Raw genomic sequence first — 115,343 nt, forward strand, 5'->3', positions numbered from 1 at the left:
TGACATACTATTACTTGATGAGGTAATAGGAGTAGGAGATTTACAATTCCTAGAAAAGGCAAAAGCTCGAATTAGTAAAATAGTAGAAAGATCAGAAATTTTGATATTAGCCTCACATGATTTAACCGCGCTAAGCTCTATATGTTCCAGAGGGATTGTTTTAGATCATGGCAATTTAGTATTTGACTCTAATATTGATGAAGCCATTAATTTTTACAAAAATCGCAATATTACTGTATGAATACGATAAATCAAAATTTAAGAATATTTTGGTTACCTAATCCATTATTAGCCAGTAGCTTTGATATTCATTTTTTTAAAAAATTAGGTAAAATATTTTTATATTTACCATACGTCAATATAAAAAACGAAGATATCGAATACTTAAATAAAAAAAAAGAATTTGATTCTTTTTTAAAAATAAAAAAAGAATCCCTAGAAATCCTTAATGTACAAAATTGGTATTACCAGCCAACTAAAGAAGCTTGGAGCATAGTAGAATCTGAGTTTGATTTAATAATAATAAATAGCTTGCCAGATCAAGTATCAATGTATATAAACAATTGCAGAACACCCTTAGTTTATCGATATTTAAAATTTTTTGACGAAAATCTTAATCATTTAACTACCTTCAATGAAAAAAAAAATAAGTATAATATAAGAGAAAATGATAGCAGACTTTTAATGGCTAGTTGTTTTTTAAAAGAGGATCAATCTAATATAAGTAAATTATATTTACCTAATATACTTCAATCTCAAGGCTTAAGAAAGCTTCAAGAAACAAATGCCGTTATAACATTTTGCTCATACATAGAAACATCTGCTTTCGCAAAAAAATCATATACTGACTTCTTACTATACTTTGGAGAAAAGAATTACTTTATACTTGGGCAGCAGCTAATTGAAGTCAAGAATAAAAAGGTAATTAACGATTTATCGATGTACCTGTATGTAGATTTCTTGAAAAAGGCCAGTGTCGTACTTTTTAAAGACTACCAACCAGGGCAACTTGATTCTTATGCCTTTGAAGCAATGAGGATGCATATACCAGTTATTTATTTTGCTAATGAAGAGTTGGATATAATAATAAATAATAATAACTCATCCGGCAGAGCTGTATCTTATGAAGAAGCATACAAAAAAGTTGATAAAGTCCTAAAAAAAGACCATGTCTTCATTAATAGAATTCTAGCTGATCAACAAAAAATACTTAATAACCTTTCATTTGACAGGAATGCAGGATATTGGTTGAACTTTCTTACAAACTTTGAAGCTATTTTAGCAAAAAATAAAAATAACTATGATCATACATCATTAAAAGTAATTCGTATTGCAGTTATCGTGAATGAACCTTCTGATAACTTTAATGACCATATATTACTTATGCAAGCGCTTAAAAATAGCTGCAAGCGAAAAAATCAAGATATACAACTTATTTACGCTTATAGTGATAGCATTAGGCCTGCGAAAGAAAAGATAGCTCACTTTGGACATATTAAAAAAGTATTAGAAGAGCATCAAGGATTATTTGAGCCAAGAAAATTCGAATGGAAAATACTTGACAAAACTGATGCCCAGCGATCTATTCTTTATTCTAAACAAAAGAATCATTTATCTTACTCAGTTTATCAAGTACCCGATGATGGAATGCAACAACTAACTGATTGTAATTGTTGGATTTTAACAGAGGGTAATTTTGCCTATCCACTGCTGCCACTGAGACCCTATATTCTTCTATCACAAAATAGCACCTCTTTTACTAAAGAAGCGGTGCTAAATCTAGAAGTTTTTGCTGGAATAGCTCAGGAAGCTTATAAGGTTATTACTAATACTGCTTATGAAAAATTAATTACCCAACAATTTTTAGGTATTTCTAGTAAAGATATATCTATGATTCCACCTTTGATTCCTACTAGGCCTTTTGATCATGCCCATAATGAGCATCAACAGCACCTCAATGACTACTTTATAATTAGGATAGGCTCTATATCTAAAGAATCTTTAGATTTAATTCTAGATGCTTTATTTAAAATATATACGGAAAACAATACCAGTCAAAAATGTATAATTTTATCTAACGATGAAAATATTTTTGTATATATAAAAAAACTACTAAAGAAAAGGAATGAAAATAATATTCCATATAATAAAATTTATTTGGAATTAGACTACAAGCAAAAGAAAATTAAAAAGCTGCTAAATGATTCTAAATTTATATTTTATATACCTCATGAAAATGAACGGACTAATGTTATTTTAAATATCTGCTTCCAAAAAAAACCTATTCTTATCCCTGACCAACTTTTATATAAAGATTTAAATGAAATACTAAATTTAAACTTGTTTTTAACAAAATTCGATTCAAAAGAAATATATAATAACCTAAAAAATCTTTTAGAAAGTAATTGTGGGATAACATGCAATTCAAAAATTTTTGATGAATCCTACATACAGTACATAGAAGATTCTTATTGGAATGAAGTTTCAGCATGTCTATAAAAAAATATGGTATATATCTAGCATACCCACCACATGTTGACTTAAGACATGAAGGATTAGGTAGGCATCTATCTGAGTTCCTTAAAGGCGCTCAAAGTAAAGAATCTGCAAAATTTGTTATTGCTTGTCCCAGCTGGATGCAAAGTAACCTTATTGATCTATTTATTTCAGCTAACATAGCCAAAGAAAATATTGAATTCATTTCACCAAAAAAACAACCTTTAATATTAACTTTATATAATAGATATATATTATTTTCCAAAAAAAAAACAAGATCTATAAATTTTATATACAAAATAAAAAAAATAACTCAAAAGAACACTAATCTTTTATTCTATAACACAAAGAAATCTCTATTAAATATAAGATCTTTGAATTTAATTAATAGCATAGCTCTATTACTATTAGTTATTTTATTACCTGCCTTAACATTCATTTATGTATTTATAAAATTTATTATCTTAATGGTAAGAAAAATAATCACTTATGCATTAAAGCCAATAAATACAGACGAAATTAATAGACTTATTTTAACACCAAGGAATTTGAAAAATAACTTTACTATTTCAAGTCTCTACGACATTTTAGAGCGTAATGAAATAGAGCTTATTCAAAAAGCTATTAATACAAGAGTTGATATCAACGTATGGTATTGCCCGACATGTTTTTGGCCTCATTTTAATTATATTAAGGGTCCAAGAGTTACATGCGTACCTGATGTAGTTTTAACAAATTTTGCCGTAGGATTTTCATTAATTGGTGGAGATAGATTCTCTGAAACATTTAGGGCTGTTGAGAAATCAATTTTACAAGGTAAATATTTTATTACATATAGTGAAGATGTGAAATGGAGAACTCTTGTTGAGAAATACCATATAAACCCTAAAAATATTACAGTTATTAGGCATGGTGCAAATAGACTAGATGACTTACTTCGGATTAAGGGCAGTCAACTAGGAATAATTGAAGCGAGTGACTTGTGCTTCAATTATTACTTAAATAGTTTAAAGAAAAGTATTGGAAATAGCTTTATAGACTCTTGGAGGAGCAAGGAAATAAACTATATTTTTTATGCTAGCCAGTTTAGACCGAATAAAAACATACTATCTTTACTAAAGGCATTTAATTTTATCGTAAAAAATCATAATGAAAGTCTGAAATTAATTATGACTGGAAACCCTCTTATATTGCCTGAAATTAATGAATATATAAACAATAATAAACTTCATTCTCAAATTCTTTGCCTTCATGGACTATCTATTCAAGAGCTGGCATCTTTGTACAAAATGGCTAAACTAGCTGTTAACCCTAGCTTAAGTGAAGGAGGCTTTCCATTTACATTTACAGAGGCACTATCCGTTGATACTCCTGTGGTTATGGCTAAAATAGCTGTAACTGAAGAAATAGTCACTTCAAGTGAACTAAAAGATATAATGTTATTCGATCCATATAATTGGTTAGATATGAGTCAAAAAATACTCTGGTCTCTAGACAATCAAGAATACTTGCTTGAAAAGCAGAAAATCCTATATGAACAACTTAAATCAAGAAATTGGTCAGATGTTGTAAATGAACACCTAAATACTTTCGATAATGTATCCAATGACCATCGTGAGTAGTATGAAAAATATAATATTATTGGGCTGTGGAGGACATGCAAGAAGCATTGCCGATTTAGCACTTCACATAGGATTCCAAAAAATTTTGTTTGTTGATAAAAACGCTAAACCTGGTGAGGCAATTTTAGACTTTCCTGTTCTACCCAATGTACCGGCAAAGTTAAGCGGTAATTGGTTATACTTCGCAGGTTCAGGTAATAATAAAATTCGTTATGAACAATTGAGCTTAATAAAGAGTAAACGCTTACCACTAGCTAAATTAATATCTCCGCTTTCCATATTAGGTAAAAATACGACCGTTGAAGAGGGATGTTTTGTTGGCAACCATGTATATGTAGGACCTAACTCAAAAATTGGTTTAGGTAGCATATTAAATAATCACTCTCTTATAGAACATGACTGTGATATTGGCTCGTTTACACATGTATCTGTAAATTCTACCGTTGCAGGAAATTGCAAGGTAGGTAATTTCGTCATGATGGGAGCATCATCTACTTTAATAGACAATATCAATATAGGTAATAATATAGTTATAGGTGCTGGAGCTGTAGTTGTCCGTGATTGTAATATTGTAGGAACTTATGTCGGAGTTCCTGCTAAGCTTATAAATTAAATCACTAGACCTCTTTCATAAACCACAGATTAAGCAATTGGCGATTGTAAAGACCCGCGATTAAATTAAAACGTAGCATCAATCGTTTTCGCCGATTTTGGTAACGCGTACTGAGTAGTTTAAAGACTTTCAAGGCAGCAAAGGCATGCTCAATCAGAATCTGTCGTTGATTAATTGCACGATTCACCGCTTTTTGCTCAGGCGTTAAACCACGCTCTTTGGGTTTCTTGAAAGGGATGAGTGCCTTAAAGGGTAGGTTCTGAATGCCTTCATATGCCTTATCCATGACAAAGTAGGGACGATAGCGCCAGGTCTTAACGGTGTGTTTAAACAGGGTAAAGTCGTGAACCGAACCTTCGATCCCTTGAGTATTGAAGAGGCAGCCTGTCCTCAAGTCTAATGCTACTTGAACTTTGAAGGTAGGGCACTTCTGTTTACCACTCTACCAACGCTTTTGTTTTTTTGGGACGCTCAATCGGTAGTTCCGTCACATCCACTAGGGTCTGGACTGGTTTCTCTACCCCAGTACCCGATGGAGTTTTAGGCAGCGACAATAGACCACTCTGCATCAGTCGCTCTTCCACGCGTCGCACCACCCGCCACGCACTGGTCTCACTAATTCCGTACTGGGTGCCTAGGGTTAACAAGGATGGATAGTCCCGCCAATACGTCAGACTCAACGTTAACTGCGCTTCGGCCTCTAGCTTGCAAGGTCGCCCTCGGGGGCTTTGAAAGCTCTGTAAGTAGGACAATAGCTCGGCAAACAGCGGACGGCTAATGCCCAAGACCCGTTTGAATTGAGCGTCGGTTAAGGTGTTAAATATTGTTGGTTTCATTTAACCTCTAGCTCACTCCCTGGCCTCTATAGCACGATTAAGAGTGGCTAGTTTTTGATTTATGAAAGAGGTCTATTAGACCTCCTGCAAAAGTAATTTAAAAGTGCTTATAGTCAAAAGATAACCTATGAATCTATTCAATCATTATCCGCTGCCGCCTTTAGACGAAGCGTGGGTTGACCGAGAGTTATTCCACGAACTGGTGAAGGTGTTAGCACAAGCGGAACAGCAAAAGAAGAAGTCAGGCCGCCCGAGCTTGAGTCTTGAAAACCAACTGTACTCAGCGTTAAGTTACTGGCGGGAATACTGCACCTTTTTTCATTTAGGCTTGAGTTTTGGCGTGCATGAATCCAATGCCCAACGTATTACCTGTCATGTGGAAGAACGCCTAGCGGCTTCTGGTTATTTAGACTTAGTGAAGCCGAGTGTGAGTCATGATAAGGGAGTGGGAGCGGATGATCCCCTCCGCGAGCGAATAGTGGATCGTAAGAAAAGCGAGTATCTTTCCCATGAACTGAAAAGGTACTTAACGATGAGCAAGACCAATCCCTCAGCCCGACAAGCACGACGTATAGGCATCACAGCCACGAGTACAAACAAGAAGCGTTGAAACTTGCCAAACAGATTGGCGTTGGCAAAGTAGTGTTACAGTTGGGTGTGCATGAATCCCAGTTTTATCAATGGCATAAAGCATTTCAGCAGGCACAAACGGTGAGTGAACATGAAACGAGTTTGGTGATGGAAAATGCGCGTTTAAAGAGTGAGTTAGCGGAAGTGCAGGAGGAAACTCGCCATTGCAAAAAAGGCGGCTACCTACTTCGCGAAGCAGCTGAAGTAAATTACGGTTTCATGAAATAACATCAATCAACGTATAGCGTAGCTGTACAATGCCGTTACTTTGGCGTATCGCGTAGTGGGTTTTATGCGTGAACCGCAAACCCAGTGCCCGTTTGCAGTGGAAACAGCGGTTAGATCAAGAGGTTAAGCAGTGTTTTGAACAGCATAAATAACGTTTGGCGCACAACGCATTCAACGTGAACTGTAACGCCAGAACTAGCCGTATGACATCAAAACTATCGCAGCCAGCCTGTGTCGTCAAGGGTTAGTGGCAAAAGCGGGACGCAAGTTCAAAGCCACGACCAACAGTCGACACTCATTACCTGTATTTGAAAACCTGTTGAATCAAGACTTTACTGCTTGACAGCCGAATCAAAAATGGGTGAGTAAACTCACATATTTAGCCACGGATGAAGGTTGGGTTTACCTCACGGTGGTGATTGATCTGTATTCACGGCGCGTCATTGGTTGGTCAATGGCAGAACGCATGACCACCGAACTGGTTTGTGCGGCCTTGCGCATGGCGATTTTTCAGCGGAAACGCCCAATTAACGTCATCGTGCATTCGGATGGGGGCAGCCAATATTGCTCTCACGTCTATCGTGAATTACTGGAAAAACATCAGCTTATCGACAGCATGAGTGCGAAAGGCAACTGCTACGACAACGCCTGTGCGGAAAGCTTTTTCCATTTGTTCAAGGTTGAAGCCATTCACGGTGAACATTTCGCCACCCGTGATAACCTCAAACAAACCGTTTTCGAATACTTGGAGGTCGATTACAATCGAACACGATTATACGCTGCCAATGACTACCAAAGTCCGGTAAAATTTGAAATAGCAACAAAACGAAACCTCGCATCCTAAACTGCTCAGGGGATCAAATACCTTATGTATCGTTGACTTGGGTTATCAAGGCTTAGCCTTAGAAGATGGTCGAGTCGTGTGGCCGTTTAAGAAGCCGAAAACACGTAAACTGGAGCCAGAAGAGAAAGCCTTTAATCAATGATTGGCTCGATTTCGGGTCAAGGTTGAACACTGTATTCGTTCGTTAAAGATCTTTCGGCTCTTAAAAAGCGTTTATCGTGGACGGCGACGACGATTTGAACGGCAATTACGTTTGATCGCAGGACTCGTCAATCGCAGAATCCTTCCATCAAACTTTCGCAAGAGGTTTAATAAGTGAGCAAAAAATTAATGGTTAGTAATGGTGTAATCTTCTATTAAGTTGTAAAAATAAATTAAATTAATAGCTGCTAAGTATTATTAGTAGAAAAAGCATTTAATCGAAAAGATAATAAAATGACAATTTTAGCGCTCCATATCTACCGTACCTACTTTCCTGATCCTCCTGGTGGTCTTCAAGAGGCTATTCGCCAAATCACAATATCAACAAAATCCTTTGGTATAGAGTCAAAAGTTTTTGCTTTATCCCCCCATCCAACTCCAAATTTAATAACCTTAGAGGGAGTAGATATAGTTCGCTCCCGTTCCTGGGCTACCTTAGCCTCTTGTGACATTGGTGGGTTGGACTCCATCCGACGATTCATTTCTTTGTTCAAAGAAGCAGACGTCATTCACTACCACTATCCGTGGCCATTTGCTGATTTCATGAATTTGTTAGGTCAGCAGCCTAAGCCAAAAGTAATGACTTATCATTCAGATATTGTACGACAAAACATCTTAGGGAAACTTTATAACCCTTTAATGAGACATACACTCAAGACAATGGATCGAGTCATCGCAACATCATCGGCATATACTCAAACGAGTCCCACGCTTTCAAAGTACGTCAATCCTGAAAGAATACGTGTCATACCATTAGGTATAGATGAAAATAGCTACTCCCACACTACTTCAGAAACCTCTACACGCTTTAGTCTTAAATCTCACGTCCCATTTTTTTTATTCATTGGTGTGCTGCGTTATTACAAGGGGTTACACACCCTTATTGAGGCAGCTACACAAGTAAATGCTTCAATAATTATTGCAGGCACAGGCCAAGAAGATGCACGCTTACGCAGGAAGGCTGAGTTATGTAATGCAACAAATGTGATCTTTGCTGGACAAATTACTAATGCGGAAAAAATAGCATTACTCAAAGCATGTTGTGCTTTAGTGCTTCCATCCCACCTGCGCTCTGAAGCCTATGGTATGGTACTAGTTGAAGCCAGTATGTTTAGCAAACCGATGATCAGCTGTGAAATTGGTACAGGAACGTCTTTCATTAATAAAGACCAAGAAACGGGCTTCGTTGTACCACCAGAGTCCCCAATCATACTAGCTAAAAAAATGAACGCTCTACTAACAGACAATGAACTAAATAAAAGCTTCGGCAGAGCAGCACGACAACGCTATGAAACCTATTTTTCTGGTCCTGCATTGGGCAAATCATATGCCGATTTATACTATGAAGTTTTAGCGAAAAAATAATGACACCCAAAATAATCTTAGCAGAACAATACCCCCAAGTGGTTTTTGGTACGAGCGGAGTACGTGCATTAGTATGCGATCTTACGCCCCAAACCATATCCGCTTACATTTATGCATTTATGCAGCGTATGCAACACACACACGCTATTACTAATAAAAAAAGCATTGCTGTTGGGATGGACTTACGCCCCAGTAGCCCCCATATTGCTGCAGCTGTTAGCAATGCATTATTAAACTTAGGTTATCAAACTACTTTTTTAGGATCATTACCAACTCCTGCGCTTGCCCTTCATTGTCTATCGAAAGGCATACCTGGCATTATAGTCACAGGTAGCCATATCCCATTTGATCGTAATGGGCTAAAGTTTTACAGCCCAGATGGAGAAATTCTCAAAGAAGATGAACAAGCTATATCGACCTGCGTTATACCTAAACAATGGTTAGATACACTAAAACTGTCTTATAATCTATCTATTATTGATAAAGCGGCTAGCCAAGCATATATTCAACGTTACGTCACTCGTTTTGGTAAGATTTTAGTAGGATGGCGTATTGGTCTCTATGAACATAGTGCAGCAGGTCGTGATCTAACTAAAGCTGTTCTACACAAGTTAGGTGCAACTGTTATCTCATTAGGTAGAAGTGATAAATTTGTTCCAATTGACACTGAAGCCGTAAATGATGATGATTTACACCAAGCAGAATATTGGTGCAGTCAACATCATTTAGATGCTCTAGTATCGACTGATGGTGATGGAGATCGCCCTTTAGTTTTTGATGCTAATGGGCAGTTTATACGTGGTGATATTCTTGGTTTGCTATGTGCTAAGTACCTTGGCTTAACCACACTAGCAATACCTATTAATTGCACTACTGCTATTGAAAAGACTCAAGCATTCAAAAATATTCTACGTACTCGTATTGGGTCACCATATGTGGTTCAGGCCATGAATAATGTTCAAAATCAAGACGAATTTGTAGGAGGTTTTGAAGCTAATGGAGGTTTCTTACTACGCACCAACTTACCCGGCTTAAATTCACTACCTACTCGCGATGCTTTATTACCTATCGTCACAGTTTTAGGAAACGCTGCCAGACAAAACTTAACTTTAAGTATGATGTTAGAGCAATTACCAGCTCGTTATACTTATAGCGCTCGTCTCAAAGACACACCCTTTAGTTACTCTAAATCTTTATTGGATCGCCTTCTCAGTGATCACGAATATATTAAGAATCTATTCCCCGAAAAATTTGGCTTATCAAGCATTGATATTACAGATGGCGTTCGCTTGACTTTTGATGACGAAGATATTGTTCATTTACGACCATCTGGAAATGCCCCTGAATTACGTTGCTATACTGAAACTAGCAGCTTAGAATCAGCGAAATTACTTTGCATAACAACATTGAGTCATATTCAAAGCCAACTTAACCATGTCTTAGACTAATTGAAAAAGTATGTAACGATAGATTAGATATTCTGAATATGTTGCTTTTTCAGCAGTTAGATAGGTAGTAAACTAAGGGCAAACGCATGAATAAGTTAGTAAAATCAATAGCGAACGATTAACGCTCAAACGACACATCCTGATACCCCCCCTTTTCATCGAAGGGATACACTCATGCAAGATTATGACCTGTTTAACCACTTCTCCATCATTCAAGACTACCGGGAACCTCTAAAAACTCCCTAATACCTGTACAAATTTGAGAAAATGCCCACCTGAGCTTTCACTCCATTACTAGCTCCAAGAAAAGTGCTCTCAAAACCAGCTTGTTTGCCGCCGAAGAGGGTGAACAGAAACTCGACCACAAAGGCGACCTGCTGTCCACGCTGAACCAGCACGTCAACTTTGTCGCCTTAGCAGCAGAAATTGATCGCATCGCCCCACGCCCCAGTGACCAGCGAGGAGGCCGTCCGTCCTACCCAACGGAACTGATGGTACGGGGTTTGGTATTGCAACAACTGTACAACCTGTCGGACGAGGAATTGGAATGCCAATTGCTAGATCGGCTGTCGCTCCAACGGTTCTGTGGTCTGCGGCACTCCAGTACGATCCCGATGCCAACACCTTGTGGGTATTCCGTGAACGGATCAGTGTGGCAGGTGGTGCGGATGCACTGTTTGATGCTGTGCAACAGCAGTTACAACAGCACGGTTTTATAGCTCGTGGTGGTCAAATCGTCGATGCCACGTTGGTGGAAGCCCCTAAACAACATGTCCACAAAGAAGAAAAAGTGCTGTTAGAACAAGCGGCAACACCCGCTGGCTGGACACCGGCGCAACGTGGCCAAAAGGATACAGAAGCAAGTTGGACGAAGAAACACGGCAAAAGCTACTACGGTTAAAAACTCAGCATCAGTGCCGACCGGAAATATAAACTCATCTGCAAACGCCACATCAGCACTGCCAAAGAGCATGACACCAACCATTTTGAAATGGTGCTTGACCGAGCCAATACCTGCCGTGATGTATGGGCAGACAAAGGTTACGAAGACCCATCCCGTGAACAACGTCTCAACCAAGGTCGCTGGCGGTTACACATCCAGCACAAAGCCAAGAAAGGCAAACCGCCATCTGACTACCAGAAACGCCGCAACACCCACATCGCCAGACCCCGCGCACGGGTTGAGCATATGTTTGGGTCAATCGGTGCAATGGGTGGCAAAGCCATCCGTAGCATTGGGTTGGCACGGGCAGTATTCGGACTCAGTATCAAGGCTGCCGTGTATAACCTGCGGCGGCTTTGTTCGCTCAAAGCCAGCGGAGTTGTGCCCATTTGAGGGGGAAATCCCCGAAAGAGCCGCAAAAATGCGGGAAAACAACCTGAACATTGAGATGGTTTGATATTTTTTAATAAAATACCCATAGGCCAACGCTAACCACTGCAATATTCCGGGTTTTTAGAGGTTCCCTTCCGTCAAACGGGAAAAATTGAACACAAACTCAGCGATATTTTGCTCTTGTCTATCTACGCAGTTATTTCGGGTGCCGAGGGCTGGGAAGAAATTGAAGACTTTGGACATGATCGACTCACTAGGTTTACAAGCATACGCTGATTTTGATAACGGTATCCCCAGCCAAGATACCCTTGCTCACGTGATAAGCTTGATTAACCCACAACAATTCCAACACTATTTCGCTAACTGGATGCAAAGTTGCCATAAACTGACTGACGGGGACGTCATTGCCATTGACGGCAAAACCTTACGCGGCTCTTACGACAAGCGCCATAGAACAGGTCCTATCCACATGGTTACTACCTTTTCAACCGCGAATGGCGTGGTGTTAGGACAAGTCAAAACCGATGAAAAGTCCAATGAAATCAACGCCATTCCTGAATTATTGAAGCTTTTATCGGTGTGTGCAAGGGTAACCAGAAACGGCTTGAAGAAGCCTTTACGAAACATTTTCCGTTGAGTCATGTTGCACAGTACCCAGATGAGTACTTCAATACCATTGAAAAAGCACACAGCAGAGAATAAACCCGTTTCCATATCGTGAGCGGATTTCGTAGCGTTAAGTGCCGATTGGTCTGAGTCAAAAACGCTTGGTATCGCTTTGTCGTTCCGCACCACCACAGAGGAAATACCTGAAAATGCTATAATCCGCTATTACATCAGCTCTGCAACTCTCACCGCCAAACAATTCGCGAATGCTATCCGCAAACATTGGATAATTGAAAACCAGTTCCACTGGCGATTAGATGCGGCAATGGGTGAAGATGACTATCGCATTCGCCACGACAAAGCCGCCGAGAACATCGCTGGAATATGGCATATTGCTTTTAACGTATTGAACAGCTAAAACCTTCAAAGCAGGCATAAAGCGTAAACAGAAGAAGGCTGCCATGAATACTGACTATCTTTATAAGATATTGATGATTAAGGAATTTTCGTAACTTTACTGGGCTTTATAGGCAGAAAAGACGATAGCGAACCGAGGGCTAAAAGCATCTGGCTGGTCTATTTCACGAGTGCTGGACTCCATTTATGCCATTCAGATGGCTAGTGAGTTGGGGAAGGGCTGATTTGTGTATAAAGAGAGGCAGCGCCCGAATAAAAAATCATTAATTGATAAATTAATCACTGAGGGCTTTCAGTTGACCCCATACACGCAAACGGAGTCGACCACAACAGTTCTTATTATGTTTTAATTTAATCGTCGGGTTCTACAACTATGAATTGCTTATTGTGAGAGAGGTCTTTTGAACACTTTAATAACAGGAGCCAATGGATTTATTGGGCAACATCTAGAAAAAAAACTCCTAAGTACAGAAAAAACTTTAATTTTAATGTCTAGAGCAAAATTAAAGACTGTAGTAAGCCAAAACTACCAATGGTATCAATCTCAATGGCTTGAAAATATACACTGTATTATACATCTAGCAGCATTAGTACACAGTGCTGATCAGACTAAGCTTACTTTAAAAGACTATAGAGCGACTAATACTCTCGGAACACTCAACCTTGCTAGACAAGCAGCAGCAGCCGGGGCCAAACGTTTTATTTTTTTAAGTACCATTAAAGTAAATGGGGAAGAAAACCAAACTCCCTATACGGAAAAATCAACCCCAAATCCTAAAGATTATTATGCTATCTCTAAATGGGAAGCAGAGCAAGGCTTAAAGGAGCTTAGTAAAGAAACTGGGATGGAAGTTGTAATTATCCGCCCACCTCTTGTATATGGTTCCAATGTTAAAGCCAACTTTCTGAAAATGATGCAATGGGTTGATAAAGGCGTTCCCTTACCCTTCGGTGCTATTCATAATCAGCGTAGTTTAATTTATGTAGATAACCTAGTTGATTTTATAATTCATTGCTTAGAGCATCCTCAAGCTGCAAATGAAACATTTTTAATTAGTGATGGACAAGATCTTTCAACCACAGAATTACTAAAAAAATTAGCTTACTACTTCAATAAAGACAACTACCTTCTACCCATGAATCCTAGTTTATTAAATACACTACTTACTTTAATGGGTAAAAAAGCTGAAGCTCAACGTCTATTAGGTTCACTGACTATTAACTCCAACTATGCTCGCAGTCAGTTAAACTGGAAACCTCCTTTTTCTGTAGACGAAGGCCTTGCAAGAACTGTCCAGTCTTATCAACAAAATTAATAATGCTCTATTTAGCCATATCAACCTTTGTCGTTAGTCTTTTAATAACAGCCTTAGTAAGAAAATATGCTTATCAGCTTAGACTCACCCGAGAACCTAATCACCGTTCTTCACATACTAAAATAACACCACATGGTGGTGGTTTAGGTATTGTAGCAGGCACAATTTTTTTTACACTATGGCTATTCTTTCAAAATAATGTTCAATATTGGGTTTATGGCTTCACTAGTGTATTAGCTATACTAATTGCGGCTAAGGGCTTGATTGATGATATCTATCACTTAGCCCCCAAAATACGCCTACTTATACAGATTATAGCCTCCTGCTCCTTAGTCGTTATCATTCAGAGCATTCCTATTCCTGGGTTTGAACCTATTCTTAACTTACCTATGCCTCTTACCATAGGCTTTATTTTATTCGCTAGTCTATGGTGGCTAAATCTTTTTAACTTCATGGATGGCATTGATGGCCTAGCGGCTTGCCAAGCAATTTTCATGTTGTTATCCGCAGCCCTCTTAATAGCACTCAAAAGCCCTGAGTTAGTTAATCTAACACTTTGGCAATGGATTATTTATTTAGCTATCGCAGTATTAGGCTTTTTAACATATAACTGGCCACCTGCTAAGATTTTTATGGGTGATGTTGGTAGTAGTTTTTTAGCGTTTATGTTACTGGTCATAGCATTGACAACCATTAGCCTACATTGGATGAACTATGCAACTTGGGCCATTTTAGGCACGCTTTTTATTAGTGATGCGAGCATTACATTATTGAGACGGATGCTAACTGGGCAAAATTGGCTAGAAGCACACCGCACCCATGCCTATCAACGTTTAGCTCGACGCTGGCAATCACATAAGAGAGTAACTCTTAGTTTTATAACTATTAATCTAATTTGGTCATTACCCTTAGCTTATGTCTCATTAAACTATCCAGATAGCTCTTGGCTTTTTCTACTAATCGCCTACTTACCTATTATAACGCTAGTGATACTATTAGGCGCAGGTCGGCCCGAAAACTAAAGCCGAATAATATTAAAGATCACCAATTTCAGCTTGGAGCACAGATGGCCCAATACATCTACACCATGAACGGTGTCGGCAAGGTCGTACCGCCGAACCGTTTTATTTTAAAGGATATTTATCTAAATTTTTTCCCGGGTGCGAAGATCGGCGTACTCGGTTATAACGGTGCGGGTAAATCTACACTGCTACGAATTATGGCAGGTGTAGATCAAGAAATCGTTGGTGAGGCACGTCCACAACCTGGGATTAACATTGGTTACCTGCCACAAGAGCCGCAGTTGAATCCTGCTAAGGATGTGCGCGGTAATGTGGAAGAAGGCTTAACAGTCATTAAGGATGCTCAGGAAAAGTTAGAAGCTGTGTATGCTGCTTATGCTGAGCCTGATGCAGATTTCGATGCGCTAGCCGCTGAGCAGGCACGTTTAGAGAATATTCTGCAAGCTGCTGATGTACATAATCTAGAGCATACTTTAGAAGTCGCTGCGGATGCTTTACGTTTGCCGCCTTGGGATGCGGATGTATCTACCCTATCCGGTGGTGAGAAACGGCGTGTTGCTTTATGTCGTTTATTACTTTCATCCCCTGACATGCTGATTTTGGATGAACCGACCAATCATTTAGATGCTGAATCAGTCGCTTGGTTGGAGCGTTTCTTACAAGACTTTCCAGGTACTGTGGTTGCAGTTACACATGATCGCTACTTCTTGGATAATGTAGCCGGTTGGATTTTAGAGCTAGATCGTGGACAAGGTATTCCTTGGGAAGGCAACTATTCTTCTTGGTTGGATCAGAAAGAGCGGCGCTTAACTCAAGAAAAGAAAGCTGAGCAAGGTCGCCTAAAAGCGATGAAAGAGGAATTGGAATGGGTACGCTCTAACCCCAAAGGTCGCCAAGCCAAAAGCAAAGCACGCATGCAACGCTTCGAAGAATTATCTTCGAGCGATTATCAAAAACGTGCTGAAACCAATGAAATCTATATTGCCCCAGGGCCACGCCTAGGTGATTTGGTCATTGAGGCCAATAATATTAGTAAAGCCTTTGGTGATCGTGTTTTGTATGACAATTTAAGCTTCAATTTACCGAAAGGTGGGATTGTTGGTGTGATCGGCCCGAATGGTGCAGGTAAAACCACTCTCTTCCGCTTAATCACTGGCCAAGAGCAACCGGATAATGGTGAGTTCCGGGTAGGTGATACAGTTAAGATTGCTTATGTCGACCAGTCGCGTGATGCTTTAGATGCAAATAAAACCGTATTCCAAGAAATTGCTGACGGCCATGATCTGATGAATGTGAATGGCTACACTTTACAATCTCGTGCGTATATTGGCCGTTTCAATTTTAAAGGTGAAGGCCAGCAAAAACGGATTGGTGATTTGTCAGGTGGTGAGCGTAACCGTGTGCATCTAGCTAAGCTCTTGAAATCGGGCGGCAACTTACTGCTACTGGATGAGCCGACTAATGACTTAGATGTGGAAACCTTACGTGCTTTAGAGGAGGCGTTATTAAACTTCCCTGGTTGTGCGGTCGTGATCTCGCATGACCGGTGGTTCCTCGACCGGATTGCTACGCATATTTTAGCCTTCGAAGGTGATTCGCAAGTTACTTGGTTTGAAGGTAACTATAGCGATTACGAAGAAGACTATAAGCGCCGTCACGGTAATGAACTATATCCACAGCGCATCAAGTATAAGCGCCTCAAAACGGCTTAAACTTACTAGCTTCACCTACAAAAAAAGCCCTCACTCGAGGGCTTTTTTATTTCTATTCTTTCATTCCAAACTGCATTCAGAAACCTTGAGCACCTGCTCAGGTTTAATCACTGCACGTTTTTCTTCCATGTCATTATAGCGCTTGATCATGATTTTCGAGGAACCTGTGACCTTACTGATGCGGTCAATGGAATCATTATCTTTGACGGTGTAGAAGAAGGTGCGAATGCCTTTTTTATCTTTGTAGGAGGTGGACTTATTGAGCTTTTTGGAGGCTGATTTACAGCTAGGGAGCAGGCGTTTTTCGACGGACTTAGGGGTGAGAATACGTTCAACGCTACTCGATCGTAAGTACTTACCAGTAATCACTGGTTCTGTCACTTCTGCTTCAGATTCAGCCGCAACGGGGTACAGTTGATCTTCAATCAAACTAGCCCGTTGAAACTGGGCAGCAGCAGCTAAATTGGGGGCAAACAAGACTTGGCTATTGCGATTAGCTAATTTGCGATAAGCATTTAATACCTGTACTAAATAACGGCGTGTTTCTTGATAAGGCACATTCCAACCATATTGATCTACAGTGCCTTCCCCTGAATTATAGGCCGCTACTGCATGATAGATGCTGCCATCATAACGATCTAATAACCAGCGCAAATACCGTGTGCCTGCATGCACATTGTGCGTCACACTTTTATCGGTGGCTCCGAACCGGCGGGCGGTGGCAGGCATTAGTTGCATTAAGCCATAAGCACCTTTATGGGACACTGCAGTTGGACGGAAACAAGTCTCAGCCGTGATCACCGCTTGAATAAGATCGGCACTGACGCCATATTGCAGTGAGACTGCATTGATCAGGTTTTGATAAGCACTCGCTTTTTGGCGAATGATCGTCGGGCTATTTTGATCACAGGTTCTTAAACCTGCTTGAGTAGTAGTAGTGAATGACACTCCTGTCACACATATTAAAAACTGCACACAAATCCATTGGGACAGTCTCTTTCTCATCTTTGGCATCTCTCTACTTTATGCTGCAAAGCACACAAAATCTACGCTTGTCAAGATCACACAGATTTAGCCGCATTCAATGCTTCCTGAAAAATCATGGCTTTATATAACAAGCCCCTATTAAGTCGCTAATCTTTATTTTCGATTGAAAATTAAATTTTCTAATAGTTTTTATCGAAAACAAGTCTACTAGCGCCTTAGGAAGTTGCTAAGCTAAGGTTGAGTAAAGTATTTTTATAGCCTGCCAAAAACTTCAGCACGAGATTTGAGCGTCAAACTCAAACATTAAATTTTATGTTGCCCGAAATTTACCCTGCAAAAATTGAACTTGATGTGAATGGTTTGCCCTTCGCAACTGATTACGGTGATCGCTATTTCTCTCGTGAAAGTGGTTTAGACGAAACTCGCCATGTGTTTCTACAAGGCAATCAGCTACCTGAAGCTTGGCAAGGCAAGGATCAATTCATCATCGCTGAAACAGGCTTTGGTACTGGTTTAAATTTTTTAGCCACGTGGCAAACTTGGCAAAATGATCCGAAACACTGCACAAGCCTCCATTATATTTCTTTTGAAAAACACCCCATTCCGAAAGCTCAACTGGCTGAGCTATTAGCGACTTGGCCAGAATTAGACAAACTTACACAGGAACTTCTCCTACAATACCCCCCTGTGTTGGCAGGCTTTCATCAGCTTAAGTTTGCTAATCATCAAGTAAATTTAACCCTGTGCTTTGCAGATGCAGAGAGTGCACTCAAGGATTTAGTCGCGAAAGTAGATGCTTGGTATTTAGATGGCTTCGCCCCTACGAAAAACGCAGAACTTTGGTCAGCTCCGCTATTTCAAGCCATCGCTGCACATAGTAAACCCCACAGTACGCTAGCTACCTTTACGGTTGCAGGCCAAGTACGCCGCAATCTACAAGCTGCAGGCTTTACTTGGGAAAAACGTACAGGTTTTGGACAGAAGCGGGAAATGTTGACCGCAAGATTAACTGGAATAAGTGCTACTCACTTAGAAGCCGCTTGGTTTAGCTTACCTGCACCGCAATTTAAAGAACGGACTGCCACCATAATCGGTGCAGGTGTTGCAGGCTGTCAAATTGCCTATGCTCTAGCCTTACGTGGCTGGCAGGTGCAACTACTAGAACAGCAGAGAGAAATCGCTCAAGAGGCTTCAGGCAATCGTGCCGGGGTACTCACGCCGAAAATGACTGCTGAACCGGATTGGGGTGAGCGCTTTTATCGGCAAGCCTTTTTATATGCAGCACGCCAGCTACAAAGCTTGATTCAAGAGCCTGCAAACAAAGAGTTAGAATGGTTTGCCTCCGGCTCTTTACAACTCAAGCATAATGCTAGTGAAACCAAGCGTTGCCAGGCTTTAGAAGAACGCGGTTTGCCCAGCGATTTTATTCAGCTACTAGATGCAACAGAAGCTTCGAGCTTAGCTGGGATTCAACTAGCAATGGGCGGCAGTTACTTTCCAAAAGCAGGTTATTTATATCCACGCAGCTTATGTAAAGCACTCACTCAACATCCTTTAATTAAGCTGCAAACCCAAACTGAAGCCTTGCATCTTATCCAAACAGCGCAAGAAACTTGGCAAGTGCTGAATGCAGCCAATGAATTGATCGCTGAATCGGCTGTCGTTGTATTAGCGAATGGCAAAGATGTAGCTCAGTTTACCCAAAGCAATTTCCTCCCGTTTTTGCCAGTACGAGGGCAAACTACTCAAGCAGTAGCCAACGTTTACACTAGTCAACTCCAACTCTCTTTAGGGCATGAAGGCTATTTAACCCCTGCCATTGCAGGTCAACATATTTTTGGTGCGAGCTTTGAGCGTGGGGAAGCACTAGCCTCCATCAAATCTAGCGATGATGAACTTAACTATCAGCAATTAGCACACTATCTACCTGAATTCGCAGCTAATTTAGGTACTAAAGCCAGTAGCCATGCAGCCATTCGGATGACTACGCCAGATCGCTATCCTTATGTTGGGCCTTTACCTGACCCTGATTTATTTCGGCAAACTTATGCTGGTATTCAACATGGGGCTAAGTACAAAACTTGGCCGCAAGCCCGCTATCAAACAGGTCTATTTATTAGTGCGGGCTACGGTTCACGAGGTTTAACTACAACGCCTTTGTGTAGTGAATTATTAGCCGCACTCATCACTGGGGAACCATTACCGCTTGAACTGAGTCTTTATTACAAACTGCATCCTGCACGATTTTTATTGAAGAAACTGCAACAACAACGTGATTGAACCGTGAATGGGTTACAAATCCACAAATACCCGTCTATAGTTGATAGTCATGTTAAGTTTCTGAGACTCAGTTGCTTTTCTAAACCCCAAACACAATCAAGAAGGAGAATCCCCATGAAAAAAACTTGGCTGCTGACCTTGGCTTTATGTGTGGTATCGGGCGCTGCATCTGCCCAGCAGTGGGAAGCCAAATGCACCGATGGTAAAAACCTGCATTACCTACAAACACTTAGTGGTGAAGGCTATTTATATATGACGGTGAATTTGCCAACCAATGAGAAGCGGGTATTCCCTTTCGCACGGATGCGTCAAACCATGTTTAATGGGGAAGCGGTTTGTGGCGAGATTGTGAATGGTCTGAGAACACGCTCAAATAAACCTGTGACACAATATTGTGTCAATCGGGTCTCTAAACTGATCTATCTGAAATACCAAGATCCCCTTGAACAGCAACCCTTGGTCAGCGGTAAATTCTGCGACGCCACTGTCTTACAACGTTAAGGCTGTAAGCCAATCCGCCATCGGTGATGGTGGCGGATAATCATTAGGGCTTAATTGGAGCTGTAGCTGTCTCAGTAGTTTGACGTACTGCCTCAAGTTGTTTAGTCAGCTCTTGATTACGCTGCTCTAACTCTACCATTTGCTGTTCTAAACGCTGACGCTCAGAGGTAAGTTGAGTAGATTGGTCGCGTAGTGAACGCAAATTTTCTATCATCTTTTCATAACGTTTCCGTTCTTTCGTGGATAGTGCTTTTAGCTCTTTCTCCGATAACACCAAATTGTCAGGAATCGCTGCAACTTCAGTCGTTTTTGCAGGCGCTACACTTACTGGTTCTGACTTAGGAGTTTCCGTTGGCTTAGCCGTTGCTAAAGATTCTGCTTGAACTGCAGATGGTGTAGCTTCTTTGGCTGGCTCTAAGGTTGGAATCGGACTCACTCCATTTTCAACCACAGTCGTATCGGGTTGCCTAGCGGCTAATTGCACAGTTTCGCCAGCATTTAAAGCATTTGAGCTAGCCAAGTGAGTTTTATTGCCCAACAACCATAATAAACTTAGTGTAAGAACCAGTAGAGCCAAAAATAGGCTAATTAAACGGGAATTGCTGAGGTACACGAAACTTTTTCCTTATTTATGACTTGCGAACAACTGCTGCCACCAACGCCGGCGATTTTGGGGCATGGGTACTGTGTGCGGCAAATCAATAGGTTTTAATTTAGAGATAATCCAAGCCGGTAAAGGTTGTACACCTTTACTTCCACACATAGTGCCTAAATTATGCGGATCAAAGATTTTAATCAAGCTAGGCTGCTGAAAATTATCCACATACACAATCCCACAATAGTCTTCTGCATGTTCACGCCGCAATAAACGATCCACTTCCTGAATAAACTGTTGAACTTGTACAGAGTTTGCTACCTGTTCAGGTGGCTCCTCACCAACGGCATACAGATACCACTGACTATTTGAATCATACAGAACAGTAGCCCATAATTGATCTAATTGCGGCCAACGCAATACGCCTTGAAAACCACCTCGAAACACATGAAGAAAATCAAGGTTTTTCGCAGTTTCGTCCATGCACCCCACCGATATTTACCTGAATTTTTTTACCTATAATCCCAGTAATCACAGATACTTAGCTTTAGGTCTTATTGCATCTGCACAAAATCTGCAAACTCATGCAACTAGCCTACGTATCTATTAATGAACGGTAATTGACAGCTCTAGCAAAGCTCCCTAGGATGCGCACATCCCACCAAAGTGTGCTGAATCTAACTATTTTCAGGCATTTAAGGTGATTGCTAGCGGCAATTTAGGGCTAATTTAACCTATTTTTTTGATTTTTGGAGAATAATCTTATGAAAAATGTTACCGTCAGTTTATCCGCTTTAATGTTAGCCTTAGGTTTGTTAGCAGGTTGCGGTGAGAAAGCTGAAAATACAGCTGCACCTAGCCAAACCACTGAAAAAGCAGCACAAGACGCTGCAGCAGCGACTGAAAAAGCTGCGGATGCTACTACAAAAGCCGCTGACGCGACCGCTGAAGCAGCCAAAGCAACAGCTGATGCTGCTGCTAAAGCTACTGAAGATGCTGCTAAGGCTACAGCTGCCGCTGCCACTAATGCAGCTGAAACTGTAAAAGATGCTGCTGCTACTGCAGTAGAAGCCACTAGTGAAGCAGCTAAAACTACTTTAGATGCAGCACAAAACGCAGGCCAAGCCGCTGGTGAAGCGGTAAAGGATACTGCTCAAGCTGCAGGTGAGGCCGTAAAAGCAACTGCTCAAGACGCTGCTGCTGCCACCGCTGCTGCTGCGGGTGCAGTAACTGAAGGTGCTAAAGAAGCAGTGAAAGCGACTGCTGACGCAGCTAGCGATGCCGCTCAAGGCGCTGCTAACGCTGTCACTAATGCTGCAGATGCGACCAAAGCAGCTGTTGAAGATGATGGGGATGAAGAAACTGAAGGCAAAAAACCAGAAGGCACCACTGAAGCCCCAAAAACTAACTAGTTTTAAATAAGAACCGGGAGCCACGCGATGAAACAGGTTGTTGTCAGTATATCTACCCTTTTCCTTACAGTCGGCTTATTAAGCGGCTGTGGCGAGAAAACCGAGAAGGCCGCCACTACGACTCCAACCACGGAGTCTGCGAAAGCTACTACTGACACTGCCACGCAAGCAGCTCCCGCTTCTACTGAAGCAGCCAAGTCAACGACTGAAGCTGCTGCAGCACCCACTGAAGCAGCTAAACCGGCTACGGAAGCAAGTACATCAGCTACTACAGAGCCAGTAACGCCAAGTGTTACTGCTACAACTGCAGAAAGCAAACCAGTTACTGAATCTGCCACTACCACACCAACTGAATCAACAGCCACTACAACCGAAGTAGCTAAATCAGCGAGTGCAACTACTGCGCCAGCTGCCGCTGATCCTGCGCAAACCACTACTACTGTGACAGAGAATGCAACACCAGCGGCAATAGATACTACTAATCAAGCCGCAACTGCCACAACAGAAACCGTACAAGCCGTCACTGAAACGGCTACTAGCACTGAAGCCGCGAAAGTAAGCACTGAAACAACGTCAACAGCGACAGAATCAACTCAAACTGCTACAACAACGGAAGCTACAAAAGCCACAACCGAAGCAACTGCACCTGCCGCTAGCACTGAAACTCAAGCTACTACAGAGACAGCTACGCCAACTGCTACACCCGCAACAGATACAGCTGCTAGTCAACCCGCAGCAGCGACTGAAGCCACCACCCAAACTACCCAAGCAGCAGTCGAATCGACTCCGACTGCTGCTCCAGCAACGACTGAAGCAGTAGCTACTGAAACTGCCAAGCCTGCAGAGGCAAGCGCAAGTACTGCTGAAACAACAACACCTGCTTTAGGTGGAATGAGCATCGACGGAAGCACCAGCACGCCTACAACGGCTGCGTCACCGGCAACTGAAACAGCTAACACAGCTACTGCGCAACCTACTGCTCCTGCTTTAGGCTCAATGACCATTGACTCCAGTGCAAGTAATTCTGCTCCAGCAGAAGTTGCACCAGCTGCTAGTACAGCTACAACAGCCACTACCACTGAAACAAGTACAACTACTCAGCCTGCCGCCCCTGCTTTAGGCTCAATGACCATTGACTCTAGTGCAAGTACGACTGCTCCAGCAGCAAACACTGCCACGGCTACTGCTCCAGCAGAAGCTACACCAGCTGCTAGTACAACTACAGCAACCACTGCAGCACCAGCCACTACCGAAGCAGCTAAACCAGCTGAGTCTGCTCCTGTAGCTGCTCAGAGCCAAACACAGACACAGACTACAGCTGCACCAGCTACGCAAGCAGCACCTACCCCAGCTATCAATGGTGAACAAATTTATCGCTCTTTATGCTTTAGTTGCCATGATATGGGAGTTGCCAATGCGCCTAAGCTAGGCGATAAAGTTGCTTGGGCACCACGGGTTGCTGCTGGTATGGACTCGCTCTATACCAACTCACTTAAAGGCAAAAACGCGATGCCGGCTAAAGGTGGGAATGCCGCTTTAAGTGATGATGAAGTCAAAACAGCGGTTGATTTCATGCTCTCTAGCGTGAAATAAGCAGTTCAATTCACATAGAAAAGCCTCCTTTTTGGAGGCTTTTCTTTTTTCCGCTTCTGTCCTGTATACTCAGTTTTTTTAGCTAACTTGTGCCCCTGTCCTTAGCATGAACAGTGATTTAAACCAGCTTCACCCCTACCCCTTTGAAAAAATTCGTCACCTCCTCAAAGGTGTGGCTCCAGCCAACCAGCCTGCTGTCTCCTTAGCGATTGGCGAGCCTAAACATCCTACACCGGACTTTATTCATCAAGCAGTCACCGAGCATTTACAAGGCTTAGCCACCTATCCCTTAACTAAGGGTGATGCCCATTTACGCCAAGCCATTAGTGCATGGCTTACGCAACGTTTTCAGTTACCTACAGGCTCCATTGATCCTGAGCAACAGGTGTTACCCGTCAATGGTACCCGTGAAGCCTTGTTTGCTTTTGCCCAAGCGATTATTGAGCGTAAAGCTAAACCTGCAGTACTCATGCCCAATCCCTTTTATCAAATTTATGAAGGGGCTGCTTTTCTTGCAGGGGCTGAACCAGTTTATCTGAACTGCACAGAAGAACAGGGTTTTATCCCCGCTTTTGATGCTGTTTCGCCTGAACTTTGGGAACGCTGCCAATTACTGTATATCTGTACACCGGGCAACCCAACTGGCGCTGTCATGTCGATTGCACAATTACAAAGGCTGATTAATTTAGCCCAGCAATATAATTTTGTGATTGCTTCCGATGAGTGTTATTCGGAGCTATATTTCGACGAAACCAAGCCACCAGTAGGCTTGCTCCAAGCGGCAGCACAAATGGGGAATAGTGCGTATAAGCATTGTGTGGTATTTCATAGCTTATCCAAGCGATCGAATGCACCAGGCATGCGCTCGGGATTTATTGCAGGTGATGCGGAGATTTTAGCGAAGTTTTTGCTGTATCGAACCTATCATGGCTGTGCAATGCCCCCCCCTTTCCAAGCCGCTAGCGTAGTGGCTTGGAAAGATGAAGCGCATGTCCGGGCTAATCGTGATCAATATCGAGCTAAGTTTGCGGCGGTTCTAGAAATTTTGTCGCCCGTGATGGATGTAAAAAAACCAGATGCGGGTTTTTATTTATGGCCAGTCACGCCCATCGATGATCAAGCCTTTACTAAAGAACTAGTCGCACGGGCAAATGTACATATTGTCCCCGGCAGTTATTTATCACGTGAAACTGCAGCGGGTAATCCGGGGCAAAATCGCGTGCGCATGGCCTTAGTTGCCACCCAAGAAGAATGTATCGAGGCGGCGCAACGCATCCGCCATGTTATTGAACAGTTATGAGATTTGCTTTGGAGAGATCAATGTCTGATTTGCAAGCTACCATCGAAGCCGCTTTTGAGCGCCGTGCGGAAATTACCCCGAAAAATGTTGATGCCACCACACGTGATGCAGTTAACTCTGCTTTAGCACTACTTGATAGCGGTAAGGCGCGTGTTGCAGAACGCCAAGAGGTCGGGAAATGGGTAGTGAATGAATGGCTGAAAAAGGCTGTGCTACTCTCTTTCCGCATTAATGACAATGTGGTAATGGCGGGTGGCTGCACTCAATACTATGACAAAGTACCGTCTAAATTTGCTGATATGACCAGCGAAGAATTCGCAGCTAGTGGCATTCGGGTCGTTCCACAAGCCATCGCTCGGCGTGGCTCTTTTATTGCGGCTGGCACGGTATTAATGCCCTCCTATGTGAATATTGGCGCGTATGTTGATACAGGTACAATGGTTGACACGTGGGCAACGGTAGGCTCTTGTGCGCAGATTGGTAAGAATGTACATCTGTCAGGCGGTGTAGGCATTGGCGGCGTATTAGAACCATTGCAAGCAGCACCGACTATTATCGAGGATAATTGCTTTATTGGTGCACGTTCAGAAGTGGTCGAAGGCGTGATCGTTGAAGAAGGCTCAGTCATATCAATGGGTGTGTATATCGGTCAAAGCACCCGGATTTATGATCGTGAGAATGACGAAATCATCTATGGTCGTATTCCCGCTGGCTCCGTCGTGGTTTCTGGCAACTTACCGTCGGCAGATGGCAAATGTAGCCTTTATTGTGCAGTCATCGTGAAGCGTGTCGATGCTAAAACGCGTGGCAAAGTTGGCATTAACGAGCTATTACGCGGAATCTAACTTACATCCTGCATAGTGGCTGGCGGATTGAGTAATTGATCCGCCTGCTCTCCTCAGACGGGTTGCAGCCATAATTTAGGCTTCAACTTCCCTCAGAAGCACTCGCACGTACACCATGTTCAACTGCCATTACCGCAGCCGTAATTCGCGAACTTACATTGAGTTTGCGCAAGATGGCTTTCACATGCAGCTTTACTGTCCCATCAGAAATGCCTAAGTTACGGGCAATCACCTTATTACTTTGCCCTTCTGCTAGCAGAGTAAGGATTTCATATTCCCTTGGCGTCAGTTCTGAGAAGGGATTATCCGCTTTACCATCATTCAGATCCCCGTTTTCGCCACGTACAAAGCGAGCGAGTACAGGCGTTAATTCGGGAGCGACAGCGGTATGTCCTGCTAGCACATCCCGCAAAGCTACAACCAATTGATCCGGTTCAATATCTTTCAATAAATAACCGCGTGCGCCACTGCGTAAAGCTTCGACTAAATCATTTTCATTGGTACTCGTAGTGAGCATAATCACTTTGAGAGTGGGATGATTTTTGCGTAATTGCCGCAAAACGGCTAAGCCATCCATATGCGGCATACGCATATCTAAGAGCACAATGTCAGGGTTCAACTCAGCAACCTTGCGAATCCCCTCTTCGCCACTCCCGACCGCCGCGACTACATCAATTTCCCGCCGCACCAGCAAATCTTGCAGGCCGGCACGAAACAAAGTGTGATCATCAATCAGCAATATTTTCTCATTCATCTTTAGTTCCTCCTTGCAGATTGACTCAATTCGCATGTGCTTGCTTCCCCACTAACTCTGAAAGCTGGCGCACTGGTGGCGCATCAAAGCTGAGTTGCATTAAAGTACCCCCCTCATCGGGATCACTTTCAAATTGGATTTCACCGTCAATTTTCTCGGCACGCTCATGCATAATGCGCATACCAATATGTTCACCTGTGGCTGGATTCGGTTCAGGCAAAGGCTCAGGCAAGCCAATTCCATCATCTTCCACTAAAATACTGCAACGGCCTTCTTCTGAACTATACATCAGAATCCGCACGGTACTGGCTTGACTATGCTTGCGCACATTGGTCAGCGCTTCTTGCACGATGCGGATCACTTCAACTTCCACATCTCGATCTAAGTCTTGTAGATTCCAGTTGTGATAAAAGAAGACATCCAGATTGGTTTCTAGCTTAAAACGCTCGGTCAGCTTTTCTATCGCACGCACTACCCCTTTACCATCAATCGGTGCACGGAAATGCGTAATCAGGCTACGTAACTCTGCATAAGCTTCATCAATATTCTTTTCTAAGCCCTCTAGCTCTTGCCAGATGATCTTCTGATCACCGCGTTGTAAAGAATCATCAAATAAACGCACTTTAAAGCGTAGGCTTGCCAAAGTTTGAGCTAAAGAATCATGCAGCTCATGCGCCATCCGTGTGCGCTCTTCCATGATCGAGAGCATGCGTGCATCTTCTTCCACACTGGCTTTTTCAATCGCCATGCCTAAATGTTGGCCGATACTGGTTAATAGCTCATGTTCTTCTTCAAGGCGTACAAACTCGTCACGCGAAACAAATAGGTTATACATACCTAACACTTTCTCGCGGTAACTCAGCGGAATCGCCAGCATTTCAATCTGCCGTTCTTGCTTAAACATCGGCCGGCCTAAAATCAAACCACATTGGCGCATATCTTCCCGCGCAATAATCACCTGCTCACTCGCAGCACGCCCACAGAGACAATCCGGATGGGGTAATTTTGATTCTAAACCTGCAATATGGTTTTCTAAGCCTACATAGGCGACTAACTTCATCTGCCCTTCTGCATCCAATAAGCGTACTGCGACGGCTTCAGCTTTGAACACATCCTGTAAAGTAGTTAGAAACCCCTTAAGCAACTCATCTAAAGTATTCGAGCGGTTGACACTCGCAGCGACATCATACAAAACACTAAGATGATGATTTTTCTGCGCAATAAACTGTTCTTGCCGATTTAAGCGTTGCTGCTGCATACGCGAAACCGCTTGATAATCGTCGGTAATCGCATTGATTTGCTCGCGAATGCGAATCGAGGGGCAACCACGCCGTGAGGTGGGCATGCGAACCGTTAAATTACCCTTGCGTAACTGTTGCGCCCAACGGGATAAGTCAGTCCCAAAGAGCACAAACTCCGACCACATCCAATACAGCAAGGTAAGTACGCCAGCACCCGCAACCAACCAAAGCAAACTCATCACCGGAGGAATCCAAGCAGCCTTAGCATTGGTATGGATGACCCAAAAATACAAAGCACCAATCCCAATAAACCAACTGAGTAAGACGGTGAGGGCAATACGAGCACGTAAGGGGAAGGCAATAACCGGTTTACTGCTTTGTGGTTTATTCAAGGATTGAGCGCGCAAACCGACGGGACGCGCATTATTGGTAGACTCAACAGCTAGGTCTGTTTGAGGGCTGTCAATACTACTGCCCATAGGTTTCAAACCTGAGGGGGGCGATAATGGGGATCATTCGGATTCATAAAGACAAACTCCAGACGCCCCTCCAAATCGACAAAATCCAACCAAGCGCCTTTTAATAAGCGGGCAGAGACCGCATCAATAATCACACTGACACCCTCCTGTGCAAAGACTACATCACCGACTTGTTGAACCTCATCAAAACCCATTTGGTAATGAAAATGCCCATCTGCTTTACGCTCAGCCGCAATTCTTAAAGGTAAACCCTGTGCTTGTGAGTGCTGGGCGGACAATTGAATTTGCTTTGCCGCCTCCGGCGTAATCGTCATCATGCCGCTTGTTTCCTCACTTGTCTTTGCTGCCGCACAAACTCCATAAAGCGTTGTGCCCAAGGATAGGCTTGGGTATGGCGCAAATGGGTATAAGACGCTAACAGATTTTTATACACCCAACCATCATGCGCGCCATCAATCCCTTGACCCCGCAGGACTTTGTAAGCGTAATGGCCTTGCTCGCTTAAATTCTCTAGGCGCGAATAATGGAATTCATGCGCTGGCACCTTTATATCCGTGGTCAGCCTTGGCCAAGGCATCGCTGGGGTTTCCTCCAAATATACATAACCGCGGCCTTGTGGCTTAGGATACATCATGGCATCCCCTGGAATAATGCCAACCATCTCGGCGCGCTGTCCACGCCAGTGCAAACTACGCGCTAAATACATTAAACCGCCACACTCTGCATAAGTAGGTAAACCGGCTTCAATCGCCTGACGAATAGAGGCACGCATACTGCGATTAGCTTCCAATTGCTGCATCTGGGTTTCAGGAAAGCCGCCACCAATGAAAAGACCATCAATGCTCGGTAACTGCGTATCCTGCAAGGTATTAATCGGCACTAACTCAGCACCGGCTTGCTGCAAAGCTTCCAAATCGCCCGGATAATAAAACCCAAAGGCAGCATCTTGGCAAATACCAATGCGTAGTTTGCTGGGATTGGCAAATGATTTGCCAATCCCAGGCTGCATGACAGTCGGCAAACTCGGCGCTTGTTGAGCCAGTGTAAAAAGCTTAGTTAACTCAACCTGCTCAGCCACTAAAGCGCGAATGCGAGCAATTTGTTGCTCAGCATCGACTTGCTCATTGCTCGGCATCAGACCTAAATGGCGCTCTTCAATCTGCATATCAGCAGCATCTTGTACCGCACCCAATACTGGAACATCCGTAAAATACTCGACGGCTTGACGTAATTTAGTGGCGTGACGTGCCCCACCCACCCGATTTAAAATCACCCCAGCGATATTCACTTCCCGATCAAAGGCTACATGCCCGAGCAAAATCGGCACAATCCCGCGGGTCATGCCACGGGTATCTAAGACTAATACCACAGGTGCTTGCAGTAATTTGGCAAGGGCTGCATTGCTATCTGAACCGTCTAAAGACAAGCCATCATATAAGCCTTTATTCGCTTCAATCAGGCTTAAGTCAGCACTTTGCCCATAATGCTGGATGCAATGCAGGATTTCATGCTGGCTAGAAGTATTAAAATCCAGATTATGACAAGCCTGCTGGCTAGCAGCCGTGAGCCACAAAGGATCAATATAATCAGGGCCTTTTTTAAAAGGCTGAACGCGCAAACCTTGCTGCTGCCAAGCCGCGCAGAGGCCAATAGACAAAGTAGTTTTGCCAGAAGATTTATGTGCTGCGGAAATAAATAATCTTGCCATTTATGCAGTGTAACGCAAGTACTTGCGAACCTGACCTTACCCAAAAGAGAGAGTAATTTGGCCGATAGAGATAGAAGAATTTTAAATAGGCAAGAAAATAGAAAATTTATTTTAATTTTTAGCAGAGCTAGCAATTAAATCACTAGCTCTGTTTGCTTGATTACAGCTTATTTAACGTCTAAGAGTTCAACATCAAAGACTAGGGTTGCATTCGGTGGGATTAAGCCACCACCGGCACCCGTTTCGCCGTAAGCTAAACTGGCGGGAATAGTTAAAGTACGTTGACCGCCCACTTTCATCCCAGCGACACCTTGATCCCAACCTTGGATCACTTGACCACCGCCTAAAGAAAACTCAAAGGGTTCATCACGATCATAGGAGCTGTCAAATTTAGTACCGTGTTTGTCGGCTGCTTTTTCATCGTATAGCCAACCTGTGTAGTGCACACTAACGGTTTTGCCCGCGACGGCTTCGGCGCCTGTACCTGCTTTCACATCATTAGATTGTAAGCTAGTAATAGTAGAACTACCCGCAGCAGGAGCAGCGGCAGCGGCCGGTTCAGGACTCACTGCTGTGGTCGCAGGATCAGCAGACTTGGCTGCTTCAGTCGCTGGAGCTTCTGCCGGTTTAGCCGCTTCAGTAGGGGTTGCAGTTGTACTAGTCGCTGCAGGTTCGGCAGCTTTAGTTTCAGTAGCTGTCGTTGTACTTGTATTAGTGGTAGCCGCTTTATCACCACAAGCTGCTAATAAAGCCCCAACTGATAATAGAGTTGCTATCGTTAAACTGAGTTTTTTATTCATTCTCAAAGGTGTCCAGAACATGAAAGACAAAGGGTATATTATGCCCCCTTTTTATTAAGTTTTGCACATAAGCTTTGTAAAATGCTCTTTCCTAGCCTGCTAAACCTAACCAAGTATTTTAGCGCTTCAATAAAACGTAAACAGCGCCTGTGCCCCCATCCACTGGGCGCGCTGAATGAAAAGCTTGTACACGATCATGTTGGCGCAACCAATGATTCACTTTGGTTTTGAGTACCGGACCGCGATGATTAGAGCGATTGCCCTTCCCATGAATGATACGTACACATTCGCCTTGTAAAGGATAAACTGTCACCAAAAATTCGGCTAAATAAGCCTGTGATTGACGGATATTCAAACCATGCAAATCTAACTCAGCCGCAACTCGATATTCACCACGCCGTAACTTATTAAATACCCGATGTTGTACACCTGGGCGCAAGTAGCTGAGCATATCGCCTGGTTGCAATTCGGTCGGGTCATATTCATCCGAAAACATGTCCAACAATACTTGTTGTTCGTCTTCAATAGTTTTCAAAGGAATTGCAGGCGGCTTATGAATCGCTAGTTCCGCTTGATTTAGCGGTTGCAGGGGCGCGACATCCTGCATAGACTCCCGAAATAACGCTAAGTCCTCAGCGGGAGGTGACTTGTGTTCGTTTTGCATTGAGCATCCTCCTGCTAATTTCATCCATTTACTGTTTGCTTAGGACATCATGAATATATTGCTGAGCAATGATGACGGCTTTCAAGCCCCCGGCCTCACTGCTTTACGCCTCGCCCTCTCTGCGCAGCATCAGGTGATTACGGTTGCACCTGACCGCGACCGCAGTGGTGCTAGCAACTCGCTTACCTTACTCAATCCGCTCCGCTTACGCCAACAAGGCGATAACTTATATAGCGTAAATGGAACACCAACCGACTGCGTACATTTAGGCTTAACCGGATTGTATGACAACCCGCCGGATATTGTGATTTCCGGTATCAATTCAGGGCCTAATATGGGTGATGATGTGCTTTATTCTGGTACAGTCGCAGCAGCGATGGAAGGCCGGCATTTAGGCTATCCGTCGTTGGCTGTCTCGATGAATTCAAGTGACACTCGCCATTTACAAACTGCCGTTAATGCGGTGTTACATTTACTACCGCTGACACAAAGCTATCCTGATCGCAGCCATATGATTTTAAACATTAATGTGCCGAATTTAGCTTGGGAGCAGATACGTGGCTTTAAGGTAACCCGCTTAGGGAAACGTCATTATTCAGAACCAGCGATTCGTACCACTGATCCTCGGGGTCGAGAAATATTCTGGGTCGGTGCGGTAGGCGGGATTGCAGAAGCAGGTGAAGGTACTGATTTTCATGCCGTCGATCAAGGATATATTTCTATTACACCGATTCAGAGCGATTTAACTCGTTACCAAGCCCTAGTCTGTACCCAGCAATGGCTAGAGGAGCAAACTCATGGCGCTGACTAGATTAGCCATCGAAGGCATCGGCATGACTTCTCAACGCACCCGAGATCGCATGATTCAACGCTTGCGTGAGCAAGGGATCAAAAATGAAGCATTGCTTGAAGTCATGCGCAAAGTGCCTAGACATTTATTTATGGATCAGGCACTGGCTACGCGCTCTTATGAAGATACCGCTTTACCTATTGGTCATGGGCAGACGATTTCTCAGCCCTATATAGTGGCACGGATGACCGAATTACTATTGGCAACTGAACAGCCTTTAGAAAAAGTCTTAGAAGTCGGTACAGGTTCAGGTTATCAAGCGGCCATTCTTGGCAAATTGATTCCCAAAATCTATACCGTAGAACGGATTCAAGCCCTGTATAAACAAGCCCGTCAGTTATTGGATGAATTAGGCTATCGCAATATTCGCACCAGCTTAAGTGATGGTAGCTGGGGGGTAAGCTATGAAGCACCTTTTGATGGCATTTTAGTAACTGCCGCCCCAGAAGAAATCCCCAAAGCACTCTTAGAACAGCTCGCGCTTGGCGCACGTCTGATTATTCCCACTGGCAAACAAGGGGAGACACAACTCCTTAAAGTAATTACCCGTCAAACTGAAGAAGAGTATCAAGAACAGATTATTGAAGCGGTGCAGTTTGTACCTTTAGTGCGTAATTAAGGGTTTTTCTAAGGAAAATGAATGGATGCTGAAACTTTTCTGTGGTTTAAACGACAAAGTATCCATGCAAATTTAAGAGTGACTTAAGGTGTTTTCTGGGCATGCACTCTTAGCTAAAACACCACTAAAAGTATAGTGATTGCGTAGTGTGCATTATCAACAGTCTTGATTCCATTTATAATTACGGACATTATCGAATTGGGAGCACGTTCTTTCTTGGCGCAGAGCTCAGTGTCTGCACAAACCCCAACGTGTTTTGAAAGGTTTGGTTCGTAGCCTCGACTGGTTTAGCTGTTTGCAATGTAGCTGCTCTCTTTTTAAGCGTTTAAATAACACAGGTGTATCTCATGGACAGAACAATTAAGCTTCTCGCAGCAAGCTCCGTAGTCATGTTAACAATGACAGCTTGTGCTCCAGGCTATTCGCCTTATGGCTCATCGGGTACGAATGGTAGTACTTATAATGATAACTACGGTGGCGGGGGTGGCGCGACTAAAGCACCTGTGACTCACTCACATGGTGGCAAAGTACACTCACATGCTTTACCTAGCACGGGTTTACGGCATACCCATGCCACAGGTAGCGGCTACGGTGGAACTGGTTCTGGCTATACAGGTGGTGGATACAGCGGGGGTTATAATGGGGGTGGCAATACGTATGTTCCTCCACGCCCTAATTATCCACAACAGAACTATAATCCGGGCAATAATAATGGTGGTGTACCGCATACACATTGTGGTCGTGTACATAGCCACCCATTACCAGGTCAAGGCTTAGCACATACCCACGGCAATCCTGCTTGCCCAGCTGGCCAAGCTTCGGGTGGTCAGCAAGGGGGACAATATGGCTGGCAGCAAGGCGGGCAATCTGGTGGCCAGCAGCAAGGTAATAACAGCGGCTACGATTATGCCTATGGCAATAACAACAATAATGGTAATGGCACCAGTTATGATTACTCTGGCCAAGCGGGTAACGGTGGCTCTAATACCGACAATGGTGGCTATTACAACTATGGTGGCTCAGGCTCTAGTAGCAATAACCAAAACTACTACGACAATACTCAGCCAAAAGCTCCATCCAACTATTACGACAATAACTCCAACACTAACTATGACTACAGCTCACCCAGCTCTAATGGTGGCAACAGTAGTGGTAGTTATGACTCTTATACAGGTGGTAGTAGCAATGGTGGAAGTAGCAGTGGTGGCTCTTTCGCACCTAATAATTATTCTGGCGGCAATAGCTACACCGTGAAACGTGGCGACACAGTATTCCAAGTCATGCGCAATACTGGGGTTTATTGGAAAGACATTATTCGTTTGAATAATTTACAAGCGCCTAATTATCAAATTAATCCAGGCCAAGTATTACGTCTTAAATAATTAAACTATAAAAAACCCGTGCTTTAAGCACGGGTTTTAATATTAAATTAGGTAGATTGATTAGATTAGCAAACGCCTTCCGTACAGGGCTTTTCAACACCCTCGCCTTTATTAGAAAACTTTTGCGGTTCTTTATCGAAATAACCTTTGATTTGCTCAACAGTCACCGCACCCATATGGGTATCAATCACATTACCTTGCGGTGAAACAACATAAGTTGTAGGTACACCATAAATTAAGCCTAAAGCAAACATAGTGCTATCTTGAGTAGGCACAACCGTATAATTAATACCCTTTTGACGAATGAACCGGCGCAACTCTGGATCAGGCGTTTCACCCGCATCCATTCCTAACACCACTACATCATTACGGTACTGCGCTGCTACTTGTTTCAAAGCAGGGATTTCAGATAGGCAGGGCCCACATTGTGGAGACCAGTAATTTACAATCACCCACTTGCCCTTATACTCAGAAAATTGGTGTTGTTTACCGTAAATGTCTTGAAAAGAAAAATTCGGTGTTTGTGCGGAGACAGCCGCAGACATCAATAAACCAGAAAAAATAGTTACCCACTTCACAAATTTCATATGCGTACGCCCTCAAACCTTTGACCTAGTAATTGGAAACAGTCACTGCTCAACGAGTTATTATTTTGTTATAAAATGATGACCGACTAGAGGCTTTAGTTATATTAAACTTTGTTATCAACACCCGCAGAGATCAAAGATTCAGTTAACTTGTTTATGCAAGACTGGTAATAGATAGCCCTTTAAAAGCGCTTTCAAATACAGTACTAAGATTATGGATAGCCTGCTTTGATTGCAAGTTGTATTTCCACAACATTTTGACAGTCAAATAATTTTATTTATACATACATAAATTAAGGCCATGCACATCAGTAACATGGCCCTATATCTAGTTTTACTTACGAGGTTTTAATTCTTTTTAGAAAACCGCCGCACTGCAAATACCCCCAAGAGCATCGTCAATAAGACTTGTGCCCATTGGCTGAGTGTTGGTACAGAAACTTGCGAATTAGCCGCCGTATTAATAAAGCGCTTATCTAAATAATCAGGTACACCATTCTTATCTGCATCGGCAGCATCGGCTGGATTACCATCATTATTCGTATCTGCCATCTCTTTGCTAGTTGCGACTCCATCACCGTCATCATCCGCATCCAAATAGTCTGGAATTCCGTCCGCATCAGTATCAGTATTGAGTACACCGGCAGTTTTGTAGTTTTCGTAGATGGTTTGGATACCATCATTGTCGTCATCTTTATCTAAAGCATTGATAATGCCGTCGCCATCGGTATCCAAAGCTTTAGTGAGATCACTACCTACCTCTTTATTATCAGGAACACTATCACCATCTGAGTCGATTTTATTAGGATTGGTACCTAATTTGCCTTCCTCTGCATTAGTTAAGCCATCACCATCATCATCGGCTGTCGGGCTACTCGCATCATTTGCGTCTAAATAGTCAACTATCCCATCACCATCCGTATCGCGTGGATTAGTCGCTGGATTGACATCTGCATCGGTGTTGTCATCTTCCGTTTTAGTGAGTTTGCCATCACCGTCATCGTCGTCATCTAACGCATCGATTTTACCATCACCATCCGTATCGCTCGGTTTATTCAGATCTGCACCCACTTCTAACTTATCAGGAATACCATCAGCATCACTGTCCTTCGAAGCTGGATTGGTTCCTAAAGTTGCCTCTTGTGCATCGGTTAAACCATCACCATCAGTGTCTATGACGGCTGGTTTAGTGGTGACCGTCACTGTAATAATACCTGTGCTTTTGCCTCCGTTACCATCCGCAGCTACATAACTGAAGCTATCCGTACCCGCATAGGTAGCATCAGCAGTATAAACCACCTTATTAGAAACAATGGCTACTGTACCGTGTGCCCCATCCGCCACACTTTCAATCGTTAAGGTATCACCATCGGCATCAGTGTCATTGGCTAAGGCATCCACAGTGACTGAACTACCGGCTACTACGGTCGCACTATCAGCGGCTGCTTTAGGTGTTGTATTGGTCGTTGCGCTATCAGTTGGGTCTAAAGGATCAGGAATCCCATCACTATCGGTATCACGAGGATTGGTCAATGGATTGCCATCGCTATCCGTATTATTGTCTTCATCTTTAGTCAGCTTGCCATCACCATCATCATCCGTATCTAGATAATTCGGCTTTCCATCATTATCGGTGTCGGTGGGACTAGTGGCAGGATTTTTGTCTGCATCAGCGTTTTTGTCTTCATCTTTAGTAGGAATGCCATCGCCATCATCATCCGTATCTAAAGCATCAATTTTGCCATCACCATTGGTATCCAGCGGTTTGGTAACATCAGCGCCCACTTCAAACTTATCAGGAACACCATCTAAATCAGTATCAGCTACAGCCGGATCAGTCCCTAAAGTTGTTTCTTGAGCATCGGTTAAACCATCACCGTCGGTGTCTGTTCCGGTACTAGTTGAAGTAACTGTTACTGTGACTGTACCTGCAGTAATCCCACCTTTGGCATCAGAGGCATAATAAGTGAAGGTATCGGTTCCCACATAAGCGGGATCGGAAGCATAAACCAGCTTGCCACTTTTAAGCGTGACTGTACCGAAATCGCCATCAGTCATATGCTGAATATAGAGCGTATCGTTATTAGCATCAGTGTCATTACCTAAGACATTGATAGTAACAGAACTACCAGAGGCTACGGTTGCTGTGTCTGCGGTAGTGGTTGGAGCCGTATTGCCGGTACTGGAGGTACAATCAGCCTCAGCGGCTGTCCCATAATTTCCTGCATAAGCGCTCAGAGTATCCGCATTAACTGACCAGCCATTACTGCTAAATTCATTCCCAGGATTAGTATTTTGCGAGTTCTTCTCAATATTAAAAGGATCAGAGCTATTGTTAATTAGTGCTACTGAACCTATGCATTTACCCGTATTTTTAAAACTAAATACCTCTTGTTCAACACCGGCCTCCCATTGAAAGGCTTGGGAATCTGTAATATTCGCGGAAAAGGATAAATAGTCGTAATTTGGATTTTCAGTAGGTGCATAGACTTTAGAGCTATTCGACCACGTCACCCCTGTGAAAGCGCTTGAAATTGTAGAGGCAGGTACTACAAAACGATTAGGTAAATCTGCATGGGGTACTAGAATGGTCACTTGGGAGGTGGTGGAGGTATCAGGACTTGGAGTAGTTAGAGGCCGCATATAAACTTTATACACACTAGTAGCGGTGTCCCATCTCACACTAAACTCTACCCCTTGAGTTGGTGTTGCTGCCAACGCATAACCGGCTTGTGCCGCAAGAAGAAAAGTAATCCCCCTAAGAACAGCCTGCTTCAGTGACTTTTTCATCATTATTTACCACTTTTTTTAATTCTTATTAACAACTTAACATTGAACTGCAGATGGGGAATCACCCATCTGCAGTTTTAGCCCGTTAAGGTAACTGAGCCCTTACAATATAGTTAGCGTTATAACTCAAATTGCCTGGATTCGCTAAGACATTGCTGGATAAAAGGTTTACATCATTATTAGGCCCTGTGAAAATCGTCTGCCCATCCATTGTGAAGTCAGTTGTAGAATAACCATTTACAATGAAATTACTGCTGAACAGGATATTGGCCGGATCACTTAAGACTAAGGAATAGAGAGGGCCAGTATCTTGGCCAACCCCATTACTAATCAGATTAGAATCCATATTCGCATCACCTGCCCACAATAAGCTGATGCCTTTTGAAACCACACGACCACTGACATTACCATAAGTCACTGTATTCGCAGTGGTAAAGTCGACTAACGTAGGGCTTGCTTTTAAGCTTAAGGGGGAAGCAGTCATAACGCCTAGATGATTTCGATGCCGTATCGCTACATAGTAACTCCCTGGGAAAGCCTCAGGGATGCTTAAGGTTGTGCTACCTGTATTGGCATCAACCACATCGCCATCTCTTTGCACCAAAGCCGCCTTTCTCTGTAAAACCGTTTTACTATTGGCACTAGAACGCAATTCAACTAATACCCAATCAACAGGAGCATTATTACCTGTTACCGCTAACTGTGTGGTACTTGCTAACTCCGCTCCCGTGTAACTGTAAGGACTCACTGTATAAGGTTGCTTGGTAGGGATATAGCCCTTCACACGTAAATCATCCCGCATCAGTAAAGTTGGGCTATTAAAAGCACCTTGCAACATAACCCGTACTTGTAGAGTGACTACATCAACAGTCGCATCCAGATAATCGACGATGCCATCTTTATCAGAATCTAACGCATCCTCTGGCAAGCCATTCTTGTTAGGGTCATTGCCTTCGTTGGCTGATAATAGGCCATCACCATCATCATCCTTGTCCAGATAATCCGGTTTACCATCCTTATCCGTATCATCATCGGCTGGGGTGCCACTGTTATAATTCTCACTACTGGTTAGGAGGCCATCACCATCATCGTCTTTATCCAAGTAGTTAGGAATAGTATCACTATCTGTATCTAAGGCTTGGGTCGATGGGTTTTTATCAGCATCCAGATTATTATCTTCATTCGCCGTAGGTAGCCCATCATTGTCATCATCACTGTCTAAAAGATCGATCTTGCCATCAAGATCAGTATCGCGTGCTTTAGTACCAGTTCCGAATTCTTGCCCATCCAAAATGCCATCTTTATCGCTATCCGGATCATTAGGTAAAGAGCCAATCAGCTGTTCTTGCTCATTGGTCAAGCCATCCTTATCCGAATCACCTTTAATGCCGTCTGAGTCATTACTATCTAAATAATCGACTTTGCCATCACCGTCACTATCAACTGCATCATCGGGTAAACCATTTTTATTTGGATCATTGCCTTCTGTCGCGGACAACTTACCATCACCATCATCATCCGTATCTAAATAATCTGGCTTGGTATCTTTATCAGTATCATCGTCAACAGGCGTACCACCATTGTAATTTTCGCTAGCAGTCAAGACACCATCATTATCATCATCGGTATCTAGGGCATTGATTTTGCCATCGAGGTCAGTATCTAGTGGCTTTAAAGGATCAGCCCCTACCTCTAGATTGTCATTGACCCCATCCCCATCGGTATCTAGTTTGTTTGGATCCGTTTTAGTGGTATTTAGCTCAATCATATCCCCCAAACCATCACCATCGGTATCCAATTTCAAGGGGTTGGTTTTAGTCGTAGTGATTTCCGCCCCATCACCTAAACCATCCCCATCGGTATCCGCTTTGAGTGGATCGGTTTTCGTGGTGTTCAGCTCGTTACTGTCACTCAAACTATCTCCATCGGTATCTAACTTCAAAGGATCAGTTTTAGATGTATTGACCTCAAAACCATCTGTCAGCGTATCTCCATCACTATCAGCTTTGAGCGGGTCGGTTTTGGTAGTAGCCAGCTCAGTATTATCGTTTAAACCATCGCCATCGGTATCCGCTTTCAGGGGATCAGTTTTCGTGGTGTTCAGCTCAGTGGCGTCGCTTAAGGTGTCGCCATCCGTATCGGCTTTCAAAGGATTAGTTTTTGTCGTATTGACTTCAGTACTATCGCTTAAAGTATCACCATCCGTGTCTGCCTTCAGTGGATCGGTTTTACTGGTATTGACTTCTGAACCATCCGTTAAGGTATCGCCATCCGTATCGGCTTTCAGCGGATCGGTTTGTGTGGTATTCACTTCCACCCCATCGCTTAAGCCATCTCCATCGGTGTCAGCCTTCAAGGGGTCAGTTTTCGTGGTACTGACTTCTACGCTGTCGAGTAAACCATCACCATCGGTATCAACACTCAGGCTACAATCAGCAACACTGCCATAATTACCAAGGTAGTCATTGTCATTGGCATCACCCCAATAAGTATTGCTGAATTGGTTGCCAGGGTTAGTATTACTTGAATTTCCATCTGGCTTATTGAAAGGATCAGTCGCATTATTCATTAACTCGACAGCACCCAAACACTTACTACTATTTTTGAAATTAAATACTTCTTGCTCTACCCCCGCTTGCCATTGAAAAGCTGTAGGTAGATCAATTTTAGCAGTAAACGATAAATAGGCTTTCGTTGGATTTTCACTCGGTGCATAAACCCTGCTACTTGTCGACCAAGTCACACCATCATGTAAACCAGTCAAAGAACTAGGAGAAAAAAGGCTAGTTGCATCCTTATAAGGGGCAACTATAGTCACTTGTGCTGTGGTGGAAAGGTCTCTAGGTGAAGGAGTGGCATTAGGACGCATGTAGACTCGATACAAGCTATTGATTGAGTCCCAACGAATACTAAACTCTACGCCTTCGGTTGGTGTGGTTGCTGCTAATGAGTAACCGGTCTGCGCAACCAGAAGAACCCCAATACTCCTAGTAATTGCTTGCTTTAGCGACTTTTTCATAATTATTAGCCAGTCTTTTTAATTATTATTAAAAAACTTAGCACCAAACCAAGAGCAGGTGTTTCCATCTGCTCTTGGTGCACAATGCTAAGGCAACTGACCTTTCACAATGTAGTTCGCATTAAAGTAAGTATTACCCGGATAGACTAATACATTGGCAATTAACAGATTCGTATCATTATTTGGGCCAGTAAAAATCGAATCCCCGTCAAGGGTCAAATCAGTGGCATTGTAGCCACTCACAACGAAATTACTGCTGAACGAACTGTTGCTAGGAGCGCTTAATATTTTTGCATAAATTACCCCTGCATCTTGCCCAACTCCATTACTAATTAATCTGGAGTCCATATTCACATCACCTGCCCACAATAAGTTTATACCTTTAGACTGGGTGCGCCCATTCACATCTCCATAGGTTTTAGTTGTGGACAAAGTAAAGTCAACCATAGTCGGTGTTGACATTAAGCTCAAAGGTGCTGCGGTCATCACGCCTAGGTGATTACGATGGCGGATCGCGACATAGTAGTTAGCAGGCACTGCGCCATTAATGCGTAAAGTAGTACTGCCCGTATCGGCCTCAACAATATCACCATCACGCTGGACTAAGGCTGCTTTACGTTGCAGGATGGTTTTTCCGTCTACATTGGAGCGTAACTCAATTAGTACCCAATCCACGGGGGCATTATTGCCAGTTATACTGAATTGGGTACTTGCTGCTGTTTCGGTGCCGGTGTAATTGTAAGGAGCCGCCGTGTAAGGTTGTTTAGTTGGAATAAACCCTTTCGACCGCAGATCATCACGCATTAATAAAGTCGCACTACTAAACGCACCTTGTAACATTGCCCGCATTTGCAAGGTAATCGAATTTACTGTGGCATCCAGATAATCCACTATACCATCTTGATCTAAATCCAAAGCATCGTCAGGCAAGCCATTTTTATTCGGATCATTGCCTTCATTCGCGGAGAGTAGACCATCGTTATCATCATCATTATCTAGATAATCCGCTTTACCATCCTTATCAGTGTCATCATCAACTGCGGTGCCACCATTATAGTTTTCACTACTAGTTAGTAAACCATCCCCATCATCATCCGCATCTAGATAATTGGGCAGACTATCCGTATCCGTATTAGTCGCATAAGTCGCTGGGTTCTTATCACCATCCAGATTCAAATCTTCGCTAGCAGTCGGCACACCATCATTATCATCATCACTATCTAAAGCATCGATTTTGCCATCTGCATCGCTATCAATCGGCTTAGAGGTATTAGTGCCTACTTCAGTATTATCGGGAATGCCATCCGCATCACTATCAACTAGATTTGGATTAGTACCCAAACCTAACTCTAAGGTATTACTTAAGCCATCACCGTCTTTATCACCATTCGGGCCATCCGCATCAACTGCATCAAGATAATCTGGAATGCCATCCCCATCGGTATCCGTTGGATTAGTCGCGGGATTTTTATCACCATCTAGATTCTTATCTTCGCTGGCTGTGAGCTTTTTATCCCCATCATCATCGGTATCTAAATAGTTAGGGACCGTGTCAGCATCAGTATCTAACGGATTAGTCGATGGATTTTTATCCCCATCAGTATTCTTATCTTCTAAAGCAGTTGGCACCCCGTCATTGTCGTCGTCTGAATCCAGAATATCGACTTTGCCATCCCCATCCGTATCGCGCGCTTTAGTACCTGTACCCAACTCTTGTCCGTCCAAAATCCCATCTTTATCAGTATCTGGATCAGTAGGTGATGAACCAATAGCTAGCTCTTGTTCATTGGTTAAGCCGTCTTTATCTAAATCGCCTTTGACTCCATCAGCGTCATTCGTATCTAGATAATCAGGTTTTCCATCCCCATCGCTGTCAACTGCATCCTCGGGTAAGCCATTTTTATTCGGATCATTGCTTTCAGCAGCGGATAACTTACCGTCCCCGTCATCATCACTATCTAAATAATCGGCTTTGCCATCTTTATCCGTATCATCATCCGTTGGGGTACCACCGTTATAATTTTCGCTTGAAGTTAATAAGCCATCATTATCATCGTCCCCATCCAGCGCATTAATTTTGCCATCTGCATCGGTGTCCAGTGGTTTTAAAGGATCAGCTCCGACTTCAAGCGCATCACTGACACCATCCGCATCACTGTCTAATTTAGTTGGATCGGTTTTAGTCGTGTTGATCTCGACATTATCGGCTAAGCCATCCCCATCGGTATCGATCTTGAGTGGATTCGTTTTAGTGGTATTCACCTCCGTGCTATCACTAAGCCCATCCCCATCCGTATCTGTTTTCAGTGGATCTGTTTTAGAGACATTGACCTCATAACTGTCGGATAAACCATCCCCATCGGTATCAGTGACGAGTGGGTTACTCTTATTAATATTGACCTCCACCCCATCACTTAAACCATCCCCATCGGTATCTGCCTTTAATGGATCAGTTTTCGTGGTATTAATCTCGATACCATCACTTAAGCCATCCCCATCCGTATCGGCCTTGAGCGGATCAGTTTTAGTCGTATTTACTTCGGTACTATCACTAAGACCATCCCCATCGGTATCAGTTTTTAAAGGATCGGTCTTAGCGGTATTCACCTCTATACTGTCAGTTAAACCATCGCCATCCGTATCAACTTTGAGTGGATCAGTTTTAGAGGTATTCACCTCCATCCCATCACTCAGACCATCCCCATCGGTATCGGCTTTGAGTGGATCAGTTTTAGTCGTATTAACCTCCACTCCATCACTTAAGCCATCACCATCCGTATCGGCCTTTAAGGGGTTAGTTTTAGTCGTATTGACCTCGACACCATCATTTAAGCCATCGCCATCCGTATCAGGATTATTAGGATTAGTACCCAGTTGATTTTCTAAACCATTTTTTAAGCCATCGCCATCTGTATCTAAACTATCCGAGCAATTGGCCGCACCACCATAAGTCCCTAAATAAGCATTCTCGCCATAATCCCAGCCGATATTACTCAGCTCATTGCCTGGGTTAGTTTGTGAAGAATTATCTCCATTATTGAAGGGGTCATTATTCTCCATAATAGTGACTGGCCCTACGCACTTGCCAGTATTTGCGAAATTAAATACCTCAATTTCCTTATTCGCTTGCCATGCAAATGCATCGACTTGATCAGCCTTTAAGGTAAATGATAAATAATCATAGACGCCCTTAGTTTCAGGAGGGGCATTCACACGTGAACTGGAAGACCAAGTGGTATTAGGAATAGTAGAAAATAGACCGCTTACCTTAAAAGCCGAGATTATTTCTAAAGTATGTGGTACAACTATAGTTACTTGCCCATTTAAATGAGCATCTGGCATTGGAGTAGTACTTGGCCGCATATAAACATGATAACGATCATCGGCTGTGTTCCAGCGAATGGCAAATTCGACATTGGGAGCTGCCCAAGCAGCACTACTACTGGCAGCCAGTAACAAAACCGAGGTACTTAGCCCTAAATATTTACGCAAACTGAAAGTATGGGTACGCATTTGCTTTATCTCTTTTTATTTTGATGCAAAGGCCCTAGAACAAGTGCTCACTTGCTCTGAACAACTAATGATTACTTTTAAAGTGTTTTAAATTGGCGTTTAAACACTGGGGTGAATCATTTTAAAAACCCATGCAAACAACTCAAATCAAATTTTAATTTTCTAAAAAGAACTTAGTCCTACACATTAGCCATTTATTTCTTATAGGCGTGACTTATCTAGGGTAAGCATGCGGCTTACCCTAATGTCATTCAACTATTGAAATACGCTGCTTATTTTTTCAGGCACTTAGGGGAATCACCATAGACCCCTTTGAAATTATTTTCACCCACAGCACCCCAGCCTAAATTAGTAAATTGATTACCTGGGTTGGTACGTTGGGAATTATTTGGCACATTATAAGGATCATTATTCGGCATAATTTTCACGCCTTCTACACAACCCTTTTCATTGGCAAATGAAAATACCAATAACTCTTGTTTGGCTTGCCAGTCATAATTCTGAGAGCTATTACCTTGGGCACCAATATAAGAGAAGGATATATAATCGTGTTTAGGATCTTCTTTCGGTGCATCGACTCGAGAAGCCTCAATCCAATCCGCTCCTTCCACACCTGCAACGACTTTAACCGGCTTGAATTTAGCCTCATGGGGTACTTTTAAGGTTAACTGGCCGCTTAAACTAATATCAGGTTTAGGCGTAGCCGCGGGCTTCATCCAAACTTCATAGCTTTTGCCATCATTAGCTAAAGCAATTTTATATTCGAGTACTGGTTCAGCAAAGGCCGAATTAGCCCCTAAGCCTAAACCTAGTGCTATGAATAAACTTAAAAGGGAGGACTTTTTTTGAATGTGCATGAACGAAAGCTCCTAGAGGAATTATTCTTTTTAGAAGCTAATTGTAACGATTAGTTACGCTAACATGCTCATTTTACAGACAGACGGACTCAGGGATAGACGCTAAAAATGACTACCCCATTTGCCTGGTTTTCGTCTATTTAGCCAAACCACCCACCACAATATAATTGCTATTCTTGTTGGTATTGGTGGGGAATAATAGCACATTGGCTAATAACACATTGGTGTCATTGCTTGGCCCCATAAATAGAGTATCCCCATCCATATTTAGATCAGTATCTAAATAGGCCGTCAGGCGATAGCTACTATTTAAGTTCGTATTTTTCGGTGTTTTCAGCACTGTATTGAAAATTAACCCACTATCACTACCAATGCCTGAAGCAATTAAACGCTCATCATGATTCACGTCACCTGCCCACAAGAAGGCCAAACTGGTACTTTCCAAGCGTGCCATTGTTCCAGCCACTTTAGTAGCACTTTGGCTGAAATCCACCCTGACTGCCGTCGAACCTAAAGCCACAGTATTTGCTGTACGTACACCTAAATGATTCCGATGGCGCAAGCTCACAAAATAATTTCCAGCCGCTAGTTTAAAGTTTAGCGAAGCTGAACCTGTGCTTGGATCAATAACATCCCCATCACGTTGTAAAAGTGCTGCTTTACTTGCCAAAATGGTGTTTGGATCATTTGCAGCACGCAATTCAACTAAAACCCAATCGACTAGAGCCTCTTTGCCAGTGACCGTCGCTAAATCTAAATTCAACTGTTCATTACCAGAATAATTAAACGGATTTGCACTATAAGGCTGAGTCATCGGCAATAAACCAAGCGCCCTTAAATTATCTTGCATCAACCCTGCACTAGCCAGATAAGCCCCTTGCAGCAAGGCTCTAGTTTGCAGGTTAATACCCTCGTTTTGCTGATCATCAATCACAGCAATGTTTAGACTGCTGACACTACTTAAGCCCTGAGCATCCATAACACGCACTTCAAGATCATAAATATTGTCATTACCCGCATCTAAAGGTGCTTCGAAATCAGGTGGGCTAACAAAACTCAACTCACCATTCTGTGGATTGATTTTAAAACGCGCCCGATCCGCTCCACCGGAAATCGCATAACGAATACCTTTACCTTCTTCATCACCTGCGTCTTGATCATAAGACTCGATATTCAGTGCGACACCTGTAGTACCTTCTAAGAACTCTGTTTGACCTTCATTAAGGATACTTGGTGGCTCATTAATATCTTGCACTCCAACAGCTACAGGGCGCACATAATCTTTGCCATTCACAGTTGCAGTAATATCCAAATCATAAATATTATCGCCACCACTATCACTGGGCGCTTCATAATCACCTGGCATCGGTAGAATAGCTGCTTTATTGATTGAGGCAGAGCGCGCTCCAATAATATTCGGCTGCCGGAACACAATCAGTTGGCAATCTAAACTAGCACCCGGTTCAGGATCTTGCACGATGAATTGATTACCATCAGCACCGCCACTAATGACATAAGTAATCGGATTACCATTCTCATCCGTCGATTCAAGATAAGTAATCACGGCAGCATTTTCATTGATGGTCATTTCTGTGCCGTTGCCATTAATCAAATCCGTACACACAGAGACTTTACCATTACGGACTCCAGAGAATTCTGAGGTACTGCCTAAAGTCGTCGGGCTAGTTTTCTCCGTCAAAGTGACCGCAATATTCGCATCTGCAGGAATAGCTTGATTAGCATTTAAACTGCCTTTGAAATTGAGCCTGCCACCACCAGCATGATTAATATCCACATAGCCTAGATAAATTTCACCCTCACCATGTTTAGAGCCATCGGCGGTGGTATTGCGGAAGAACTCGACTCGATAGCCATTGGGATTATTCGGTACATCGAGATCAAAATCATAAGCCAGCACTTTAGTACCATTTGAGCTAATCGACGAACCAGCCGCCACTTCAGGATAGTTCAGCAGCTTATTCGCGCCTGTATCAGTATCTAAATCATCATTGGCTGTGACTCCATCTACACCGAGATCAATCCCTAAACCACCATTGTCATGAATGCTATTTTGGCTATAGGTATTGCCGATGCCATTCCCTAGGTGTGCAATCCCTGCCCAAGTATTGTTGGCAATCGTATTAGTAAGCACACGATTATTCAGAACCTCATTGATTAAACTGATGCCATACTGGTGGTTATTGAGACTTGAGACGCGCTGAATTAGGGTATTATCGGCATCATCAATCACCACACCACTACCAGCAGCATAACTCACAGTAAAATCACGCAAGACTGAACCATTAGCAGTAGGCAGCAGAGTCACGCCGTTATTCGTACTATTCGTTAAAACAATCGCTCCAGCTCCCAGATTGGCAAGCTGAGTACGTCCATCAATCGCGGTATTAGCTCGTTCGAGGTTTAAAGAGCCACTGCTCAAATTAATCAGTGCTTGCCCATTAGTCAGCTGTGCTAGTGGAATCATGAAAATACTAGTTTCAGTTCCGTGCGGATAATCCATAGCTAAACTGATCGGTAAAACTTGAGCTAAAGCCTCAGTCGACAAAACTTTATTATTCAATAAGAACTGGCGTAAAGATCCTTGACCCGTATCATTAGTATTGACCACAGTACTAAAGTTAAAGCCAAAACTCACGCCCGCAACCTCACCACCGGCAATAGTAATCGGTTGCACAGTTTGTGCGACTGTACCATCCGCAAAACTGAAATTGTTGGGATTCAAGGCTTGGTTACTTACATTTGCAGGTGCATCCATTAGTGCGGGAGCACGTCCACCCACTTCACTCAAGACCGCATTGCTACCATCAGTACGATAGGTTTGCACACCCAACTCAGTGCCATTGGAGCCAGCACGATTAGAATGCACTGTATTATTCACAACCCGCACCAAGTAATTGCCATCAGCGAGTTCAGTGAAGCTATACACACCTTTAGCTCCCCCTACCAACGCGCTACTAGTGCTCGCTAGTTTCACCCCACTAGCGTTATACAATTCAATCACAGCATTATTAATGCCAATTGTACCTTGAGTACTTAAAGGCCGCCCTACACCACCGCCATAATTCAAGTCTTCAAAGATCGTACCTTTGATTTCACCATGCGCTGTTGAATAAGTCACAGTAGGTGAAAACTCTGAGGTCCCCACATTTTGTACACTAGCAGTGGCTGTTAATAAATCACCACCCACAACTCCAGCTGGAATGGGTAAACTAAAGCTGAAAGCTTTCATCCCAGTTTGGACATTTCCGTCTGCATCGGTCGGTAAACTACAATCAGCCGTATCGCTATCACCCGTCGCCCCTTCGATTAAGCTTGCTAGGAAGACTTGCCCCTCACCATAATCCTTAGTACGCCCAAATTTATTTGCACCCGCGGCTGCCGTGCCTACGGTCACATCTGCTTCATACAACTCAATCGTTGAGCCTGTTGGTGCACAGCCCTTTAAGAGCATAGTTGTCCCATCTAAACGGGCTGAGACTAACATGGGGAAGTTCAGACTATCATTCGCATAGCCTGTATCAGCATCATTCGCGTCATTGATGGTCACATTATCATTATTAAGATCAATGCCTAAACCAAGATTGGCGTAAATGCTATTGCGTCTTACCGTATTCTGATTCGAGGCAGCTCCTACAATGGCAATTCCATCGCCTTTATTGTACGCAATCTGATTAGCCTCAGATGTTGCATAGCCACCTATCACCACGCCGTTGGACGCTTCAATCCAAACCCCAGCACCATCATTCGCAAGCGGGGTAGTGCCATCTAAGGCCAAACCAATGCGATTACCCAGCAGTGAAGTCGAAGTGAAAATACTACTATTGCCCGACAGGGTGATAATGAATATTCCATTGCCGCCATTCCCAGAGATAGTGTTATGACTCATACTTAAGCCAGTAACGCCATTTTCAATATCAATCCCATGTGAGCTATTCCCACGATCTAGCGTACCCGCTGCATTTAAACCAATCAGATTATTCGTAATCGTAGTACTAGGGCTGGTGACTAGATGAATGCCACGGGTTTTATTCGCAGCCACCACATTACTACGGATGGTGACACCTGTGGTGGTTTGGGTTTCAATACCCGCATTCAGATTGCCCGCATCACTCAAGCCATCGGCTTTTAAACCGACAAAGTTATTTTCTATCAGCGTGTTCGAGGTTGTACCAGCAATAAAGACACCAATCACTTTACTGGCAGCAATCAGATTGCGATTAGCACTATTACCACCACCAATCACTACATTGGCGGAGTCATCCACATAAATCCCATGCAACTGATTCCCCACAGCCACCATGCCGGAAACATCTAGACCCACATAGTTGCCCGCAATCACAGTGCCAGGACTCTTGCTATTCCGAATCCCGCTTAGGAGATTACCCGCAATAATATTGCGTCCGGCTGGAGTACTATTTCCAATCACAGCATTCTGGGTATCAGCTAGGAAAATACCATTATCGGTATTACCTAAATTCTGCGTACCGGTAATATCTGTGCCTAAGTAATTGCCAAGAATCGTGATTCGATTAGTACCAAAGCGGGTATTAATGGCATCTTTGAAATTAGCCGCAATCACATTGCGTTCTGCAGCAGTCGTGCCACCAATCGTGATGTCAGTAGCTGTCTTGGTGTAGATACCATAGCCAGTGTTACGCAAAGCAGCTGTCCCACTTGCATTCGTGCCAATTAAATTGCCGGTGACAGTAGCAGTGGCAACACCTTCTAGCCAAATGCCTGAACTCACATTATAAACTGGCGCTACACCCGCAATAATATCGTTCCCTGAGATTAAATTATTCCGAATAGTAATCGCGGAAGATGGGGTGGTTGCTGTTGTGGCTTTACCCGCATAAATCCCCGCATAACTTGCACCTTCCCGATTATTAGAACGTGGCAGAGTACCGCTAATATCAGTACCAATATAGTTGCCCTCGATGGTAGCGGTCGTGACTGCTTCAAGCCGCAGACCATCGCGCGCATTCCCAGAAATGAGATTGCGCTCATCAGTGCTATTCCCACCTACTTTTAGATCAGTCGCGCCCGCTTTCACTAACAGACCATTCGTGCCATTAGAGGCAAGGGTTACTCCATCAGCGTTTAAACCTAAGTGGTTACAGGTTACTGCTAAATGATCAGCATTTGCTGTCCCTTGGATCCCTGCTTCAGTGAATTTACCAATAGCGAAACCACGTACCATGACATTAGCAGCATCAAGCGTTAAACCACTAGTATTGATACCTGCATTGCTGCCATCCAAAACGATTTTTAAACTACGGTTACTGACTGCACAGGACGCACCCGCTTGAGTGGCTGCATTCAAAGCAGTCGCTACGCCGGTTAAGCTCGGTAAAGCACTAGTTGGCGTAATAACATGCGGCCCAGCACCCGGAATCATGAAAATACTGTTTTCTAGCCCAGCGCTGAGACCAACCTGCGCTAAGCTGGCTTCTCCCCCCAGCAAATTAGCATTGAGAATAAACTGCCTTAAAGAACCCTGACCGCTGTCATTGGTATTTACAATCGTGTCAAAGTTAAAGCCAAAGTTCACCCCTGTGACCGCACCCTCGGCAGTGACCTTTTGCAGATTTTGCACTGGCACACCACCCGTTAAGGTCGCGGTACTTGGCGATAACACTTGAGCGCCTGTATTCGCAGCGCCATCATTCGCGGCTGGATTACGGCCACCAATCTCAGTGGTAACAGCCGCAGTGCTATCAGTACGATAAGTCAGTACACCTAACTCCGCTCCAGTGCTACCAGATCGTGTTGAGTTCACGGTGTCACTCACGACCCGCACATAATAATCGCCCGCGCCAATGCCCGTGAATTTATACACACCCGCTGTGCTACCCTCAATAGCTGTAGTGGTGGTAGCGACCAAACTTCCTGTGCTGTTATAAAGCTCAAGTTTAGCGCCATTGATACCTACTCCAGCCGCCAGCCCTAAATCGCGCCCTGCACCACCACCGTAGTTAATGTCTTCAAACACTCTGCCAGCTACACTGACTGAAGGTGGATCAAAACCAAAGTTTTTATCGATCTCTACCGTATTGGCTGCAACCGTGACATTGGTCAGTGGATTAGTCGTACCAATAGTATAACCCGCGGGCAAATCAGGATCATTCGTATCCACCTGAATCCGATAGGTTTTGCTGGCATCAATATTGATTAAACCATAAGCACCATTTGCATCCGTGATGACCGTGGTGACTAAGCTATCATCACTCGTGATTGCCGGTGTGCCGTTTTGGTCATAGAGCGCCACACTAATCGCTGCAATGCCGGTTTCAGTGGCATTATCAAATGCATTATTCGCATTCAGATCTTTATAAACTTTGCCAGTGATAGTGCCAGTGCTAATACAAGTTAAGCCGGTTACCCAACGCGCGGGCGCAATAATGTCTTGACGACTAGCACTGGTCAGATTCCATAACCAGAAAATGGTTTGTTCAGGATATTGAGCTTGCCCATTCGTGCCTGCTACCCGATCCACGATTTTCTGCATCAAGGCTTTCATTACAGTGCGCTGACCCGCAGTGAAATTCGAATTACTATCAATATGAGTACTAATGACACTCGCTAAATTCTCACCGAAATAGGTGTAGTACCACGTCATATAAGTCATTAAGTCATCTAAACGGCTCTGCTGCCTGCCATTAGTAGTCACGGGTGCCAGTGCAAAAACAATATCAGGATCGTGTAAAGCACTATATAAACGCGCCAGCTTAGAACGCTGCAAGGCAGTTAAACCTTGCCGATCAATTGGATTAGCTTGATAGCTGTCCCCATCTAAAGGATCAGCGTCGGCTTTTTCCGCACAATAGCCCGTCACTAATTTATTATTAAAGACAAAATCATAAGCATTCGGATGGGCATTGCTAAAACTGCTATTCGCTGTACCTGTTAGGCTTTGATTCAAACAGCCCGTAGGACTGCTTAGTACAAAGCCAAAATCCTGATGGCTACTTGTTGAACCCGCACTTGGACTCGTTAAACTAATCGTCCAATAGGGGCTAGCTAAACTCGCATCGGAATCAAGGCTCGTATCCACACCTGCGTGTAAACTAGTAAGCGCCCAATCGGTTTGTGGAGCAGTGGATTCGAAATTGGCAATGCGTAGTTGATAGGCTGTAGCAGGAGTTAAACCTGAGTTGGTATTAAACTGATAAACACCATTCGCATCGGTCAAAGTAGTTGCAATGATGCTAGCGGTAGCTGGGTTATATAACTCAACCTGAGCACCCTCAATTCCTGCATTGGCACCCTCGTTTTGTAGACCATCATTATTAGTATCAAACCAAACTTCACCCGTAATTTTGGTTTCGGGGGCAGCGATATTGACTAGATAATCCTCCACCTCGCCCTTGGGGGTGGCGGTAATGGCATCAAGATTGCTTGTATTTGACCATCTAAAACGAGCATAAGTTGACCCGACAACCGCAGTGCTGGGTACATTGATAGTGAAACCAATACTGCCCGCACCAGCAATACTATCACCACTACTATTGTCTTGCAGATTGGTCACGACTTGTTCATTAGCATCTGCGAAATCACCGTCTTTATTCCAATCAAACCACGCTTGTAGATACCCATTCGTGCCTGCAACGCTTGCACTTAAAGTGGCTGCTTCCCCAGCGCGCAAGGCAGGAATGATGACTCCATCCTCATCATCAGAGCCAGTCGTATCATCTCCAGTCGCAGTAGTATTTGCTTGAGTCGCACCTTCGGCGTCAGGCAAGCCACTCCCTAAATAAGTACCTGCCACAATCGTATGCACCGGTGAGCCATAGCTCAAAGGTGCATCGCCATAATCACCCACCACTGCACCACAGGCACAAGCCCGTGGGCTACCATCCCAGTTTTTATTGCTTGAAATATTGTTATACAGCTCTAAGACTTGGGCATCACTTGGCTGTTGATTGATGATATAGAACTCATCCAGATAGCCTTCATAACCTGCCAAACGGAAATTACCCAGTGCTTTTTGAATCCCGCCCGTGAAAGCATTACTGCCTTTTAACACACCATTGATATACAGTTTCATGCCTTGAGAGCCGAAGCTGACTACCGCATTCACCCATTGACTATCATTGGTGGCACCTTGTGTTTGAGTTGTGTAATAGGTTTCACCGGTATCGATTTTATAGCTGGTGCCATCCACCACTAAGTCGACAGCGACTGTTCCCTTTCGATATTCAGTACTAGGTTTTAAGGACATTCTAAAGCTATTAGAATTACTCCAACTGCGCTCCACTAGAGGGGCATCGCCCCAAATACTGTTGTAATCATAAAACCAGATAGAAATCGCCCCACTAGTCAAGGCATATTCTGGAATCGACGGGACTTCCAGATTCCAGTTATCCGCACGGACTGCGGTACAGGCGTAGGGCTTATTGTCCTCAGTGATAATGACGGGTGTACCCACAGCCGTATTATGCTTGGGGGAAGAATCTAAATTCGCACCACCGCTACCACAATCATCAAAACGGTATTCACCAATCACGCCTAAAGAACTGGTAGCAGAGGCAATCGTGAGTTTGTAATCCTCAACTTCACCCTCTTTGGCAGCACCCGTTGCCCCTAAATTAGGGGTCGATGACCAACGGAACCGTGCATAAGTAGGATTGGTACTAGCAGTTGCTGGTACGGTCACATTAAAACTCAGAATCCCATTGCTTGTATTCGTATCACCACTAGCATTGTCAGTGAGATTTTGGGCAATTTGCTCGCCACTATCTAAGAAATCACCATCGGCATTCCAATCAATCCATGCTTGCAAGTCATTAGTTCCAGCCGTTGGCTCACTAAGGCTTACAGTTACTGTCGCGGTTTGCCCCCGCACAAAGTTCGGCAAGTTCACGCCATTTTCATCATCACTGCCTGTAGTATCATCGCCATCGGCATTCGCATTATTCAAAGCGTTTGCTTCACTATCGGGCGCACCACTGCCTAGACTTAATCCTGAAACAATCACATGTTTAGCTGAACCATAGCTTGTGGGTGCATCGGAATAATCAGAGGCTTGCGCTAAGGGAAACAGTTGGTTAGCGCAACTTGCTCCATCATTATTGTTATACGGTACAACCCCAGAAGGTGCTGATAAATCGGTATAGCTCGCGGTGGGAGTAGCTGTCTCCACACCAGAAATATCAATCCGGAATAAATGCCCATCACCATTACGCGCCCCGTATAAATTACCAGCTAAATCCCCATAGACAGCACCTAAAGTACCGGTCTGTGAAGAGGCAATGGAGGCAGGCCGCGCTAAAGGAGCACCAATTAATTGGAGCGTCCCTTTGGTATAACCAGTACTGGCATCCAGAGCGACCCGCATCAGTTGTGCACCAGGTGTAGGATCACTTGCTACGCGGCCATAAATGGCATACAACCATTTTTCATCCGCACTGATCACAAAGTCTTGTGGTCCAGTTGGTGAACTCCCCGTAGCAGTTGAGATAGGGAGACCCGCCGTATCAATGAAATCGACGACGGTGGGTGGATTAGTGGTGACATCTATTTTATAGAATTTAGCGTCAGAACTACTCATATAGAAATAGCCGCTATTGCTAAAAGCACCCCCTGCATAATTTTGATTATTTGGTGGAACTGGTAAGCCCCCTGTGGCGACCGGCCAAGGCATCGCCGCCCGCGCACCATTCGAGCCAATCCGCACTATCGCACCCGTTGAACTTCCGGAATTGGCACTAACAATCACCGTGCCATACAAATAGCCATCCTGCTCACGATACGCCAGATTACTATATCGCAAAGGTTTCGTTGGTGTACCTAAAGGAATCAGTGGCGCGCTTAAACTATAACTACCTGCATTAAAACTCAGTTTACGTAAATGCGTGGGCGAATCACTGGTTTCCGCTGAGCCATACCAAACTGAAGCATCGCAAGATTGAGCCGGTAGCATGGCGACATCCAGCGCATAGTCTTCTACTTCACCGTTAGCTGCTGAGTTGCTCGTAGTCAAATTTTGGGTAGACGACCAACGGAAACGCGCGTAAGTACGGGTAGCGGCTGCATTACTTGGCGGCGTCACAATGAAGTCAATCGTACCAGGTGTGCTATTCAAATCGAGGGCAGATCCATCAGTGAGATTAGTCACAACCTGCTCACCACTATCGGCAAAATCACCATCCGCATTCCAATCAATCCAGCCCTGCAAATAACCAGCACCAGTAACATTGACCGAAACTTGGGAGTCGACACCCTGCCACATTGGATAGAGAGTTACGCCATCTTCATCATCATTGCTGGCATTATCATCGCCATTGGCAAGAACTGAGGCTTGAGCAGCCGTTTCTGTATCGGGCACACCTGCCCCTAAATACATCCCAGCCACGACACCATGCACAGGTGCGCCATAGCTAGCAGGTGCGTCCCCATAATCACCCACTACCCCACCACAAGCACAGGTACGGTCACTACCATCCCAGTTTTTATTGGCAATGATATTGCTATACAACTGTTGAACTTGAGTATCAGTCGGCTGCTGATTGAAGATATAGAATTCGTCGAAATACCCCTCAAGGCCGGGCAATCTGAAATTACCTTGGACATTTTGCAAGCCACCGGTATAGGCATTCGTACCTTTCAATACCCCATTGATATACAGCTTCATCCCTTGCGAGCCAAAACTCACCAGCACATGCATCCACTGCGTATCATTCAATGAGCCATTATTCAGAGTGCTGTAATAGGTTTCACCGGTATCAATCGCGTGCCCATTCAGATTAACCGTCACACCGCCGTGTAAATTATCTGTGGTCTTTTGCAAGCTGATATTAAACTTTTCAGACCAGCCTTTATCCACTAAGCGTGCCGCATCATTCCAGACGTTTTTATGGTCATAAACTAAGATCGAAACGGCACCACTGGCTAAGGCGTAATCGGCAATATGTGGAACTTCCACATTCCAATTGTTATTCGTAATCGCCGTGCATGCATAAGCTTTAAAATCTTCCGCTAAAACCTGAGCGCTGCCTTGTGCGGTGTTATTTTTACCCGAGGCATCTAGATTCCAACTGCCACTGCCACAATCATCAAAGCGATATTCACCCACTACACCTAAGGTGGGCGGCGGACTATTTAGATCAAAACCAAAGTCTTGATTAGCTGTTGTTGTATTCGCCACCACACTGACATTCAAGAGCGGATTGGTAGTGCCAATCACTGCACCATTGGGTAAATCAGAATCAGTGGTATCGACCTCAATACGATAGGTCCGTGCGGTATCAATGGCTGCAAAGGTATACACACCTGTGTTATCGCTATTAGTCGTATTGACTAAGCGATCATCAGCGAAATCGTTCGGTGTACCATTTTGATCATAGAGGCTGACCTTAATTGCATTGATACCTGCCTCAGTTGCATCATAAGCATTATTTTTATTCGCATCAGTATAGACGCGGCCACTCATACTCCCCGTACTACAAGCTGCTTCAACTAAGCTCACATCGTCAATCATCAGCTCGTTGGTGGGTGCAGTCGTCCTCACACCATTATCGGTACACCATTCTGAAGTTTGTAACTCACACCAATTAGTACCGACATGTCCATAGTTAATAAAAGCAATACTTGAGTTGGTTGTAGTAGCAGTGAACTCGATTGCATAAGTTTGCACACCTTCTGAATCACCGGGTGTTTTAAAATGTATCGAGCCGCCAGGTGCATCGACACGCATCACTCCAGAGATATACGGCCCAGCTTCCGGAATGGCCTTAAAATACAAGCGGTAGCTTTTACCGACTTGAGTTGGGAACGAGCGGATTAGTTTTAAAGGCTCTGGCCCCCACTGCGAAGTCCAAGCATTGCGATTAAAATCATCTGGTATATCACGCATCGCAATCGCCTCAATCGGCGAGCTTAAATGCCCATTACTGTCAAAGGTAAAGCCATTGGTAAAGATCGGGGTAATGCCCCTTAAATGACCGCTTCCAAAATAAACCGATTTTCCTTGGGCAGGTATGACCTCTCGTACATCCGCATAGGTATCTGCACCTCCACCCGCCCGAGTCCAATCCCGAATCCCCTGAGCATCAGGGCGATTAGGTCCCCACTTCATAGTCGGTAAGTCATTAAAATCATCTTGGAAAATAGTTTTTTGGCAGGCTAGCGGGGTGACATTACTCACAATACTAAGGCTGGGGCTATCGACAGGAACTAACTGATAAATCGCAAAGGTATAATCCTCAACCTCGCCACTATTTGCAGTACCTGTGGGCGTATTAGCACTAAGCTCTGACTCATTAGCTAAACGCACCCGCAGAAAGGTCGTTCCAAACTTAATGTCACTCGGCAGCGTACTCCATACCAGATTTAGCGTGCCATTGACCACATTAGTGGGCACTGTCACTGAAGTTGCTTCATCAGCATCAAACACTCCATTTTTATCAAAATCTAGCCATGCATACAGCTTAGCGACTGAAGTGGTGGTATTGGTAACCTTATAAGGCAAGGTGTAACTAGTATCGGTGACTCTTAAAACAGGAAACCGTGAGGCTTCACTCGGCCCTGCTGGGTGAACCGCAGCGGGAGCACCATCTTCGTCATAGTCATCACCAAACGCATTAAAACTGTACTGGCTTGCAGGCTCAGCATCAGGAGCGGTCAGCCCTAATTTCAAGCCACTAACAATGATATGACTCGCGCTGCCATAACTGGCGGGGGCATCGCCATAATCTTTGGTACTGGTATTACCCGCAGGATCAAAACCAAAGTTAGCGGTTTTAATATTACCAACCATTGGCACTAAACCACTTAAAGGATTAGGTGTGCCAAGCGTTAAACCACTAGGTAAATCCGGGTCAGCAGCATCCACCTCCACACGATAACTAGCGGTGCTGTCTAAATAAGCAAATAGATAATGGCCATCAGCAACTGTAGCAACCGTTTCTACTAAGCGGTCATCAGTGGTATCTGTGGGCGTACCTTTTTCGTCATAGAGCTTAATCGTTATGGCGGGAATCGTCGTTTCCGAACCCATGTCATAACTATTATTTAAGTTCGCATCTTGATAGACATAGCCGCCAATTGAACCCAGTACGCAAGCAGACTCTACTAATTTGACATTATCAATGCTCAATTCATTGGCTGACTTGCCGCCATTATCTGTCCCACCAACCGTACACCAAGCACTGTTTACAACATTGCAATAATCTGAGCTATTCGGGCCAAAATGCCCATAATTCAGAAAACTAATTGTCGAGTTAGTGCTAGTAGCTGTGAAATCGATAGCATAATTGAGAATACCCTCATCACCGCCGGGTGCTTTAAAATGAATAGAGCCGCCGGGTCCATCCACGCGCATGATGCCAGGTGCATAATTACCCGTTTCGCGTAAGGCAGAGAAATATAAGCGATAAGTTTTACCTACAGTGGTTGCAAAGGAGCGCGATAAACTAACAGGTTGCACCCCCCAGTGGCTATTTCTAACCGTAGCCGTATCTGCGGTTGGATCTAAGTCATCAATCGTATCGCGGAGTGCAATTGCATCAATAACCGTTAAAAGCTTGCCTTGGGTGTCAAAACTAAAACCTGTCCCCAGATTCGGACTGATATTGCGAACATCCCCATTCCCGAAATAGACCGAAGTTCCATAGCCTAACCCCCAATCCATAAAACGCGCATAAGTATCCACCCCACCGCCAGCCGTATTCCAAGAGCGAATTGCCACTGCATTAGCACGATTGGGTGCCCAGAAAGTCGTTTCTGAAGGTGTTAGGTCATTGAAATCATCTTCAAATACCACTGACTGACAAGCTAAAGCTGTGGCATTACTGGTGACGGAAATACTCGGGCTATTCGGCGGAATATCCATCTGAATCGGCAGAATGAAATCCTCTACTTCACCATTCGGGGCAGCTCCAGTCGGTTGGACAGCAGCACTGGCATCTGTGGTGAAACGTAAGCGCACATAAGTTGTACCTAGTTTGATATCCGTTGGAATATTCGGCCAAGTCAAAGTCGTATTCGTATTATTCGAGCCAGTTGGCACATCGACACTAGCCATTTCGTCCGCATCGAAACTGCCACTTTTATCAAAATCAATCCAACCGGCCAATTTAGCTGTATTACCTGTTTGATTGGTAGTCCGGATCGTGGTGCTATAGCTCATATCGGTCATTTGCAAGACAGCAAATTTTGCAACCGGTGAACCTGCTGCTTGGGGCGGGGGGCCATCTTCATCAGCACCATCCCCATTAGCACGAATCGAATGAGCACTCATGGGGTCAGGATCAGGGCTATTGCTTCCTAAATACAGATTAGTCGCACCTAATTTATGCGCAGCCACGCCAAAACTAGCGGGTGCATCACCATAATCAAGGCTATCGGTACAGTTCTGACTGTACTCGACCCCATCCACCCACATGGAACCCGCTTCATAGCTAATTCGGATGTATTGAGTACCGCCTGTATTGGCGTTGATCACCACACGTGACAAACTATTTAAAGGCGCTGTCCCTAAACTACCACTACTCCCAAAACTACCTTTACTACTAAACACTAACCCATCCAAGGACACTTCAATCTTCACCCGAGCGGAACTATCAACCGGTGCTAGTGACAACAAGATGGGTGAGTCAGCGGGGATGGTTTTACCTAAATCTAAAGTGAGGACACCGCTTGCATTAATTTTTGCAGAGTTACTCGCCGTCGCAGTGGTACCTAAAGCTTGTAAAGTCCCAATGGCTTGATTGGCATTTTCAAGGCCTGCAATACTATTACCAGTAGCAGCACTCGCATTACCCGTTTGATTTTGAATTTGACCATCGGCAGGGCAGATTTTTACAGTAGCTAGCGTTTTATAAGTCCCTGTACAAGTACTAGGTGCATCCAGCTCTGTAGGACGCGCAAAGGGTAGACGAATCGTATTCGTAGCCAATGTATTGTAATAATCAAATAACAAACTACCCGTTTGACTTTCATCGTAGAAATTAATCGGGTTTAGTCCATCCCCTGTAAATGCCCCTTGATTACGAGTTGTCCCCGCAAAGATTAAAGCCCCAGAACCACTAAAAGATGCATTATTAGTAAAATCGCCCCCTGCTACCTTAGCACCGAGTCCATTATAAAAAGCAGCATTATTCTGCCAAGGCCCACCGGGTGCACCAGAGGCATTCGTGATGAGAATCGTGCCAGTGTTACTGAAACCCGAGGTATTATTGTTAAAGCCATCATAGGAAACTAAGGTGCAATAATTCCGTAGTAATGCACCTGAGTTTGCATTAATGAATTTCTTCGCATAAATCCGCCCATAATTATCGAAAGTACCCGCTGGATTGAAGTTTCCTTCGGTTTCGAGGCGATAATTATTAGTGAGTGTCGTGCCTGACTGCGTATTAAAATCCTGCTTAGCAACAATCAAACCATCATTAGTCAGGCTCGAACCATTCGCTAGCATAAAGCTGTTAGCCATCGTCATGGTGGCATTCGCACGATTTTTTAAAGTCACTGACCCATTAAAGTTTAAGCCGCTAGTGAAGTCCCATAAGCCATAGTTGTCCAAAACTACGCCACTGTTAAAGGAGAAGGTTTGGAACTTGACCGTACCGTAATTGCTAATCGACCCAGCGCTATTATTTAAATTACTAGGGCTAAAGGTCGCGCCACTCTCTACGCAGATGCTGGAATTACTAGGAAAGTTATTAATCGTGCCAGTATAAATACCACTTGCGATCTTTAACGATTGCCCGGAATTTAAGTCATAATTGGCACTACCCCCCGTATTGGTATAGGTGTAACTACTAGTACAACCTAAAGCGAAGAGCTGCTCGCTGAGTATAAATAGGCATAAGCCGCATAGCAGCCGGACGAGAACACTATTGGCAAGTGTAGGCGAGAAGATCATGCCATTCGCTCCATTATTTTTATAATTATTCAGCGTATTTCAGCTTGGCTTTTCAGCTTAAGTAACAGCTTGTGATAAGACCGAGACGCTCGCTAGATTTAGGCAGTAAGCGTATTGAAATTAAGCAAGCCACCGCTAAGCTCATAGGGCGGGGCACTTAATTTTTATGTATTTTTCAGCAGCAAAGCCTTATCGATCTATTTAATAATACATCATCAATTTAATTAATTACAGGATTGTAAGGCTAGTTTGTATGAGTATAAACTGAGCACTGGCTTAATTACCTAGCTTTCCAATTGAAAAGCTTGAAGTTTTTAGTAACCATTTCCACGCAAAATATAATTGCCTGCTAGTGAAGTATTCGTTGGATGGGATAAGACATTGGTGATCAGTAAATTAATATCATTGCCAGGGCCTGCGGCTAGCGTCTCACCATCTAAATTCAAATCCGTGGCAGCATAACTGGCTAAGCGGTAACTAGTATTAAAGGCTGTGTTCGCACTAGCGCTCAAGACTACAGTGATCAGCGCCGTACTATCGCTCCCCACACCATTAGCAATCACTTGTTTATCCTGATTAATATCACCTGCCCACAGTAGTGCCTTAGTTTTATTGATCACCCGACTATTTTGCCCCATTACTGCAAAACTTGGATCGCTAAAGTCTAAGAACGTATGGGTAAAACTTAAGGCTGGCGCGGTCGCAGTCACCACCCCTAAATGATTCCGATGGCGTAAGGCTACATAATAATTGCCTGTAGTAACATTTAGGAAAGATAAATTAGTAGAGCCAGTTTGCACATCCATTAAATCACCATCAGCCTGCACGCCTACCGATTTTTGCGCAAGAATAAGGCTAGGATTAGTCGCACTACGTAATTCCACTAAAAGCCAATCGACTAAAGCATCCGCATCGCCCCCCAAAGAAACACTGGTGAGAGAACGATTTAAAGCTTCAGTACCAGCATAATTAAAGGGTGTGCCTCCATAAGGCTGCTGAAGAGGAATTAAACCCTTCGACCTCAAACTATCCCGCATTAAGCCCGTAGTTACCTCATAAGGGCCTTGTAAATAAGCACGTATCTGTAGATTAATGCCAATTTGCATGCTTTTAATGCTTGTTTCGGCACTGAAGACTGGGTGTGAACTCAACAGACTAGTTATAAAAACTAATGATAAAAGACGAGCCGCTTTAGTGGAAACCAAGACCTTGAGCATTTTCGCTAATCTCCATGAGCAGCATAACTATTGCTATTGAAAAATTATTATTAGAAACTAGAGGAAGCACAGCTATGATAATTTTTACTTATAAGACTAGCCTGCTTATTGACACAAAACAATGATTAAGCGACGGATTGAATAAGGCAATTTACTTGCCTAGACTTTCACATCCGGCTAGATTGCAGCTACGAACTGACAGGAATTTACTCATGGATAACACCGTCACGATCTATCATAATCCCCGTTGCTCCAAATCCAAGCAGGCTTTAGAACTGCTTGAAGAAGAAGGCGTTACCCCCGATGTTATCAACTACCTGAATAAACCACCCAGCGCAGATAAATTGCGTGAACTCTTGGGGATGTTGGGTATTGGTGCACGCGGGTTGCTGCGTAAATCTGAGCAGGAATATGCCGATCTAAACTTAGCGGATAGCAGCCTTAGTGAGGATCAGTTGATTCAAGCGATGGTGAAGCATCCAAAATTGATTGAACGTCCGATTGTGGTCGCTGGTGGTAAGGCGGTGATTGGACGCCCGCCGGAAAAAGTATTGGATTTAATATGACCCAGACTAAACAAGTCTTAATTCTCTATTACAGTCGCCACGGTTCGATTGCAGCGATGGCACAGCAGATTGCTCGAGGTGTTGAAAGTGTCACCCAAACTGAAGCACGCTTACGTACTGTTGCGCCCATTTCTGAAGTCTGCGAAGCGATTGAGCCAAGCATTCCGGATACGGGTGCACCCTATGTAAGTTTAGAGGATTTAAAGACTTGTGATGCCTTGGCTTTAGGTAGCCCCGGACGCTTTGGCAATATGGCTGCACCCTTGAAATATTTCTTGGAAAAGACCAGCAGCTTATGGCTTTCGGGGTCGTTAGTGGGTAAACCTGCAGGTGTATTTACCTCGACTTCTAGTTTGCATGGTGGGCAGGAGTCGACCTTATTATCGATGATGACACCCCTCCTCCATCATGGCATGTTGATCACTGGCTTACCTTATACCGAAGCAGATTTAATTAGTACCCAAACGGGTGGAACACCTTATGGCCCTAGTCATTTGGCAGGCAGCGCTAATCAAGCTAAATTAAAGGATGAAGAAAAACGCCTGTGTTTTGCGCTCGGCAAACGCTTAGCGGAGTTGGCTCATAAGCTATGAAAAATATTAAATTATGGCGTGCCTGCTCAGTAGGTGGTTTATTGGGCTTAATTGCTTTAATTATTTTATGGAATGGCTGGCTTTCTAGCACACAGCAATTTCCACGCTCGCTTGAAATTTTACTCTTATTATTACCCCTGATGCCCTTAGTACGCGGTATTTTAAAAGGTAGTAATCGTAGCCATGTATTTTCGATTTTAGTTTCGCTGCTTTATGCGACTTTAGGGGTTTGGTATTTATTTTCACCGCATGAAGCAGTCTATGGTTGGTTAATGATTCTGGCGAGTAGCTTGCTATATATTGGCGGCTTTATGAGCGCGAAACTGACTGGAACAGGGAAACGCGAACCCAGACAAGAAGGCTAATCTTCAAATTCACTGCGCTTAGGGCTACATAGCGCAGGATTTACACCCAGGAATAATAAAAATGAAAAAACAACTCTCCAGCGTCATTCTGGCTATTTTAGGTTTAGCAGCGCCCAAGCTTTATGCTAATGAGGCGCTCTGGACTGATATTCAAACTCGCCAAACCGGCGCAACCCTGATTCAACAACGTAATTTATCTTTAAATGAGTCAGCCTTACATAACCTGCTAATTAATGCTGGCTCTGAACCCAGTTTAAGCCTGCCTTTACCCAGCGGTGGCTTTGCTAAAGTCCAACTGCTTCCAGTAGAAACACTCAGCCCAATAGTCGCCGCGCAATTCCCTGATTGGCAAACTTGGCAAATTAAAGGCTTAGATGGGCAAGTCATTTCCGGTCGAGCCGAACTCACGGCTTTAGGCTTTACGGCAATGTTAGTGATGCAGAATGGGGATACTTTATTTATTGACCCCACCACTGCGACTACCAAATCAGCCGAACGGTCTTATCGCAGTTTAAGCAAACAAACTAATTCCGGGTTATTCAAGAATAACTTCCACTGCGCTACTCATGAGGTGGCACATGATGATGCTCATACTGAAACGGCTCCAGTGATAGCTGCGCGCGCGGGTGAAGATTTAAAAACCTATGATATTGCTATTGCAGCTACGGGCGAATACACCCAATATCATGGGGGCAGTAAAACCACGGCCTTAAGTGCGATTACTACGACGATCAATCGCATGAATGAAATTTACCAACGCGACTTAAGCATTAAGCTGCGCTTGGTGAGTGGGGTAACGACTCTTTATAGCGACTCTACCACTGACCCTTATTCAACTTCTGGTTCTACGCGGCTGAAAGAAAATCAAACGGTATTGGACAATTTGATTGGCAGTGAAAATTATGATGTGGGTCATTTATTTACGACTGGCGATGGTGGTCTTGCAGTAGTAGAGGGTGCTTGTCGTAATAGTTATAAAGCCCAAGGGGTGAGCGGCTGGAATACACCTACTGGGGATATTTTTGCGATTGATTATGTAGCACATGAAATGGGTCATCAATTCGGTGCTACCCATACCTTCAATAGCGAATCGGGTAGTTGTTCAGGGAGTAATCGTATTGGTAAAACTGCTTATGAACCGGGTAGCGGGAGCACGATTATGTCTTATGCGGGGATTTGCTCACCCGATAATATTCAAGCCCATAGCGATGCCATGTTCCATTCCGGCTCGATCAATCAAATCACTACTTACACTCAAAGCAGCACCGGTGCGACGTGTGCAGATAGCACTAGCTTAAGCAATGCTAATCCAGTAGTGAATGCTGGCCAAGACTATACAATTCCAGCCCGCACACCTTTTATCCTTACTGGCAGTGCGACTGATGGCAATAGCGATACCCTGACCTATTCTTGGGAGCAAATTGATTTAGGCACCGCCTCCAAAGTCGATATAGATACCGGCGATAATGCGTTAGTGCGTGCACAGTTGCCTAGCAGCTCACCCAGCCGCACGATTCCACGCTTGAGTGATTTATTCTCTAGTAGCCATACTTATGGTGAAACCTTAGCTAGCCAAACTCGACCGCTGAATTTCCGTTTACAAGCCCGCGATGGGAAAGGTGGTATTGGTTCGGATGATATGGTCGTACAAGTTCAAGACACGGGGTCTGCGTTTGAAGTGACTGCACCAAAGAATGCGAGCCTAAATGCAGGTAGTGCGCTGAATGTGACTTGGAATGTAGCAAAAACGGATCAAGCACCAATTAGCTGCGCCAATGTCGATATTGCTCTGAATATGAGCAGCACGACCACCAATGAAAATTTCCAAACCTTACTCAGCAATACACCGAATGATGGTGCCGCCAGCGTGACGCTGCCGAGTACCTTAGGTACAAAAAATACGATTCGTGTGAAATGCAGTAATAATATTTTCTTTGCATTATCTGATGCGAACCCGACCTCAGCAGAAACTGGTAGCTCTGGCGGAGTTTATACTAACGGTGGTACAGGTTCTTTCCCGCTTGAATTAGTGCTATTAGTTGGCTTTGGAGTTTTCTTCCGTCAACGCTTTGCTACTCAAGGAACACAAGCATGAATCTTGTTAAATCTGTATTAACCACCCTAATCTTAACGAGTTTAGGTTTAGCTGTGGGAGCCTGTCGGGAAATGCCAAGTAATCAAGTTTCTAGCAATACAACGCAAATGCCACAGCAAACTGTCTCTACAGAAGATGCACAATTCGTGAAAAAACTCATTGAATTACAAAGCAAAAACCCTAAGCAAGATGCACAAGCGGCCATTGCAAGAGGTGAGCGTTATTTTCTGTGTAATGCAGGCCGCAGCCGTACCGTCCCGGGCTTAAAAGCTGAAGTGTATGCGAGTGCACAAGGTCAATGTCCGACCCGCTGTTTGGATGGCGTCACGGACGCTTTATACGGCGAAAATCACGCCAAATACCTAAGTGCTGCTTTAGAGTATTCGGCGCAGTGGAATCAAGTAATGATTAATGCTTGCTATTAAGCGGTTAAGGTTTTGATGCCCTCCGGTGTGCCTAGAATGAGCACATCGGCAGGGCGTAAGGCAAATAAGCCATTCGTCACTACACCTGGAATATGGTTGAGCTGGCTCTCTAAGTGTTTAGCGTCCGTAATGGCTAAACCATGCACATCAACAATCACATTACCATTATCCGTCGTGCAGTTCGGGCGCAAGACCGGCTTACCACCCAATTTCACAATCTCGCGTGAAACTAACTCTCGTGCCATCGGAATGACTTCAATCGGTAGTGGGAATTTACCTAAGACATCCACTAACTTCGTACCATCTGCAATACAAACGAATTTATCACTCGCCCCCGCGACGATTTTCTCACGTGTTAAAGCTGCACCGCCGCCTTTAATTAACTGTAATTGATGATTCGACTCATCCGCACCATCCACATATAAAGCTAACTGCCCCGCTTCATTTAAGTCAAGCACACGAATTCCATGCTTTTGTAAGCGCTCAGCACTGGCAATGGAACTGGCAACTGTCGCTTCCAGTTTAATTTTCATTTGTGCCAATAAATCAATGAAGTAATTCGCGGTAGAGCCTGTACCAATGCCAATAATTGAGCCAGCTTCGACATATGCGAGTGCGGCTTGCGCGGCGGCTTTTTTCATCTCATCTTGAGTCATCGTAATACATCACCTAATGCTTGCGTTGGGAGTTTGGCCTATACTACCTGACCCGCAACTGCTGCGACACTGAGTAGATATGAATACCGCTGATAAATCCTTAATCGAACGCATCCTGACCGCCCGTGTTTATGACGTGGCGAAAGAGACTCCTTTAGATTTTGCCAAAAATCTTAGCCAGCGTTTGAATAATCGAATTTTCCTGAAGCGCGAAGATTTGCAACCCGTATTTTCTTTCAAATTACGGGGTGCGTTTAATCGCATGTTTCAGCTCACCCCTGAAGAACGCGCACGTGGCATCGTTGCTGCCTCTGCAGGTAATCATGCGCAAGGTGTCGCTTTATCTGGGAAAACCTTAGGGATTAGAACAATTATTGTCATGCCTAAAGTCGCACCTGATATTAAAATTAATGCAGTGAAATCTTTCGGTGGTGAAGTTGTTATTCATGGGAACAATTTTGATGAAGCCTATGCACATGCTCGGCATTTAGAACAAGAAGAAGGGATGACCTTTGTGCATCCTTTTGATGATCTGGATGTGATTGCAGGCCAAGGCACGATTGCTATGGAACTCTTACGCCAGCATCAAGATCCGATTGATGCAATTTTCCTTGCAGTAGGTGGCGGCGGTTTAATTTCAGGGGTAGCGAGTTACCTCAAATACCTCTATCCCAGCACTAAGGTGATTAGTGTTGAACATGAAGAAGCCCCTACTCTGCACGACTCTTTTAAAGCAGGCAAACGAGTACAACTGTCTCAAGTAGGTACTTTTGCCGATGGTGCTGCGGTTAAGTTAATTGGTGAACAAACCTTCGCGATTGCTCAACAAGTAGTCGATGATGTAATTCTAGTGAACACCGATGAAACCTGTGCAGCCATCAAAGATGTGTTTGAAGAAACCCGCACTTTACTAGAGCCAGCCGGCGCTCTAGGGGTGGCTGGGATTAAAAAGTATGTCGCAGAGCAAGGTTGGGAAGGCAAAAATATAGTCACGATTACCAGTGGTGCGAACATTAACTTCGACCGTTTGCGCCATGTGGCGGAACGCGCTGAATTAGGTGAAGGCCGCGAAATTCTGTTAGCGGTTACTATTCCAGAACAACCGGGTAGCTTCCGCCAATTCTGTCGCGCGGTAGGGAATCGGGCTATTACTGAATTCAACTACCGCTATGCCGACTCTAAAGCGGCTCAAGTTTTTGCAGGGGTCAAGATTCCCGGTGGCAAAGGTGAACGCGAAAAGCTGATTAATGAATTAAAAGCTCAAAACTATTCCTTCATTGATATGACCGACAATGAAGTGGCCAAAGTGCATTTACGCTATATGGTCGGTGGGCATGGGCAAGGTGTTGAGAATGAATTGATTTACCGCTTCATGTTCCCTGAGCGCCCCGGTGCTTTATTACACTTTTTAACCAGCATGAGCGCAGGCTGGAATATTAGTTTGTTCCACTATCGCAATCACGGCTCAGATTTCGGACGGGTCTTAGTTGGAATTCAAGTTCCATCCGCAGAGCGTGAGGAGTTTAAGCAAACCCTAGATCAGTTAGCTTATGAGTATTGGGACGAGACCGATAATCCGGCTTATCAGCGCTTTTTGGGTTGATTTTTCTACAAACAAGGAGCGTGCTTTAATTAAAGCACGCTGGTCTAACAACTAAATTTAATTAAAATGATGCCATCATTTGTTGAGTCAACTGTAGAAAGTATTCTTTTGACCAAATATTTAACACTTTGCTATCAGGCACAAACTTTTCTACATCTTGTTTAGCACTCTCAAAATCTACAATCTGGATACGCTGCTGCAAAAGTTTTTTTAACTCTGCTTCAGAAATTGAGCTTTGGTGAATTGCACCACTTTCGAAACTGCGCCTAGCGAAATGCTCTAAATTAGGCCTAACCTTGTGACGTACATACCATTCAAAATCGAACCAATCCCGTCCCTTTACACGATTCTTCCATTGCCTAAATAGCAATGCATGCAACTTACCAGCAAATAAATCAGACAAGGTAAAACATTTTACATAAAAAGAAAACGGTTGTAGCAAGAGCCTTTCTTCCGTAGAAAAGCCTAAAGGGGGTAAAGTATCAACCTCTAATTTGATTTTGATTTTGCGGCTATGGCTAATAGTTAAGCTGAACACTTGAGTATTATTTTTCAAGAAGGCTGATTCAATTTGGCTATCAACAGTCTTCTGCTTAACTGTAATATCAACTTCTAAGCCTAAAGCCTGAAACTCTTCAATCACAGCTTTGAAATAGGGTTGCAAAGAAAAACCTGCTTTAGGCTGTAATAAAGAAAAATCTAAGTCTTCTGAAAAACGAGGCAAGCCATAAAAAATACGTAAACAAGTACCTCCATAAAAAGCAGCCTGTTCGAAAAACCCCGCACGATTAAGACCTGCTAAGGCTATTTCCTGCATCACCTCTCGAAGTGCTTGATCTTGTTGCTCAACCAAAGTTAAAGGATAACGATTCAACATTTGCTCTAAGACAGTCATTGCCATTGTTTGATTGCCTCATATAGATGTTTTAACAGTTCAACTTTATGTCCAACTTGTTCATAAGCTGCAACTATAGTTAAGTCAATCACTTGAGCTTCTTCCCTATCAAAACGTAAGTCATTCAGTAAAAACTGCTGCATAGACTTGACTGAATGTATCCGTAACTGACGAGTTAATATCAAGCGGTCACATAACGCTTTTGCGGGTGTTGCTAACAAGCAATAGCTGCCAGTCGTTAGCTGTATAGATTGCATACCAATAGGATATAAGCCCTGAGGTAAATGTTGATAAGAGAAACGCCCTAGTTCAGTTTCAAAAAGTTGACTACGGCGGATAGTTACAGAAGTGACTTCCAGCACAGTTTCTGGGATTAGACCGTAATGCCATAACGCATAATCTAGTGATACACAAGAGGGGCCATACAATAGATTAGCCACTAGTAACCGCTCTATTGGCTTGCCACTTACTTCAGGCGATACAACATACAACCCACGTTTTACAGGCAGTAATACTCCATCTTCTAACCAACGAGCAATTTTATTATTGGGTGTTTTGTAGTTTTTCAGGACCGAACATACTGTTTGATGCATCAACGGAATATTGCCAAACTGTTTGAGTTGAACAGTGCTTTTCGACATAAAAACCCGTTAAAAATGACAACTTAATTGCATTAAATCAAACTAACTATACATAATCAACGTAAATGTTTTCTAAAAAAGTGGAGCAAATTTAGATGTATATCAGCAATGAAACTACTGAGCAGACTGAGCAACGTTTACGCTCAGTGATTGCTCAAGCTCATTTTCAGGCTTATACAGGAAGCTATGCATTTTTGGAGTTTCCTGTGGAGACATTTCCGCAGGAAATGGTCAACCAAGCTTTAGCTTTGGTACGGGATCAGCAAGTGTGGAGTGCTTTAGTACCCTATCAACAGCCAGATGCTGAACTATTCGCTCTCTTCTCTTTTCATTTTCCAGCTAATGTTGATAACTCTGGTTTTGTTGGCTGGTTAGCCACTCACTTAAAAACCACCTTAGGCACAGGCGTTATGGTAATTTGCGGCCAAAACTCCAAACAAGGTGGCATTTTTGATTACTGGGGAGTGCCTTTTTCTATGCAAGAAGATGCTTTGAGTGAGCTTGAAAAGTTAAGAAAATCTGCAGTATTAACTGCTCAAACTAGCTAAACATTTGACTACTGGTTTAGCTTAACCAGTTTTCTATCAACAAATTTGGCACGCGTTGAAACTCGCTAAGATTATCTGTAACCAAGGTAAAACCTAGGTGACGAGTAGACATAACTCAAAACTCTAGGTCATCAATAGGAAGTCTATCAATGCTCTTAGGGAACTCTTCATCCCGCTTGGGCTGAGTTTTTAGAAACTCTAACAAACTCTGTTTTGTAATTGGCTCGATAATTAAGTACTTACCCTTGCGATGGATAATAGCCTCTGAGCCTTCCAACTCAAACTCTCTAGGAATACGAATAGCTTGATTGCGTCCATTGCGAAATAGGCGTACATGACGGTGCTCATTAGTATGCATCAGCAAGCCTCCTTTAATGTATGCTTATGGCATAGGCTAATACACTATAAGATTGCTGCTTACTTGTCCTTTTATCTGAGGCTCAAAAGGTTAAATCTGAAAGTTTAAACTTGTGTTGACCTACACCAACAAAAGACAAATCAAGCCTGCTAAAAAATAATAAGTTCCATATTGAAACGACAAGGGTTTCTTAAAGCTTTCAGGGAAAAATTGCTCCAGCGTCGGGAAAAAATAGCGCGCCGTGCCGATAATAAGGGCTGTTATTCCTGCTAAGAGTAGTAATACACCGGCTACACCTAATAGATCTTTCATGTTTGCCTTTACAGTCGTGAGTTAATTTGCTGAATAAGCTTGCACGTCTAGCGGGCATCGGTCAAATTAGCCTCAGGGTTAGGGCAAGGCGCGGCGGTTCTTGGAGCAATACGGTCGACTATCTGCGGTGTGCGGTTCGTAATTGGAATCGTCCTACTGATCGAGGCATCATTCTGGGATTTCGAGTTTGTGCCTTCTCCCTGGCTGCTGATTGCTGAATTCTGTTTTCTGAATACTGCTTTCTGTTATTCTGATTAGTAGCCCCTCTCCAAGCGAGGAGAGGGGTTGGGGTGAGGTTGAATCTGCCACGTAGCGGCACGAATTTTTTTAGAGCGGATAGATGCCTAAAGTTTTCGACAATTTATATCCACAGTTGATCGACTTCGGCAATCTTTATCTTGCTTGGCAACGGGCTGCCAAAGGCAAACGTGGCAATCCTTCCGTGGCTCATTTTGAGCTGCGCTTAGCCGAAGAACTCCTGCAATTACAAGCTGACGAGATCAAACACTTTACTCATGCTTAGCCCCTGTATAAAACTCTGGCCACTGCCGCTTTACGACTTCCCCATCGCTCGCCAAGGCGATACAGGTATCTAAAATTCCCAATTTCTTCCGAGTAAAATTTTTATCCTCACGCTTCCGTTGTTCGGCACGCTCCTCCAAAGCAGCATGCATAGTTTGATAGGCCGTATTCGCAATTGGGGTGAGTAAATCAATCAAGTGGGTACAAGAAACCTCGGTGCTAATCCGCTCACGAACTTCCTTCAGCCAGCCCTTGCCCATACGCAAACCAATTAGACGCGGCATCACTTTAGCGGCTTGGAAGCAAATCGGAAAAGGCGTCTCATCAGAAATAGCCACCGCATCATGAATCAGAAAATCTAAATCGAGAGTCAAGCGCACCCGCATATTGTGCACATTTTCACCCGCCCGAATCAGGCCGCCGCGATGTTCAGGATCATAACTACAATCATAGGAACGTTGATCGGTTAGATGCGCCTCAATATCCCAGAGGCCATCCTCACGCTTAAAACCTTCACATTGGATACTACGATGATGTAATTTCGTGCGTTTGACACTGCTCGCTAAGGCCATCCGTGCTCACCTTAAATCTGATATAAAGCCCGCCCTACCTTAGAAGCTGGCAAGCGCCCCAAACTATCTGAAATAAACCGCCCCGCTTCTAGCAATTTAGGCAAATCCACACCTGTTTCAATGCCCATCCCATTCAGCATATACAACACATCTTCAGTAGCGACATTACCACTCGCCCCCTTAGCATAAGGGCAACCACCCAAGCCTGAGACTGAGCTATCAATCGTCGCCACCCCTAACTGCAATACTGCGAAAAGATTCGCTAAGCCCTGCCCATAGGTATCATGAAAATGTGCGGCTAACTGCTCAATCGGCACACGTTTGGCGACTTCATGAATCATAGCTTGGGCTTTTAAAGGCGTACCCACACCGACGGTATCGCCCAAGGAGATTTCATAGCAGCCCATGTCATACAGCTTGCTAGCAACCTCTGCTACTTTCTCAGGGGCAATTTCACCTTCATACGGGCAACCGAGTACACAAGAGACATAACCACGCACTTTAATCTGCTGCGCTTGAGCTTGTTGTATCACGGCCTCAAAGCGCTCAAGGCTTTCGGCAATACTGCAATTGGTGTTTTTCTGCGCAAAAGTCTCAGAGGCAGCAGCGAAAATGGCAATCTCTTGTACACCTGCTGCAAGCGCGCCTTCCATGCCTTTGAGATTAGGCACTAGCATCGGGTAACTTACCCCTGCACGCTGTTGAATACCAGTATACACCTCTGCGCTACCTGCCATCTGAGGAACCCATTTGGGCGATACGAAACTGCCAACCTCAACCACCGACAAACCTGCATCAACCAGCTTTTCTACTAAAGCAATTTTGGTTTCTAAACTCACAGGCGTTGGTTCGTTTTGTAAGCCATCGCGTGGCCCGACTTCGACGATTTTCACACGTTTAGGCAGGCTCATGGCTTTGCTCCAAGCTGAGTAACACATCGCCATCTTTGACCTGATCGCCAACTTGGAAATAAATTTCTTTAACTTCGCCAGCGTGCGGTGCGGTGATGGTGTGCTCCATTTTCATGGCTACTACGATCATTAAGGCATCGCCTGCTTGTACCTTAGCGCCCACCTCGACTTGTACCGCAACCACAGCTCCCGGCATCGGTGCAGTTAAATTGCCACCGTGTACACTAGTCTCATCCACTTCATGCACTGGATCATGTAGGCGTAACTCCCAAGCCTTGCCCCCCCATAATACGGTGGAATTATCCAAGACTTTAGCGCGGAAGGTTTTTTGCCCTAAAGTCACTAGCCATTCGTACTCACCCAAGCGCTCACCACTTAAGCGCTGTTCACCTTGTGGGGTTTGCACATAATAAGCATCCGCACGATAACAACCTTGTACCGGATACAGTTCTTCGCCCAATTGGAACTCAAAACTATCCATCCCCTCCTGATTCATCCGCCACGCATCGGCAATTGCCCACGGTGAATAAGGATCAGTGCTACTGGCTTGAGTTTGGCTAGCTTGCTCTTGGCGCGAGACTAACTCCGCTAAACAAGCGGCTGCCAACACCTCATTCGGTGGCGTACTCGCTTTGGGGAATAGCGCCTCCAAATGCTGCTCAATAAAACCGGTATCCAATTTTGCCGCAGCAAAATCAGGCAAGCTCGACAAAGTGGACAGGAAAACTAAATTGGTTTTCACACCACTAATATAATAATCACTCAAGGCGGCCTGTAAGCGTTGTAAAGCTTGATTACGATCCGCACCCCAGACGATCAATTTAGCGATCATTGGATCGTAGAACATGCTGACTTCATCGCCTTGACGCACGCCAGTATCAATGCGCACATACTCGGTTTCGGTTGGCGCATGTAGATAAGTTAAGCGCCCCGTAGCAGGTAAGAAATCGCGCTCAGGGGTTTCGGCATAGACGCGCGCTTCAAACGCATGCCCATTGATTTTGAGCTGCTCTTGCGTGAGTGGCAGTGGCTCGCCATTCGCTACACGCAATTGCCACTCGACCAAATCCTGCCCTGAAATCATTTCCGTGACCGGATGTTCGACCTGCAAGCGGGTATTCATTTCCATAAAGAAAAATTCGCCGCTTTGATCCAGCAGAAACTCCACTGTCCCTGCGCCCACATAGCCAATCGCCTTGGCGGCATTAATCGCCGCTTGCCCCATTGCCTGACGTAATTCCGGCGTCATACCGGGTGCGGGTGCTTCTTCAATCACTTTCTGGTGGCGACGTTGAATCGAGCAATCACGCTCAAATACGTGCACCACATTACCGAGTGTATCGGCAAATACTTGCAACTCAATATGGCGCGGTTTCTGTAAATAGCGCTCAATCAACACGCTATCATTGCCAAACGAAGAAATCGCTTCCCGCTTGGCAGAAGCTAATGCAGCATCAAACTCGGCAAAGTTTTTTACTACACGCATCCCCTTACCACCGCCGCCCGCGCTGGCTTTGATCAGTTGTGGATAGCCGATGACTTGCGATTGTTCACGCAGTAAGTCGATGCTTTGATCTGCGCCATGATAGCCGGGTACGAGTGGCACTTGCGCTTCAGTCATTAAGCGCTTGGACTCGCTTTTTAAGCCCATCGCAATAATCGCTTGGGTCGGTGGACCAATGAACACTATGCCTGCTTGTTTGCAACTTTCGGCAAACCCAGCATTTTCGGATAAGAAACCATAGCCCGGATGGATGGCTTGAGCGCCGGATAATTTCGCGATTTCTAAGATTTTATCGGCGCGTAAATAGCTTTCCGCAGCAGGGGCTTCACCGATCCAATAGGCTTCGTCGCAGGCTTTGACGTGCTGGGCGTGGGCGTCGGCAGTGGAATAAACCGCGACGGTTTTTATACCTAAGCGTCTTGCGGTGCGTGCAACTCGGCAGGCAATTTCGCCACGATTGGCAATCAGGATTTTAGTGAACATGATTTTCTCCTTACATCCTGAAGATGCCAAAGTTGGTATCTTCAATCGGCGCATTCAAGGCAGAAGCTAAACTAAGCGCCAAGACTTTACGCGTATCTTTCGGGTCAATAATCCCATCATCCCACAGCCTTGCACTCGCGTAATACGGATGTCCTTGCGTTTCGTATTGCTCACGCACCGGACGCTCAAACTCGGCTTGCTCCTCAGCGCTCCAGGTTTTGCCTTGCGCTTCTAAAGCATCGCTACGTACTTGGCTCAAGACCTTGGAAGCTTGCTCGCCACCCATAACGGAAATACGCGCGTTCGGCCACATCCACAAGAAGCGCCCACCATACGCACGCCCGCACATGGCATAGTTACCCGCCCCAAAACTCCCGCCAATAATCACGGTAAATTTGGGCACTTTCGCACAGGCCACCGCTGTCACCATCTTGGCACCATCTTTGGCAATACCGCCATGCTCAGCCTTTTTACCGACCATAAAGCCGGTAATGTTTTGCAAAAATACCAACGGAATCTTGCGCTTAGCGCATAACTCGATAAAGTGTGCAGCTTTGGAGGCCGACTCAGAAAACAAAATCCCATTATTAGCAACAATGCCCACCGGATAACCATGAATATGCGCAAAGCCACAGACAATGGTCGTGCCATAGAGCTTTTTAAATTCATCAAATTCGCTGCCATCTACAATCCGCGCAATCACTTCGCGAATATCGAAGGGTTTGCGTGCATCTTGCGGAATAATGCCGTATAGCTCGTGGGCGGGATATAAAGGCTCGGCAGGTTTTTGCACTTGCACCGACATGGTTTTTTTGCGATTGAGATCCGCGACAATTTCTCGCGCCATACTCAAAGCGTGGGTGTCATTCAAAGCATAATGATCGGTTACACCGGAAATGCGCGAATGGGTATCCGCCCCGCCTAACTCTTCGGCACTCACCACTTCACCCGTCGCCGCACGCACTAAAGGTGGGCCACCAAGGAAAATCGTGCCCTGCTCTTTTACGATAATGCTTTGATCGCACATGGCAGGCACATACGCACCACCTGCTGTACACGACCCCATCACGACGGCAATCTGCGGAATACCCAGTGCGGACATATTGGCTTGATTATAAAAAATCCGCCCGAAATGCTCACGATCAGGAAAGACCTCATCCTGTAGCGGCAAAAACGCACCACCCGAATCGACCAGATAAATACACGGCAAACGGTTTTCTAAAGCAATCGCTTGGGCACGCAAATGCTTTTTCACCGTAAGCGGAAAGTAAGTACCACCTTTGACCGTTGCATCATTGGCGACAATCATGCACTCCTGCCCACTCACTCGCCCAATCCCCGCAATCACGCCAGCGGCTGGCACTTCATTGTTATACATGCCATAGGCGGCGAATTGGGAGATTTCTAAAAAGGGCGAGCCTTTATCCAGCAATACGCGAATGCGTTCACGCGGTAACAGTTTGCCCCGCTCTAAATGCTTTTGACGGGCTTTTTCGCCCCCGCCTAAGCTGATTTGGGCAACTTTAGCGCGTAAGTCATCGACTTGTGTTTGCATGGCGGCGGCATTGGCGCGGAAATCTTCCGAGCGACTATTCACTGTGGTGCTTACTACGCTCATTACCAACCTCCTCGCGCTAACCATTGCTCAACTTGTGGAATCCGATCATTTCCCCAGAACTGTTCACCATCGACCACCACAAACGGCGAACCAAATACCCCTTTATCCAAGGATTCTTGCACGGCGGTTTTAAAGCGCTCTTTTACGGCATCGGTTTGAATCGCGGCCTCTAGCGCTTCGGCATCAATCCCTTCAGCACTAGCCACCCGTTTAATCGTCTCTAGCTGTAATAAATCTTGCCCCTCAGCAAAGGCAGCTTTATACGCGGCTTTAGCAAAGCGTTTGGCTAATGCTGGGTCTTGATCCTGCAACCAATAGAAGGCACGCCCCGCCGCTAAAGTCGCCCCCGGAAAGGTCGCAGGCATCACAAACGGCACACCTTCTAAGCGCGCAGTACGGGCAAAATCATGCGCCGAATACTCACCTACCAGCGGAATATCCAGCAAGGGCTTAGATCCCACTGCTTTAAAGGCTGGCCCCAATAAAATCGCATGCCAATTGGCTTGGTAGCCATAACGCTCAGCAATCGCATCCATTTTATAATGCGCTAAATAGCCATAAGGCGAATAGAAGTCGAAGTAAAAATCCAGAGTCTTAGCCATTTAAGCCTCCATAATTTGGCGCGTAATCACCATACGTTGAATATCGCTTGTGCCTTCATAAATCTGCGATACGCGCACATCGCGATAAATGCGTTCCACCGGAAAGTCATTCAAATAGCCATAACCACCTAGGGTTTGAATCGCATCCGAACAGACTTGTTCCGCCATTTCCGAGGCAAATAACTTGCCCATACAGGCTTCTTTTAAACACGGCTCACCCGCATCGCGTAACCGTGCTGCATTCAAAACCAGTAAGCGTGCTGCCTCAATCTTAGTTGCCATATCCGCTAAACGGAAAGCCACCGCCTGATGCTCAATAATCGGTTTACCAAAACTAGTGCGTTCTTGCGCATAAGCTAAAGCCGCTTCATAGGCAGCCCGCGCCATCCCGATACATTGCGCAGCAATGCCAATGCGTCCGCCTTCCAGATTACTCAAAGCAATCTTGTAGCCTTCGCCTTCTTTGCTGAGTAAATGAGTTGCTGGAACACGGCAATCTTCAAAGAAAATCGAGGCGGTATCGGAAGCATGTTGCCCCATTTTCTTTTCAATGCTGGCGACTTTATAGCCTGCATTATTGGTGGGCACTACAAAGGCGCTAATCCCTTTTTTGCCTGCATTCGGGTCGGTGACCGCAAACACAATCGCGACTTGGGCATTCTTGCCGGAGGTGATGAATTGCTTGCTGCCGTTGATCACATAGGAATCACCGTCTTTCACCGCACGGGTTTTAATCGCGGCTGCATCCGAACCTGCGTGCGATTCTGTCAGGCAAAAGCAACCCAACATTTCACCGGAGGCAAGCGGCTTCAGATAAGTTTCTTTGAGATAATCGCTGCCATAAGTGAGGATGGGGCCACAGACGACTGAATTTTGCACGCTTAGAATGGTAGAACTAGCACCATCACCGGCGGCTACTTCTTCAATCGCCAAGGCAAGGGATACATAACCCACATTCGAGCCACCCCATTCTTCTGGTACGACCATGCCATATAAACCGAGGCCGCCCATTTCCTTGAGTTGCTGCGCGGGAAAGGTGCTATCGCGATCCCAGTCGGCTGCAAACGGCGTGACATTATCGTGGATATATTGCCGCACCGTGTTGCGAATTAAGACTTGTTCATCAGTTAGTATCATCTTGAATATCCTAGCGTTTGTCTTTAACCCCACCCTAGCCCTCCCCTTATCAAGGGAGGAAATAAGAGACTGGTTGCTATGCTATCTTCGCTCCTCCCCTGATAAGGGGAGGCTGGGAGGGGTTTAAACTAGCTCGACCGCAATCGCCGTCGCTTCACCCCCACCAATACACAAGGATGCGACACCGCGCTTCAAATTGCGTTGCTTTAAAGCTGACAACAAAGTGACAATAATGCGCGCCCCCGAAGCACCAATCGGATGCCCCAAAGCACAAGCCCCACCATTCACATTGACTTTATCATGCGGTAAATCCAGTGCTTTCATCGCTGCCATCGTTACCACCGCAAAGGCTTCATTGATCTCAAATAGATCAACCTGATCTAGTTGCCAACCAATTTTTCCCAGCAAATTTTGAATCGCATACACCGGCGCAGTAGTAAATAAAGCAGGTTTTTGCGCCAAAGTGCTATGCCCTTTAATCACAGCTAAGGGCTTTAAACCGCGCTTTTCGGCTTCGGATTGACGCATTAACACCAGTGCAGCTGCACCATCCGAAATCGAGCTAGAATTGGCTGCTGTCACCGTGCCATCTTTGCGGAAGGCGGGTTTTAAGCTTGGGATTTTATCAATGGCGGCTTTATGCGGTTGCTCATCGGTATTGATTTGCGCCTCACCTTTACGAGTTTTAACCGTAACAGGTACGATTTCGTCTTTGAAAGCACCTGTTTCAATCGTAGTTTTAGCACGTGTTAAAGAAGCAATCGCAAATTCGTCTTGCTGCTCGCGGCTGAACTGGAACATATCTGCGCATTCTTCGGCGAAAGTCCCCATTAACCGCCCTTTCTCATAAGCGTCTTCAAGGCCATCAAAGAACATATGATCTTTGATTTCACCATGCCCCATGCGTAATCCAGTGCGGGCTTTGGCGATAAAGTAAGGCGCATTGGACATGGACTCCATGCCACCTGCCACCATCACTTGATTCGTACCAGCTACCAATAAATCGTGGGCGAGCATAGTCGCCTTCATACTCGAACCGCAGACTTTATTGATGGTGGTACAACCCGCATGCAAGGGCAAACCTGCACCTAAAGCGGCTTGGCGGGCAGGTGCTTGGCCTAATCCTGCTGGCAAGACGCAACCCATAATCACTTCTTGCACCTCATCAGGGCTAATACCTGCACGCTCCACCGCACCACGAATCGCCACTGCACCTAATTCGGGTGCAGAAAGACCGGCAAAATCACCTTGAAACCCACCCATTGGGGTACGCGCTGCACTCACAATTACAATTGGATCACTCATGCTGTACCTCAACGCGTTTCATTAAACAGTTCGCGCCCAATCAACATGCGGCGAATTTCAGAAGTCCCCGCCCCAATCTCATAGAGCTTGGCATCACGCAATAAACGCCCTGTAGGGTATTCATTCATATAGCCATTGCCACCGAGAATTTGGATGGCATCCAATGCCATTTGTGTAGCTTTTTCCGCAGAATAGAGAATAGCTCCAGCAGCATCTTTACGAGTAGTTTCGCCCCGATCACAGGCTGCACCCACCGCATACACATAAGCTTTACAAGCATTGAGGCTAGTGTACATATCAGCGATTTTGCCTTGAATCAATTGGAATTCGCCGATGCTTTGCCCGAACTGTTTACGCTCATGGATGTAAGGCACAACCACATCCATACAAGCCTGCATGATACCCAACGGACCACCGGATAACACCGCACGTTCATAATCCAAACCGCTCATTAAAACGGCAGCACCACGCCCAACCTGACCGAGTACGTTTTCTTCAGGAACCTCAACATCTTCAAAGACTAACTCGCCGGTATTGGAACCCCGCATCCCAAGCTTGTCGAGCTTTTGCGCAACTTTAAAGCCGAAACTTTTCTCGACTATGAAGGTAGTCATACCTTTAGAACCAGCCTGTGGATCCGTTTTGGCATACACCACAATTACATCGGCATCAGGGCCATTGGTAATCCACATTTTAGTGCCATTCAGGACATATTTATCGCCCTTTTTCTCAGCTCGCATACGCATGCTGACTACATCCGAACCAGCACCTGGCTCTGACATAGCAAGTGCGCCAATGTGTTCACCGCTAATGAGCTTGGATAGATATTTACGCTTTTGCGCATCATTGCCATTGCGATTAATTTGATTCACGCACAGATTGGAATGTGCGCCATAGCTCAAACCAATCGAGGCGGAAGCACGGCTAATTTCTTCCATCGCCACCATGTGCGCCAAATAGCCCATCCCACTACCGCCATACTCTTCCGGCACGGTAATACCTAATAAGCCCATCTCGCCAAATTTTGGCCAAAGCTCATTGGGGAATTCATTAGAACGATCAGTTTCAGCGGCAATGGGGGCAATTTCTTGGACAGCGAAACTGCGTACTGCTTCACGCAGCATATCGACCGTTTCGCCTAGAGCAAAATTTAGACTCGAACTCATGATAACCTCTCTCCTCAGTTCGCAAGATGCCTAGATAGTAAATTACGTTTACGTAAACGTCAATAAACATCTAAGACAATACGACAGACTAGAGCAGTAACCAATTGTAGACCATCTTAAGCGATAAAATTACGCAGTTGCGGTGTATAATTCGGTATCAACTGATTAAGTGCCGTATTCCCCAGATGTTTACTTAAAACCTCAGCAAAAATATCTCGAAAATCCACGCTATGGGCTAAATAGCGCTGCAAATATAATTTTTCTTTGGCTAAGCCCGGCCAAGTCCCATAAATGCCGCCTTTCACACCGCCACCCACTGCAAACCAAGCCGAAGCATTGCCATGATCCGTACCACCACTCCCATTCTCCTCGGCGGTGCGTCCAAACTCAGTCATGGTTAAGACCAGCACATTTTGCATACTCGCACCCAAATCGGCGCAAAGAGCCGCAATACCATCTGCAAATACTTTTAATAAATTTGCTTGCGGCCCAGCAGCTCCGCCTTGACCGCTATGCGTATCCCATCCACCCAGATCAATTGCAGCAACCTCCAAGCCCACACCTTGCTTAATCAATTGGGCAGTTTGTTGCAATTGGCTTCCAAACAGATTAACCGGATAGACCGCCCCATTAGCGGGGCGATAAGCTTTTGGATCAATTTGGCGCGTTAGATCTAAATCTCGTAGTAAAGTCTGACCCGTTTGCTTTAGCAGTTTGGCATAAGGATTAATATCCTCAGGATGTTGGGCATATACTGTATTGAGGCGCGAACTTAAGCGCATTTCTTCACTATCACTGATGCCCAAATCAAAATTCGCTAAATCTTTAAGCGACGAAACTACTACATTACCGCGTAAAGCCTGAGCTAGCTCATTACCAAAGCCCACGCCACGCATACCTGTGCTATTCAGTGAGCTGGCTAAATGCCGATTGAGCCAACCATCCAAATCACTACGGAGCGCAGCGCTTTCAATAAATTGTTGGCTATCAAAATGCGACAAAGAAGCTTGTGGATAATGCACGGCTGGAAAAACTGCAACTTGCTGCTGTTGATAGAGCCGATGCAAACTTTGCATAGCTGGATGTAAACCAAAATAACCATTCAAATCCAAAGCACCATTGGTTTGCCCTGCCGGAGCAATCGCGATACCGGGGCGTAAGCGGTAGTAATCCATATCTGCATAAGGCACAACAACATTTAAACCATCACAGCCCCCACGTTGAAAAATCACCACTAAGGTTTTGGGTGCAATTGAAGCTTGCGCTGCACTCAAACGAAAAGAATCATCTAACAGCCAAGCACTTCCCGCTAAAGATGAGGAAAGCATTAACTTTAGAAAATCACGTCGTTGCATGGTCTTTATCCTTATTATTGGTAGTTACATGCTGGATAACTAAGCAAGGTCGCCAACATCGCTTTTAAGCGTGTATTTGCAGTCGCGGCGTCTAAATCAAATTGCCCTTCTGCATTCAAAATATCAAAAGCAGTCTGCCACTCGACTGTGCTGTATTGATTATTCATCAGCAGATCAAAGCTTTCTGCCAAGATACTTTCGGTGGTCAATGCACCACGACTACGGAAGAAAGCGGCTGGGTCTAATTGAATACCAGCTACATTGCTGCCAACTAAGCGATTCACAAAGCGAATACGTTCCTGCAATAAGCCCGTACTAATCCAATCATCCCCAGTTTCTGACCAACCTGTCGGCACTGGATTGCGATATAAATTTAAGCCCATGCGTTTGGTTTCTTCGACCAAGCCTGTTGTACTAACTTGCCCTGCAAAGGCACGTACAGAGGCGACACTAAACTCTAGGGGAGTGCGGAATTTACTATTAAAATGCTGTTCTGCATTAAATTCCGGTGCGGTTAGAAGCGTGCGCAATACCTGAGCAATTTGATCCGGTTGGCTAGCAGTTTCAATAAAACTGGCTGAGCAACGCTGTAACAATGCCTCCACCGGCTTATCACTCACAAACAGAGTAATTAGCTTAGAACAGATAAACTTGGCAGTAGCTGGGTGGCGAGCTAAGTAACGCAAAGCCTGCTCACCTTCCTCGATACCACCGCCTTTAATCGTTTGTCCCCAGAACACTTTATCTACAGCATTATGCTGAGTTGCATTAAAGTAGAAGGCATCATTTTTTACTTGCCAGCCAGTAAAAATCTCCGCTAAAGACTCGACTTCGCGCTGTGAATAGCCGCCATTGACACCTACGGTATGCAGCTCCAACACTTCACGGGCATAGTTTTCATTCGCATTGGCTTTCACATTCGAGGTATTGTCCAAATACAGCAGCATCGCGGGGCTTTGAGCACTACTTAGCAATAAGTTATAGAAATTTCCTAGAGCATTCGCACGGAAAACATCATTTTCCACCAGCTCATACAGAACCTTATCGCCCGTTTTATCTAAATTGGTATTGAAATGATTATCCCAGAACCAAGTCATCACTTCTTGCAACTGGCGCGGGCTATTTACCATCTGGAATAAGGTATAAGCCTGTAAATCTTCAGGAGTCACTAACGGTAAGTTGGCCACTGCACTATCAAAAGCAGGAGCTTGAATCTGACTAGGTTTTAATTGGGCTTCTAAGAAAGCATCAGCCCCTACACGCCGCACCTCAGCCAATAAACTGGGTGAAGCACCAAAGGTAATACGATTGACCAATTGACGAGTTTCAGCCGCTGCTCCAATCACTTTCAACGCGAGGTTTTGAGTAGCTTGTTTGCCGCTAACATCTGTCGCGGTCAGAGTGAGCTTAAGAGTTTGCCCAGCACTTAATTGACCATTTGGAATCACCCAAGCCCAATCGCCTTGGCTACTCAAGGTCAAATTCTTAGCAGCCAAATTCGTTACACCTTGCGCTTGTGCAGTTAAGCTCGCCACACCCGTGTCATCACTAACAGTGCCTTTGAGGATAAAACCAGTTTTAACCACCTCATCGCCTTCACGATGTGAACTGATTTGAATAACGGGCAAAGCTTGATCAGCAATCACCTTAAATTGCACAGTACGCTCGGTACGATTTCCTGCATTATCCCAAGCTACTACAGTAACTTTGGTATCTTTACCCGCTACTAATAGATTACTAGGGACTTTTGCTGACCAATCACCAGTGAAGGAATTAAATGCAGTGGTCAAAGTTTGGGTAGTGCTGTCAACAGTGATGTTCGCTGCAAGTTCACGAACTGCCCAATTATCTAAGGCAGTTCCAGTGAGAGTAAAGCCTGTAGTACCTACCTCTGTTTGTTTGGGGGTGAGTATTTCTACCCGAGGCAGCTCTAAATCTAAGCGGCTTCCTTCTGCATCTAAGCGAATCCCAAAATCGACCACGCCTGTGCTAGTTACTAGACGACTATAATAATTACGCCCTTGCTTAAACGGGTCTTGCGCAACAAAGACATACCTATCTCCGCTGCTCAGAGTTTCCAAATCGAACAGCACTTGCCCAGCTGTATCGGTTTTGCCAGCTTTGACCCACCATAAGCGATTGCTCGCATCCAAGCGATAGGCATTTAAACTAATATCCGGCATCACACTAGCTGTGGCTCGATTCCTCAAAGTGACTGGAATGCTTCCCACTGGAAATTTCACTGCATATTCACCTGCAGCAAAACTAGGGCTATCAACCCGCCCACCATTATAGGGAGTCGCTACTAAGATAAAGCGATTACCTGTGACCGAGAAGGCTTCTGAATCGAGCTTAGCTAAACCTTGGGCATCGGTATTCGCGCTAGTCGTCCAACCCTTCCAGCGGTTCACACCATCAGCATCAAGTTTGTAAGCAGTGACATTAATATTTGGTACGGCTGCGCCACTAAGAGCATTGAGCAGGCCTACTTGTAATAAGCGAGTGCCTACTAAGAAGGTATATTGACCCCGCGCACTCAACACTTGGCTATCACGATAACGTCCTGTCACTGGGCTAATCGTATTCAGACGATACTGCTTACCCTTATCTAAATCGGGCAAGTCAATCCGCAAGAGTCCGTTGCTATCAGTCGTTCCTTTACCAAGCCAAGTTGATGTGCCATCCGCGAGTTGTTCGCGAAGATGCACCTCTAAATTAGGCAGCAGTGCTTGGCTCGCCGCTGTGCCATCACGCACGGTTACTACCACTGAACCTAGTAAAAAATCGACAGCACCACTATGAGTATAAGCAGGGCTAGTGGCAGTAAATTTATTATAGACCGTAGTTTGTAAGCGAATCGTGGCACTTTCAGTATTGAGCTCTGCTAAATCAAAGGTCACTTTACCATTCGCATCAGTCTTTTGTTGCCCACGCCATTGTCGACTGCCATCAGCCAGCATCCGCCAAGCCACCACATCAATTCCGACCCATGCTTGTTGGGAATAAGCATCTTTCAAAGTAGCGACTAAAGGATTAGAACCGACAACAAATACCGAATCCCCTGTAGTTTTGAGAATAGCACTGGCTTTATAAGTATTGGTCAGAGGACTCAATGCTTGTAAATAAAACTGTCGGCCTTGCTCTAAACCGGGTAAATCGAGGTGTAAGAAACCTTCGGCATCGGTTTTAGTAGTTGCAAACCATTGCTCTGTACCATTGGTGAGTTTTTCGCGTACATAGACCGTATGATTCGCCAATACAGGCTGGTTCGCCAAGGTACCATCAACAACTTTGATACGGCTGCTGCCTAATCTCCAGACCTCATTGCCTGCTTGTGTAATCAACTTGGAACGAGCGGTAAATTGATTATAGGCACTAGCACGTAATTCAATTTTGCCACCTGTACTCAACTCAGGTAAATCTAAGATCACTTCTCCATTGTTATTAGTGGTAGCCGCAGTACGCCACTGATAAGCACCTGTCTCTAATAACTGATAGGCAGTGATATTCACACTGGCCAGACTTGCATTGGTTAAAGCATCACTCAGCTTAACTTTGAGTGGTGGCGAGCCTAACTTGAAAGTAAACGGGTCACCTTTTTGTAAGGGAGTACTGTTACGATATTTATTAAAAGCTTTATCTTGGGCTACCAGAACATATTTTTTACCCGCCAACAGATTTAGGCGAAGTACACCTTGTGCATCAGTATTTCCCTGATTCACCCATACCGAACTACCATCTGCTAATAATTCACGTAAGTGCACCGTGGTCGCTGCTAAAGGTGGCTGAGTAGCTTGCGTGGCATCTAGTAATTGGATGCGTGTTTCACCGACTGCAAATTCCGTCTCAGCAACTTTTGTAATCCATTCACTGACCCCACGAGTTGCATTAAACGCTGTCACAGATAATTGCACCGGCATGCCCTGAGAAAGCTGTGGAATATCAAAGGCTAGTTTACCATTCGCATCCGTAGGCTTTTGTGCAGCCCACATCAGCTTACCATCGGGTTGTTTATACCAAGCCGTAACGGGTAGATTCGGTAAGGCGGTACGTGTTAAAGCATCTTTAACAGTAACCTTTAATAAAGGCGAACCAACTCGGAACAAAACATTCCCTGTAGTTTTAATCAACTCACTGGCTCGATAGTTACCATCCGCCGGACTAATCGCATATAACTGATAATTGCGCCCTGCTCCTAAACCTTCCAAAGCAAAACTGGCTTTACCCGCAATATCAGTCTTAACCACCGTTCGCCAGGCTGATGAGCCATCAGCGAATACTTCACGGGCATGTACACTGGTATTCGCTAAAACCTGATCACTCGCTGTACCATCGACTAAGCTGACTTGTAAATTAGGGCTAAGATTCACCGCAGCTTGGCTAGTAAGAGCTATAAGACTCAGGAATAAGCCTGCTAACCAGATAGAAAACGGACCCAGCCAACGTGATAGACAAGTAGGGTTTGACATAGCTCTAGCTCTTATTATTAATAATTGTAATCCGCTCAAACTTAGGAAAAGCTTAGTGCTCGATCTTACTTGGCTCTAGTTCAGCTATTTGCTTAGGAGCTGGCTGCCTTAGTTTAGCCTGCTGACACTCAGACTCTACTTGTATCAAAGAGCTTTCCAACTTGCTTAGCTGCTGGTCTTTCTGAGTTAACTGCTGCTCTAGTTGCTTAATTTGCTCACTCGTACCATCCAGACTTACTTGTTGCTGGGTATAACGCTGTTGCTCAGTTTGCAAAGCTTGCAGTTGCTCTGATTTCCTACTCAGTTCCGTTTGCGACTGGGCTAAACTTGCTTCAGCTGTCTGTAGACGTTGTTGTAAACTAGCTAATTGAGTTTGCAAAGCTTGGAAATCAGGTGCGGGAATAGAGCTATTATTGGTTTGCATAGTAGGCAGCTCAGCTGTCAGCACAGGGAGGCTTGTTTCAGGCTTTTGTGCTACCTTTGTATCTTCACTCTGGCAAGCAGTGAGTACACTAAGGCTCAGCCCAGCGACTAAATAGGCTAATCTGGTCATGGGGTGTGACTCTTAAAAGATTATTTTTATAAATATGACTAATAGCTTAACACGCAGTACCTAAAACACAACGACCGATCAGCGGAAAGCGTCCAAAGCGAATGCGGTACGGAAGGGCTGGTCGACTGAGAAAATAATTTAAAAATAGGATTGAGCATGTCAACCCAAGAAGAAACAAGCGCACCTGTAGAGCTCAGCATTAAACGCCCCCCTCTACGCTTTAATGAAACCCAAACCATTCTGAACGCTTTAGGTGAGCATTTAGACGGTGACTTAATTACTTATTGGAATAATCCACGTGGCACGGTTTGCCATAGCGATGTCATTGCGCTCTATCACTTACTTAATGCACATGGTGGTGGTAAACGAGTTAATTTATTTATCAAATCCGATGGGGGGAATGGTCAAGCTTCTTTACGCATGGTCAGTTTATTGCGTGAATACTATGAACAAGTGGTGGCCTTAGTACCGCTCGAATGTGCGAGTGCCGCGACCATGCTTGCCTTGGGTGCTGATGAAATTCACATGGGACCGATGGCTTATTTGACTTCCGTCGATACCTCCTTAACTCATGATTTGTCACCCATTGATCGAGATAATGATCGAGTCAGTGTGAGCTTAGATGAATTAAAGCGTGTCATTCATTTGTGGCAGGCACAAAAAGATAATGAATCCTCTAATCCGTATAAATCACTATTCAATTATGTACATCCTTTAGTGATTGGCGCGGTAGATCGGGCTGAATCTTTATCCATGATGCTTTGTGAGCAAATTCTCAGTTATCACTGTACCGATGAAAGCCAAATCAAAAAAATCGCTAGCGCCTTAAACTCCGCTTACCCCAGCCACTCTTATCCTATCCTGAAAAAAGAAGCACGGCGCGTAGGCTTAAATATTGTGGATATGGATAATAAGGTGCTGAATCTTTTATTAGAATTGCATCAACTCTATAGCGATATGGGTCGCAAATGCACTACCGACTTTGATGAAATTCGCTCCCATACCAATGAGATTGTCAATATTTGGGAATCCACTGGACGCATGGTACTGTACGAAGTTGATAAGGATTGGTTCTATCGCGAAGAAGAACGGCGCTGGATCACCATGAATGATAATGGTGGCTGGCGTAAACTCAGTATGCGCGATGGGGAGCTAGTCAAAGAGGAAATGCCCTTGGCTTAATCAGCTTAAGTTACTGGATAAAATCGCCTGACCGCATACGCAAAGCTCCGACCTAAACCGACTTCTCCCAAAGTGTCATAGTGGATTTGGTCGGCAGCTTTGGATAAATCATCGGTACTCACCCAAACCGTGCGTGGCATTTGGGTGGTGACTACTTCTTGCGCTTTCCTGAGTGTGTCTACGGCAGGATGTTGCGCTTTAGGTGGGTTAATCCGCCCCAGAATGAAAGCGGCATTCGGGCTAGCGTATTCACGGCGTAGATCATAAATAAATGCTTTTAAATTCCCCAGATACGCATCGGCTGCCAGTGGATAGCGTGAATCGCGCTCGCCTTGCATCCAAATAAAGGCATTCACCGTATTACCCTGCGTCAAAACTTGGCTCACCGCAATTTGCTGCTTGAGCAAAGCATACAAACTAGACTGGATAGTGCTTTCGGTCATACGAAACGACAAGCGTGGATTCCACTCCTTTGCCCAGTCATAAATCGATGTACCGCCTACTGCTAATTTCACCACACGAATTTTCCGCCCCGGATACCACGCTGCTAAATATTTAGTGAAAGAAACTTCAGGGCCAATACGTCCACCGGTTTGCTGATTAAACTCCATTTTGCGCCCGTGTTGATGGAATTCAACTTGTACCGGCTTGACCTTCAACCAATCGGGTAGCTCACTAAATAGGCTCTCTGTCCAACCCACCATATTGGATTGACCAATCAGAACAAAGACCAAATCTTGCGGCATAACAGCACCCAGACAGCTTGAGGTAAAATAAACAGACAGCGGCATCCACCAACACTCTAGAGGGTGCTCTGCTTTAACTATAGTTAGGACTAATCGGGGTTTGAGTACCTTCCGACTAACGGAAGCGAATCACTGTCAAACCTGCTTGGGTATCAGCAATATAAGCAGTCTTCTGATCCTGACTGACTGTAACCCCTTGTGCAGCTCGCTGGGTTTTGATGCGTTGCACAACTTGTGGATTGAGTGGGTTGCTGAGATCAACGACTGCTACACCACTGAATAAATCGGCGACCAAAGCGCTTTGTCCGTCTTGGCTTAACTGCACTGCAAAAGCATTCCGCATCGGTAATTGATTAGTTTGACTGCGGGCTGAAACTTGTAAGGCATGTACACTCAACCCCCCTTCATTATTCGCAGCAAATAACCATTGCCCATCCTTTGAAACGACTAAACGTTGTGGGTGCCCAGCTGGATTAAAATGGCCTTGGTGCACAGGCGCTTGTGGTTTACTGACATCAATAATTTGAATTCCATCGGCTTGATCAGCAATATACAAAGTTTGCCCATTGCCATTCAGTGCTACCCCTGCACTTGCTGCGGAGCTTGGAATCACCGCTAGCGGGCGTGGTTTAGTCGGCTGACTTACATCCACCACCACTACTCCATTGGTATTATCCGCAACAAACGCTGTGCGCCCATCCGGAGTCAGCGCCACATCAAAGGCATAAGACGAAGTATCCAAGCGCCCGATTAGTTTCAAAGCAGTCGGCTGACTCAGATCAACAATGGCTAAGCCAGCAGCTCCATTCGCTATAAAGGCTAACTTGCCTCGAATGAGGATAGACTCGACCTGCTGCAAAGCACTAAGTTTAGTAATCATGCTCGGCTTTTCTGCTGCGTGCACATCCACCACCAATAAACCCTCTTGGGCTGCCCCCACCAAAACATGGCGCTGATCAGGCAGTAAAGCGACCGCATTCGCTGAACCTTGGGTAGGGAAATTTGCAAGGATTGCCCCAGAGCGAAAAGCAGCATAAACCGGATTTAAACTGCTAAGCATTAACCAGCAAACTAGGCAGAAAATAGAAAAATGAACACGAGAAAGTTTCATGAGGTTCATCCTTAAGTAGAAGTGATTTAATGAGCCGGTCTTGAAAGAATAGACCCTAGCTTGGTAATTAAGTGCGCTTGTTGAATTAGGGAGGTCGGGCGAGGCAATTGGAGCATTGAACTTGTTTATTCTTTATCCTTAATTTTTAATCCTTCCAAACGCCACTTAATCAATTCACCATTTTCTACCCGCTCGTAAATGTCCTCAACTTTGAGCGTAGTCTGAATGGATTCAAGCGTCACATCCTGCCCCAAATAATAATACGCTGGCTGCCAAGCTCCAAAAAATCATGTCACTCCGTTGATAGTAGCATAATTTAAATCTGCCTCGTGTGGACACTAGCCTAGCTAAGCTGTGACTAATAACGTCTCACGTATCCCCATTGGCTCATCCTTAAAAATCCGCGCATCCATAAGCTTTGGTGCTTGGTGTATAATCGGTCTAAAATCCATTTGCTCCAATACATCACGCTCCAAATCAATACCGGGGGCAATTTCAATCAATTCAATTCCTTCTTCACAGAGTTTGAATACCGCACGCTCAGTCACATAGAACACTGGTCGCTTTGAGGCAAAAGCTACCCGTCCACTGAAGGTACGATGCTCGACTTGGCTGACGAATTTACGGGTTTTGCCTTCTTTCAACACTTTGATCTGACTATTCGCAATGGACAGTTCTAATTGACCTGCAGTGAAAGTACCCACAAATACCACCTTTTTGGCATTTTGTGAGATATTAATAAAACCACCTGCCCCGGCCAGTTTCGGGCCAAATTTGCTGACATTGAGATTGCCTTCTTGATCCGCTTGCGCTAGCCCTAGAATGGCAATATCCAAACCGCCGCCATCATAGAAATCAAACTGGTTAGGCTGATCAAGAATTGCTTGAGTGTTGGTAGCAGCACCGAAATTCAAACCACCCGCAGGAATTCCCCCCATAACACCCGGTTCAGCGGTGAGCGTCATTAAGTCAAAAATATTTTCTTCAGTCGCCACATTCGCGACTCCTTCCGGCATCCCAATCCCTAGATTCACCACATCATGCGCTTTTAGCTCCATCGCGGCACGGCGGGCAATCACTTTGCGCTCATCCAAAGGAATGGGTTCAATGGCGGACACAGGTACACGCAATTCACCTGCAAAAGCAGGGCTATACGGTTCAATAAAAGTTTGTTGCTGGTATTCGGGCTTTTCAGCGACGACCACGCAATCAACTAATACGCTTGGGATTTTTACCTGACGCGGATTCAAGGTATTCCGCTCAGCAATCCGCTCGACCTGGGCAATCACAATACCCCCACTATTGTGCGCTGCCATCGCAATGGCTTGAGCCTCTAAAGTGAGTGCTTCCTTTTCCATAGTGATATTGCCATCAGGATCAGCTGTCGTGCCGCGAATAATCCCGACATGAATGGGGAAGGCTTTATAGAGCAGATACTCCTGCCCTTCAATTTCCATGAGGCGCACCAAATCTTCTTGAGTGCGCTCATTGAGTTTGCCACCACCATAACGTGGATCGACAAAAGTACCTAATCCGACAGGTGTGAGCGTACCTGGTTTACCAGCAGCAATATCGCGAAACAGATGGCAAATCACCCCTTGTGGTAGATTCCATGCTTCGATTTGATTGCTGGTGGCTAGTTCACCCAATTTCGGCGCTAACCCCCAATGTCCGCCAACCACCCGTTTAACCAGACCAGCATGCCCTAAATGATTTAACCCACGTTGCCCACCATCGCCTTGACCAGCGGCATACACCAAAGTCAGATCATGAGGGTAGTCTTGGGTAGCATCCGCTAGCTGGCTACGTTCAAGGAATAAATCCTCCAAGGCAACGGCAATATTTTCTGCAAAACCAATACCAATGAAACCACTGGTTGCTACTGTTGCACCAACGGGAATTAGCTCCACTGCTTGACGGGCAGACATAATTTTGCTGGTTTGATGCACAGGTTTAATCACTTTAATATGTTGTTGAGGCATGCTTAGCTCTCCTTGCCTGAATGGCCGCTAGACTAGTCCAGTTGTATAGAACACTGCAATCACTACAAACACTGCCATCGTCTTAATACAAGTAATCGCAAAAATGTCTTTATAAGATTGGCGATGTGTTAAGCCGGTTACTGCCAAGAGAGTAATGACTGCGCCGTTATGCGGTAAGGTGTCCATACCACCGGAAGCCATTGAAGCAACCCGATGGAAAACCTCTAACGGAATGCCCGCAGCTTGTGCATTAGCAATAAAAGTATCGGCCATCGCCGCCAAAGCAATACCCATACCACCCGAGGCCGAACCAGTAATCCCCGCTAAAGCGGTGACAGTGATTGCCTCATTGATTAAAGGATCGGGTATTGCCGCTAGACCTTCCGCAATCACTTTAAAACCAGCTAAAGCCGCAATCACTGCACCGAAACCGTATTCAGAAGCTGTATTCATAGTTGCTAATAAAGCACCACCAATGGCAGTTTTCGAACCTTCGGCAAAATTCTTAATTACCGTGCGGCCTGCAAAAATGAACACAACTAAAATACCCAGCAATAAAGCCCCTTCAACTGCCCAAATTGCTTTCACCGGATCAATTTGCACCACGATTTCAGTTGATTTACCGACTACGGCAGATTGGAAAGCCACTTCTTTGCCATAGAAACTAGGAATCGTCATGGTAAAAACTTTATTCATCACCCCAACCATTACTAAGGGCAATAAAGCAATCCACGCATTTGGTAGTTTTTCATTTTCAAATGGTGCTGGTTCATTGAGTAAATCCGTACCATAGCCTTCACCACGCTTAGCCGCCCGCCGCCGCATCCATTCTAAGTAAAGCATACCCAGCGTAAAGATAAAGATCGCGCCAATAATCCCTAAAATCGGTGCAGCATAAATATCGGTTTTAAAGAACGTCGTTGGGATAATGTTTTGAATCTGCGGCGTACCAGGCAGTGAATCCATGGTGAAGGTAAACGCGCCCAAAGCTATTGTGCCTGGAATTAAGCGCTTCGGAATATTACTTTGGCGGAACATTTCTGCCGCAAAGGGATAAACCGCAAAGACCACCACGAATAAAGACACGCCGCCATAGGTGAGAATCGCACAGACAATGACAATGGCCAGCATGGCGCGTTCACGCCCAATCAGATTAATCACTGCAGCAACAATCGATTTGGAAAAACCGGATAGCTCAATGACTTTGCCAAACACCGCCCCCAATAAAAAAACGGGGAAGTAGTTTTTAATAAAACCGACCATCTTATCCATAAAGAGGCCGGTAAACACGGGCGCAACCATATCAGGGTTGACTAATAACACCGCCCCTAAAGCAGCAATCGGTGCAAACAGAATAACGCTGTAGCCGCGATATGCGACAAACATTAGAAAGGCTAAAGCGCCTAATACAATCAAAAAATCCATATGGACTCACTCCTCCAAACGAAAAAACACCCGCAGTACAATCTGCTAGTACTTTCTGTTTAGCAAAGCGCGTGCCAATAATTAAGTTATTGATTTTAATGACCACAAAGAGCCAAGGTAAGAATTACTAAACTGATCTGTTCGTTTTTCTGAACACTAAACTGTCCTGAAAGACGAACACTGTAGTCTAGTTGGAGCGGTAAGTAGCCATTTTTTCGTACAGTGAAGTGCGCGAAATGCCTAACCGCGTGGCGGCTTTAGCTTTATTACCCCCACAGATTTGTAAGGCATCTTGAATGGCTTGATATTCGGCTTGAGCTAAGGTGACTGCTAAAGTATTCGCAGTTAGCTCAAGGGGCTCAGACTGATTAGGATACTTACTCACTGAGGTTTGAGTTTGAACCACGGGCAATAAAGCCTGTATATCCTCCAAGCTAATCACAAAGCTATCAGAGAGCATCACCGCACGTTCTAACACGTTCTGTAGCTCACGCACATTGCCTGGCCATTGATAATGAGATAAATAGTCTAGCGCTCCAGGGCTTAACTCACGCGGCGAGCCAGCTTGCTTATGGCTAAGGTTATCTAATAATTGCTCGCACAATAAGGGCAAATCCTCTAAGCGCTCGCGTAAACATGGCATATTTAACGGCACAACATTTAAGCGATAATACAAATCAGCACGAAACTTCCCCTGTGCAACTTCTTGTGCGAGATCACGACTGGTGGCAGAGAGAATACGCACATCGGCGCGGAGTAGTTGATCAGAGCCTAAGGCTTCGTACTCCCCTTCTTGCAAGACGCGTAAGAGTTTAGCCTGCAAGGTTGCTGGCATATCCCCGATTTCATCCAAGAATAAGGTTCCGCCTTCGGCTAATTTAAACTTACCTTGCCGACCTTTGCGATCTGCTCCTGTATAAGCCCCAGCGACTGCCCCAAAAAATTCAGCTTCTAATAAAGCCTCAGGAATGGCTGCAATATTTACCGCGACAAAGGGTTTATCCGCACGTGTACTCGCATTATGAATAGCCTGCGCCAATAACTCTTTACCGGTACCTGTCTCCCCTTGAATTAATACGGTAGCGTTGGAACAAGCTGTACGCCGCGCTTGAGCCTTTAATTTGGTTAAGCGTTCGGAAGTACCAATCAGACTACTTAAAGTGTATTTAGCACGGCGGGCGAGGGCTAGCTGTTGGCGCGTATCCTGCAGTTCTTGCTGAATTTGATTATATCGCGAGACTAAGGGTGCAAGATTACGCGCATCATCTAAGAGTATCAGGCCAATCCCACCAATCACTCTACCTTGCTCATCATGTAACGGTAGGCGTGATACCACAAATGACTCAGCACCAAAGCTCATAATATCCAACATGATAGGGCGGCCAGTCTCGACTACTTCGCGCATGAGACTATTGGGTAAGACCGCTTCTACTGGTTGCCCAATCACAGCTTTAACATTGGTAATACCTAAACGCTTGGGATACTGATCATTCATCCAGACGACGCGGGCTTGACGGTCGACCACCACTGCACCCTCACAAAGCTCCGCAAACTGCTTGAGTAGCGATTGACTCGCAGTTTGTAAGAGATAACTTACATCAGACCTAGCCCCCTCAAGCGCAGCAATAACTGGTAAACCTTGACCCGACTTCAACATCGCCAACTCCTCCGCTACCGCTATTGAATACTATCTACGCCAAAAACTAGGTGAGAATAAGACCAAAACAGTGAATAACTCCAAACGTCCCATGAGCATAGCAAAGGAAAGCCACCATTTGGTAAAGTCATCTAGCACCGAAAAACTACTAGAAACCTCACCTAAACCAACACCCATATTATTTAAAGTGGCAGCCACTGCGGAAAAGGAAGTGACTTGATCATGCCCTGCGGCCATCATCCCCAACATAAAAAGGGTGAAAACTGCCACATACATAGAAAAGAAGCCCCAAATCGACCGTGTCACACTTTCAGGAACAGGTTCTCGATTAATTTTAATATGCGTATGGGCATGCGGATGGGTCAATAGACTAACTTCACGCCAGCCTTGTTTCATCAATAATAAGAAACGAATCACTTTTAACCCGCCTCCTGTAGACCCTGCACAACCACCAACGAAACTGACAAACATTAACAAGACCGGTAATAAAGTCGGCCATGCTGACATATTAGTTGTTAATAGGCCGGTTGAGGTCATAATAGAAGCAACTTGGAAACTAGCATACCGAACCGTCGTTGGTATATCTGTATAGTAATTATTTTTCCATAAAACACCAGCACAGATAACAAACACGACAAACATAATGAGCAAATAGAGTTTAAACTCTGAATCAAGCCAATAATATTTTAAAGATTTATTATGCAGGACTGTAAAGTGCAAAGTGAAATTTACCCCTCCCATAATCATAATAAAAGTGATTGAATACTCTAAGAAAGCGCTATTAAAATACCCCATGCTAGAATCATGGGTTGAAAAACCACCCGTAGAAACTGCAGAAAAAGCATGACACACTGCATCAAACCAAGTCATGCCACCTAATAAAAACAAACCAATTCCAATCAAGGTCAGAATTAAGTATACATACCAAAGCAAGCGTGCTGTTTCTGTAATGCGTGGAGTCAACTTGGAATCTTTAACAGGCCCTGGGGTTTCGGCTTTATACAGCTGCATGCCACCAATACCTAGCATGGGTAAGATCGCTACTGCTAAGACAATCATTCCCATCCCACCCAGCCAATGTAATTCCATACGATAGAAATTAATTGAGCGTGGTAAAGAATCAAGCCCCACTAATACCGTTGCACCAGTAGTAGTAAACCCTGAAACTGTTTCAAAAAACGCATTCGCTAAACTAATTTCAAAGCTTGTGGATAAAGATAAAGGAATAGTTGCAGCAACACTTAAACCAACCCAAAATAGCACTGCAATTAAATAGCCATCGCGGAGACGCAATTCATTTTTATAATTTTTAAAAGGCAACCACAATAAAATTCCAGCTAATAGAACTGACCCAAAGCCCCACCAAAAATTGGATAAATCCGGATCACCCATGAGTTCACCAATCGCAATCGGTGGTAACATGGTTAAACTAAATAGCATCAAAAAGATGCCGAGAATTCGGAAAATAACGCCATATTGCATAATTAAAAGAAATGAATGCCGACTTGAAAGAGTTTTTCCACAGCAGGAATATAGCGTTTATCAGTGAGGAACATAATTACATGGTCATCTGGCTCAATGAGCATATCATCACCTTCTTTCATTATGATCACTTCCTCATTGCGCACTAAAGCGCCAATAATTGTTGAAGGTGGCAATTTAACTTCACTTACCCGCCGCCCAACGACCCGCGAAGTTTTCTTATCACCATGTGCAATAACTTCAATCGCCTCCGCAGCCCCTCGCCGCAGAGAATGCACCGCCACAATGTCACCACGCCGAATATGTGTCAGCAGTGCGCCAATGGTAATTTGATGCGGGGAAATAGCCAGGTCAATACTACTTTCCACTAAAGCGGTATAGCTCATCCGATTGATTAGACTCATCACGCGGCGCGCACCCAAACGCTTAGCTAACATTGAGGAAAGAATATTTGCCTCATCATCATTCGTGACCGCGATAAAAACGTCGATATTCTCGATATTTTCTTCAATTAGCAGATTCTCATCTGCTGCATCGCCTTCCAATACTAGAGTTTTGTCTAATCTTTCCGCAAGTTTAGATGCACGCTCAGAATTTCGCTCAATAATCTTGACCTGATAGCGTGCATCTTCCAATTGGCGGGCTAAACGATTACCAATATTCCCCCCACCGGCAATCATAATGCGCTTATAAGGCTTATCAAGACGACGTACCTCACTAATTAAAGCGCGAATATGTTTCGGATTGGCGATGAAAAAGACCTCATCATCAACTTCTACTACGGTATCGGGGCTAATCGTGACGGACTTATCATGCCGGAATAAAGCAACTACACGTGCTTTAACCCCTGGCATATGCTCATACATTTCCCCCAAACGATGCCCCACTAAAGCCCCACCAGCGAGTGCTCTAACCCCAACTAATTGCACTTTACCCTCAGCAAAGTTGAGCACTTGTAAAGCCCCTGGATGGGCGATCAACCGGAAAATATATTCAGTGACTAACTGCTCTGGACTGATGAGTACATCGATCGGTAAAGCATCAGAGGCAAATAAACGTGGATGATCAAGATAATGAGAAGAACGAATACGCGCAATTTTGGTGGGAGTTCGATAGAGCGTAAAGGCTACATGGCAGGCTACCATATTGATTTCATCGCTATTGGTGACTGCAATCACCATATCCGCATCTTCAATCCCTGCGCGCTCTAAAACTCGTGGATAAGATGCCTGCCCAATCTCGACGCGTACATCAAGCTTCTCTCGCAAAGTACGTAAAGCCGAAGCATCGGTATCAACAATAGTAATATCATTGTCTTCGTGCGCCAGTGCTTCAGCTACTGAGCGCCCAACTTGTCCTGCGCCAAGAATCATGATTTTCATGGCAGGGATTATAAAGGTTAATCAAAAATTAACGTCCATATTTTTTTGGATCTACGCCCAACGAACGCATTTTCCGGTATAAATGGGTGCGCTCCATTTTGACCTGATCCGCAAGCTTACTCACATTGCCATCGGCTTGCTTGAGTTGATAAATCAAATAATCATGTTCGAACTGCTCACGCGCTTGCCGTAAGGGCAAATCATATAAGCTTTCTGGCATTTGCCCAATTTCACTGGTGAACACAGGCACTGTTGCACCCACTGCCTCTTCTGCCTCTTCCAAACTAATTTCAACTTCAGTGCCAAGAATTAATAAGCGATGGACTAAATTACGTAGCTCTAAAATATTCCCAGACCAGCGATGATTGCGTAGGAAGTTCTGTGCCGGCAAGGTGAAATGGCGATAAGGCAAACCATCTTGTGCAGTAAGCTGATTCACATAATAATTTAAGAGTTCAGGTACATCTTCGGCATGCTCACGTAAGGGGGGTACTTGAATGGGTAGTACATTTAATAGGTAATATAACTCCTCATTAAAAGCACCTGCATCAATATCATCTTGCAAATCATGAGTCGCTGATACAATCAGCTGCACATCAAAATCCATTTGCTCCGTTCCACCCACTCGGGTGAAGCGTTTGCTTTGTAAAGTTAAAAGTAAGCGCTTTTGGCTTTCAGTATCTAAATCTGCGACTTCAGCCAAATACAAACAGCCGCCCAAAGCCTCATCCACTAAACCATAACTGAGCTTACCCTCTAGCTCTGAACCAAACAGCTTGTGTTCAATACTACCCACCTCCAACATCGGCACGACGACTTTTACAAAGGGACGATCACGCCGCACACTATGTGCATGGATATAACGAGCCACTGCCTCTTTGCCGACACCATGTTCGCCATAGAGCAATACACTAGAATCATGTTGAGCAATTCGACTGGCTTGCTCACGCAAAAGCTGCATAGCCTTACTCGTACCCACAATCTCGTGGGAAAATACCATTTGCCGCCGCAGACCTTGGTTTTCTTGCTCTAATTGGCTGGTGCGTAAAGCATTCTCAATCGTTAGTAGCATCTTGGCGAGAGATAAAGGCTTTTCAATAAAATCATAAGCCCCTAGCTTAGTCGCCTCCACCGCAGTTTCGATGGTGCCATGCCCTGACATCATAATCACTGGGCAAGTTAAACTATTACTAGAGCGCCATTCCTTCAGGAGAGAAATCCCATCTAAACCAGGCATCCAAATATCTAACAGCACCAATTGAGGCTTGCGTTGCCGGAAGATCTCGCGCGCACGCTCTGCATTCTCCGCCACCTCCACCCGATAACCTTCATCTTCAAGAATCTCACTAATCAGTTGGCGAATATCCGGCTCATCATCCACGACTAAAATCAGTTGTGCTGTCATCACTGACCCTCCTTTAATGACTAATCTCCGACGAGTGGGGAGCATCCTGCTCGCGTTTCACCGGAAAGGTTATTGTAATAATAGCGCCATTTGGCTCAGCATTGCGCGCTGCTAAGCTGCCGTTATGCTCTTCCACGATCTTTTTTACGATTGCTAAGCCTAAACCAGTGCCTTTATGTTTGGTAGTGACATACGGCTCGAATAAATGTGGCAAGATCTCCACAGGAATTCCTGGTCCATTATCATGCAGGCATAAAACTACTTGTTGAGTATCTGCTTGATCTTCGACTCGGGTGCGAATCAGAATCTGTCCATCTGTGCGCCCTTCACCAATCGCCTCTAATGCATTTTTCACTAAGTTCACCAGTAGCTGACGAATTCGATGCGGATCTAAATCTAACAGGGGTAATTCCTGCTCTTCTAACACAACACGCACTTTTTGGGGATTATCAATATATAATTCAGTGACTTCACGCACGATTTGATTCAAATGAGTGGACTGTATGATCAATGCAGGTGCTTTCGCATATTCACTAAAAGCATTCACCATGGCTTTCAAGGTATCCACTTGTTGAATAATAGTGCGGGTCATCCGATTAAGAAAATCAGCCGAATCCTGATCTAAAGACTTGCCTAATTTACGTGAGAGGCGCTCAGCAGATAATTGAATCGGCGTTAATGGGTTTTTGATTTCATGAGCTAAACGCCGTGCCACTTCACTCCAAGCTGCATCATGTTCTGCTTGAACTACATCCGTTACATCCTCAAAAACCAACACATAACCTTTTTGCTGTTTAGAATCATAAGGCAAACCCGCTCCACGGCAGACTAAAACCCGCCGCCCTCGTTCGGAGGGTAAATTAATTTCTGCTTGCCAATCCGTTTGCGGTTGATCCAACCAGGGTCTAATCGCTTGTAAGAAGGGAGTCAAGGCTTCCTGAGCAAAAGCTTCAGTTAAATGTTGGCCTAAATGATTATGCAAAGGCTGACCGAGAATTAAACTTGCTGCACTATTTACGCGTCGAATCACTTGCTCTTCATCTAAAGTCACTACCCCGGAGGATAAATGCTCTAAAACCACATATAAATAATCATGTTCTTGTTGTAATTGCCGCCGAGCTTGTTCACGCTCTTGTTGCACGCTAGATAAGCGCTTAGTCATGGTATTAAAGGAGCGTGCTAATAAACTAAAATCATCCCGATCAGAAACAGGTAATTTTTTCTGTAAATCACCCGAGGCAACGGCTAAAGTACCTTCGACCAAATCACGTACTGGCTTAGTTAAACGCCGCGAGAAAATAAAAGCAGCCCAGAGTGCAAATAAAACTGTTAAAACAGAAATAACTAATAGAGCCAAGCGAAAGGTATTTTTCAAACCTTCTTGATTAAAGCTAATCGTCCGATATTCTTCTTGGGCAGAACCAACGCTAGAGGCTAAACTACTTTCACGCTCCGAAAAGGGAAACATCGCCGTGAGAATTCCATTACTATTATCCGATCCATAGCGCACATGCATGGCTACCCGAATAAATAAAGTTCCATCCTCTCCAGTCGGCTCTAAATGCGAATACTCATCACGCCGATTCATCGTGCGAATTAAATCACCAATCGGAAATAAAGGAATCAATTTAGCCACTTCATCCACACTAGTGACTAAAATCCGCTGATCATCGCTAATTAAAATCGCTTCTTGCGCTCCATGTAAAGCCCGCCAATTATCCATTAAAGCAGCAACTTCTAAACGCCCTTTCCCACGAATTTGTGTGGCTAAGCGTGACAAATCCTGTAAATGAGCACTACTACGAATAGACAAAGATAAATGCGATAACTCGACTGCATCATCTAAGGCTCGCGCAATCCGTACATCTAATTGCTGCCCAACATTTTTGCCAATGAAATTCATTGAGAAATAAACAACTACTACGACCGGTAGCATTGAGAGAATGAGAAAGCCCATCATTAGGCGGAGAGTAAAACGTGAACCAGCTTGGCGGGTATGCCATTGATAAATAGCTCTCACTAGATTAGTCAGGATCGCAATCCCTAATACTAATAAAATGAAAACATTTAGATAAACTAAATTTTTTCCATAAGAACGAAAAAACTCGGCATCACGGGTAGCTAAGTGAAGCAAACTTAAAGAAACAATTAATAAACCACCCACTACCACTGTAGGTAACCAACGCAATAAACTTGCCTTTAGGGTGTTAGTGCCCACAATACGCCTTGGCTTACCAATGAATGATCTTCAGAAAACAAATTCGATAAGCCTAGTGGTAAACTATCAGGCTCTTTAGGTGATAAGGTTGCTTCCATAAATAAAGAGGTATTTGCTTGATACACGTTAGTGGGTAATGGAGGCAGTTTATAATTCTCCAGAGAGCCTAAATGATTTAAAGCGGAAGCTAGATTTGAAAAATTCCAATGCTCGCCCGTGTCTTTACGCACTACCTGATAATGGCGACTTAATGAATGATATTTTAATTCAGAAATAATACTGGCAAACTTTTCACTCTTATTAAACCACCAATCATTATGCCAAACTAAATTGAAACGCACTTCATGAGTTAAGGTACCGCCATTCAGTAAACTATCACGCAAATAATCGGTGAGTTGATAATCTAAATGTAAAGTAGCCGTTAAAGGTATATTTTGACCATTATTATAAAGCGTAAAATCCCGCACGGTAATTTTCTCTTCCGCCGCAAAACTCGTTGTCGCTAATAGCCACCCTAAAAAAATGATGCACAAACTGCGCATCCACCATGAGTTTTTCATTATATGCTCTTTACTTACGCTGCTTTTTCTAACAGCGCATAATAGAAACCATCCATGCCCTGTTCGCCGGGCAAGATTTGCCGTCCTACGGACAGCGCTCGTCCCCAAGTGGCCTCAATCTGTTTGACCCGAGCATCCGGCTGAGTTTGTAAAAACTGCTCAATTTGTAAATTATTTTCTTCTGGTAAAATCGAACAGGTGGCGTATAAAAGCTGACCACCCGGCTTTAATACCTGCCATAAAGCCTGTAATAACCTAGCTTGCTGTTGTTGCAGTGTAGCAATATCCGTTTTCTTGCGCAGTAGCTTAATATCGGGGTGCCGCCGAATCACGCCAGTGGCCGAACAAGGCGCATCTAATAAAATCCGCTCAAAACTCTGCCCATCCCACCAAGTAGCTAAGTCACTCGCATCTGCCACTTTTACCTTAGCTGTTAAGTTTAATCTCGTTAAATTTTCGTAAACTTGCTGCGTACGTTTCGCACTATTGTCTAAAGCCCATAAATCAATATTCGGATAGCGCTCTAACAAATGACAAGTTTTTCCACCAGGTGCCGCACAAGCATCTAACACCCGCATATTTGCTTGGCAATCTAATAAGTGAGCTGCTTGCTGTGCGGCTGCATCCTGTACTGAAAACGCACCTTTAGCAAAGTCTGGCAATTCCGTAACCGTAAGCGCCTCCGGCAAGTGAATCCCCATTTCAGTCTGTGGCCAAGGTTCAGCTACGATCTCAGCCTGTTGTAAGCGCTCTAAATACTGCACACGACTGGCTACTAAAGGATTGACCCGCAAACTTAAAGGTGGATGCTCATTACTGGCACGCATAATGGTTTGCCAGTCCTCAGGCCAAGCTTGCTTTAAGCGCTCCGCCAACCAAGTTGGAAAGGAATATTGTGCGGATTCAACTTGATCGGCTTTAGCTAAAATAGCCTCCTGCTCACGTAAAAATCGACGCAATACACCATTGACCAAACTACCTGCCCACACTTTTTTTAAAGCTTTAGTGGCTTGAACCGTTTCACTCACCGCTGCATGGTCAGGTGTACGTTGATAGATAATTTGATAAAGGCCTAAACGTAACAGACACTCAATATCCTTATCGGAAGCTTTAATCGCTTTATCGAGTAGCTCGCGCAGAATCGCCCCCAAGCGACCATGCCAGCGTACTGCGCCAAAACATACATGCCGCACCCAAGCTTGATCACGCGCGGTTAAGTTTTGAATACTAGCATGTTGTAAGACTTCAGTGAGTGACTCACCTTGATAACTAACCCGCTGCAAAGCACGGGCGGCAATAGCGCGCGTATTCACGAAGCGACCTTAGAAAAATGCTCACCCACTAAAGAACGCGCATTAAGAAACTCAGCGGCTGTTAAGCGCTTACTACCCGCCATTTGTAGCTGTAAAATCCGCACCAGTTGCCCATCGCCCGCAACTATATCAATCCCCGCCCGCCCCTCAGCGACCACCGTCCCCGCTGGCTCTGAGCTAGTTTGGCTTAAAACTTGAGAAGCAAAGAACCGCAAAACCTGTCCTTGATAGTGGGTGTAAGCAGTAGGCCAAGCATCAAAAGCGCGAATTTGCCGGTCAATCACGGCTGCGGCTTGGCTCCAATCAATCTCAGCCTCAGCTTTTGTCAGTTTATGCGCATAACAAGCCTGCTGCTCATCTTGCACTTCTGGCTGTAAAGTATGGCACTGAACTTGCTCTAAAACCTCTAATAAAGCTTCAGCCCCTTGCTTAGCCAGTTTGTCATGGATACTTTGACCACTATCATCTGGCTTGATCGGGCAAGCTGTCTTCAGGAGCATATCACCCGTATCTAAGCCAGCAGCCATCTGCATGATAGTGACCCCTGTAAGGGCATCACCTGCTTGGATCGCACGTTGAATGGGTGCAGCGCCGCGCCAACGAGGTAATAAAGAGCCATGAATATTCAGACAACCATAACGCGGCGTATCCAGCACCGCCTGTGGCAGGATTAAGCCATAGGCTGCAACCACCATCACATCGGCCTGATACGCGCTTAAACTCGCTCGAGCGTCTTCGCCTTTAAAATTAATCGGTTGCTCAACCGGAATATTCGCAGCAACTGCCACTTCCTTCACGGGGCTAAATTGTAATTTACGCCCACGTCCAGCTGGACGATCCGGTTGCGTATACACAGCCACCACTGCATGCTTTGAAGCCAGTAACGCTTGTAAAGCAGGCACAGCAAATTCCGGTGTACCTGCATAAACGATCCTTAAGCCAGCACTCATCCAGCAGCAGCCTGATTAGTAGCTGATTGATTAGCAGCAGGCGGCTGACGATTGAGCTTTTCCATTTTCTTACGCACCCGTTGCTGTTTAAGCTGCGAGAGATAATCAACGAATAATTTGCCATCCAAATGATCCAACTCGTGTTGAATACACACCGCTAATAAGCCATCTGCTTCTAATTCAAAACTCTGACCATCGCGCCCTAAAGCCCGTACTTTAACCCGCTCGGCGCGCGTCACTTTTTCATAATACTCAGGCACAGATAGACAGCCTTCTTCGTGCTCGATTTGGCCTTCTTTATGCAGAATTTCTGCATTTACCAAATACAAAGGCTCGTTTTTTTCTTCGGATAAATCGATTACCACTACACGTTGTTGGACATTAACTTGGGTGGCAGCCAAGCCAATTCCTTTCGCCGCGTACATGGTCTCCAACATATTATCCATCAACTCACGCGTCTTCTCGTCTACCACAGCTACTGGGCTTGCTTTCTTGCGTAAGCGTGGGTCGGGATGGTGTAAAATCTCTAAAATTGCCATATTAATAATTACCGAAAATCAGAAAGTGGTGCGCGTAATTCAATCATCTGGCTATTATAACGCAAAGTCCTCTAAGCCAATAATAACTACAAGCTCGAATTACAAGGATAACAACATGCTTCGCTTTTCCCATCTGCTATGGGCCGCTTGTGTAGCTAGCGCTACCTTAACCGCTGGGTGCATGACGAACTCACCCGCTAATAAGCCTGCAATGGCCTACAACGCCAATCAAACCAATTATGACGCTTATTATGGAATGCCACCGCAACACGGGCGTTTAAGCTTTGCTGATCGCCCTACCAGTAGCGGTATCCAAGTCAACCCGAATGCACCTTCAACTTATGTGGTGCAAAAAGGCGATACTTTATGGGGTATTGCGCGCAAATTCCTTAATACGCCGTCTTATTGGCCAGAAATTTGGGATAAGAACCAACAAGTCAAGAATCCACATCAGATTTATCCGGGTGATATTTTATATTTCAGCTACAGTAAAGAAATAAGTGCTGATGGGAGTAACAAACTCATTCCCAGAATTCGCATTGAGTCGAAAGGTTTAGTGGGTGAGTCATTGGTTACTTTGGCTCCTTTCTTAGAATGGCCACGCATCATGAATGATGAGGCGATTAAAAACGCGCCTTATTTATTAGCCGCCAAAGATGGTGAAACGCTGATTCCACCAGGGGCAACGGTTTACTTAAAAAATATGAACCAACCCCGGGTTGGTGCACGTTATGCGGTCTACCATCCCGACAAGCCGATCTATGACCCAGAAACTAATAACTTACTAGGCCATCAAGTGATCTACAGCGGTTATGCACGAGTAGATCGGGTTGATACGGTTTCAACCGCTACGATTTTGGATATTGATGAACCGATTCGGGTAGGTGATCGTATCTTACCAGTGGATCGTCGCCATAGCGAATTGCGCGCCACGATTCAATTGCCACCGAATAAAATTCGTGGGCAAATTGCAGCGATTTATGATGCTGAATATTTAGGCTCACCCTGTATGATTATTGCCATTAATCGTGGTAAGAACCAAGGAATTAAACCGGGCTATGCGGTAGGGGTCTATACCGATGGCAATATTGTAGAAGATCATTATCAAAGCTTCCGTGGTAATGCGCGCACTACCCCTAAAGTCACTCTGCCTCCAGCTAAAGTTGGTGAAGCGATTGTATATAGCGTACACGACAATCTGAGTTATGCCTTAATTACTGAATCTGGGCGGGAAATTAAAAATGGGGATAAAATAGGGAATCCTTAAACGCCACCCAACAGGAATTACAGGCTACGTGGAAATTAGTGAAGACGAACTACGAGCACGCCTACAAATATGGCGTGCTGCAGGTATTGGCCCAGCCTCCTTCAATCGACTGTTGAATTATTTCAGTTCTGCTTCTACTGCCTTAGCGGCGAGTGATACAGCCATTAGCCAAGCCGGTTTAAAACCTGAGACTGTTCAACACTTACGTGCTGTGCCTACTGAGGCCGCCGCTGCCGACTTAGAATGGCTACATCGGGCTGCCCATCGTCACATTCTAGTTCCTGAAGATAGTCGCTATCCCAAGCTGTTGCGTGATGTTAAAGCAGCCCCGCCGATTCTCTTTGTTGCAGGTAATCCTGAACTTTTAAATGAGCCACAGCTCGCAATGGTCGGGAGTCGCACCCCCACCAGTTATGGTAAAGACAATGCCCAAGCCTTTGCTCAATACTTGGCAAGGCACGGAATTAGTGTGACTAGCGGCTTAGCCTTGGGGATTGATGCGGCTAGCCATCAAGGTGCTTTAGAGGCGGGTGGACATACCATTGCCGTGATCGCGACCGGCTTAGATATTATGTATCCGGCGAAGAATCGTAGACTTGCCGAACAGATTGTGGAGCAAGGCGCAATTGTGAGTGAATTTCCCATTGGGGTGAAACCACAAGCGCAAAACTTCCCACGGCGCAATCGGATTATTAGTGGTCTGTCTTTAGGTACTTTAGTCGTAGAAGCTGCTTTACAGAGTGGTTCATTAGTCACTGCTCAGCACGCGCTCGAACAAGGGCGTGAAGTCTTTGCGATTCCGGGTTCGATTCACAGTCCTTTGGCACATGGCTGTCATCGTTTAATTCGCCAAGGCGCAAAATTGGTGGAAACTGCCGCCGATATTTTGGAAGAACTAGCCCCGCAATTACAGACTTATTTGGGAGTTCACGTAAATGCAGCCGACGCGCACACACCGCAAACCAGTAAGCCACCTAAACCCTTATCTTTCTTAAAACAAGTCATAACTCAAGGAAATACTGAAGAAAGGTCAACGGCAGACTTAGATCCAGAAGAGCAACAAATTCTCGCTACCATAGGTCTAGAGCCACTACCGATTGACCAGATAGTAATCCAAACAGGGTTGACCACTGACGTGGTTTCATCCATGCTGCTGATGCTAGAGCTACAAGGCTACATCACAGCCTGTGGCGGCGGTCGCTACAAGCGGTTGTAACCAAGAGACTGAACTTGATGAAAGAAAGCACACTGGAAGTACTGTTCTATTTGTTTGACAATTATTCAGAGATGGATGACGACGCTACTCCAAATGAAGACCGCGAATCCATGAATGCTTATTTGCAGGGCGCTGGTTTTATGCCTGGTGAGATCAACCGTGCCTTTAACTGGCTTGAAAGTCTCGGTGATGAGCATCAGGGTGTATTAGAACCATATTCGCCACATTCTCTACGCATTTTCGCACAGCAAGAACAACGCTGGCTGAATACCGAATGCCAAAGTTATCTGTTGTTTCTAGAAAAAGCTGGGATTCTTAATTATGAATCACGCGAGCAAGTCATTGATCGTGTACTTGCCTTAGAGGACCCTGATTTCACGCTTGATCGCTTGAAATGGGTGATTTTAATGGTGCTGGTTAATCGCCCTAATGAAGATAACAGCGCTTTATGGACTGAGGGTTTGACACTGGATGGAACCACTCCTGTCTATCACTAATCACATAAGGTCTATTTACTTTTGCTAGCTTTTCAGGTTTAAAATGCAGGCCATTGGCTTTTAACCTGAGCCTAATTTTTAAATTTTAACTTGAAAAGCAGCTAAATGAGCGAAAATCTGGTCATCGTCGAGTCACCGGCGAAGGGCAAAACCATTCAGAAATATTTGGGCAAGGGCTTTGAAGTACTTGCGTCCTATGGTCATGTGCGTGATTTAATTCCTAAAGAAGGCGCGGTTGACCCTGAGCATGGTTATGCCATGAAGTACGAGATCATTGACCGCAATCAGCGCCATGTCGATGCCATCGCTCGTGCTGTTAAAAAAGCGGATACCTTATACCTAGCGACTGACCCCGATCGCGAAGGTGAGGCCATCTCTTGGCATTTATACGAACTCCTAAAAGAACGTGGGGTACTTGAAGGTAAAAAAGTACATCGGGTCGTTTTTTATGAAATCACGAAAAATGCCGTCCAAGAGGCCATTGCCCATCCTCGCGATTTAGCTTATGAATTAATTGATGCACAGCAAGCACGACGTGCACTGGATTATTTAGTTGGCTTTAACTTATCTCCGCTCTTATGGCGGAAGATTAAGCGTGGTCTGTCAGCAGGTCGGGTACAAAGCCCTTCATTACGCATGATTGTGGAGCGCGAAGAAGAAATTGAACACTTTGAGCCACAAGAATATTGGAATATTACTGCGTTACTTGATAAGCAGAATTTTGAATTCACTGCACGCCTGCATACGTTAGACGGCAAGCGCTTAGAACAATTTGATATTAATACCAGTGAATCGGCACAGAGTGTACGTGAGCGTTTATTAAAGGTTGCTCAAGGCAAACTGATTGTTGCCAAAATTGAGCGTAAAGAACGCAAACGCAATCCTTCAGCACCTTTCACGACTTCAACTTTGCAACAAGAAGCCGTACGTAAATTACGTTTTTCCTCACAGAAAACCATGCGCACTGCCCAGCAACTGTATGAAGGGATTGATTTAGGCAGTGGCCCGGTGGGTTTAATTACCTATATGCGGACCGATTCGGTCGCTTTAGCCGGTGAAGCGATTGCTGAATTACGTGGTTTTATTGAGCAACGTTATGGCAAAGATAAACTGCCCCACTCACCGCGCCAGTACAAAACCAAATCAAAAAATGCCCAAGAGGCACATGAGGCGATTCGCCCGACTTCCTGTTTGCGCGTACCTGAAGAAATTCGTGGTCATCTCAGCGAAGAGCAATTCCGCCTGTATCAATTGATTTGGCAACGTACTGTCGCTTGTCAAATGATCCATGCCTTGATTGATACGATTTCTGTCGATTTAGCCGCCGAACCAACCAGTTTCTTCCGTGCTACTGGCTCAACTGTGCGTGATCCTGGCTTTTTAGCTGTGTATGAAGAAGGCTTAGACGATCAGAAGGTTGAGAAAGAAAATCCACTGCCACCCTTAACCGAAGGCGAGGCCGTTAAGCTTAATGAGATTGAAGCAACTCAACATTTCACCGAGCCACCACCCCGCTATTCTGAAGCGACCTTAGTCAAAATGCTGGAAGAATATGGTATTGGCCGTCCCTCCACTTATGCCAGTATTATCTCCACTCTACTCGCGCGTGAATATGTAGAAATTGATCGTCTCCGCTTTATTCCGACTGATATTGGGCGCATCGTGAATAAGTTTTTAACTGAACATTTCACTCAATATGTCGATTATGACTTTACCGCAAATCTTGAAGATCAACTTGATGAAATCTCACGCGGTGAAAAAGCTTGGGAGCCAGTGCTTGATCAATTCTGGCAGCCATTTAGCAAGCTGGTTGATGAGAAAATGGACAATGTGCAGCGCAGTGATGTGTTGCAGGCGCGTGAATTAGGACTTGACCCCAACACGGGCAAACCTGTGTCTGTGCGTATGGGTAAATTTGGACCCTTTGTGCAAATCGGTTCACGTGATGATGAAGATAAGCCGATTTTTGCTAGCTTGCGCGCGGGCATGAAAATGGACTCGGTCAGCTTAGAGGAAGCCCTTGAGCTATTTAAACTCCCGCGGGCTTTAGGCGAAACAGCCGAAGGTCAAACCATTAGCGCAAGCATTGGTCGCTTTGGGCCGTATCTACGCTATGGCACTAACTTCGTCTCGCTGAAAAAAGAGGATGATCCTTATACCGTGACCTTAGAACGTGCCCTACAGCTGATTGAAGAAAAGAAAGTTAGTGATTTAGCAAAAATTATTCGTGATTTTGGTGATGGTATTCAAGTGCTTAAAGGTCGCTGGGGGCCATTCTTAGCTAGTGGCAAGATTAAGGCGAAAATTCCGAAGGATAAAACACCAGAAACGCTGACCTTGGAAGAAGCCCAAGCCTTAATTGCTGAAGCCACTCCAGCCAAGAAAGAAACCAAAAAAACTAGCAAAAAGGCAACAGAAGCTAAACCAGAACCTACTGAAACAGCAGCTAATACCGAGGAAAAACCTGCAAAGAAAAAAGCAGCCTCGAAAAAAGCGGCTACTGAGGATACGCCTAAAGTCAAAGCACCCGCACGGAAAGCAGCCACTAAAACAACGGCTACTAAAGCAAGTGGTACTGCAGCGAAAACACCTCGTAAAAAGACGGGTACCTGATGCCATGCGTATCAGCACCCAGATTGAAGAGGCCGTTGCAGTAGTAAAGTCGGGTGGCCTGATCGCTTACCCGACTGAGGCCGTCTTTGGTTTAGGTTGTGATCCACAGAATGAAGCTGCCTTGCAGCGCTTGTTGGAACTTAAACAACGTCCTGCACACAAAGGCTTGATTCTCATTGCTGCTGAACTTGAGCAAGTAATTCCTTATCTTGCACCACTGACTCCCGAAGTTCTAGAGCGCATCTTACCGACTTGGCCAGGGCCTTATACTTGGCTGTTACCGGTGAATGCAGCAGTTTCTCCACTAGTAAAAGGTAAGCATGACACGCTTGCAGTGCGGATTAGTGCACACCCGGTATGCCAAGCTTTATGTCGGCAATTGGGAACACCCCTGATCTCCACCAGTGCTAATCCAGCCAACCAAACGCCTGCCCGTGATCTAGTTACCTTACAAACTTACTTCGCCGATCAACTGGATCTCATTCTCGATTTGCCTTTGGGTCAACAACAGAATCCCAGTGAAATTCGCAATGCATTGACTGGCAAACTGATTCGTCCTAGCTAGGCACTTCAATTCAAAAAAACCTATAACAATCAATTACTCATAGCAGCTATGCTCAGGATTAAAATAGCAATCAAACTACTTAAAAGCTGACTAATTTGATTCTCTGCTGGCGCACTAGTATTGCTACTCGTATTACTGCTTATGTTATTGGTAGTTTCAGAGAAATTAGTATTCCCCGTACTTGGCATTGTTAAACCCAAACTTGCATTATTCTCGTTGAGAAACTTCATGGCATCATCAAAATCCCCGGCAGGTACTACTTGTGGCCTTAAGTAAGGGGGTAAGTGTGAATACTGACGATCAAGTTCAGCTTCGAAACCTTCAATATCGCATTCTGCAGATTGCTCAGGCCTAGTTGTATTGAGATAACTATTTGAGGAAAAAGAGTTATTAAGATTGATCATAAAACACTCCATAAAGTTTAATGCTAAAAAATAAAAATTCTATTAATGAATTTTTTCTGGCCTAGTTTTTATTTTATCATCACACTTTACGCATATTTTATTAGCCGGTTTTAAAGATAAGTGGCTATTATTTTTTGATGTAATCTCTTAAAGCTGATTTTTTTAGCAATTTTTACAAAAACGTTTATATTCAAAATTTTCAATTCAATTCAATTCAATTCAATTTTATTAACTAAAACAAATCAAATACTTAAGTATAACTTTGATTTAAAAAGGCTAGCTATACTCACTTAGTCTTGCAGAATTGGGATTGTTAAAATAAATAGACTAACCATTCGATTGAGGGTATTAGAAAATCGGCTCAGTTTTTATGTAAACTCACAAAAATCGACAGCCCTACTTCATCTGAGCTTAGATTCTGTCTGCATGCATCTAAACCTCCACACTCAACGTATTAAGCCCTAGAATGCATACTATGGATGCTTTGAATGAATTGCTTTTACGTTGTGGTCGTCAAGATGGAGTTGCTTTTAAACAACTCTATCAGCAGAGCTCACCCAAGCTTTATGCTTTGTGCTGCCGCTTAGTACGCGATGAAGCTTTGGCAGAAGATATTTTACAAGAAGGATTCCTGAAGATTTGGCATAGTGCAGCGACTTATAGCACGGATAAAGGCCAAGCTTTTATTTGGATGGCAACGATTGTACGCAATCAGGCCTTAGATCGTTTGCGGATGGCAAAGAGTCGCCCCGAGATTCATCCTGAAGTGGAATATGAATCTCTAGAATTTGCCTCACAAGCGATTACACCTGACTTACTAACGCAACTCAGTAGTGATACCCAACAGCTACTTGAATGTATGGAACAGCTTAAACCCGAACAACGTGAATGTATTTTCCAAGCTTTTTACTATGGCTGTACGCATGAAGAATTAGCTGCAAGCCAACAGCGTCCGTTGGGTACGGTGAAAGCATGGATTCGGCGCGGCTTAGAACAACTGAGGAATTGCCTAGCATGAAGCGTTATAAGAATCCCGATATTTTTGAGCCACTGGCGATGGCTTATGCTTTGGGCATCTTGCAAGGTAGAGCACGCAGCCGTTTTGAACAATTAATGCAGCAGCATTTATATTTACGTGCAACCACGCAAGCTTATCAGCAAAAACTTAATGGCTTAGTGGAATTACTGCCCTCACACACAGTACCGACAAGAGTCTGGCATAACCTAGAGCAAGCACTTCAGCTAAAACCAACTAAATTGAGTTTCTGGGAACGTTTTCAAACCCCACTTAACTGGGCGTTACCAAGCTTAGCAGCAGTCCTTGCCGCAATAGTAACAGCCTTGTTCTTAAATCAGCCTAACCCACCTCAAGCTTACATTGCTGCTTTGAAATCCACTCAACAGCAACATCAACTAGTTTTAGCCATGGCTAAGCATGCTGAGATGAAGATTTCCTTTGAAATGCTCGATCAGTATTTGGAACAGCAGGAAGGTATGGTGCCGACTTTGTGGTGTATCTCTAAAAACAAACACGAGCCACCGATGCGTTTGGGAACTTTAGAGCAAACTAAACAAGAAATCGCTTTAAATCAAAAAATGTGGAATAGTTTGGAAACCGCTAGCGAATTTGCGATTAGCTTAGAACCGCACAATGCAAACATGGCTACTCAACCCCAAGGCAAAATTATTTTAAGTGGTGCTGTGCATCCAATGGGGCAATAACTACTCCCAGGTCTGCTTAAACTCTTCGATCTTGCGGCGCTCTTGCTTATTCGGCTTACGTACCGGCACATTTACCCCATGCAGGCGGCGAATTTCGATTTGTTGCTCGCGCTCTTCACGTTGGTGTTCATCTTCTTGATAAAGCAAGACGGCTTCTTTGGCTGGGCGGCGCTGCTCGTTTAAACCAAGCACCGTGACTTTCCAGGTGTTTTGATCTTTACGAATGCGTAAGACATCACCAACATGCACTGCCCGCGAAGGTTTAGCGCGTTCCTCATTGACCTGCACGTGACCACCATTAATGGCTTCCACGGCTAGGGTGCGAGTTTTAAAAAAGCGTGCAGCCCACAACCATTTATCTAAGCGTAGAGCAGTTAAGGTTTCCACTCCAGTGGCCAATCGACTATCCGATCTTCCCATTCTTCCTCATCAACATCTTTGCTAAATACGAATTTATTGATTATAGACTCGCCTTGGGTATGAATAGTTGCCTTGCTGCCTGAAACTAAATGATGCCAAGACGGTAAATCTTTGCCTTCGTAAATCAGACGATAAGCACAACTTGGTGGCATCCAATACAGCTGCTCTAAATTCTGCGGCGTTAAGCGCACACAATCCGGCATCAAGACTTGCCGCTGTGCATAATTGCTACATTTACAAGTGCTCCCATCCAATAAATTACAGGCAACATCGGTGTAGTACACCGTGCCATCGTCTTCATCCTCAAGTTTATTTAAGCAACATTTCGCGCAATGGTCACAGAGACTTTCCCATTCTTCAGCGCTGAATTCGGTTAATTCTTTTTTCTTCCACCACGGCTGTTGGAGTACAGTATCTTCAGGTTTATTCATGGACTTGCTCGGTGGGTAATTTAAGAATTTTTGCTTTCAACTGTGGAAAATCCGCCAATGAGCTGTAATAAAATATATCACCACCCTTGGCATCAATCAGCATCGCTAAACCCCGATCCGCATAAAACCATGCATCGACGGTATCGGTTAGTTTCACTACTTCTGAACCCGCACCAAAACGCGAAAGAATAATATCTGGCTCATAGTTGACAACCGGAATATAAATCAGCGTCTTAATCGGAAAATCATTCGCAAGCTTTTGATTTTCTTCTGAAACAGTCAAACGCCATGCACCACTAGCTTGGGGTTCACGTTTGATATGTTCTTTGGCAAATTTTTCTAAACTCGCAGGATCAGCCGCTAATTCAGCGACCAACTTTGCTTCAAAAACACCTAAACGTTGCTTGCCAAAATAAGCTTCTAAGCTGTACTCA

Annotated in this window: 86 protein-coding genes and 3 pseudogenes (2 of these 89 running past the window's edge); 38 read left to right on the plus strand and 51 right to left on the minus strand. The window is 44.6% G+C overall.

What is annotated here, in order from left to right; all coding sequences use genetic code 11:
- The 4 genes in view from Q0230_RS01615 to Q0230_RS01630 are tightly spaced (at most 1 nt apart) and all read left to right on the plus strand, a layout consistent with a single transcriptional unit that may run on beyond the window.
- On the plus strand, window positions 1-241 hold the end of the coding sequence (locus Q0230_RS01615; RefSeq protein WP_298607486.1) for an ABC transporter ATP-binding protein. It extends 509 nt beyond the left edge of the window; the window shows 241 of its 750 coding nt (coding positions 510-750); the start codon falls outside the window, past its left edge; the stop codon is at window positions 239-241.
- Window positions 238-2,499: a hypothetical protein gene (locus Q0230_RS01620; protein ID WP_298607488.1), complete on the plus strand. Its 2,262-nt coding sequence runs from the start codon at window positions 238-240 to the stop codon at window positions 2,497-2,499. Before Q0230_RS01615 ends, Q0230_RS01620 begins: the two co-directional genes overlap by 4 nt.
- Entirely contained in the window at window positions 2,490-4,118 is a 1,629-nt protein-coding gene (locus tag Q0230_RS01625; protein ID WP_298607490.1) for a glycosyltransferase, read from the plus strand. The genes Q0230_RS01620 and Q0230_RS01625 overlap by 10 nt, the downstream gene beginning before the upstream one ends.
- A gap of 1 nt (window position 4,119) precedes the next feature.
- Window positions 4,120-4,731 carry a NeuD/PglB/VioB family sugar acetyltransferase gene (locus Q0230_RS01630; RefSeq protein WP_298607492.1) on the plus strand — a complete coding sequence of 204 codons (612 nt, stop codon included), beginning with the start codon at window positions 4,120-4,122 and terminating at the stop codon, window positions 4,729-4,731.
- A 4-nt stretch (window positions 4,732-4,735) separates the two neighbouring features.
- Here Q0230_RS01630 and Q0230_RS01635 read toward each other — a convergent pair whose 3' ends face one another.
- Together Q0230_RS01635 and Q0230_RS01640 are read right to left on the minus strand one after the other, a co-directional pair.
- Window positions 4,736-5,125, minus strand: a complete 390-nt coding sequence (locus tag Q0230_RS01635; RefSeq protein ID WP_298607494.1) for a transposase family protein — start codon at window positions 5,123-5,125, stop codon at window positions 4,736-4,738.
- A 40-nt stretch (window positions 5,126-5,165) separates the two neighbouring features.
- Window positions 5,166-5,567 (minus strand): transposase family protein, encoded by a 402-nt coding sequence (locus Q0230_RS01640; RefSeq protein WP_298607496.1) that lies wholly within the window; start codon window positions 5,565-5,567, stop codon window positions 5,166-5,168.
- 127 nt (window positions 5,568-5,694) lie between these two features.
- Here Q0230_RS01640 and Q0230_RS01645 point away from each other — a divergent pair, with 127 nt between their 5' ends.
- The 9 genes and pseudogenes from Q0230_RS01645 to ettA all read left to right on the plus strand — a co-directional run bounded on the left by Q0230_RS01645 (window position 5,695) and on the right by ettA (window position 16,692).
- Window positions 5,695-6,177 (plus strand): transposase family protein, encoded by a 483-nt coding sequence (locus Q0230_RS01645; protein ID WP_298607498.1) that lies wholly within the window; start codon window positions 5,695-5,697, stop codon window positions 6,175-6,177.
- Window positions 6,174-7,269 (plus strand): annotated as a pseudogene (locus tag Q0230_RS01650) (IS3 family transposase). The gene Q0230_RS01645 and the pseudogene Q0230_RS01650 overlap by 4 nt, the downstream one beginning before the upstream one ends.
- A gap of 435 nt (window positions 7,270-7,704) precedes the next feature.
- Entirely contained in the window at window positions 7,705-8,835 is a 1,131-nt protein-coding gene (locus Q0230_RS01655) for a glycosyltransferase (RefSeq protein ID WP_298607500.1), read from the plus strand.
- Window positions 8,835-10,283, plus strand: coding sequence for a phosphomannomutase (locus Q0230_RS01660; protein WP_298607502.1), 1,449 nt, complete (start codon window positions 8,835-8,837; stop codon window positions 10,281-10,283). Before Q0230_RS01655 ends, Q0230_RS01660 begins: the two co-directional genes overlap by 1 nt.
- A gap of 290 nt (window positions 10,284-10,573) precedes the next feature.
- Window positions 10,574-11,619: pseudogene (locus Q0230_RS01665) on the plus strand (IS5 family transposase).
- 102 nt (window positions 11,620-11,721) lie between these two features.
- Window positions 11,722-12,737 (plus strand): annotated as a pseudogene (locus Q0230_RS01670) (ISAs1 family transposase).
- Between the two features lie 306 nt (window positions 12,738-13,043).
- Window positions 13,044-13,958, plus strand: coding sequence for an SDR family oxidoreductase (locus Q0230_RS01675; RefSeq protein ID WP_298607504.1), 915 nt, complete (start codon window positions 13,044-13,046; stop codon window positions 13,956-13,958).
- 2 nt (window positions 13,959-13,960) lie between these two features.
- A complete protein-coding gene (locus Q0230_RS01680; protein WP_298607506.1) occupies window positions 13,961-14,980 on the plus strand; it encodes a glycosyltransferase family 4 protein in 1,020 nt (339 codons plus the stop codon).
- Between the two features lie 44 nt (window positions 14,981-15,024).
- Window positions 15,025-16,692, plus strand: coding sequence for an energy-dependent translational throttle protein EttA (ettA, locus tag Q0230_RS01685; protein WP_298607508.1), 1,668 nt, complete (start codon window positions 15,025-15,027; stop codon window positions 16,690-16,692).
- 60 nt (window positions 16,693-16,752) lie between these two features.
- Here ettA and Q0230_RS01690 read toward each other — a convergent pair whose 3' ends face one another.
- On the minus strand, window positions 16,753-17,640 hold the full coding sequence (locus tag Q0230_RS01690) for a transglycosylase SLT domain-containing protein (protein WP_298607510.1): 888 nt from the start codon (window positions 17,638-17,640) through the stop codon (window positions 16,753-16,755).
- 351 nt (window positions 17,641-17,991) lie between these two features.
- Here Q0230_RS01690 and mnmC point away from each other — a divergent pair, with 351 nt between their 5' ends.
- Together mnmC and Q0230_RS01700 are read left to right on the plus strand one after the other, a co-directional pair.
- Window positions 17,992-19,959: a bifunctional tRNA (5-methylaminomethyl-2-thiouridine)(34)-methyltransferase MnmD/FAD-dependent 5-carboxymethylaminomethyl-2-thiouridine(34) oxidoreductase MnmC gene (gene mnmC / locus Q0230_RS01695; protein ID WP_298607513.1), complete on the plus strand. Its 1,968-nt coding sequence runs from the start codon at window positions 17,992-17,994 to the stop codon at window positions 19,957-19,959.
- 114 nt (window positions 19,960-20,073) lie between these two features.
- Window positions 20,074-20,460, plus strand: a complete 387-nt coding sequence (locus tag Q0230_RS01700; protein ID WP_298607515.1) for a hypothetical protein — start codon at window positions 20,074-20,076, stop codon at window positions 20,458-20,460.
- A 43-nt stretch (window positions 20,461-20,503) separates the two neighbouring features.
- Here Q0230_RS01700 and Q0230_RS01705 read toward each other — a convergent pair whose 3' ends face one another.
- Together Q0230_RS01705 and Q0230_RS01710 are read right to left on the minus strand one after the other, a co-directional pair.
- Window positions 20,504-21,073, minus strand: a complete 570-nt coding sequence (locus tag Q0230_RS01705; protein ID WP_298607517.1) for a hypothetical protein — start codon at window positions 21,071-21,073, stop codon at window positions 20,504-20,506.
- Between the two features lie 12 nt (window positions 21,074-21,085).
- Complete coding sequence (locus Q0230_RS01710) at window positions 21,086-21,538, minus strand: hypothetical protein (protein ID WP_298607519.1); 453 nt, start codon at window positions 21,536-21,538, stop codon at window positions 21,086-21,088.
- 281 nt (window positions 21,539-21,819) lie between these two features.
- On the opposite strand from Q0230_RS01710, the gene Q0230_RS01715 reads away from it, so the two are divergent.
- From Q0230_RS01715 to dapD, 4 genes are all read left to right on the plus strand, one after another.
- Window positions 21,820-22,467: a hypothetical protein gene (locus Q0230_RS01715; RefSeq protein ID WP_298607521.1), complete on the plus strand. Its 648-nt coding sequence runs from the start codon at window positions 21,820-21,822 to the stop codon at window positions 22,465-22,467.
- A 27-nt stretch (window positions 22,468-22,494) separates the two neighbouring features.
- Window positions 22,495-24,060, plus strand: coding sequence for a c-type cytochrome (locus Q0230_RS01720; protein WP_298607523.1), 1,566 nt, complete (start codon window positions 22,495-22,497; stop codon window positions 24,058-24,060).
- 106 nt (window positions 24,061-24,166) lie between these two features.
- Window positions 24,167-25,360, plus strand: coding sequence for a succinyldiaminopimelate transaminase (gene dapC / locus Q0230_RS01725; RefSeq protein ID WP_298607526.1), 1,194 nt, complete (start codon window positions 24,167-24,169; stop codon window positions 25,358-25,360).
- A gap of 20 nt (window positions 25,361-25,380) precedes the next feature.
- On the plus strand, window positions 25,381-26,205 hold the full coding sequence (gene dapD / locus Q0230_RS01730; RefSeq protein ID WP_298607528.1) for a 2,3,4,5-tetrahydropyridine-2,6-dicarboxylate N-succinyltransferase: 825 nt from the start codon (window positions 25,381-25,383) through the stop codon (window positions 26,203-26,205).
- An 82-nt stretch (window positions 26,206-26,287) separates the two neighbouring features.
- On the opposite strand, the gene Q0230_RS01735 is transcribed toward dapD, so the two are convergent.
- The 6 genes from Q0230_RS01735 to Q0230_RS01760 all read right to left on the minus strand — a co-directional run bounded on the left by Q0230_RS01735 (window position 26,288) and on the right by Q0230_RS01760 (window position 31,851).
- Entirely contained in the window at window positions 26,288-26,959 is a 672-nt protein-coding gene (locus Q0230_RS01735) for a response regulator (RefSeq protein WP_298607531.1), read from the minus strand.
- Between the two features lie 25 nt (window positions 26,960-26,984).
- Window positions 26,985-28,679, minus strand: coding sequence for a histidine kinase (locus Q0230_RS01740; protein WP_298607532.1), 1,695 nt, complete (start codon window positions 28,677-28,679; stop codon window positions 26,985-26,987).
- Between the two features lie 5 nt (window positions 28,680-28,684).
- A complete protein-coding gene (locus tag Q0230_RS01745) occupies window positions 28,685-28,996 on the minus strand; it encodes an iron-sulfur cluster assembly accessory protein (protein ID WP_298607533.1) in 312 nt (103 codons plus the stop codon).
- On the minus strand, window positions 28,993-30,387 hold the full coding sequence (locus Q0230_RS01750) for a cobyrinate a,c-diamide synthase (RefSeq protein ID WP_298607535.1): 1,395 nt from the start codon (window positions 30,385-30,387) through the stop codon (window positions 28,993-28,995). Before Q0230_RS01750 ends, Q0230_RS01745 begins: the two co-directional genes overlap by 4 nt.
- Window positions 30,388-30,554: 167 nt before the next feature.
- Complete coding sequence (locus Q0230_RS19655; RefSeq protein WP_367274121.1) at window positions 30,555-30,905, minus strand: FKBP-type peptidyl-prolyl cis-trans isomerase; 351 nt, start codon at window positions 30,903-30,905, stop codon at window positions 30,555-30,557.
- Window positions 30,906-31,305: 400 nt separating this feature from the next.
- A complete protein-coding gene (locus Q0230_RS01760) occupies window positions 31,306-31,851 on the minus strand; it encodes a Smr/MutS family protein (protein WP_298607539.1) in 546 nt (181 codons plus the stop codon).
- A gap of 49 nt (window positions 31,852-31,900) precedes the next feature.
- On the opposite strand from Q0230_RS01760, the gene surE reads away from it, so the two are divergent.
- The 3 genes from surE to Q0230_RS01775 all read left to right on the plus strand — a co-directional run bounded on the left by surE (window position 31,901) and on the right by Q0230_RS01775 (window position 34,702).
- Complete coding sequence (gene surE, locus Q0230_RS01765) at window positions 31,901-32,662, plus strand: 5'/3'-nucleotidase SurE (protein WP_298607540.1); 762 nt, start codon at window positions 31,901-31,903, stop codon at window positions 32,660-32,662.
- On the plus strand, window positions 32,649-33,320 hold the full coding sequence (locus Q0230_RS01770) for a protein-L-isoaspartate(D-aspartate) O-methyltransferase (protein ID WP_298607541.1): 672 nt from the start codon (window positions 32,649-32,651) through the stop codon (window positions 33,318-33,320). The genes surE and Q0230_RS01770 overlap by 14 nt, the downstream gene beginning before the upstream one ends.
- A 347-nt stretch (window positions 33,321-33,667) precedes the next feature.
- On the plus strand, window positions 33,668-34,702 hold the full coding sequence (locus Q0230_RS01775; RefSeq protein ID WP_298607542.1) for a LysM peptidoglycan-binding domain-containing protein: 1,035 nt from the start codon (window positions 33,668-33,670) through the stop codon (window positions 34,700-34,702).
- Between the two features lie 65 nt (window positions 34,703-34,767).
- On the opposite strand, the gene Q0230_RS01780 is transcribed toward Q0230_RS01775, so the two are convergent.
- The 7 genes from Q0230_RS01780 to Q0230_RS01810 all read right to left on the minus strand — a co-directional run bounded on the left by Q0230_RS01780 (window position 34,768) and on the right by Q0230_RS01810 (window position 62,457).
- Entirely contained in the window at window positions 34,768-35,289 is a 522-nt protein-coding gene (locus Q0230_RS01780; RefSeq protein WP_298607543.1) for a TlpA disulfide reductase family protein, read from the minus strand.
- A gap of 348 nt (window positions 35,290-35,637) precedes the next feature.
- A complete protein-coding gene (locus Q0230_RS01785) occupies window positions 35,638-38,082 on the minus strand; it encodes an IPTL-CTERM sorting domain-containing protein (RefSeq protein WP_298607545.1) in 2,445 nt (814 codons plus the stop codon).
- A gap of 82 nt (window positions 38,083-38,164) precedes the next feature.
- Window positions 38,165-41,098: a hypothetical protein gene (locus tag Q0230_RS01790; protein ID WP_298607547.1), complete on the minus strand. Its 2,934-nt coding sequence runs from the start codon at window positions 41,096-41,098 to the stop codon at window positions 38,165-38,167.
- A gap of 87 nt (window positions 41,099-41,185) precedes the next feature.
- Complete coding sequence (locus tag Q0230_RS01795) at window positions 41,186-44,611, minus strand: hypothetical protein (RefSeq protein WP_298607549.1); 3,426 nt, start codon at window positions 44,609-44,611, stop codon at window positions 41,186-41,188.
- Between the two features lie 272 nt (window positions 44,612-44,883).
- Window positions 44,884-45,468, minus strand: coding sequence for a cadherin (locus Q0230_RS01800; protein ID WP_298607552.1), 585 nt, complete (start codon window positions 45,466-45,468; stop codon window positions 44,884-44,886).
- Between the two features lie 136 nt (window positions 45,469-45,604).
- Window positions 45,605-61,351, minus strand: coding sequence for a GEVED domain-containing protein (locus Q0230_RS01805; protein ID WP_298607554.1), 15,747 nt, complete (start codon window positions 61,349-61,351; stop codon window positions 45,605-45,607).
- A gap of 314 nt (window positions 61,352-61,665) precedes the next feature.
- Window positions 61,666-62,457 carry a hypothetical protein gene (locus tag Q0230_RS01810; protein WP_298607556.1) on the minus strand — a complete coding sequence of 264 codons (792 nt, stop codon included), beginning with the start codon at window positions 62,455-62,457 and terminating at the stop codon, window positions 61,666-61,668.
- Between the two features lie 323 nt (window positions 62,458-62,780).
- Here Q0230_RS01810 and arsC point away from each other — a divergent pair, with 323 nt between their 5' ends.
- From arsC to Q0230_RS01835, 5 genes are all read left to right on the plus strand, one after another.
- Complete coding sequence (arsC, locus tag Q0230_RS01815) at window positions 62,781-63,134, plus strand: arsenate reductase (glutaredoxin) (RefSeq protein ID WP_298607557.1); 354 nt, start codon at window positions 62,781-62,783, stop codon at window positions 63,132-63,134.
- On the plus strand, window positions 63,131-63,727 hold the full coding sequence (gene wrbA, locus Q0230_RS01820) for an NAD(P)H:quinone oxidoreductase (protein ID WP_298607561.1): 597 nt from the start codon (window positions 63,131-63,133) through the stop codon (window positions 63,725-63,727). The genes arsC and wrbA overlap by 4 nt, the downstream gene beginning before the upstream one ends.
- Entirely contained in the window at window positions 63,724-64,092 is a 369-nt protein-coding gene (locus Q0230_RS01825) for a DUF2069 domain-containing protein (protein ID WP_298607564.1), read from the plus strand. The genes wrbA and Q0230_RS01825 overlap by 4 nt, the downstream gene beginning before the upstream one ends.
- A 61-nt stretch (window positions 64,093-64,153) precedes the next feature.
- Window positions 64,154-66,187 (plus strand): reprolysin-like metallopeptidase, encoded by a 2,034-nt coding sequence (locus Q0230_RS01830; protein WP_298607566.1) that lies wholly within the window; start codon window positions 64,154-64,156, stop codon window positions 66,185-66,187.
- Window positions 66,184-66,612, plus strand: a complete 429-nt coding sequence (locus Q0230_RS01835; protein WP_298607569.1) for a hypothetical protein — start codon at window positions 66,184-66,186, stop codon at window positions 66,610-66,612. Before Q0230_RS01830 ends, Q0230_RS01835 begins: the two co-directional genes overlap by 4 nt.
- Here Q0230_RS01835 and rpiA read toward each other — a convergent pair.
- Window positions 66,609-67,268 carry a ribose-5-phosphate isomerase RpiA gene (gene rpiA, locus Q0230_RS01840; RefSeq protein ID WP_298607572.1) on the minus strand — a complete coding sequence of 220 codons (660 nt, stop codon included), beginning with the start codon at window positions 67,266-67,268 and terminating at the stop codon, window positions 66,609-66,611. The two genes, Q0230_RS01835 and rpiA, sit on opposite strands and share 4 nt — an antisense overlap.
- Window positions 67,269-67,347: 79 nt before the next feature.
- Between rpiA and ilvA the strand changes: the two genes are divergently transcribed.
- Window positions 67,348-68,871, plus strand: a complete 1,524-nt coding sequence (ilvA, locus tag Q0230_RS01845) for a threonine ammonia-lyase, biosynthetic (protein ID WP_298607574.1) — start codon at window positions 67,348-67,350, stop codon at window positions 68,869-68,871.
- A gap of 61 nt (window positions 68,872-68,932) precedes the next feature.
- Here ilvA and Q0230_RS01850 read toward each other — a convergent pair whose 3' ends face one another.
- Both Q0230_RS01850 and Q0230_RS01855 read right to left on the minus strand, forming a co-directional pair.
- Entirely contained in the window at window positions 68,933-69,772 is an 840-nt protein-coding gene (locus Q0230_RS01850; protein ID WP_298607576.1) for a nucleotidyl transferase AbiEii/AbiGii toxin family protein, read from the minus strand.
- Window positions 69,763-70,407: a hypothetical protein gene (locus Q0230_RS01855; RefSeq protein WP_298607579.1), complete on the minus strand. Its 645-nt coding sequence runs from the start codon at window positions 70,405-70,407 to the stop codon at window positions 69,763-69,765. The genes Q0230_RS01850 and Q0230_RS01855 overlap by 10 nt, the downstream gene beginning before the upstream one ends.
- Before the next feature lie 95 nt (window positions 70,408-70,502).
- On the opposite strand from Q0230_RS01855, the gene Q0230_RS01860 reads away from it, so the two are divergent.
- Window positions 70,503-70,955 (plus strand): DUF6196 family protein, encoded by a 453-nt coding sequence (locus Q0230_RS01860; protein WP_298607582.1) that lies wholly within the window; start codon window positions 70,503-70,505, stop codon window positions 70,953-70,955.
- A 115-nt stretch (window positions 70,956-71,070) separates the two neighbouring features.
- Here the strand turns inward: Q0230_RS01860 and Q0230_RS01865 are convergent, their stop codons facing one another.
- Entirely contained in the window at window positions 71,071-71,313 is a 243-nt protein-coding gene (locus tag Q0230_RS01865; protein ID WP_298607585.1) for an antitoxin, read from the minus strand.
- A gap of 120 nt (window positions 71,314-71,433) precedes the next feature.
- Window positions 71,434-71,625, minus strand: coding sequence for a hypothetical protein (locus Q0230_RS01870; protein ID WP_298607587.1), 192 nt, complete (start codon window positions 71,623-71,625; stop codon window positions 71,434-71,436).
- Window positions 71,626-71,965: 340 nt separating this feature from the next.
- On the opposite strand from Q0230_RS01870, the gene Q0230_RS01875 reads away from it, so the two are divergent.
- Window positions 71,966-72,148, plus strand: coding sequence for a hypothetical protein (locus Q0230_RS01875; RefSeq protein ID WP_298607589.1), 183 nt, complete (start codon window positions 71,966-71,968; stop codon window positions 72,146-72,148).
- Here the strand turns inward: Q0230_RS01875 and Q0230_RS01880 are convergent.
- The 11 genes from Q0230_RS01880 to Q0230_RS01930 all read right to left on the minus strand — a co-directional run bounded on the left by Q0230_RS01880 (window position 72,135) and on the right by Q0230_RS01930 (window position 87,822).
- Window positions 72,135-72,719 carry a DUF2889 domain-containing protein gene (locus Q0230_RS01880; RefSeq protein ID WP_298607591.1) on the minus strand — a complete coding sequence of 195 codons (585 nt, stop codon included), beginning with the start codon at window positions 72,717-72,719 and terminating at the stop codon, window positions 72,135-72,137. The two genes, Q0230_RS01875 and Q0230_RS01880, sit on opposite strands and share 14 nt — an antisense overlap.
- Window positions 72,720-72,730: 11 nt before the next feature.
- Window positions 72,731-73,624, minus strand: a complete 894-nt coding sequence (locus Q0230_RS01885) for a hydroxymethylglutaryl-CoA lyase (RefSeq protein ID WP_367274122.1) — start codon at window positions 73,622-73,624, stop codon at window positions 72,731-72,733.
- Window positions 73,617-75,617, minus strand: a complete 2,001-nt coding sequence (locus tag Q0230_RS01890; RefSeq protein WP_298607596.1) for an acetyl/propionyl/methylcrotonyl-CoA carboxylase subunit alpha — start codon at window positions 75,615-75,617, stop codon at window positions 73,617-73,619. Before Q0230_RS01890 ends, Q0230_RS01885 begins: the two co-directional genes overlap by 8 nt.
- Window positions 75,618-75,627: 10 nt before the next feature.
- Entirely contained in the window at window positions 75,628-77,241 is a 1,614-nt protein-coding gene (locus tag Q0230_RS01895; protein WP_367274118.1) for a carboxyl transferase domain-containing protein, read from the minus strand.
- Window positions 77,235-77,837 carry a 2-hydroxychromene-2-carboxylate isomerase gene (locus Q0230_RS01900; RefSeq protein ID WP_298607600.1) on the minus strand — a complete coding sequence of 201 codons (603 nt, stop codon included), beginning with the start codon at window positions 77,835-77,837 and terminating at the stop codon, window positions 77,235-77,237. Before Q0230_RS01900 ends, Q0230_RS01895 begins: the two co-directional genes overlap by 7 nt.
- A complete protein-coding gene (locus Q0230_RS01905) occupies window positions 77,838-78,974 on the minus strand; it encodes an acyl-CoA dehydrogenase family protein (RefSeq protein WP_298607602.1) in 1,137 nt (378 codons plus the stop codon).
- 123 nt (window positions 78,975-79,097) lie between these two features.
- On the minus strand, window positions 79,098-80,279 hold the full coding sequence (locus Q0230_RS01910; protein ID WP_298607604.1) for an acetyl-CoA C-acetyltransferase: 1,182 nt from the start codon (window positions 80,277-80,279) through the stop codon (window positions 79,098-79,100).
- An 8-nt stretch (window positions 80,280-80,287) separates the two neighbouring features.
- On the minus strand, window positions 80,288-81,448 hold the full coding sequence (locus Q0230_RS01915) for an isovaleryl-CoA dehydrogenase (protein WP_298607789.1): 1,161 nt from the start codon (window positions 81,446-81,448) through the stop codon (window positions 80,288-80,290).
- A 113-nt stretch (window positions 81,449-81,561) separates the two neighbouring features.
- Window positions 81,562-82,800, minus strand: a complete 1,239-nt coding sequence (locus Q0230_RS01920; protein ID WP_298607606.1) for a DUF1501 domain-containing protein — start codon at window positions 82,798-82,800, stop codon at window positions 81,562-81,564.
- A 14-nt stretch (window positions 82,801-82,814) separates the two neighbouring features.
- Complete coding sequence (locus Q0230_RS01925) at window positions 82,815-87,269, minus strand: DUF1800 domain-containing protein (protein ID WP_298607608.1); 4,455 nt, start codon at window positions 87,267-87,269, stop codon at window positions 82,815-82,817.
- Between the two features lie 52 nt (window positions 87,270-87,321).
- On the minus strand, window positions 87,322-87,822 hold the full coding sequence (locus tag Q0230_RS01930) for a hypothetical protein (protein WP_298607609.1): 501 nt from the start codon (window positions 87,820-87,822) through the stop codon (window positions 87,322-87,324).
- A gap of 156 nt (window positions 87,823-87,978) precedes the next feature.
- Here Q0230_RS01930 and Q0230_RS01935 point away from each other — a divergent pair, with 156 nt between their 5' ends.
- Window positions 87,979-89,004, plus strand: a complete 1,026-nt coding sequence (locus Q0230_RS01935; RefSeq protein WP_298607610.1) for a hypothetical protein — start codon at window positions 87,979-87,981, stop codon at window positions 89,002-89,004.
- A gap of 5 nt (window positions 89,005-89,009) precedes the next feature.
- Here the strand turns inward: Q0230_RS01935 and Q0230_RS01940 are convergent, their stop codons facing one another.
- From Q0230_RS01940 to def, 13 genes are all read right to left on the minus strand, one after another.
- Complete coding sequence (locus Q0230_RS01940; protein WP_298607612.1) at window positions 89,010-89,750, minus strand: sialate O-acetylesterase; 741 nt, start codon at window positions 89,748-89,750, stop codon at window positions 89,010-89,012.
- Window positions 89,751-89,865: 115 nt separating this feature from the next.
- Complete coding sequence (locus tag Q0230_RS01945; RefSeq protein ID WP_298607614.1) at window positions 89,866-90,861, minus strand: hypothetical protein; 996 nt, start codon at window positions 90,859-90,861, stop codon at window positions 89,866-89,868.
- Between the two features lie 347 nt (window positions 90,862-91,208).
- On the minus strand, window positions 91,209-92,843 hold the full coding sequence (locus Q0230_RS01950) for an acyl CoA:acetate/3-ketoacid CoA transferase (RefSeq protein WP_298607615.1): 1,635 nt from the start codon (window positions 92,841-92,843) through the stop codon (window positions 91,209-91,211).
- A 27-nt stretch (window positions 92,844-92,870) separates the two neighbouring features.
- Window positions 92,871-94,268 carry a GntP family permease gene (locus Q0230_RS01955; RefSeq protein ID WP_298607617.1) on the minus strand — a complete coding sequence of 466 codons (1,398 nt, stop codon included), beginning with the start codon at window positions 94,266-94,268 and terminating at the stop codon, window positions 92,871-92,873.
- A 187-nt stretch (window positions 94,269-94,455) separates the two neighbouring features.
- Window positions 94,456-95,925 carry a sigma 54-interacting transcriptional regulator gene (locus Q0230_RS01960; RefSeq protein WP_298607618.1) on the minus strand — a complete coding sequence of 490 codons (1,470 nt, stop codon included), beginning with the start codon at window positions 95,923-95,925 and terminating at the stop codon, window positions 94,456-94,458.
- A 30-nt stretch (window positions 95,926-95,955) separates the two neighbouring features.
- Window positions 95,956-97,365 (minus strand): TrkH family potassium uptake protein, encoded by a 1,410-nt coding sequence (locus Q0230_RS01965; RefSeq protein WP_367274119.1) that lies wholly within the window; start codon window positions 97,363-97,365, stop codon window positions 95,956-95,958.
- Window positions 97,366-97,409: 44 nt separating this feature from the next.
- Window positions 97,410-98,789, minus strand: coding sequence for a Trk system potassium transporter TrkA (trkA, locus tag Q0230_RS01970; RefSeq protein ID WP_298607621.1), 1,380 nt, complete (start codon window positions 98,787-98,789; stop codon window positions 97,410-97,412).
- Between the two features lie 28 nt (window positions 98,790-98,817).
- Window positions 98,818-100,194 (minus strand): sigma-54 dependent transcriptional regulator, encoded by a 1,377-nt coding sequence (locus tag Q0230_RS01975; protein WP_298607623.1) that lies wholly within the window; start codon window positions 100,192-100,194, stop codon window positions 98,818-98,820.
- A 13-nt stretch (window positions 100,195-100,207) separates the two neighbouring features.
- Window positions 100,208-102,412, minus strand: a complete 2,205-nt coding sequence (locus Q0230_RS01980; protein WP_298607626.1) for an ATP-binding protein — start codon at window positions 102,410-102,412, stop codon at window positions 100,208-100,210.
- Window positions 102,394-102,972: a DUF4390 domain-containing protein gene (locus Q0230_RS01985; RefSeq protein ID WP_298607628.1), complete on the minus strand. Its 579-nt coding sequence runs from the start codon at window positions 102,970-102,972 to the stop codon at window positions 102,394-102,396. The genes Q0230_RS01980 and Q0230_RS01985 overlap by 19 nt, the downstream gene beginning before the upstream one ends.
- 14 nt (window positions 102,973-102,986) lie before the next feature.
- Window positions 102,987-104,285: a 16S rRNA (cytosine(967)-C(5))-methyltransferase RsmB gene (gene rsmB, locus Q0230_RS01990; RefSeq protein WP_298607629.1), complete on the minus strand. Its 1,299-nt coding sequence runs from the start codon at window positions 104,283-104,285 to the stop codon at window positions 102,987-102,989.
- Entirely contained in the window at window positions 104,282-105,235 is a 954-nt protein-coding gene (gene fmt / locus Q0230_RS01995; protein ID WP_298607631.1) for a methionyl-tRNA formyltransferase, read from the minus strand. The genes rsmB and fmt overlap by 4 nt, the downstream gene beginning before the upstream one ends.
- Window positions 105,232-105,774, minus strand: a complete 543-nt coding sequence (gene def / locus Q0230_RS02000; protein ID WP_298607633.1) for a peptide deformylase — start codon at window positions 105,772-105,774, stop codon at window positions 105,232-105,234. The genes fmt and def overlap by 4 nt, the downstream gene beginning before the upstream one ends.
- Window positions 105,775-105,889: 115 nt before the next feature.
- On the opposite strand from def, the gene Q0230_RS02005 reads away from it, so the two are divergent.
- The 5 genes from Q0230_RS02005 to Q0230_RS02025 all read left to right on the plus strand — a co-directional run bounded on the left by Q0230_RS02005 (window position 105,890) and on the right by Q0230_RS02025 (window position 111,932).
- Window positions 105,890-107,041, plus strand: a complete 1,152-nt coding sequence (locus tag Q0230_RS02005) for a LysM peptidoglycan-binding domain-containing protein (protein WP_298607634.1) — start codon at window positions 105,890-105,892, stop codon at window positions 107,039-107,041.
- A 28-nt stretch (window positions 107,042-107,069) separates the two neighbouring features.
- Window positions 107,070-108,257 (plus strand): DNA-processing protein DprA, encoded by a 1,188-nt coding sequence (gene dprA / locus Q0230_RS02010; protein ID WP_298607637.1) that lies wholly within the window; start codon window positions 107,070-107,072, stop codon window positions 108,255-108,257.
- Between the two features lie 17 nt (window positions 108,258-108,274).
- A complete protein-coding gene (locus Q0230_RS02015; protein WP_298607640.1) occupies window positions 108,275-108,754 on the plus strand; it encodes a DUF494 domain-containing protein in 480 nt (159 codons plus the stop codon).
- Between the two features lie 105 nt (window positions 108,755-108,859).
- The gene (locus Q0230_RS02020; RefSeq protein ID WP_298607642.1) at window positions 108,860-111,367 is read left to right on the plus strand and encodes a DNA topoisomerase I; all 2,508 of its coding nucleotides are present in this window, start codon (window positions 108,860-108,862) and stop codon (window positions 111,365-111,367) included.
- A gap of 4 nt (window positions 111,368-111,371) precedes the next feature.
- A complete protein-coding gene (locus Q0230_RS02025; protein ID WP_298607644.1) occupies window positions 111,372-111,932 on the plus strand; it encodes an L-threonylcarbamoyladenylate synthase in 561 nt (186 codons plus the stop codon).
- A gap of 29 nt (window positions 111,933-111,961) precedes the next feature.
- Here the strand turns inward: Q0230_RS02025 and Q0230_RS02030 are convergent, their stop codons facing one another.
- Complete coding sequence (locus tag Q0230_RS02030; protein WP_298607646.1) at window positions 111,962-112,336, minus strand: hypothetical protein; 375 nt, start codon at window positions 112,334-112,336, stop codon at window positions 111,962-111,964.
- A 475-nt stretch (window positions 112,337-112,811) separates the two neighbouring features.
- Here Q0230_RS02030 and Q0230_RS02035 point away from each other — a divergent pair, with 475 nt between their 5' ends.
- Together Q0230_RS02035 and Q0230_RS02040 are read left to right on the plus strand one after the other, a co-directional pair.
- Window positions 112,812-113,354 carry a sigma-70 family RNA polymerase sigma factor gene (locus Q0230_RS02035; RefSeq protein ID WP_298607647.1) on the plus strand — a complete coding sequence of 181 codons (543 nt, stop codon included), beginning with the start codon at window positions 112,812-112,814 and terminating at the stop codon, window positions 113,352-113,354.
- On the plus strand, window positions 113,351-114,058 hold the full coding sequence (locus tag Q0230_RS02040) for an anti-sigma factor (RefSeq protein WP_298607648.1): 708 nt from the start codon (window positions 113,351-113,353) through the stop codon (window positions 114,056-114,058). The genes Q0230_RS02035 and Q0230_RS02040 overlap by 4 nt, the downstream gene beginning before the upstream one ends.
- On the opposite strand, the gene Q0230_RS02045 is transcribed toward Q0230_RS02040, so the two are convergent.
- The 3 genes in view from Q0230_RS02045 to Q0230_RS02055 are tightly spaced (each overlapping or abutting the next) and all read right to left on the minus strand, a layout consistent with a single transcriptional unit that may run on beyond the window.
- Window positions 114,059-114,445 carry a S4 domain-containing protein gene (locus Q0230_RS02045; RefSeq protein WP_298607650.1) on the minus strand — a complete coding sequence of 129 codons (387 nt, stop codon included), beginning with the start codon at window positions 114,443-114,445 and terminating at the stop codon, window positions 114,059-114,061.
- Complete coding sequence (locus Q0230_RS02050) at window positions 114,433-114,909, minus strand: YcgN family cysteine cluster protein (RefSeq protein ID WP_298607651.1); 477 nt, start codon at window positions 114,907-114,909, stop codon at window positions 114,433-114,435. The genes Q0230_RS02045 and Q0230_RS02050 overlap by 13 nt, the downstream gene beginning before the upstream one ends.
- On the minus strand, window positions 114,902-115,343 hold the 3' portion of the coding sequence (locus tag Q0230_RS02055; protein ID WP_298607653.1) for a hypothetical protein. 221 nt of this gene lie beyond the right edge of the window; 442 of the gene's 663 nt are visible here — the last part of the coding sequence; its start codon lies beyond the right edge, outside the window; it ends in the stop codon at window positions 114,902-114,904. The genes Q0230_RS02050 and Q0230_RS02055 overlap by 8 nt, the downstream gene beginning before the upstream one ends.

The organism is uncultured Thiothrix sp., assembly GCF_937876535.1.
In the GTDB taxonomy this organism is placed as follows: Bacteria; Pseudomonadota; Gammaproteobacteria; order Thiotrichales; family Thiotrichaceae; genus Thiolinea.

What these genes read in the sequence shown, in the direction of transcription:
- Q0230_RS01620 (WP_298607488.1), top strand. Translation starts at nt 238, where the DNA reads ATGAATACGATAAATCAAAATTTAAGAATATTTTGGTTACCTAATCCA.
- Q0230_RS01625 (WP_298607490.1), top strand. Translation starts at nt 2,490, where the DNA reads ATGTCTATAAAAAAATATGGTATATATCTAGCATACCCACCACATGTT.
- Q0230_RS01630 (WP_298607492.1), top strand. Translation starts at nt 4,120, where the DNA reads ATGAAAAATATAATATTATTGGGCTGTGGAGGACATGCAAGAAGCATT.
- Q0230_RS01640 (WP_298607496.1), bottom strand. Translation starts at nt 5,567, where the DNA reads ATGAAACCAACAATATTTAACACCTTAACCGACGCTCAATTCAAACGG.
- Q0230_RS01645 (WP_298607498.1), top strand. Translation starts at nt 5,695, where the DNA reads ATGAATCTATTCAATCATTATCCGCTGCCGCCTTTAGACGAAGCGTGG.
- Q0230_RS01655 (WP_298607500.1), top strand. Translation starts at nt 7,705, where the DNA reads ATGACAATTTTAGCGCTCCATATCTACCGTACCTACTTTCCTGATCCT.
- Q0230_RS01660 (WP_298607502.1), top strand. Translation starts at nt 8,835, where the DNA reads ATGACACCCAAAATAATCTTAGCAGAACAATACCCCCAAGTGGTTTTT.
- Q0230_RS01680 (WP_298607506.1), top strand. Translation starts at nt 13,961, where the DNA reads ATGCTCTATTTAGCCATATCAACCTTTGTCGTTAGTCTTTTAATAACA.
- ettA (WP_298607508.1), top strand. Translation starts at nt 15,025, where the DNA reads ATGGCCCAATACATCTACACCATGAACGGTGTCGGCAAGGTCGTACCG.
- mnmC (WP_298607513.1), top strand. Translation starts at nt 17,992, where the DNA reads ATGTTGCCCGAAATTTACCCTGCAAAAATTGAACTTGATGTGAATGGT.
- Q0230_RS01700 (WP_298607515.1), top strand. Translation starts at nt 20,074, where the DNA reads ATGAAAAAAACTTGGCTGCTGACCTTGGCTTTATGTGTGGTATCGGGC.
- Q0230_RS01710 (WP_298607519.1), bottom strand. Translation starts at nt 21,538, where the DNA reads ATGGACGAAACTGCGAAAAACCTTGATTTTCTTCATGTGTTTCGAGGT.
- Q0230_RS01715 (WP_298607521.1), top strand. Translation starts at nt 21,820, where the DNA reads ATGAAAAATGTTACCGTCAGTTTATCCGCTTTAATGTTAGCCTTAGGT.
- Q0230_RS01720 (WP_298607523.1), top strand. Translation starts at nt 22,495, where the DNA reads ATGAAACAGGTTGTTGTCAGTATATCTACCCTTTTCCTTACAGTCGGC.
- dapC (WP_298607526.1), top strand. Translation starts at nt 24,167, where the DNA reads ATGAACAGTGATTTAAACCAGCTTCACCCCTACCCCTTTGAAAAAATT.
- dapD (WP_298607528.1), top strand. Translation starts at nt 25,381, where the DNA reads ATGTCTGATTTGCAAGCTACCATCGAAGCCGCTTTTGAGCGCCGTGCG.
- Q0230_RS01735 (WP_298607531.1), bottom strand. Translation starts at nt 26,959, where the DNA reads ATGAATGAGAAAATATTGCTGATTGATGATCACACTTTGTTTCGTGCC.
- Q0230_RS01740 (WP_298607532.1), bottom strand. Translation starts at nt 28,679, where the DNA reads ATGGGCAGTAGTATTGACAGCCCTCAAACAGACCTAGCTGTTGAGTCT.
- Q0230_RS01745 (WP_298607533.1), bottom strand. Translation starts at nt 28,996, where the DNA reads ATGATGACGATTACGCCGGAGGCGGCAAAGCAAATTCAATTGTCCGCC.
- Q0230_RS01750 (WP_298607535.1), bottom strand. Translation starts at nt 30,387, where the DNA reads ATGGCAAGATTATTTATTTCCGCAGCACATAAATCTTCTGGCAAAACT.
- Q0230_RS01760 (WP_298607539.1), bottom strand. Translation starts at nt 31,851, where the DNA reads ATGCAAAACGAACACAAGTCACCTCCCGCTGAGGACTTAGCGTTATTT.
- surE (WP_298607540.1), top strand. Translation starts at nt 31,901, where the DNA reads ATGAATATATTGCTGAGCAATGATGACGGCTTTCAAGCCCCCGGCCTC.
- Q0230_RS01770 (WP_298607541.1), top strand. Translation starts at nt 32,649, where the DNA reads ATGGCGCTGACTAGATTAGCCATCGAAGGCATCGGCATGACTTCTCAA.
- Q0230_RS01775 (WP_298607542.1), top strand. Translation starts at nt 33,668, where the DNA reads ATGGACAGAACAATTAAGCTTCTCGCAGCAAGCTCCGTAGTCATGTTA.
- Q0230_RS01780 (WP_298607543.1), bottom strand. Translation starts at nt 35,289, where the DNA reads ATGAAATTTGTGAAGTGGGTAACTATTTTTTCTGGTTTATTGATGTCT.
- Q0230_RS01785 (WP_298607545.1), bottom strand. Translation starts at nt 38,082, where the DNA reads ATGATGAAAAAGTCACTGAAGCAGGCTGTTCTTAGGGGGATTACTTTT.
- Q0230_RS01790 (WP_298607547.1), bottom strand. Translation starts at nt 41,098, where the DNA reads ATGAAAAAGTCGCTAAAGCAAGCAATTACTAGGAGTATTGGGGTTCTT.
- Q0230_RS01795 (WP_298607549.1), bottom strand. Translation starts at nt 44,611, where the DNA reads ATGCGTACCCATACTTTCAGTTTGCGTAAATATTTAGGGCTAAGTACC.
- Q0230_RS01800 (WP_298607552.1), bottom strand. Translation starts at nt 45,468, where the DNA reads ATGCACATTCAAAAAAAGTCCTCCCTTTTAAGTTTATTCATAGCACTA.
- Q0230_RS01805 (WP_298607554.1), bottom strand. Translation starts at nt 61,351, where the DNA reads ATGATCTTCTCGCCTACACTTGCCAATAGTGTTCTCGTCCGGCTGCTA.
- Q0230_RS01810 (WP_298607556.1), bottom strand. Translation starts at nt 62,457, where the DNA reads ATGCAAATTGGCATTAATCTACAGATACGTGCTTATTTACAAGGCCCT.
- arsC (WP_298607557.1), top strand. Translation starts at nt 62,781, where the DNA reads ATGGATAACACCGTCACGATCTATCATAATCCCCGTTGCTCCAAATCC.
- wrbA (WP_298607561.1), top strand. Translation starts at nt 63,131, where the DNA reads ATGACCCAGACTAAACAAGTCTTAATTCTCTATTACAGTCGCCACGGT.
- Q0230_RS01825 (WP_298607564.1), top strand. Translation starts at nt 63,724, where the DNA reads ATGAAAAATATTAAATTATGGCGTGCCTGCTCAGTAGGTGGTTTATTG.
- Q0230_RS01830 (WP_298607566.1), top strand. Translation starts at nt 64,154, where the DNA reads ATGAAAAAACAACTCTCCAGCGTCATTCTGGCTATTTTAGGTTTAGCA.
- Q0230_RS01835 (WP_298607569.1), top strand. Translation starts at nt 66,184, where the DNA reads ATGAATCTTGTTAAATCTGTATTAACCACCCTAATCTTAACGAGTTTA.
- rpiA (WP_298607572.1), bottom strand. Translation starts at nt 67,268, where the DNA reads ATGACTCAAGATGAGATGAAAAAAGCCGCCGCGCAAGCCGCACTCGCA.
- ilvA (WP_298607574.1), top strand. Translation starts at nt 67,348, where the DNA reads ATGAATACCGCTGATAAATCCTTAATCGAACGCATCCTGACCGCCCGT.
- Q0230_RS01850 (WP_298607576.1), bottom strand. Translation starts at nt 69,772, where the DNA reads ATGGCAATGACTGTCTTAGAGCAAATGTTGAATCGTTATCCTTTAACT.
- Q0230_RS01855 (WP_298607579.1), bottom strand. Translation starts at nt 70,407, where the DNA reads ATGTCGAAAAGCACTGTTCAACTCAAACAGTTTGGCAATATTCCGTTG.
- Q0230_RS01860 (WP_298607582.1), top strand. Translation starts at nt 70,503, where the DNA reads ATGTATATCAGCAATGAAACTACTGAGCAGACTGAGCAACGTTTACGC.
- Q0230_RS01865 (WP_298607585.1), bottom strand. Translation starts at nt 71,313, where the DNA reads ATGCATACTAATGAGCACCGTCATGTACGCCTATTTCGCAATGGACGC.
- Q0230_RS01870 (WP_298607587.1), bottom strand. Translation starts at nt 71,625, where the DNA reads ATGAAAGATCTATTAGGTGTAGCCGGTGTATTACTACTCTTAGCAGGA.
- Q0230_RS01875 (WP_298607589.1), top strand. Translation starts at nt 71,966, where the DNA reads ATGCCTAAAGTTTTCGACAATTTATATCCACAGTTGATCGACTTCGGC.
- Q0230_RS01880 (WP_298607591.1), bottom strand. Translation starts at nt 72,719, where the DNA reads ATGGCCTTAGCGAGCAGTGTCAAACGCACGAAATTACATCATCGTAGT.
- Q0230_RS01890 (WP_298607596.1), bottom strand. Translation starts at nt 75,617, where the DNA reads ATGTTCACTAAAATCCTGATTGCCAATCGTGGCGAAATTGCCTGCCGA.
- Q0230_RS01900 (WP_298607600.1), bottom strand. Translation starts at nt 77,837, where the DNA reads ATGGCTAAGACTCTGGATTTTTACTTCGACTTCTATTCGCCTTATGGC.
- Q0230_RS01905 (WP_298607602.1), bottom strand. Translation starts at nt 78,974, where the DNA reads ATGATACTAACTGATGAACAAGTCTTAATTCGCAACACGGTGCGGCAA.
- Q0230_RS01910 (WP_298607604.1), bottom strand. Translation starts at nt 80,279, where the DNA reads ATGAGTGATCCAATTGTAATTGTGAGTGCAGCGCGTACCCCAATGGGT.
- Q0230_RS01920 (WP_298607606.1), bottom strand. Translation starts at nt 82,800, where the DNA reads ATGCAACGACGTGATTTTCTAAAGTTAATGCTTTCCTCATCTTTAGCG.
- Q0230_RS01925 (WP_298607608.1), bottom strand. Translation starts at nt 87,269, where the DNA reads ATGTCAAACCCTACTTGTCTATCACGTTGGCTGGGTCCGTTTTCTATC.
- Q0230_RS01930 (WP_298607609.1), bottom strand. Translation starts at nt 87,822, where the DNA reads ATGACCAGATTAGCCTATTTAGTCGCTGGGCTGAGCCTTAGTGTACTC.
- Q0230_RS01935 (WP_298607610.1), top strand. Translation starts at nt 87,979, where the DNA reads ATGTCAACCCAAGAAGAAACAAGCGCACCTGTAGAGCTCAGCATTAAA.
- Q0230_RS01940 (WP_298607612.1), bottom strand. Translation starts at nt 89,750, where the DNA reads ATGCCGCAAGATTTGGTCTTTGTTCTGATTGGTCAATCCAATATGGTG.
- Q0230_RS01945 (WP_298607614.1), bottom strand. Translation starts at nt 90,861, where the DNA reads ATGAAACTTTCTCGTGTTCATTTTTCTATTTTCTGCCTAGTTTGCTGG.
- Q0230_RS01950 (WP_298607615.1), bottom strand. Translation starts at nt 92,843, where the DNA reads ATGCCTCAACAACATATTAAAGTGATTAAACCTGTGCATCAAACCAGC.
- Q0230_RS01955 (WP_298607617.1), bottom strand. Translation starts at nt 94,268, where the DNA reads ATGGATTTTTTGATTGTATTAGGCGCTTTAGCCTTTCTAATGTTTGTC.
- Q0230_RS01960 (WP_298607618.1), bottom strand. Translation starts at nt 95,925, where the DNA reads ATGTTGAAGTCGGGTCAAGGTTTACCAGTTATTGCTGCGCTTGAGGGG.
- Q0230_RS01965 (WP_367274119.1), bottom strand. Translation starts at nt 97,365, where the DNA reads ATGCTATTTAGTTTAACCATGTTACCACCGATTGCGATTGGTGAACTC.
- trkA (WP_298607621.1), bottom strand. Translation starts at nt 98,789, where the DNA reads ATGAAAATCATGATTCTTGGCGCAGGACAAGTTGGGCGCTCAGTAGCT.
- Q0230_RS01975 (WP_298607623.1), bottom strand. Translation starts at nt 100,194, where the DNA reads ATGACAGCACAACTGATTTTAGTCGTGGATGATGAGCCGGATATTCGC.
- Q0230_RS01985 (WP_298607628.1), bottom strand. Translation starts at nt 102,972, where the DNA reads ATGAAAAACTCATGGTGGATGCGCAGTTTGTGCATCATTTTTTTAGGG.
- fmt (WP_298607631.1), bottom strand. Translation starts at nt 105,235, where the DNA reads ATGAGTGCTGGCTTAAGGATCGTTTATGCAGGTACACCGGAATTTGCT.
- def (WP_298607633.1), bottom strand. Translation starts at nt 105,774, where the DNA reads ATGGCAATTTTAGAGATTTTACACCATCCCGACCCACGCTTACGCAAG.
- Q0230_RS02005 (WP_298607634.1), top strand. Translation starts at nt 105,890, where the DNA reads ATGCTTCGCTTTTCCCATCTGCTATGGGCCGCTTGTGTAGCTAGCGCT.
- Q0230_RS02015 (WP_298607640.1), top strand. Translation starts at nt 108,275, where the DNA reads ATGAAAGAAAGCACACTGGAAGTACTGTTCTATTTGTTTGACAATTAT.
- Q0230_RS02020 (WP_298607642.1), top strand. Translation starts at nt 108,860, where the DNA reads ATGAGCGAAAATCTGGTCATCGTCGAGTCACCGGCGAAGGGCAAAACC.
- Q0230_RS02025 (WP_298607644.1), top strand. Translation starts at nt 111,372, where the DNA reads ATGCGTATCAGCACCCAGATTGAAGAGGCCGTTGCAGTAGTAAAGTCG.
- Q0230_RS02030 (WP_298607646.1), bottom strand. Translation starts at nt 112,336, where the DNA reads ATGATCAATCTTAATAACTCTTTTTCCTCAAATAGTTATCTCAATACA.
- Q0230_RS02035 (WP_298607647.1), top strand. Translation starts at nt 112,812, where the DNA reads ATGGATGCTTTGAATGAATTGCTTTTACGTTGTGGTCGTCAAGATGGA.
- Q0230_RS02040 (WP_298607648.1), top strand. Translation starts at nt 113,351, where the DNA reads ATGAAGCGTTATAAGAATCCCGATATTTTTGAGCCACTGGCGATGGCT.
- Q0230_RS02050 (WP_298607651.1), bottom strand. Translation starts at nt 114,909, where the DNA reads ATGAATAAACCTGAAGATACTGTACTCCAACAGCCGTGGTGGAAGAAA.